89 protein-coding genes, 1 tRNA gene and 1 other RNA gene (2 of these 91 running past the window's edge) are annotated in these 115,343 nt (G+C 43.1%); 64 read left to right on the top strand and 27 right to left on the bottom strand.

Annotation, left to right across the window (positions count from 1 at the left end; all coding sequences use genetic code 11):
* Positions 1-121 carry the end of an OmpA family protein gene (locus tag AAEY79_RS00900; protein ID WP_025651688.1) on the top strand. It extends 1,478 nt beyond the left edge of the window, so 121 of the gene's 1,599 nt are visible here — the last part of the coding sequence; its start codon lies beyond the left edge, outside the window; the stop codon is at positions 119-121.
* A 281-nt stretch (positions 122-402) separates the two neighbouring features.
* On the opposite strand, the gene nagZ is transcribed toward AAEY79_RS00900, so the two are convergent.
* Positions 403-1,485, bottom strand: coding sequence for a beta-N-acetylhexosaminidase (nagZ, locus tag AAEY79_RS00895; RefSeq protein WP_025651687.1), 1,083 nt, complete (start codon positions 1,483-1,485; stop codon positions 403-405).
* Between the two features lie 717 nt (positions 1,486-2,202).
* On the opposite strand from nagZ, the gene AAEY79_RS00890 reads away from it, so the two are divergent.
* Positions 2,203-4,413: a carboxy terminal-processing peptidase gene (locus AAEY79_RS00890; protein WP_101211756.1), complete on the top strand. Its 2,211-nt coding sequence runs from the start codon at positions 2,203-2,205 to the stop codon at positions 4,411-4,413.
* 465 nt (positions 4,414-4,878) lie between these two features.
* Here the strand turns inward: AAEY79_RS00890 and AAEY79_RS00885 are convergent, their stop codons facing one another.
* Positions 4,879-5,364 (bottom strand): peptidylprolyl isomerase, encoded by a 486-nt coding sequence (locus AAEY79_RS00885; protein ID WP_025651686.1) that lies wholly within the window; start codon positions 5,362-5,364, stop codon positions 4,879-4,881.
* 326 nt (positions 5,365-5,690) lie between these two features.
* On the opposite strand from AAEY79_RS00885, the gene AAEY79_RS00880 reads away from it, so the two are divergent.
* Positions 5,691-7,700 carry a M61 family peptidase gene (locus AAEY79_RS00880; protein ID WP_352286837.1) on the top strand — a complete coding sequence of 670 codons (2,010 nt, stop codon included), beginning with the start codon at positions 5,691-5,693 and terminating at the stop codon, positions 7,698-7,700.
* Positions 7,701-7,846: 146 nt separating this feature from the next.
* Here AAEY79_RS00880 and AAEY79_RS00875 read toward each other — a convergent pair whose 3' ends face one another.
* Both AAEY79_RS00875 and AAEY79_RS00870 read right to left on the bottom strand, forming a co-directional pair.
* Complete coding sequence (locus tag AAEY79_RS00875; RefSeq protein ID WP_201577062.1) at positions 7,847-8,707, bottom strand: DUF305 domain-containing protein; 861 nt, start codon at positions 8,705-8,707, stop codon at positions 7,847-7,849.
* A 605-nt stretch (positions 8,708-9,312) separates the two neighbouring features.
* Positions 9,313-9,927 (bottom strand): pseudouridine synthase, encoded by a 615-nt coding sequence (locus AAEY79_RS00870; protein ID WP_173239109.1) that lies wholly within the window; start codon positions 9,925-9,927, stop codon positions 9,313-9,315.
* A 692-nt stretch (positions 9,928-10,619) separates the two neighbouring features.
* Here AAEY79_RS00870 and icd point away from each other — a divergent pair.
* Positions 10,620-11,879, top strand: coding sequence for an NADP-dependent isocitrate dehydrogenase (icd, locus tag AAEY79_RS00865; RefSeq protein WP_201577068.1), 1,260 nt, complete (start codon positions 10,620-10,622; stop codon positions 11,877-11,879).
* 332 nt (positions 11,880-12,211) lie between these two features.
* Here the strand turns inward: icd and AAEY79_RS00860 are convergent, their stop codons facing one another.
* Entirely contained in the window at positions 12,212-14,431 is a 2,220-nt protein-coding gene (locus AAEY79_RS00860) for an NADP-dependent isocitrate dehydrogenase (RefSeq protein WP_201577070.1), read from the bottom strand.
* Positions 14,432-15,136: 705 nt separating this feature from the next.
* On the opposite strand from AAEY79_RS00860, the gene AAEY79_RS00855 reads away from it, so the two are divergent.
* The 5 genes from AAEY79_RS00855 (at position 15,137) to AAEY79_RS00835 (ending at position 20,685) form a co-directional block, all read left to right on the top strand.
* A complete protein-coding gene (locus AAEY79_RS00855; protein ID WP_201577072.1) occupies positions 15,137-16,525 on the top strand; it encodes a GNAT family N-acetyltransferase in 1,389 nt (462 codons plus the stop codon).
* A gap of 112 nt (positions 16,526-16,637) precedes the next feature.
* Positions 16,638-17,132, top strand: coding sequence for a chorismate lyase (locus tag AAEY79_RS00850; RefSeq protein ID WP_201577073.1), 495 nt, complete (start codon positions 16,638-16,640; stop codon positions 17,130-17,132).
* 345 nt (positions 17,133-17,477) lie between these two features.
* Positions 17,478-18,734 (top strand): serine hydroxymethyltransferase, encoded by a 1,257-nt coding sequence (glyA, locus tag AAEY79_RS00845; RefSeq protein ID WP_352286831.1) that lies wholly within the window; start codon positions 17,478-17,480, stop codon positions 18,732-18,734.
* A gap of 204 nt (positions 18,735-18,938) precedes the next feature.
* Complete coding sequence (locus tag AAEY79_RS00840) at positions 18,939-19,622, top strand: hypothetical protein (protein WP_352286828.1); 684 nt, start codon at positions 18,939-18,941, stop codon at positions 19,620-19,622.
* The gene (locus AAEY79_RS00835) at positions 19,600-20,685 is read left to right on the top strand and encodes an XRE family transcriptional regulator (RefSeq protein WP_352286972.1); all 1,086 of its coding nucleotides are present in this window, start codon (positions 19,600-19,602) and stop codon (positions 20,683-20,685) included. The genes AAEY79_RS00840 and AAEY79_RS00835 overlap by 23 nt, the downstream gene beginning before the upstream one ends.
* A gap of 116 nt (positions 20,686-20,801) precedes the next feature.
* Here AAEY79_RS00835 and gltS read toward each other — a convergent pair whose 3' ends face one another.
* From gltS to AAEY79_RS00815, 4 genes are all read right to left on the bottom strand, one after another.
* Positions 20,802-22,076, bottom strand: a complete 1,275-nt coding sequence (gene gltS, locus AAEY79_RS00830; RefSeq protein ID WP_025651675.1) for a sodium/glutamate symporter — start codon at positions 22,074-22,076, stop codon at positions 20,802-20,804.
* A gap of 117 nt (positions 22,077-22,193) precedes the next feature.
* Entirely contained in the window at positions 22,194-22,541 is a 348-nt protein-coding gene (locus AAEY79_RS00825; protein WP_173239117.1) for a barstar family protein, read from the bottom strand.
* Position 22,542: 1 nt separating this feature from the next.
* Positions 22,543-23,307 (bottom strand): ribonuclease domain-containing protein, encoded by a 765-nt coding sequence (locus tag AAEY79_RS00820; protein ID WP_350587772.1) that lies wholly within the window; start codon positions 23,305-23,307, stop codon positions 22,543-22,545.
* 123 nt (positions 23,308-23,430) lie between these two features.
* Positions 23,431-24,732 carry a glutamate-5-semialdehyde dehydrogenase gene (locus AAEY79_RS00815; RefSeq protein ID WP_352286825.1) on the bottom strand — a complete coding sequence of 434 codons (1,302 nt, stop codon included), beginning with the start codon at positions 24,730-24,732 and terminating at the stop codon, positions 23,431-23,433.
* Positions 24,733-25,275: 543 nt separating this feature from the next.
* On the opposite strand from AAEY79_RS00815, the gene AAEY79_RS00810 reads away from it, so the two are divergent.
* From AAEY79_RS00810 to AAEY79_RS00745, 14 genes are all read left to right on the top strand, one after another.
* The gene (locus tag AAEY79_RS00810; protein WP_025651671.1) at positions 25,276-25,599 is read left to right on the top strand and encodes a hypothetical protein; all 324 of its coding nucleotides are present in this window, start codon (positions 25,276-25,278) and stop codon (positions 25,597-25,599) included.
* A 335-nt stretch (positions 25,600-25,934) separates the two neighbouring features.
* Positions 25,935-26,735 (top strand): ABC transporter ATP-binding protein, encoded by an 801-nt coding sequence (locus AAEY79_RS00805; RefSeq protein ID WP_025651670.1) that lies wholly within the window; start codon positions 25,935-25,937, stop codon positions 26,733-26,735.
* A 344-nt stretch (positions 26,736-27,079) separates the two neighbouring features.
* The gene (locus AAEY79_RS00800; RefSeq protein ID WP_201565781.1) at positions 27,080-27,880 is read left to right on the top strand and encodes a transporter substrate-binding domain-containing protein; all 801 of its coding nucleotides are present in this window, start codon (positions 27,080-27,082) and stop codon (positions 27,878-27,880) included.
* Between the two features lie 89 nt (positions 27,881-27,969).
* The gene (locus AAEY79_RS00795) at positions 27,970-28,908 is read left to right on the top strand and encodes a transporter substrate-binding domain-containing protein (protein WP_173239120.1); all 939 of its coding nucleotides are present in this window, start codon (positions 27,970-27,972) and stop codon (positions 28,906-28,908) included.
* Between the two features lie 197 nt (positions 28,909-29,105).
* Positions 29,106-29,966 carry an ABC transporter substrate-binding protein gene (locus tag AAEY79_RS00790; protein ID WP_407074165.1) on the top strand — a complete coding sequence of 287 codons (861 nt, stop codon included), beginning with the start codon at positions 29,106-29,108 and terminating at the stop codon, positions 29,964-29,966.
* A gap of 470 nt (positions 29,967-30,436) precedes the next feature.
* The gene (locus tag AAEY79_RS00785) at positions 30,437-31,171 is read left to right on the top strand and encodes an ABC transporter permease (RefSeq protein WP_025651666.1); all 735 of its coding nucleotides are present in this window, start codon (positions 30,437-30,439) and stop codon (positions 31,169-31,171) included.
* Positions 31,172-31,183: 12 nt separating this feature from the next.
* On the top strand, positions 31,184-31,909 hold the full coding sequence (locus AAEY79_RS00780) for an ABC transporter permease (protein WP_025651665.1): 726 nt from the start codon (positions 31,184-31,186) through the stop codon (positions 31,907-31,909).
* A gap of 95 nt (positions 31,910-32,004) precedes the next feature.
* A complete protein-coding gene (locus AAEY79_RS00775; RefSeq protein ID WP_352286818.1) occupies positions 32,005-32,721 on the top strand; it encodes a fumarylacetoacetate hydrolase family protein in 717 nt (238 codons plus the stop codon).
* 259 nt (positions 32,722-32,980) lie between these two features.
* Positions 32,981-35,185: a PhoX family phosphatase gene (locus AAEY79_RS00770; RefSeq protein ID WP_352286815.1), complete on the top strand. Its 2,205-nt coding sequence runs from the start codon at positions 32,981-32,983 to the stop codon at positions 35,183-35,185.
* A 235-nt stretch (positions 35,186-35,420) separates the two neighbouring features.
* Complete coding sequence (locus AAEY79_RS00765) at positions 35,421-36,902, top strand: alpha/beta fold hydrolase (RefSeq protein ID WP_201565785.1); 1,482 nt, start codon at positions 35,421-35,423, stop codon at positions 36,900-36,902.
* A gap of 221 nt (positions 36,903-37,123) precedes the next feature.
* Positions 37,124-38,512 (top strand): DNA methyltransferase, encoded by a 1,389-nt coding sequence (locus AAEY79_RS00760; RefSeq protein ID WP_201565787.1) that lies wholly within the window; start codon positions 37,124-37,126, stop codon positions 38,510-38,512.
* Positions 38,509-39,477, top strand: coding sequence for a hypothetical protein (locus AAEY79_RS00755; protein WP_201565789.1), 969 nt, complete (start codon positions 38,509-38,511; stop codon positions 39,475-39,477). The genes AAEY79_RS00760 and AAEY79_RS00755 overlap by 4 nt, the downstream gene beginning before the upstream one ends.
* A 12-nt stretch (positions 39,478-39,489) precedes the next feature.
* A complete protein-coding gene (locus AAEY79_RS00750) occupies positions 39,490-41,526 on the top strand; it encodes a hypothetical protein (RefSeq protein WP_201565791.1) in 2,037 nt (678 codons plus the stop codon).
* A gap of 1 nt (position 41,527) precedes the next feature.
* Entirely contained in the window at positions 41,528-42,466 is a 939-nt protein-coding gene (locus AAEY79_RS00745) for a hypothetical protein (protein ID WP_201565793.1), read from the top strand.
* Positions 42,467-42,551: 85 nt separating this feature from the next.
* On the opposite strand, the gene AAEY79_RS00740 is transcribed toward AAEY79_RS00745, so the two are convergent.
* Complete coding sequence (locus AAEY79_RS00740) at positions 42,552-43,532, bottom strand: Hsp33 family molecular chaperone HslO (RefSeq protein ID WP_101211768.1); 981 nt, start codon at positions 43,530-43,532, stop codon at positions 42,552-42,554.
* Positions 43,533-43,949: 417 nt separating this feature from the next.
* On the opposite strand from AAEY79_RS00740, the gene AAEY79_RS00735 reads away from it, so the two are divergent.
* The 13 genes from AAEY79_RS00735 to AAEY79_RS00675 all read left to right on the top strand — a co-directional run bounded on the left by AAEY79_RS00735 (position 43,950) and on the right by AAEY79_RS00675 (position 60,926).
* Positions 43,950-44,930 (top strand): glutamate/aspartate ABC transporter substrate-binding protein, encoded by a 981-nt coding sequence (locus AAEY79_RS00735; protein WP_198015427.1) that lies wholly within the window; start codon positions 43,950-43,952, stop codon positions 44,928-44,930.
* A 99-nt stretch (positions 44,931-45,029) separates the two neighbouring features.
* Positions 45,030-45,776 (top strand): amino acid ABC transporter permease, encoded by a 747-nt coding sequence (locus AAEY79_RS00730; protein ID WP_201577258.1) that lies wholly within the window; start codon positions 45,030-45,032, stop codon positions 45,774-45,776.
* Positions 45,773-46,444 (top strand): ABC transporter permease subunit, encoded by a 672-nt coding sequence (locus AAEY79_RS00725; RefSeq protein WP_025651658.1) that lies wholly within the window; start codon positions 45,773-45,775, stop codon positions 46,442-46,444. The genes AAEY79_RS00730 and AAEY79_RS00725 overlap by 4 nt, the downstream gene beginning before the upstream one ends.
* A 193-nt stretch (positions 46,445-46,637) precedes the next feature.
* On the top strand, positions 46,638-47,369 hold the full coding sequence (locus AAEY79_RS00720; RefSeq protein ID WP_173239201.1) for an amino acid ABC transporter ATP-binding protein: 732 nt from the start codon (positions 46,638-46,640) through the stop codon (positions 47,367-47,369).
* Between the two features lie 212 nt (positions 47,370-47,581).
* The gene (locus AAEY79_RS00715) at positions 47,582-48,808 is read left to right on the top strand and encodes an FAD-dependent oxidoreductase (RefSeq protein ID WP_025651656.1); all 1,227 of its coding nucleotides are present in this window, start codon (positions 47,582-47,584) and stop codon (positions 48,806-48,808) included.
* Between the two features lie 342 nt (positions 48,809-49,150).
* Positions 49,151-50,938, top strand: coding sequence for an AMP-binding protein (locus tag AAEY79_RS00710; protein ID WP_201565799.1), 1,788 nt, complete (start codon positions 49,151-49,153; stop codon positions 50,936-50,938).
* 282 nt (positions 50,939-51,220) lie between these two features.
* Positions 51,221-52,975 carry an AMP-binding protein gene (locus AAEY79_RS00705; RefSeq protein ID WP_352286807.1) on the top strand — a complete coding sequence of 585 codons (1,755 nt, stop codon included), beginning with the start codon at positions 51,221-51,223 and terminating at the stop codon, positions 52,973-52,975.
* Between the two features lie 144 nt (positions 52,976-53,119).
* Complete coding sequence (locus AAEY79_RS00700) at positions 53,120-54,730, top strand: carboxyl transferase domain-containing protein (RefSeq protein ID WP_352286804.1); 1,611 nt, start codon at positions 53,120-53,122, stop codon at positions 54,728-54,730.
* 256 nt (positions 54,731-54,986) lie between these two features.
* A complete protein-coding gene (locus AAEY79_RS00695) occupies positions 54,987-55,781 on the top strand; it encodes an enoyl-CoA hydratase/isomerase family protein (protein ID WP_201577494.1) in 795 nt (264 codons plus the stop codon).
* 166 nt (positions 55,782-55,947) lie between these two features.
* Positions 55,948-58,065, top strand: coding sequence for an acetyl/propionyl/methylcrotonyl-CoA carboxylase subunit alpha (locus AAEY79_RS00690; RefSeq protein ID WP_352286800.1), 2,118 nt, complete (start codon positions 55,948-55,950; stop codon positions 58,063-58,065).
* A gap of 64 nt (positions 58,066-58,129) precedes the next feature.
* Positions 58,130-59,050 carry a hydroxymethylglutaryl-CoA lyase gene (locus AAEY79_RS00685; protein ID WP_101211776.1) on the top strand — a complete coding sequence of 307 codons (921 nt, stop codon included), beginning with the start codon at positions 58,130-58,132 and terminating at the stop codon, positions 59,048-59,050.
* A 79-nt stretch (positions 59,051-59,129) separates the two neighbouring features.
* Positions 59,130-60,317, top strand: a complete 1,188-nt coding sequence (locus AAEY79_RS00680; protein ID WP_025651649.1) for an isovaleryl-CoA dehydrogenase — start codon at positions 59,130-59,132, stop codon at positions 60,315-60,317.
* Between the two features lie 123 nt (positions 60,318-60,440).
* Positions 60,441-60,926 carry an energy transducer TonB gene (locus AAEY79_RS00675; protein WP_201565812.1) on the top strand — a complete coding sequence of 162 codons (486 nt, stop codon included), beginning with the start codon at positions 60,441-60,443 and terminating at the stop codon, positions 60,924-60,926.
* Between the two features lie 91 nt (positions 60,927-61,017).
* Here the strand turns inward: AAEY79_RS00675 and AAEY79_RS00670 are convergent, their stop codons facing one another.
* Entirely contained in the window at positions 61,018-61,746 is a 729-nt protein-coding gene (locus tag AAEY79_RS00670) for a pantothenate kinase (RefSeq protein ID WP_201565814.1), read from the bottom strand.
* 37 nt (positions 61,747-61,783) lie between these two features.
* Positions 61,784-62,734 (bottom strand): biotin--[acetyl-CoA-carboxylase] ligase, encoded by a 951-nt coding sequence (locus AAEY79_RS00665; RefSeq protein WP_201565816.1) that lies wholly within the window; start codon positions 62,732-62,734, stop codon positions 61,784-61,786.
* Positions 62,735-62,912: 178 nt separating this feature from the next.
* On the opposite strand from AAEY79_RS00665, the gene AAEY79_RS00660 reads away from it, so the two are divergent.
* Positions 62,913-63,719 carry a sulfite exporter TauE/SafE family protein gene (locus AAEY79_RS00660; protein WP_201565945.1) on the top strand — a complete coding sequence of 269 codons (807 nt, stop codon included), beginning with the start codon at positions 62,913-62,915 and terminating at the stop codon, positions 63,717-63,719.
* A 1-nt stretch (position 63,720) separates the two neighbouring features.
* On the opposite strand, the gene AAEY79_RS00655 is transcribed toward AAEY79_RS00660, so the two are convergent.
* Positions 63,721-64,020, bottom strand: a complete 300-nt coding sequence (locus AAEY79_RS00655) for a DUF4298 domain-containing protein (protein ID WP_352286795.1) — start codon at positions 64,018-64,020, stop codon at positions 63,721-63,723.
* 138 nt (positions 64,021-64,158) lie between these two features.
* Here AAEY79_RS00655 and AAEY79_RS00650 point away from each other — a divergent pair, with 138 nt between their 5' ends.
* The 3 genes from AAEY79_RS00650 to ligA all read left to right on the top strand — a co-directional run bounded on the left by AAEY79_RS00650 (position 64,159) and on the right by ligA (position 71,781).
* Complete coding sequence (locus AAEY79_RS00650) at positions 64,159-68,124, top strand: AAA family ATPase (RefSeq protein ID WP_352286793.1); 3,966 nt, start codon at positions 64,159-64,161, stop codon at positions 68,122-68,124.
* A gap of 258 nt (positions 68,125-68,382) precedes the next feature.
* Positions 68,383-69,399, top strand: coding sequence for a cell division protein ZipA C-terminal FtsZ-binding domain-containing protein (locus AAEY79_RS00645; RefSeq protein ID WP_201565822.1), 1,017 nt, complete (start codon positions 68,383-68,385; stop codon positions 69,397-69,399).
* Positions 69,400-69,690: 291 nt separating this feature from the next.
* A complete protein-coding gene (ligA, locus tag AAEY79_RS00640) occupies positions 69,691-71,781 on the top strand; it encodes an NAD-dependent DNA ligase LigA (protein ID WP_352286790.1) in 2,091 nt (696 codons plus the stop codon).
* 82 nt (positions 71,782-71,863) lie between these two features.
* Here the strand turns inward: ligA and AAEY79_RS00635 are convergent, their stop codons facing one another.
* The 7 genes from AAEY79_RS00635 to AAEY79_RS00605 form a co-directional block, all read right to left on the bottom strand.
* The gene (locus AAEY79_RS00635) at positions 71,864-74,614 is read right to left on the bottom strand and encodes an NACHT domain-containing NTPase (RefSeq protein ID WP_201565826.1); all 2,751 of its coding nucleotides are present in this window, start codon (positions 74,612-74,614) and stop codon (positions 71,864-71,866) included.
* Positions 74,589-74,813, bottom strand: coding sequence for a hypothetical protein (locus tag AAEY79_RS00630; RefSeq protein ID WP_201565828.1), 225 nt, complete (start codon positions 74,811-74,813; stop codon positions 74,589-74,591). Before AAEY79_RS00630 ends, AAEY79_RS00635 begins: the two co-directional genes overlap by 26 nt.
* Positions 74,814-74,924: 111 nt before the next feature.
* Positions 74,925-75,470 (bottom strand): hypothetical protein, encoded by a 546-nt coding sequence (locus AAEY79_RS00625; protein WP_201565830.1) that lies wholly within the window; start codon positions 75,468-75,470, stop codon positions 74,925-74,927.
* A gap of 250 nt (positions 75,471-75,720) precedes the next feature.
* Entirely contained in the window at positions 75,721-76,140 is a 420-nt protein-coding gene (locus AAEY79_RS00620) for a hypothetical protein (protein ID WP_025651635.1), read from the bottom strand.
* Between the two features lie 387 nt (positions 76,141-76,527).
* On the bottom strand, positions 76,528-78,951 hold the full coding sequence (locus tag AAEY79_RS00615; protein ID WP_201582383.1) for a YgiQ family radical SAM protein: 2,424 nt from the start codon (positions 78,949-78,951) through the stop codon (positions 76,528-76,530).
* A 233-nt stretch (positions 78,952-79,184) separates the two neighbouring features.
* Positions 79,185-79,940 (bottom strand): hypothetical protein, encoded by a 756-nt coding sequence (locus AAEY79_RS00610; protein ID WP_227692021.1) that lies wholly within the window; start codon positions 79,938-79,940, stop codon positions 79,185-79,187.
* A gap of 143 nt (positions 79,941-80,083) precedes the next feature.
* Positions 80,084-80,551, bottom strand: a complete 468-nt coding sequence (locus tag AAEY79_RS00605; RefSeq protein WP_201565840.1) for an Lrp/AsnC family transcriptional regulator — start codon at positions 80,549-80,551, stop codon at positions 80,084-80,086.
* Between the two features lie 274 nt (positions 80,552-80,825).
* Here AAEY79_RS00605 and rarD point away from each other — a divergent pair, with 274 nt between their 5' ends.
* Complete coding sequence (gene rarD / locus AAEY79_RS00600; protein WP_265088702.1) at positions 80,826-81,848, top strand: EamA family transporter RarD; 1,023 nt, start codon at positions 80,826-80,828, stop codon at positions 81,846-81,848.
* Positions 81,849-81,966: 118 nt separating this feature from the next.
* On the opposite strand, the gene smpB is transcribed toward rarD, so the two are convergent.
* The gene (smpB, locus tag AAEY79_RS00595) at positions 81,967-82,443 is read right to left on the bottom strand and encodes an SsrA-binding protein SmpB (protein WP_025651629.1); all 477 of its coding nucleotides are present in this window, start codon (positions 82,441-82,443) and stop codon (positions 81,967-81,969) included.
* Between the two features lie 178 nt (positions 82,444-82,621).
* On the opposite strand from smpB, the gene AAEY79_RS00590 reads away from it, so the two are divergent.
* The 20 genes from AAEY79_RS00590 (at position 82,622) to AAEY79_RS00495 (ending at position 103,116) form a co-directional block, all read left to right on the top strand.
* Positions 82,622-83,107: a winged helix-turn-helix domain-containing protein gene (locus AAEY79_RS00590; protein ID WP_201577358.1), complete on the top strand. Its 486-nt coding sequence runs from the start codon at positions 82,622-82,624 to the stop codon at positions 83,105-83,107.
* Positions 83,104-83,658, top strand: a complete 555-nt coding sequence (locus tag AAEY79_RS00585; RefSeq protein WP_201577362.1) for an IS630 family transposase — start codon at positions 83,104-83,106, stop codon at positions 83,656-83,658. Before AAEY79_RS00590 ends, AAEY79_RS00585 begins: the two co-directional genes overlap by 4 nt.
* A gap of 112 nt (positions 83,659-83,770) precedes the next feature.
* On the top strand, positions 83,771-84,289 hold the full coding sequence (coaD, locus tag AAEY79_RS00580; protein ID WP_101211791.1) for a pantetheine-phosphate adenylyltransferase: 519 nt from the start codon (positions 83,771-83,773) through the stop codon (positions 84,287-84,289).
* Positions 84,290-84,373: 84 nt separating this feature from the next.
* Positions 84,374-84,622: a YfhL family 4Fe-4S dicluster ferredoxin gene (locus AAEY79_RS00575; protein ID WP_101211792.1), complete on the top strand. Its 249-nt coding sequence runs from the start codon at positions 84,374-84,376 to the stop codon at positions 84,620-84,622.
* Positions 84,623-84,899: 277 nt separating this feature from the next.
* Entirely contained in the window at positions 84,900-86,204 is a 1,305-nt protein-coding gene (bioA, locus tag AAEY79_RS00570) for an adenosylmethionine--8-amino-7-oxononanoate transaminase (protein WP_352286781.1), read from the top strand.
* Positions 86,201-86,920, top strand: a complete 720-nt coding sequence (bioD, locus tag AAEY79_RS00565) for a dethiobiotin synthase (RefSeq protein ID WP_025651624.1) — start codon at positions 86,201-86,203, stop codon at positions 86,918-86,920. Before bioA ends, bioD begins: the two co-directional genes overlap by 4 nt.
* Positions 86,921-87,006: 86 nt before the next feature.
* An RNA gene (rnpB, locus tag AAEY79_RS00560) (RNase P RNA component class A) lies at positions 87,007-87,389 on the top strand.
* Positions 87,390-87,522: 133 nt separating this feature from the next.
* A tRNA-Met gene (locus tag AAEY79_RS00555) sits at positions 87,523-87,599 on the top strand.
* 235 nt (positions 87,600-87,834) lie between these two features.
* Complete coding sequence (locus tag AAEY79_RS00550) at positions 87,835-88,647, top strand: ABC transporter permease (protein WP_101211794.1); 813 nt, start codon at positions 87,835-87,837, stop codon at positions 88,645-88,647.
* 56 nt (positions 88,648-88,703) lie between these two features.
* Positions 88,704-89,375: an ABC transporter ATP-binding protein gene (locus AAEY79_RS00545; protein ID WP_101211795.1), complete on the top strand. Its 672-nt coding sequence runs from the start codon at positions 88,704-88,706 to the stop codon at positions 89,373-89,375.
* Positions 89,353-90,459 carry a capsule biosynthesis protein gene (locus AAEY79_RS00540; RefSeq protein ID WP_227502344.1) on the top strand — a complete coding sequence of 369 codons (1,107 nt, stop codon included), beginning with the start codon at positions 89,353-89,355 and terminating at the stop codon, positions 90,457-90,459. Before AAEY79_RS00545 ends, AAEY79_RS00540 begins: the two co-directional genes overlap by 23 nt.
* 138 nt (positions 90,460-90,597) lie before the next feature.
* Positions 90,598-92,379, top strand: a complete 1,782-nt coding sequence (locus tag AAEY79_RS00535) for a polysaccharide biosynthesis/export family protein (protein WP_201616468.1) — start codon at positions 90,598-90,600, stop codon at positions 92,377-92,379.
* Between the two features lie 33 nt (positions 92,380-92,412).
* Positions 92,413-95,004, top strand: a complete 2,592-nt coding sequence (locus AAEY79_RS00530; protein WP_352286777.1) for a capsular polysaccharide biosynthesis protein — start codon at positions 92,413-92,415, stop codon at positions 95,002-95,004.
* 153 nt (positions 95,005-95,157) lie between these two features.
* Positions 95,158-96,375, top strand: a complete 1,218-nt coding sequence (locus AAEY79_RS00525) for a capsule biosynthesis protein (protein ID WP_227687578.1) — start codon at positions 95,158-95,160, stop codon at positions 96,373-96,375.
* Between the two features lie 271 nt (positions 96,376-96,646).
* A complete protein-coding gene (gene lepA / locus AAEY79_RS00520; RefSeq protein WP_025651617.1) occupies positions 96,647-98,443 on the top strand; it encodes a translation elongation factor 4 in 1,797 nt (598 codons plus the stop codon).
* 78 nt (positions 98,444-98,521) lie between these two features.
* Positions 98,522-99,424, top strand: a complete 903-nt coding sequence (gene lepB, locus AAEY79_RS00515; protein ID WP_201616464.1) for a signal peptidase I — start codon at positions 98,522-98,524, stop codon at positions 99,422-99,424.
* 185 nt (positions 99,425-99,609) lie between these two features.
* A complete protein-coding gene (locus AAEY79_RS00510) occupies positions 99,610-100,005 on the top strand; it encodes a DUF4845 domain-containing protein (protein ID WP_025651615.1) in 396 nt (131 codons plus the stop codon).
* Positions 100,006-100,159: 154 nt separating this feature from the next.
* Positions 100,160-100,957, top strand: coding sequence for a ribonuclease III (rnc, locus tag AAEY79_RS00505; protein ID WP_025651614.1), 798 nt, complete (start codon positions 100,160-100,162; stop codon positions 100,955-100,957).
* Positions 100,958-101,319: 362 nt separating this feature from the next.
* Positions 101,320-102,285 (top strand): GTPase Era, encoded by a 966-nt coding sequence (gene era / locus AAEY79_RS00500; RefSeq protein WP_051395131.1) that lies wholly within the window; start codon positions 101,320-101,322, stop codon positions 102,283-102,285.
* A gap of 60 nt (positions 102,286-102,345) precedes the next feature.
* Positions 102,346-103,116, top strand: coding sequence for a DNA repair protein RecO (locus AAEY79_RS00495; RefSeq protein WP_101211800.1), 771 nt, complete (start codon positions 102,346-102,348; stop codon positions 103,114-103,116).
* 196 nt (positions 103,117-103,312) lie between these two features.
* On the opposite strand, the gene AAEY79_RS00490 is transcribed toward AAEY79_RS00495, so the two are convergent.
* A complete protein-coding gene (locus tag AAEY79_RS00490; RefSeq protein ID WP_227674977.1) occupies positions 103,313-104,038 on the bottom strand; it encodes a GspH/FimT family pseudopilin in 726 nt (241 codons plus the stop codon).
* 582 nt (positions 104,039-104,620) lie between these two features.
* On the opposite strand from AAEY79_RS00490, the gene AAEY79_RS00485 reads away from it, so the two are divergent.
* From AAEY79_RS00485 to mscL, 3 genes are all read left to right on the top strand, one after another.
* Positions 104,621-105,916, top strand: coding sequence for an OmpA family protein (locus AAEY79_RS00485; RefSeq protein WP_350587756.1), 1,296 nt, complete (start codon positions 104,621-104,623; stop codon positions 105,914-105,916).
* 356 nt (positions 105,917-106,272) lie between these two features.
* The gene (gene typA / locus AAEY79_RS00480) at positions 106,273-108,123 is read left to right on the top strand and encodes a translational GTPase TypA (RefSeq protein WP_025650910.1); all 1,851 of its coding nucleotides are present in this window, start codon (positions 106,273-106,275) and stop codon (positions 108,121-108,123) included.
* A 196-nt stretch (positions 108,124-108,319) separates the two neighbouring features.
* Entirely contained in the window at positions 108,320-108,766 is a 447-nt protein-coding gene (gene mscL, locus AAEY79_RS00475; RefSeq protein ID WP_025650911.1) for a large conductance mechanosensitive channel protein MscL, read from the top strand.
* 134 nt (positions 108,767-108,900) lie between these two features.
* On the opposite strand, the gene AAEY79_RS00470 is transcribed toward mscL, so the two are convergent.
* The 5 genes from AAEY79_RS00470 to AAEY79_RS00450 form a co-directional block, all read right to left on the bottom strand.
* Positions 108,901-109,341: a hypothetical protein gene (locus tag AAEY79_RS00470; protein ID WP_350587755.1), complete on the bottom strand. Its 441-nt coding sequence runs from the start codon at positions 109,339-109,341 to the stop codon at positions 108,901-108,903.
* A gap of 220 nt (positions 109,342-109,561) precedes the next feature.
* Complete coding sequence (gene mutM / locus AAEY79_RS00465) at positions 109,562-110,524, bottom strand: bifunctional DNA-formamidopyrimidine glycosylase/DNA-(apurinic or apyrimidinic site) lyase (protein WP_350587754.1); 963 nt, start codon at positions 110,522-110,524, stop codon at positions 109,562-109,564.
* 64 nt (positions 110,525-110,588) lie between these two features.
* Entirely contained in the window at positions 110,589-113,141 is a 2,553-nt protein-coding gene (locus tag AAEY79_RS00460) for a bifunctional (p)ppGpp synthetase/guanosine-3',5'-bis(diphosphate) 3'-pyrophosphohydrolase (RefSeq protein ID WP_350587753.1), read from the bottom strand.
* A 397-nt stretch (positions 113,142-113,538) separates the two neighbouring features.
* Complete coding sequence (gene rlmD / locus AAEY79_RS00455) at positions 113,539-115,080, bottom strand: 23S rRNA (uracil(1939)-C(5))-methyltransferase RlmD (RefSeq protein WP_350587752.1); 1,542 nt, start codon at positions 115,078-115,080, stop codon at positions 113,539-113,541.
* A gap of 67 nt (positions 115,081-115,147) precedes the next feature.
* Positions 115,148-115,343, bottom strand: partial view of a 3'-5' exonuclease gene (locus AAEY79_RS00450; protein ID WP_201565866.1) — the 3' portion only. Its footprint extends 629 nt past the window's final position; 196 of the gene's 825 nt are visible here — the last part of the coding sequence; its start codon lies off the right edge, out of view — the gene reads right to left on this strand; its stop codon occupies positions 115,148-115,150.

Genomic DNA, 115,343 nt, shown 5'->3' with positions numbered 1-115,343 from the left:
CACCAACAATGCCCTTGATCCGGACTTAAACCCATTAGACAGCAACAATGATGATCTCTTGCCAGATGGTGATGATGCAAGTCGTAGGACGGTAGTAGATCCACAAGTTAATACTCAGTAGTCTTTAGACAGTTATTGATAGTAAGAAAACTATTGATATTTAAAAGTCATTAATACCAAAAAACCGCATCTAAAAAAAGATGCGGTTTTTTATTTGCTATAGATTTGGCATATATAGTCAGTGAAAAGTAATATCGAACCATCACGCACTGCTGATATCCATTTTTGTTGCTTGCTGTGCCTGCGCAGACAGAGGCGACAAAAAATTGATATCAGCAATACCGTCGCGATTTTAGGATATTTTGACTATATTTATGGATTTACTAAAAAAATGACAGGCTATTATTTATAGACAGTAGGATCTTTTGATGCCGCATGATCTGTAGATGGCTGCTCTGCCGAGGTATTAAAAAAGGTCTGAGTGACGTTCTGCTTTGCTTGCTGCCAATAGTCAAATTGCTGACAAGTCGCCTCAAGATTACCTTGCCAAACGGGTATCTGCCCGCACATGGTTTTGATACGTTTTTGATTGGGGTAGGGCAAGTTTTGCGCCGCTTCGGCCGCTTCATGAGCCGCAACTCTATCATTGCATACCAAAGCAATGTCGCAACCAGCTTCAATCGCTGCTTTGACGCGCGCGCTAACATCCCCAGCTGCTTGCGCGCCTGCCATAGATAAATCATCAGAGAATAGAACGCCATCAAATTTTAGCTCATCACGGATGATGTCTTGCAGCCAAATTTTAGAGAATCCCGCTGGCTTGTTATCTACCTGTGAAAAAATCACGTGCGCTGGCATCAACGCATCAAGCCAAGGCAGCGTTTGGGCGAACGGCTGCATGTCACTGTGCATAATCTCATCCAAACTGCGGCTGTCGATCGCTTCTGATACATGAGAATCAGGAGCGATGGCGCCGTGACCGGGGAAATGCTTACCAGTGGTTGCCATGCCAGCCGCTTTCATACCGCGCATAAACTGGGTCGCCAAAGCCGTAATGGCTTGCGGCTGCTGATGAAAGCTACGGTCACCAATCACTTGGCTAATACCGTCTGTGTCGAGTACCGGTGCGAAGCTCAGATCTATGCCCACGGCCAGCACTTCTGCTGCCATTAGATAGCCACAGTCATAAGCGCAGCTAAGCGCACGGCTAGGATCTTGATTAAATAACTCACCCAGTCGCCCCATCGCGGGCAATGGGGTAAAACCTTCACGTAATCTTGCGACGCGCCCACCTTCTTGATCAACACCGATCAAGATATCGGCGTTGTGATAGCGTATATCGTCACACATTGCGCGCACTTGCGCGGCATCCTTGACATTTCGGCCAAACAAGATGATCCCACCAACTTGGGCTTGTTTGATTAAACTCACATCTTCAGCAGTCAGTGCGGTACTATCAATATCAATCATTAAGACGCCATACATCGCGTGATCCTTATTATGTTATATCAGTCATCTACTCTAAAACCATTATTGTATCAATCAGCGTACAGTACGGTCTGCCTAACTGCACGCAATTTCCTTTGTAACAAAGGCAAATAGAATCGACTATTCAGTGTTATATTATGAGCTCAGCGCACCATCAATCAGGGTAAATAAGCGCAATAATCACTCACTATTATCGATATATTATGACAGCTATTGTGAGCTGCGCATAATCTACTGGTTAAATTGACCGAAATGAATGACCGATATCTGTCAAGCAGCGAGCAGCAGCCATCGCTAATAAATATGCTAGAAAGTTTGGTATGTACCGAGGTAAAGTGTAATATTGCTTATACAGATTGAGACAGTTGCACATTTATGCTCATGCTAGTATTGATTGATTTTTTGCAAGACGTTGGCAGTATTTTGTTCAACGATCAATATGATAAAGCAGTCATTTTATTAAGTAGCAATATCATTAGGTAATACCAATGCTGAAGTAGGTAATGCCAATGCTGAAGTCTTATAAAGTATCTTGCTTAGAAATCGTCAAATTCATAACAAGGTTAATGCAATATAAAGTGAATGCCATAAAGATGGTTTGTGAAAAGCAGCGCTGTAAGAGAATAACTAAATTTGATGCATAGGGAATGACCAAGCAAATTCTTTCGATGAAAATTAATAATACTTTTAACTTAAAATAACTAGGTAGATATGATGAAAAAACAACCAGCACAGTGGTTACTCAGTGCAGCGTCAGTGGGCATCGCCGGTCTTATTCTTACTCAGAGCTACGGTACCGCAGTGGCAGATACCAACACTGAAGGTTTCGTCCAGACACCTGAACAAAAAGTCACTACTCGTCAGGTCGCCGCCTTGCTGGATCGCAGCCATTATCTCAATCAGTCTCTCGATAGCAAAACAGGCAGCGAAATTCTGTCTATGTATATTGATAGCCTTGATCCAAACCATACCTTGTTTTTGCAATCTGATGTTGATGAGCTAAAGAAAAAATATGCCGCCGAGTTCGGTGATCGCCTCAAACGTGGTGATTTGTCTGCAGGGGTAGAGGTATTCGAGCGCTATCGTAAACGCTCAAACGAATATTTTGCCATGGCAAGCAAAATGCTAAAGACGGATCTGGATTTGACCAGCGATGAGACCATCGTCCTTGACCGCGAAAAGCTTAGCCATTTTAAGACCAAAAAAGAACAGCGTGATTATTGGGCGCGTCAGCTGAAGTTTCAGCTGATGAGTATCACTTTGGGTCAAGAAGATGAAAAAGCCAAAGAGCAAGTTTTCTTAAATAATCCAGACATCACTCGTGGTCAGGATTTGATCCGTAATGATGAGCGCACGCCCAGTGAGATTTTGCTCAATCGTTTGTCACGTCAACAAGAGCAGTTTAAGCGTCTCAAAGATGACGAAATCATGGAGACTATCTTAAACACAGCGATGCTCACTTATGATCCGCACAGCAATTATTATGCACCTATTCAAGCGACAGAGTTGCAGATTCAATCCAGTCTACAGTTAGAAGGCATTGGTGTTTCTATCCGGCCAGATCGTAAAAACCCAGACTATACACGCATCGTGACCTTGGTAGATGGTGGGCCAGCGGCAAAAACGGGACAGATTAAGCCCAATGACTTGATTATTGGTATCGCCAAAGACGGCAAAAACATGACCGATGTAGTCGGTTGGTCGACGCGTGAAATCGTCAGTCTCATTCGTGGTAAGCGCGGTACTTCAGTCACGCTCAAGCTACGTCAGGCCAGCGCACCAGAAGCCAGCGCCCGTACCGTCACTGTGGTGCGCGATATTATTCAGCAAGAAGAATCAGGCGTTACCCAGCGCGTCGTAGAAGTACAGCGTCCGAATATCGATAAAACACCCAAGCGTATTGGTGTCCTTGAGATACCAAGCTTTTATTTGAACTATCAGGCGCGCCGTAACGGTGAAGATTATCGTAGTGTCAGTATCGATACCGAAAAAGCGCTCAAAGAATTAAATAAAGAAAACATCGATGGCCTCGTGGTTGATTTACGCAACAACCCTGGTGGCTCGTTAGATGAAGTGGCCAAAATGCTCGGCTTCTTTATTAAGAGTGGTCCACTGGTCCAAATCCGTGACAATCGCGGCAACATCCAAGTATACCGTGACGACGATGGTGGCGAACAACTCTATGACGGCAAGATGGTGGTCATTACTAACTTAGCGTCTGCCTCTGCAAGTGAGATTTTTGCTGCCGCCATTCAAGATTATGGCCGTGGTTTGGTGGTTGGCAGTACCACAACTGGCAAAGGCTCTGCCCAGATTCAGCTGGACAATTTAGCCTTGGGTTCAGCGACCTTAACCCAACGTAAATTCTATCGTATCACCGGCGGCAGTACGCAGAATAAAGGCGTAGTCCCCGATGTCGAATTGGTTAATATCTATGACGATGCTACCTTTGGCGAGCGGGCACAGAAAAAAGCGTTGCCTTGGGATACCATCAAAACCGCGCCTTATAAGCCTGAAGGTAAATTCACTAGCGATACGTTAGCGACGCTGAACCAGCAGTCTACAATTCGTCAGCAAAAGGATCCACAGTTTATTTACTTATCTGCGTTGAATGACATTCGCGATATGGATGATGAGAAAAAGCCTGTCAATCTCGATATCAATAGCCGCCGTGCCAAAATGCAGCTGATCGAAAAGCGTTCATTAGAAGCGGAGAATAAACGCCTCATCGCTACAGGTGAGCGTCCGTATGCCAACTGGAATACTTATCAGGCGGCGATGGATGCGAAGTTTGAAGAGCGTAGTCAAATGAAAGCCAATGAGCGTCCAGAGCTACCTGAAGACGAAGCTTTTATCAATGAAGCGGCTTATATTATGCTCAGTGCTGATTCAAAAGCAACGGTCAGCCCTGAAGAGAGTCTATAGCAGCCGTATATGAGCGAACCATAAAAGCGGTCATATAAATATCTATGTAAGCATATGCTTACATAGATTGACGCTTCGACCTCTTACTAACCTTGGGTCAATCTGCGATTATAACTGTACGGCACGATTGAACGAAACAGTTCATTGATACTAGGGATTGGTATCTTAAAGATCGCATCAGGGATAGATGGTTTGCTAATTAGGGATAATAAGGCTGGATGCCTGCTAGTTATAGGATGCCTCGGGATTAGGTATCATGTAGCGTTAACATGGATGGTTGGTGATAAAAGCCGCATAGCGCTCGTCGTTATGCGGCTTTGTTACGTTTGGGATAAAGTATTTTTATAGATAAGCCGTAAAACATAAAAAAAGGCCAGTAGACGTATCTACTGACCTTTTACAATAAACGACAAGCTTCATCGTACTCGCTTATCGTTTAAATGTTTTCTAATACTCAAATAGAGATTAGTGCTCAACGCCGCCTGCGCCATGGACATGGCCGTGGTTTAGTTCGTCTTCAGTCGCTGCACGTACTTCTTGAATTTCAACATCAAAAGTCAAACGCTTACCAGCTAGTGGATGGTTGGCATCAACGACCACTTCGTCATCATTTACTTCAGTAACCGTCACCAACATTACTTGGCCACCGGCTTCTGACTGGAATTGCATACCAGGCTGGATGTCATCAACGCCTTGGAAGTTATCGCGTGGCACATGCTGTACCGCTTGCTCTTGGTATTCGCCGTAGCCATCAGCAGGCTCAACGACAGCGTTTACTGTTTCGCCAGCAGATTTGCCTTCTAGTTGTTTTTCTAGGCCTGGGATGATGTTGCTGTGACCATGTAGATAAGCAAGTGGCTGACCTTCTGGTGATTGGTCAAGCACGTTGCCTTCGTCGTCTTTTAGTGTGTAATTGAATTTGACGGCAGTGTCTTTTGCGATAGTAGTCATAAATTATCCTAAATATATCTGTGTAAAAAATTAAATACGGTTGCAATAAACCTAAAAAAGCCAATCGGCAAGCCAGATAGCCACGTCATTAGTCAATTATCATCAGTTTATTAAAGTAACTTTAGCAGTTAGCATCTTTAATTGCGATGGCTCACATAACTTTCAAGGGAAAAGTGATAAAAAATGCAAATTAATATCATAATTTATGAAAATAAACGTTGTTTTCTATCATTTACAGAGTAGCGTGCTTGTTTTTTCTGGTTTGCCCGTTGCGTTTTCGGTTAAGGACTTCTACCATAACGATAAAAATAAAGATGAGAAAGACGATGAATTCATTTACCAATAAAGCTGATATCAATAGTTCTAACACCGACACTCCCAATAATAAGTCAATAAGTACGACTTCAATCAGTGAGAATGCTGAAATCGTAGCCGATAGTAGTTATCGATTCGATTTTGAGCGTTTTTATGAGCACTTAGTAGATGTGTCGCTTACCTTTACAGCAAACGTAGACTCACCAAAGCTGTGGTTGCCAGCATGGATACCGGGTAGCTATCTGATGCGCGAGTTTGCCCGCAATATTACCGCAGTACATTACCAAATCACTGACGACAATAATAAGAGCGTTGAGATACAGCGCGCGGTAAAGACAGACAAAAATACCTGGCAATTACCAAAAGTTAAAGCAGGGCAGACCGTAGACGTCCATTATGAAGTCTACTGTTATGACTTGTCTGTGCGCACCGCCTACGTCGATCAGCAGCGCTTATATGGGAACTTTACTTCTTTAGCGCTAGCGGTAGATGGGCAAGAGCAGACGCCTATACAAGTAAGCTTGATAGTGCCAGCCACATTTTTTGCGGATAAACAAGAAAGCCGTGTGCTCTTAGCTTGTGGTCTTGAATCTACCCATTTACGACTTGATGGGCAGCAGTGCTTTGCACTACAGGCAAACAGCTATCACGAGCTGATTGATTATCCTTTTGAAATCGCTGAACAGGATAAATTTGACTTTATTGTCCAAGACCATACACATCAGACCCTACCTCACCGTTTTTATCTGTCGGGTAAGCATAATGCCAATATGGGTAGAATACAGCAAGACGTCACCCACATTTGTCAGACGTATCTAGATTGGCTGGGTGATGCACCCTTCAACGACTATACGTTTATGACTTTTGCCAGTGGGCAAGACTACGGAGGTCTTGAACACATCAATTCGACCAGCCTGATTACCCCGCGTCGCGACTTGCCCAGTATTGACGAACCCAAAGTACCCAGCAGCGATTATCAGCGTTTTTTAGGCTTGTGCAGCCACGAGTACTTTCATGCGTGGTGGGTCAAAACCGTACGCCCTGATGTCATGTTGGATGTAGATTTGCGCCGCGAAGCTTTTACACCGCTGCTTTGGGTATTCGAAGGTTTTACCTCTTATATCGATGATTTTATGTTGCAAGCGTCAGGGGTGATTGATAAACCAAGTTATCTCAAATTACTGGCTGAACAAATCAATCGCTACTATCAAACGCCTGGACGCGCCTATCAAAGTGTCGCTGAGTCGAGTTTTGATGCATGGATTAAATTATATCGTAATGATGAAAACACAGGTAATGCCGGTATTAGTTACTACAATAAAGGCGCATTGGTGGCGCTTTGTTTAGATTTAACTTTACTCGAAAAGAGCAACGGTCGTTATCGGTTATTTGATGTGGTCAAGGCTTTTTATAACCAAGCAACGCAGAATGACAACCGACGGATTGGTATCAGCAGTGCCGATATGGGCAAAGTTGTCGGGCAATTTATGGCGCTTACTGACTGGCAAGAGTTTGAGCGCCGCTATGTCAATGGGGTGGAAGAATTACCCATTGAAGCATTATTAACGGCAAACGGCATAAAAATACATGTTAATAGCAAAGAAACTGCCGATAAGCATGTGCCTTGGGGTATGCGCTGTAGTGAGACGCCAGCTGGACTGAAGGTCAATCGCGTGACGCGTGACAGTGTGGCTGCCAACGCTGGTATATCGGCGCATGATGTCATCATCGCTATTGACGGTATCAAGGCAGACACCAAGCAATTAGCGTCGCTTATTAAAGCAGAGCGTGAGGTTGAATGTTACCTGTTTCGTCGCGATGAGTTGATGTGCGTCAGCGTACTACCTAAAGCGGTGCTTAATAGTGCAAAACAGCAGAGCATAGACGACAAAACCTTTCCGCACAAAGTAAGCTTGTACTTAGCAAAGACAGAGTCATTATCAGACGATAGTAGTGACCATTCAACCGTACAGCCAAGCTGGCAGGTATGGCTTGATGTCATGGCACGTCAACAAGCGTAAATAGAGCAGTTTTAACATACTTTGAACCGTAGCTATGATTCAATATGTCCGAGTAAAAACAAAAACCCCTGCTAAGCATTTATGATTAGCAGGGGTTTGATGTGATAGCTTGTACATTTATCGGTACCGATTGAACCATAGTCAATTTAGATAGCAGGTTGCTCAGCAGGCGCTTTAGTGGATGCCTCATTTTTAACAGTAGCGTCATTGCCAACAGTATCGTTACTAACAGCGTTGTTATTAACCTCGGCGGTTTTGTTAGCGGCAATCCAGTTTTGCATGCGTTCAATTTCAGACTGCTGGGCATCGATGATATCTTGAGCCAATTTGCGCATCTCGGCATCAGTACCGTACTTGAGCTGTATTTTTGCCATGTCTACAGCGCCCATGTGATGGGGCAACATACCTCGTGCAAACGCCATATCAGGGACAGGGTCAGCGATACCTAGCATCATGTCATCATGCATTGCATCCATGCTCTTGGCATAAGCTTGCTGCATCGCTTGAGTATTAGGCTTGGGTTTAGCTGCATCGGGATGGCCAGCGAGCCATTTATTCATAATGTCTATTTCAGCTTGCTGCGCCGTTATGATTTCTTGCGCCAGCTCTCGCATGGCGGCGTCAGTACCATACTTTAGCTCGATTTTTGCCATGTCTAGGGCGCCGCGATGATGTCCCAGCATACCTTTCGCAAAGGCAGTATCAGCATCGTTATAGACCATGCCGATCATCATCTCATCATGCATTCTCGTCATTGACTTGGTGTAGTCTTGGAGGATATCCGTCATTTGCATCTCATCCGCCATTGCATCGCCACCTGTCATATCGTGACCTGCGTGAGCATCCATGTCCATGCCTTCATGATTCGCAGGCATCTCAGTCGATGGTGTCGCCACTTTTTCTGTAGGGATCCCCTCATCGTTCTCGGTTGCTGGCTGACAAGCGCTCAGTATAAGTGCCGCAGCAATGCTGGTGGCGAACAAGGCGAAACGACGCGAAGGAATCATGACATATCCTTAAAAGAGACAAGAGGAACAATAAATAGAGGCAAAGTCAAAGTACGCCACTAATATGGCACTAAGGCAGAGAAGTGCTGAATCTTAGCAGATAAACCTTACCAGTTCGAGACGCTATGTTTAACAGGTCGTAATATATTTGCTCGATTTCATGACTGAGCTCTCTCAAGCAGATACGTGTGTCGATTTATCCATTATCTTATTTATATTATCTGTTGTTGCTATCTATACTCGAACACGTGATAGTTGGTAGATATTATTCATAAAAGTGATAATTAATGTTAGGGTCTGTTGAACATTCAAATATTAGGACTGCTGATCGCTAAAATCGCATCAAACCTTTTATCAAATCAGGCGTAAACCGACGATAATGTCGAGACCTTAGCTAGGTTTACAACAATGTTTGGGGTGATTTTAGTATCAGCCTTTCAGGGCAGGGCTATTTTTTACCAATACATGGCGAAATTGTCTAACCTAGAACGACTAGTCGTCAAAAATTTCACTGCGTATTGTCTAAAAAATAGACGCTGCCAGTACCACATTTGAATGTTCAACAGACCCTCATAATACCGACATCAACATGATGTTAGGTTCGATTAATTATGAACACCCAATTCTCGCAGTTTTGCACTGTCTAAATGGATACGCACAAACTCACCAACTGCCAGTTCTCCCAATTCAAAGCCTGCCACTGACCAACGAATAAGACGCAGACAAGGCAAGCCAACATGCGCCGTCATGCGTCTGACTTGACGATTCTTACCCTCATAAATCGTCAGCATCAACCATGATGTGGGTATGCTTTTACGCTCACGAATAGGCGGGTCACGTTGCCAAAGTGGCATCGGTAAATCCTCTTCACTAAGCTGTTTGATGTCGGCAGGCAGAGTTTTACCATCTTTAAGAATCACGCCTTGTCGAAGCTTATCACGTTGCTCGGCAGTAGGAGTACCTTCAACTTGTACTAAATAAGTCTTACCTTGTTTACGTCCAGCATTGGCTTTTGGTGGATGAGTAATGGCTTTATTAACCCTGCCATCACTCGTCAAAATCAGTAACCCTTCAGATATCGCATCTAATCTGCCAGCAACGCGCAAAGACTTATCCGTGAAATATTCCGATAGGGTGGTGTGGTCGTTGTTGCTGTCATCACGGAACTGACTTTGCACACCGTAAGGCTTATTAAACAAAATGAGACTGGTGGTCGACATAAAATAGCATTTCCTAAATAAAGATATTGATAAAGCATGAAAGGTAAGAATTAGACCGATTATGAAGCGGCTGATAACTTAATTAACGCTATTGTAATCAAAAAAGAACACACAACAAATAATGTATTAACTTATCAGCCATAGCCTATGAAGGTGCGCTTTTATGTCTACAGTAAAACCATGTTATAATAGTGGTATTTATAATATTGATACTTGCATATGGGTTATGCGCTCGAAAAATTGTTGCGCAGCCCTTTATCTTAGTACAATGATTAGGATAGCACATCAGATTTGTACAGTTACCTAGGCTTGTAAATTATCAATAATTATTAAGTTTATATAAAGTATTTTTGTTACTTTACTTATTTTCATAATTTTTTTGCTGATGTTATTGTTAGCTGGCTTTTCTTTTCATTGCTCAGTCTATGGCTATTATTAAAATTTTTTCCGATTTTTTATGTTAAAGCATTGAGTGCCATAATGTGAGTTCAGAATGGATTTGCAAAATGCCCACATTTAAGAGCCGTAAATATAAGATCGTAAGTACTTGATTTTTTCTCGCTTAGCTAAAGACGTGAATTACGTATAACTATAACCACGCATAGCCATAATAAAGTAGCGCAAGCATAATGGAGCGCCTAGAGTACCAATGAAACTTGCGACATCCAACATACAACCAAGGAGTTTTATCCATGTCATATGATAAGGTTATCGTACCTAGAGACGGCGAAAAAGTAACCGTCAACGCTGATTTATCGTTGAATGTCCCCAATCATCCCATTATTCCCTTCATTGAAGGCGATGGAATTGGGGTAGATATCACTCCGGTCATGGTCAAGGTGGTTGATGCTGCAGTTGATAAAGCTTACCACGGCAAAAAGTCCATCATTTGGATGGAAGCGTATTTGGGCGAAAAAGCGGCCAAAATCTATGATGGTGACTACCTGCCAAGCGAAACGCTAGAGATCTTAAAAGATTACGTGATCAGTATCAAAGGGCCATTAACCACGCCAGTAGGCGGCGGCTTCCGCTCATTAAACGTCGCTGTGCGTCAAGAGCTTGACCTCTATGTATGTCAGCGTCCAGTTCGCTGGTTTGAAGGTGTGCCAAGCCCTGTGCAGCATCCTGAGCTAACAGATATGGTGATTTTCCGCGAAAACTCAGAAGATATCTATGCCGGTATCGAATGGAAAGCGGGCAGTGATGAGGCAAAGAAAATCATCAAGTTCTTAAAAGAAGAAATGGGCGTGACGAAGATTCGTTTCGACGATGACTGCGGCATTGGCATCAAACCTGTATCCAAAGAAGGCTCGCAGCGTCTAGTGCGTAAAGCCATTCAACACGCTATCGATAACGATTTGCCGAGTGTGACTTTAGTGCACAAAGGCAATATCATGAAGTTCACCGAAGGCGCGTTTAAAGACTGGGGCTATGAATTAGCCGCAGAGCGCTTCGATGCAGAGTTGTTAGATGGTGGCCCTTGGATGACGATGAAAAACCCAAAAACGGGTAATGACATCATTATCAAAGACGTCATCGCTGATGCCTTTTTGCAGCAAATTCTGATGCGTCCTGCCGATTATTCTGTCGTCGCCACGCTTAACCTAAACGGTGATTACATCTCTGATGCCCTAGCGGCTGAAGTGGGCGGTATCGGTATTGCACCGGGTGCCAACAAAGGCGGCGCAATCGCTGTCTATGAAGCGACTCATGGTACTGCGCCTAAATATGCTGGTCAGAACAAAGTAAACCCCGGCTCGTTGATTCTATCGGCTGAGATGATGTTACGTGACATGGGCTGGACAGAAGCCGCTGACCTCATTATCAATGGTATTCAAGGCGCTATCGCTAATAAAACGGTCACTTATGACTTTGAGCGTTTGATGCCTGATGCTATTTTGCTCAGCACTTCTGAGTTTGGTAAAGCAATCATTAAGCACATGGATGCCTAGTCATCGCTTTATGATGAGCTAAAAGCAATTTAATATAAGCTGTTGAAAAAGCCATTTACAATCATGTAGGTGGCTTTTTTATGGTGATTTTTTTATGCTGATGTTATAACTATGGTCAAGGAATTTTAGAATCGCTACGATACTGCTGATATCAATTTTTTGTCGCCTCTGTCTGCACAGACCCTATATAAGCACTATTACCTTTTTATCTACAGACAATAAAAAACACCCCACAACTCTATCGAGCTGCGGGGTGTTTTATTGTTTTTAACTGACGCTAGCTGCAAAAGTATAAAGAAGTAACGTTACTTAAGGCTAGCCAGTTAAATCTATTACAACGATGCCAACGCTTCATTGAATAAGGTGCTTGGACGCATGACTTTTTCAGCCAATGCTTCATCTGCGAAGTAGTAGCCTTTGATGTCTACCGCTTTGCCTTGAGCATCATTAAACTGTTTAATAATGGCGTCTTCATTGCTTTCAAGCTTTTGCGCTAGCGGGGCGAATTGCGCTTTAAGATCTGCATCTTGGTCTTGTGTGGCCAGCTCCTGAGCCCAGTACATCGCCAGATAGAAATGGCTACCACGGTTATCTAACTCACCGGTTTTACGTGACGGTGATTTGTCATTTAGCAGCAACGTTTCAGTGGCTCTATCGAGCGTATCTGCTAAGATTTGCGCTTTAGCATTGTTATCGTTTTTGGCCAAATGCTCCAATGACTCCGTCAAGGCTAAAAATTCACCCAATGAATCCCAACGTAAATGGTTTTCTTCTACCAGCTGCTCAACGTGCTTGGGTGCAGAACCACCAGCGCCAGTTTCGAACAAACCGCCGCCTTTCATTAATGGTACGACTGATAGCATCTTAGCACTGGTTCCTAACTCGAGAATTGGGAATAAGTCAGTGAGATAATCTCGTAGAATATTACCTGTGGCAGAGATAGTATCCAGACCGCGAGCGACGCGCTCTAAGGTATAACGCATGGCGCGCACCTGTGACATGATTTCAATGTGCAGACCGTCAGTATCATGGTCTTTCAAATACATGTTAACTTTTTTGATTAGCTCGTTCTCGTGCGGACGGTACGGGTCTAACCAAAAGATGACGGGAGTATCTGACTCACGCGCACGGCGAACGGCAAGTTTCACCCAATCTTGGATAGGCTCATCTTTGACTTGACACATGCGCCAGATATCGCCTTTTTCTACATCTTTTTCAAGCAATACTTCATCGGTATCAATATCTACAATACGGGCGATACCGGTAGCGCTAGACTCAAAGGTTTTGTCATGTGAGCCATATTCTTCTGCTTTTTGTGCCATGAGGCCTACGTTAGGAACCGTACCCATGGTGGTTGGATCAAAGTTACCATGCCATTTGCAGAAGTTGATCATTTCTTGATAAATACGGGCGAAGGTAGACTCTGGCATGACGGCTTTACAATCATATAGTTTGCCATCAGCGCCCCACATTTTACCACCGTTACGAATCATCGCAGGCATTGACGCATCGACAATAATGTCACTTGGCGAATGGAAGTTGGTGATACCTTTTGAAGAGTCAACCATCGCTAGACGTGGGCGATGCTCTTGGCAGGCATGCAAGTCTTGCTCGATCTCTTCACGTTTAGAGGATGGCAGAGTAGAGATTTTGTCGTATAGATCAGCCATACCATTGTTGACGTTAATGCCTAATTCATCAAAAAAAGCACCGTGCTTGTCAAATGCATCTTTATAATAAATTCTAACCGCATGTCCAAACACGATAGGGTGCGAAACCTTCATCATAGTGGCTTTTACGTGCAGTGAAAACAAGATACCAGCTTCGCGGCAGTCTTCCATTTCTTGCTCATAAAACTCTAGTAGCGATTTTTTGCTCATGACCATCAGGTCAATGACTTCTTTATCAAGCAACGCAATTTTTGGCTTCAATACTTTCGTTGTACCATCCTCAAGTAACAGCTCCATACGCACGTTACGGGCTTTATCTAAAGTTATCGACTGTTCGCCATCATAAAAATCACCGCTGTGCATGTGTGATACGTGGGTACTTGACCATTGCTTCCACTCGCCCATAGAATGCGGATGCTTGCGCGCAAAGTTCTTAACGGCTTTCGGCGCACGGCGATCTGAGTTGCCTTCGCGCAGTACAGGGTTGACCGAACTGCCTAGACTTTTACCATAGCGCTGACGAATTTCTTGTTCTTCGTCGGTTTTTGGATCTTCTGGAAAGTCAGGGATAGCAAAGCCTTTGCTTTGTAGTTCTTTGATACAGGCTTTTAGCTGCTGAACAGAAGCACTGATATTTGGCAGTTTGATAATGTTGGTGTCAGGATCTTGCGTCAATCGACCAAGCTCAGCTAGATTATTAGGAACGCGCTGCTCTTCACTTAAATACTCTGGAAATTCAGCCAACACACGCGCGGCAACAGAGATATCAGTGGTTTCCACCTCAACCCCTGCGGTTTGGGTAAAGGCTTTGACAATAGGTAAGAAGGACAAGGTTGCTAGCGCTGGGGCTTCATCAGTTTTTGTATAAATAATTTTTGACATTATAGTAGTGTATCCCTTTAGGCTGTAGTTAATATTAATGCTTAAATCAATGGGTGCTTCTAAGTGGGTGTTTCTATAGAGACTCTCTGCGATAGTGGGCCATGCTTGGAGCAAATGTAACATGAGTAATCTTTTGGAGAGCCTCAAGGCAACTTAAAAATTTCTGTCGCTAATTGTGGTGAATCAAAACTAAAAATAGTACGTTGAGACAGTATTGTGATTCTCTACACAAAACTGGCTGACTAACAGCAGATTATAGTTGACCCACTATAGATCCAAGGCGATGTCAATCTCGCATAATGAACCAATTGTACTATTTTTATTCATATCTCATGTATACAAATTATATTAAGCTAATAATAGCCTTATTCTACCAGTCATGAGCGTTGATATCATCTTTTCTATACAATTACCGTTCTTTAAACCCTGTTTTTTGAGTCATCAGGTAACAGCAATTAATAGATATATCGTTCACCCTATCATTCATAAAAATAGTGTGCTCATTAGCTGAAAGCGCTCAATTAAAAATAGTACGGCTAGTGTCGTAAAGTCATCTACATTCGTGTGGCTGGCTTTTTTTATGCTATTTTGATATTAAGGCGTGCTAAGTAATTTTCAAGAAATATGGCTATTTTTGCAAATTGTGACAGCAAAAGCGCTGATATTTGGTAGGCTAAACCCTTAAGAAAAAACAGTGTGGGTACTATGACTTTACAATATGCGCTACTCAGTGATACCAGTTGGCAGAGCCAAGCACAGTGGCAAGCGCCAGATACTCCTTTTATGTCATTTGATTTTTGGCAAGCGCTTAGTGATACTGGCGCAATTGGTGAGCGAGCAGGCTGGCTACCTATTTATATCTTGGTACATCGGGTAGAGGGTACTCAGAATGATGCCGTAGCAGAATCGGCTAAGTTGAGAGAGGCAGCACTGGCAGACATAACGCATCCGGTAGCCGTCATGCCCGTGTTCATAAAAGGTCATCATCAAGGTGAGTTTGTATTTGACCATTCTTGGGCACAAGCTTATGCTCAATACGGTCTCGATTATTACCCACGTCTGGTGACAAGTGTCCCTTACACCCCGATTACCGGACAGCGCTTGTGGTTAGCAGAAGGCGAGAGCTTAACTGCAGACATTATAAAGACGGCGATTGCTGGCGTTGATGATGTCGCCCAGCAAGTAGGCGCGTCGGGCTGGCATGGATTGTTTGTCACAGATGAGCTGTCCTCGCTTGCTATCAACTCTATGCCGACTAAGATTGATATAGAAAAAGCGCTCGCCGCCCAAAAGAATGACTTAGCGAGCAAGCCTATTGGCTCGCCTATCGCTACTCCTACTACGACTATCATTGAAATGCCGATACTTGAGCGTCAAGGTTGTCAGTTTTTATGGCAAAATAAAAACCTTAGCCAAGACAGCCAGCTATTTATGGATTTTGAAGGATTCTTGGCGACATTAAAAGCCAAAAAACGCAAGACTATTCGGGCTGAGCGTCGCAAGGTCGGCGAGCAAGGCATTAGCTGTCAGCGTAAGTGTGGTAACGACATCACGGATGAAGACTGGCAAGCGTTCTATCATTGTTATGTGATGACTTATGCGGTACGTGGGCAAAAGCCATATTTGACCCTTGATTTTTTTATGGCGCTAGCCGACAGCATGCCTGAGCACATCATGTTGGCGCAAGCCATGGATGCCGATGGTGAAATCATCGCAAGTAGCTTATTCTTATACGATAAAGCGGACAGCGATAATGTTGATGATAATGCTACCTTGTACGGCCGCTATTGGGGCGCGCTCGGTGAGTATGATAGCTTGCACTTTGAGCTTTGTTATTATCAAGGGCTTGAGTTTGCTATCGAGCAAGGCTTAAGGTATTTTGATCCGGGCACGCAAGGGGAGCATAAGCTGGTTCGCGGTTTTATTCCAACGACCACTCACTCTATCCACCGTATTTATGATGCGCGCTTTGTGCCAGCGATTAGCGATTTTTGTGCAAAAGATCGCTTGCATATGGCGCAATATCGTCAGCAGGCATTTGAGGCATTACCGTTTAACGCCGATAATATGCCAGACTTTGATATCAATCGTTAATGCTCGTTATTATTACTGCTGCTTTTATTAATCTCACTTTTATTAACATTGCTTTATTCACAGACACTCGCAGCCGTTTACTTTTTAAATTCTCACTATTAGGCCGTTAACTATGCCCAGTAATCTTTTTGCTAGTCCTGCCACTTTTACCCCGCCCTCTGAGCTGGTATCTTGGCTTAATGCCGAAGGCTCTCTGACTGCGATGTTGGAACAAAGAGCAGGGCAGCCATTACGAGTAGAACGCAGTTTTGAGGGCTTTCGAGCGCTAACCTTGCAACAAAAACGACAATTAGGACTGCAAGGTTCAGCGCTGAATCGTCCCTTACTAGCGTGGATACGTGACGTGCAGTTATATGGTAATGATGAGCAGCCGTGGGTGGCAGCGCAAAGTATCTTTCCTTTATCGAGTCTCAAAGGCAACGCGCGACGTCTGCAACAGTTAAAAGGCACGCCTATCGGATATGTGTTGTTTAAGCGCAGTCGTACTTTACCCAGTCAGCGTTTTATCAGCCATACCGATGCTGGCTGGCAACGACAAACGCGTTATGATTGGTATGGGCGCACGCTACTGATTAGCGAAACGTTTTTAGCTTCATTTTTAAAATGAGCACGCGTTACTATATAAGTTAGGATATTAATAAAAATATTGTTTTAACCGTATGGGTGAGCCGCCAGTAAATACTTTATTTTATTGGCTATTTATCTGCGTGATATCGTCATTTAAATTGCTCAGCTTGCTGTGAGTTTTTTTTGCGCTCGCAGTACAAATTTTCATGTTACACTTAATCTTTAGCGATGATATCGATGCATTTATATGTCGAATTTATTGCCTATAATGGACAAGTTAATAACAAGGCCAATTGCCTTTGCTTGCCTATTTTACCTCCTTTTACTACTCGCTTCTTTTTCATAAACACTACCATTAACGATAGCCACTACCTAGGACATCACTATGTTTAAAGATATTTCTATCAAAGAGTTTGATCCAGTACTTGCTGAAGCCATGGCCGCTGAAAGCGTTCGTCAAGAAAACCACATCGAGCTTATCGCTTCAGAAAACTATTGCTCGCAAGCAGTGATGGAAGCACAAGGCACTGACCTGACCAATAAATACGCTGAAGGTTATCCAGGTAAGCGTTATTACGGTGGTTGCGAGCACGTCGATGTGGTTGAGCAATTGGCCATTGACCGCGCAAAAGAGTTGTTCGGTGCTGAGTACGTCAACGTCCAGCCGCATTCTGGTAGCCAAGCAAACTCGGCTGTTTTCTTAGCATTATTAGACGCCAATGACACCGTACTAGGCATGAGCTTAGACGCTGGTGGTCACTTGACTCATGGCGCCCATATCAACTTTTCAGGCCTGAACTACAACGCCGTACAGTACGGTTTGGTCGAAGGCACTGGCCTTATCGATTATGACGAAGTTGAGCGTTTGGCAAAAGAGCATAAGCCAAAGATGATTATTGCTGGTTTTTCAGCGTATTCACAAGTGGTCGATTGGGCGCGTTTCCGTGAAATCGCGGACGAAGTCGGCGCTTATTTACTCGTAGACATGGCACACGTGGCTGGTCTTATCGCTGGTGGCGTTTATCCGAGTCCAGTACCGTTCGCTGATGTCGTGACAACTACGACGCACAAAACCCTACGTGGCCCGCGTTCAGGTATGATCTTGGCTCGTGATGAAGTACTTGCCAAAAAGCTTAACTCTGCGGTATTCCCAGGCAACCAAGGCGGTCCGTTGATGCACGTCATCGCGGCAAAAGCGGTTTGCTTTAAAGAAGCGCTAGAGGACAACTTCAAAACCTATCAGCAGCAAGTGGTCAAAAACGCCCAAGCGATGGCAAAGGTCATCCAAGAGCGCGGTTATGAAATCATCTCTGGTGGTACTGAAAACCATCTCATGCTCATCAGCCTAGTCAAGCAAGAAATGACCGGTAAAGAAGCGGACAAATGGCTTGGCGATGCGCATATCACTGTGAATAAAAACGCTGTACCAAACGATCCAAAATCGCCGTTCGTGACGTCTGGTATCCGTATCGGTACGCCAGCGATTACCACTCGCGGCTTCAATGAAGCACAAGCGGGCGAGTTGGCAGGTTGGATTTGTGACGTGCTAGACAGCCGTGGCGATGAAAAAGTGGCTGCTGAAGTGCGCGGTAAAGTAGAAGCCATCTGTAAAGAATTACCAGTTTACGAAAAAAACCAGTAAGTCTTAACTGACTCTTTTTGAGAGCTGTATAACAAAAACCGCTTAGCTTTTGCTAGGCGGTTTTTATTGCTTACGTACAAAATTTCAAATATATACTTTGTATTTAGTGGTTGCATACGTTCGTACTTAAAAAGTAGTTAGTTCTTGTTTTTTTACCTCATTTGAGGTTAAAATAGTGGAACTAGTATTTATAAAGGAATAGAAATGCACGCTTATAAAACTGAATATATCGCTCAGTCAGACGAGCCTAAGGATGATAGTGATTTTAAGAAAATTGGTCTTTCTTATGAAGTATTTGCGAAAGCAGTAGATGCAGGATTTAGAGCTTACCAACGTGAAGACAATGATTTTTCTACAAAATCAGCAGCAGGGTACAACGCTTGGAATTATGTTGTGAAGGAGTTAAGGCTAAAGGCATTAGAACATAGTTGGGGGACGCCTTTCGAGAGTAATGGTATTGAAGGTATTAAAAGTTCACTAAGAAAAATCACAATTATTGTTAATTCAGGCAATAATAATACTGGCATCAAAGATAAAGAGCCAAAGCCTAAGAATCAAAAAGGTTCGGGCTATAACGTTTTGATGAGTGATAATTTAGATTTATTCACTTCTTGTGATGACTTGTTTGATGCAAATGCTATTACTGAAGAATCTGCTGATCCAAATCAAACATGGTTACTTCTTTTTCATATTGACGAGAGGAAAGAAGAAATTAGATTTGAGCTATTACTGCCTACAAAGATAGAGAATAGAGTTATTTCTGGCTATAAAAAGCGAATTATTTTGTCACCTATTGATATTTCGAATAAGCCTAAATTTACGTCCGTGAAGAGTGAAGAAGACTCAACTGTAGGGATTGATTTTGATGTGCCTAGAAAGAGTGGATAAAGAGTTTAATCCTGATAGATTTAAAATTGCAAGACTAAGACGCAAGATGACATATAGGAAACTTGCTGAGCAAACAGGGTTGTCTTCAAAAACTATATCTAAATACGAGAGAGATGGTATTAACAACCCGCCTTCTAGCGAGTCTTTGAAGAAAATATCGCAAGTTCTCAGTTATCCTGCACAGTTCTTCTTTGAAGATGATATTGATGAAATATCTACTGAGACGGTTTCATTTCGTGCATTAAGTAAAATGACAGCTGCACAAAGGGATGCTGCTATATCTGCTGGACGACTTAGTCTCATCGTCAACAATTATATACAAGACAATTTTGAACTTCCTAAACAAGATTTTATAGATTTAAGAGGTTGTGATCCTGAGGTAGCAGCAGAGACGATCAGAGAGCATTGGGCGCTTGGAAGCAAGAAGATAGGTAATTTGATACATCTATTGGAATCCAAAGGTGTTCGTGTCTTTTCATTGTCAGAAAATACCCTAGATGTTGACGCTTTTTCTTTTTGGAAAGATGGCTTGCCATTTATTTTTCTTAATAATAGGAAGTCAGCAGAGCGTAGTCGGTTTGACGCTGCCCACGAATTGGGACATTTACTGCTGCACAAGCATGCTTCACCTTTCGATGACCCTATTGACGTTTCATTATCTCCTAGCCGAGTTGCTGAACAGGAAGCTGATAATTTTGCTTCTGCATTTTTGATGCCAAAGGCAAGTGTTGCAAATGCTATTCCTAACTATATAACTATAGAGGATATCATTGAACTAAAAAGTAGGTGGTCGGTATCCGCTGTTAGCCTAATATTTAGACTATATAAAGTCAATCTTATTACAGAATGGCAGTATAGAAAACTTATGGAAGAAGCTTCAATAAGAGGTTATAGGAAGGAAGAGCCTCAGCCTATTCCTAGAGAAAAATCTCTAATTTTTGAAAAAATAATGCCAGTGTTAGCTAAGGAGGGTTTGGGCGTAAAATCCTTTGCTAAAGAATTGAAATTACCTCTAGATGAAGTAACCAATTTAATGTTTATGCCAAGTCTTACAGCGCGCTAATACAAGAACAATCCTCTCATTAGCATTATTATCATTTCACACAATAAAAGCCCCGATTATAAAAATATAATCGGGGCTTATTCACATCAACTCAGTCTAATTTTTTACTAAGTAGGCTACATAAACGGCAGTTTAGTAAATATCTGCAAGATCGTCGCGTTTACGATATCAACGAAGAAAGCACCAACCATCGGCACAATTAAGAACGCTTTAGGCGAGGCCAAGTAGCGATCCGTTACCGCCTGCATATTGGCAATCGCCGTCGGGGTTGCGCCCATACCAAAACCACAATGACCCGCTGACAGCACGGCCGCATCGTAGTCCTTACCCATGACTCTAAAGGTAATAAAGTAAACATAGATAATCATAATCAAGGTTTGCACCAGCAAAATAATCAGCACAGGGCCCGCTAAGTCAGTCAACTGCCAGAGCTTCAATGATAACAGCGCCATCGCCAAGAATAGACTCAAGGACGCATTACCAATGACATCGATAGCACGGTCAAACATATCAAAGTTGAAGACGATAGTTAACGAGTTACGAATAATTACCCCAGCCGCTAGCGCCCATACGAACGTTGGCAGTTGGAACCAAGTGCCTTCTGCGACGATGGTCATTATGTCGGCGAAAGCTAAGGCCGCCGCAAACAGTGCTAATGATTCAATCGTAGATGAGGCGGTAATAAGGCGGATGTTATCAGGTTTTTCAAACATCTCTTCCTGTCTATGATCCCCATCTTCGGTATGTTTGGTGCTGTATAACGACTGTTCGCCAGCCAGTTTTTCGACATCGCTTGGGTTTGGATTAGCCGGAGTCGGTTTTAGACCAAGACGTTGAATCAAGCGACGAGCGACAGGTCCACCAATGAGACCACCGGCCACCAAGCCATAAGTGGCAACAGCGATACCAAGTGTCGTCGCACCGACCACGCCATACTCTTCTTCTAATACCACGCCCCAAGCCCCTGCCGTACCGTGCCCACCAGTGAGCGCGATAGAACCAGTCACCAGTCCAAGCAAAGGATCGAGTCCCAGTGCGCTCGCCATCGCGACGCCAACGACGTCCTGCAAAATGATAAACACCGAGACCACAACCGTGAAAATAAATAATGGCGAACCACCGGCTTTTAGTCGTCCAAAATCAGCACTGAGACCAATAGAGGCAAAAAACATCAGCATAGTCGCTGTTTGCAGACCTTGATGAAAGTTGAAACTGTAGCCCCAAATTAAGTTAAGCGCGTAAACAATCATCGCGGCGACCAAGCCACCCACGACAGGCTCTGGAATATTAAAATCCTCTAATACCTTGATTTTTTTAATCAAAAAACGTCCGAGTAATAGCACGAACGTTGCCAAGATCAGCGTGTAATATCCATTTAAAGTAATTTCCATGAGTTGATCCTTTTTACAAATATAAATTAACCTGAATGTAGGACAGAATCAGTGCTGTCTTACATTTAGGTTTTTTCAATAAGGCACTAAAGCATGTCATCGATGACACACCCCAAATTATTTATCTTTACTCGATACCACAATCCATAACTGCGGCTTACCAAAATCTCTATACGCATCTTCGATGATACTTTTAAATATAGTAAAGTCTTCAGTATTTATGTTTTTTACCCTTGTTAAATCAAGCTTTAACTGCGTGACCTCGCTATCGGTTAAGCAGTCCCATGCACTGTCCCAGTTATGCGAAAAGTAGCTAGGAAAATCACAGGCTTTAGCCAAACTGACTAAAAGTGCGCGCTTATCAAGCACCTCATCGAGTGGAATGTCGATAGCGTGTGCAGGAACAGAAGCGATGTCGTTAAGCTCGCTGTTGGCTGAGTCAATATAATAAATGGCGTCACTCATCTTAATTCACCTCCAGTTTGCTAAAGCTATCATAATGGTCCACCGTCAAATAATAAATGGTCGGCGGGTTGCCACCGGTGACAATGCGCCGCGCCCCGCGATGAGAAACGCTAGGAGTAGGGACGGTATATTCGTGATAGTAGCCTTGCGACTGAGCAGGTAGTAGGCCTTCGCGATTATAGAACGTCGTGCCATCTTTATTTGGATAGGGAAACGGCCCGCCTTGCTTTATCAGCGCAATGGTAGTGTCAATCTGTGCATCACCAGTAATGGCTGACGTCTGTGCTTGACCCGCTGCTATAGAGGAAGTCTGTGATATGGGCGTCGACTGAGTATTGTCAGCAAGAAGGGTGGATTTTAGATCGGCAAAGAAATAAACCGCTACCGCTATGATCGCAATCAAACTAAATAAAGTCGAGAGCGGGCTTTTTTTCTTTTGATGACCACGACTCTTTTTAACATTATTATTTTGAGTCGTGTGGCGTTTATGCTGCTGGCGGTCTCGTTCAGTATTATTGGAGGAGCGGGCAGCAGGTGTGATGTCTGAGGTTTCTAAAATACTTAAGTCCCTAGAAGTAACTTCAGTGGCGCGTAATTGGTTTTTGTCATTACGCTGACTATTAAAGTAAACGCGCTGACCTTCACCGATGGGCTGTGACAAGCGCACGATACTCACATGAAAAAACACGTCTTCGTTTTGATCGTCTACATCGATAAAGCCGTAGCCTTTATCTTGATTCCAGTGCTTAATTTTGCCACTTTGCATCAGTATGTCGTCCTCTAAGCTTCCTGTTTTTATAACTCATAAAAAACGCCAGCAATTAAGCTGACGTTTTTTTTGGATTATACGTTAATTTAGACGGTAGATGATAGGGCGGGGCGCAATAAATTAGGCGCGTGTCTCACCATGACCATAAACGATCCATTTTTGTGAGGTCAAACCTTCTAGTCCAACAGGACCACGCGCATGAATTTTGTCGGTTGAGATGCCAATCTCTGCACCCAGACCATATTCAAAACCATCAGCAAAGCGGCTAGAGGCGTTAATCATCACGCTGGCTGAGTCTACTTCGCGGATAAAACGCTGCGACTTGGTGTAATTATCCGTAATGATGACGTCGGTATGATGACTGCCGTGAGTATTGATGTGTTCGATGGCCTCATTAATGCCTGATAATACTTTGATCGCTAAGATAGGCGCAAGGTATTCGGTATCCCAATCCTCAGCAGTTGCGGCAGATAAATGACCAGCAAGCTTAGCGTTGTCACTTAAGATGGCTTGCGACTTGTCATCAAGACGTAGTTGCATGGCATCATCGGCTTGAATAATAGCTTCAGCGATTTTTGGTAATAGCTCACCCGCGACTGATTCATCGACCAAGAGGGTCTCCATGGTATTGCAAGTACCATAGCGATGGGTTTTGGCATTGACGCTGACTTTGATAGCAATCTCAGGATCGGCATCACTGTCAATAAAGGTATGGCAGTTACCATCTAGATGCTTAATCACAGGAACTTTGGCATCGCGGCTAATACGCTCAATCAAACCCTTACCGCCGCGTGGCACGATTACATCGACATATTCTGTCATCGTAATCAGCTCGCCGACAGCAGCGCGATCGGTCGTTTGTAGTACTTGCACACTGTGCTCAGACAGTCCGACTTTTTTTAGACCTTCTAAGATACATTTGGCGATTGCTTGGTTGGATTCGAATGCTTCAGAACCACCGCGCAATATAATCGCATTGCCCGACTTTAGAGCAAGAGAGGCGGCTTCCAATGTGACGTTAGGACGCGACTCATAAATCATACCGACCACGCCGAGTGGTACACGCATTTTGCCCAAATGAATCCCTGATGGCTGGTAAGTCATGTCAGTGACTTCGCCGATAGGATCAGGTAGCGCCGATACGTCTTTTAAACCTTGTAGCATACCGTCGAAGCGCGCATCGTTTAGCTCTAGACGGTCAAGCAAGGCGGCGTCTAAGTTGTTTTTTTGACCATTGTCCATATCGATTTTATTGGCAGACAAAATATCCTGTTTGGCATTCATCAGGACGTCATAAATCGACATCAAAGCAGCATTTTTGTCACCCGTATTGGCCGCAGCTAAAGCACGTGATGCGGCGCGCGCTTGTTTGCCAACAGATTGCATATAGGCGGTAACGTCTGTGGTGTTCGATTGACTCATAAATCTTTTTCCTTATATTTCTAATTTAACGATTCGTAGACTAAGTAATGATAGACACTCAATTTTTATCAAAGAGTTACTTCTATCAAATCATTGCTTTGATCAAATGATCAGTTTTATTAAATCATTATTTCTATTAACTGATTAAAAGTAACAAAAATAACTAAAGTAGCTGCAAAAATACCTAAAAAGGCAGAAAAACTGCCAAATATCATCAATAGTCTACAAAAAATGGTTCTGAGCGCGATTATGGCGCTATGTCATTTAACATAGAGCAGATTAGGTCGATAGTAAAGTTGAATTTGTGAACAGAACCCGCTTTACAAAGCGCTTATAGAGGTTTTTCATAGTGAAATGGTTGTAATTGCTAACCTAAAATAAAACGATATGAGTGTCATTACAAAATGAATTGATAATTACGTGTTTTTAACAGAACTGCGCTGCAATTACTAAGGACGCCAGTGTCGATGGTCAGTATAGTCATTACTAAGTCTACAAATTGTTGACTATCAATTTATCGATTAACGAGCATGGAGAAGGACAATGGCTATCATTAATGACAAGAATGACAAGGGTAAAAAATGGTTGTATGCCACGCTAGCCGCTGCAACCTTAATGCTAGGCGCTTGTGCTGATAAAGAAGCAACAACGGCTGAGGCCAGTACCGCGACTGACGCCCAAGTCGAAGTCGAGCAAGGCGCCACTGGTGTCTCAACGGCTGACAAAGCGACAGAAAATGATATAGCCATTGCTAGTGCCGACGATGAGGCTATGGCAGTGGGCAATAAAGATGATGTGGCTGTTTCGACTGCTGATGACGACGTATTAGACGGCTCTGAACAACAAGAGCACGTCTCAACCTATTAAATGAGTACGTCAAAAATCGTCTCAAGACGTCAGGTTAAAGTATGATGACTCGATGCTCAGATAAAACAACGTCTTGTACGCTAAAGTGATAAAATAAAGCCCAGCGCTTAAATGCAGTCTGGGCTTTTTTGTGCCAGTCATTTATTGGCTGATTCATGAGCCAATGCTGTGCAAAGTTTGCGTTTTCTCTGCATTATAGGAGACAATACCTCTCTTATGGCACATCAGTCATCGCGCTATCATATAAAGCGGTCTATAGAGCATTGATTTATACTATATATAGTGCTGTTTTTTATTCTCGTATTCACTCATATTTATTGGAAGTCTGCTGAACCATGCTTGATATTGCAAAAAATCCGACTCGGCCTATCGCCTTAGATTTACAAGACGTCCATAAAAGCTATGGCTCATTGGCAGTACTAAAAGGGGTGTCGCTCACCGCCTATGATGGTGATGTGATCTCTATTTTAGGCTCGTCTGGCTCTGGTAAATCTACCTTATTGCGCTGTATTAATCTGCTTGAAAAGCCCAATCAGGGTCGTATCATCATTGGTAACGACGAGCTGATGTTAAAGCCCAGTAAATCAGGTGAGCTTCAAGCCGCAGATATCAAGCAATTAGAGAGTTTGCGTGCGCGGGTGGGCTTCGTCTTTCAGAACTTCAACTTGTGGCCACACAAAACGATTTTGCAAAACATCATCGAAGGGCCAACGCAAGTTTTAAAGATTAAAAAAGATCAAGCCATTAGCGATGCTGAAAAACTGCTCGATAAAGTGGGCCTGCTGGATAAAAAAGACGCTTATCCTGCCAATTTATCCGGTGGTCAGCGCCAGCGCGTCGCTATTGCCCGTGCCCTTGCTATGCAGCCACGAGTATTATTGTTTGATGAGCCAACGTCAGCGTTAGATCCAGAGCTGGTGAATGAAGTACTGGCAGTCATGCGTGAATTGGCAGAAGAGGGGCGCACCATGCTAATCGTCACTCATGAGATGCGTTTTGCCCGTGAAGTCTCCAGCCAAGTCGTATTCTTACATCAAGGAATCGTTGAAGAGATGGGTACGCCCGAACAAGTCTTTGACAATCCTACCTCTGAGCGTGTCAAAGACTTTATGGCATCGCATCGTCAACACCTATAACCACTGACGCTTGACCAATAATATTTAGCCAATGACATTTAGAATGATGATGCATTCCGATAAAATGCATCGTCGCTCATGGTGATTAAGCTTTTATTGCACATGGGCTTATGCTGCGCAAACTGCTGATTGGTAAGTACCGTTGACCATTTATTACCCAATAATAACAGTCGGTATGCAAAACGTTTGTTTTTGATATTTTACTCAGGTATTATCAAAAGGTTGACAGGCGGTCGTTAATAACGGTTGCTTGCATTTTCTGCTATCTATATTGCTTGTCTGGCAGGGAAGTCAGAGAACAAAATATCAGAACCCTAAAAAACCCATTAGAACTTAAGGAATGTATGATGTCGAATTCTCGCCTATTATGGTCATCGATGACCGTCACTGCAGCGTTAATGCTGAGTGCTTGTAGTCAACCTGCTGATGAAACGGCTGCTACCAACGCCGATGCGCCAGCAGCAGAAACGGCTGGCAAAACCATTCGTATCGCAACCGAAGGCGCTTACCCTCCTTTTAACTACACCAATGCCGATGGTACGCTGGCCGGTTTTGATATTGACGTTGCCAATGCCCTGTGTGATCAGATGCAAGCCAAATGTGAAATCGTTGCCCAAGATTGGGACGGTATCATTCCGGGTTTGTTGGCACAAAAGTATGATGCTGTGGTCGCTGGTATGTCTATCACCGCTGAACGCCAAGAAAAAGTCGATTTCAGCGAGCCCTATTTTGCCAATACTATGGTATGGCTGACCGATACCAAAGGCAGCTTTGATCCGATGGCAATCAAAAACCTAACCCTTGGCGGTCAACGTTCAACGACGCCAGGCGCGTACCTACAAGACAACCATGAAGGCAAAGACGGCAACACCGTCAAGCTTTATGACAATTATGACAATGCTTATTTGGATCTAAAATCTGGACGTAGCGATGCGGTATTGGCTGAAAAAGTCTCAGCCAAGTCATGGTTAGCAGACAATACTGAAGGCTTCGGCGTCGTTGGTGATGAGATTGATAACGACGATAATATTGCTATTGCTGTCCGTAAAGGCGACCCACTCAGAGACGAATTTAACAAAGCGCTTAGCGAAATCCGTAGTAATGGTGAGCTGGCACGTCTTGAGCAAATTAACTTTGATCAGTAAGCGTTGATGAATATGCTTTAACGAATAAGCGTCGATCAACGAATAGTGGGTTAATACACGGCTGGTAAATATATTAAGGAATAGCAAACATGACCATTTCAATGACATCATTAATGACCAAAAAAGCCTTTTGGCTTGCGCCGCTCAGCGCTGCCATGCTAATGCTAGCAGGGTGTAATAATAGCTCAGCACCAACAGACAGTGCCGAAGCTGATGCGGCAACTGATACACCGTTGAACATCAAAATCGCCACCGAATCAAGCTATAAGCCTTTTAGCTACACAGATGCCGATGGCAAACTGATCGGCTATGAGATTGAGCTGGTCGATGCACTATGTGCGCAAATGAAAGCAGAGTGTGAAGTCATCTCCCAAGATTGGGATGGTCTGATTCCGGGACTGAATGCACAGAAATTTGATGCGGCCATCGCAGGGATGTCAATCACCCCTGAGCGTAAAGAAGTCGTGGAATTTAGCGACCCTTACTTCCACAGTGGCATCATCTTAATCGGTAAAAAAGGTGATGATATCAGCGTAGAAGCTCTCAAAGGCCAGCCCGTCGCCTCACAGCGCTCAACGGTTGCGTCACAGTACTTGCAGGACGAACATGCCGATGCCGATGTCAAGCTTTATGATACTCAGGACAACGCTTATCTAGATCTCACCTCAGGTCGTGTACGTGCGATGATGTCTGATAAAGTAACGGGTATTGACTGGCTAAAAACGGAAGCGGGCAAAGACTACGAAGTCAAAGGTCAAGAGATCAGCACCAATGATGACGCCATGGGTATTGCCTTCCGTAAAGGCGATCCACTAGTTGCCAAATTTAACGCAGCATTGGCAGAGCTAAAAGCCAATGGCACCTATGATCAAATCACTGGCAGCTATTTTGGTACTAGCACAACGGCTGCTGCACAAAAAACAGCCGCTAATGGTAGTGTTGAGCAAGTGGTTGTCGTTGATGAAGGTAATGTCGATGCCAATGCAGTGATTGCTGAAGAAGAACAAACAGAAACGGCAACCAACTAGGACGAGTTTGGCCTAGGGCATGTCCTAATATGAGACACGCCCTAATAAAAGGCAGGCGTTGTTTTACTAAGCTGTTTTCTACTGTATAAATATCAAGGATGATCATGAGCCACTATCTTATCCCAGCCCTCAATATGACTCGTACCTCAATCAGAACGCTGGTAACGACCAGCCGCTGGTCTATGCCGCTGTTGGGCATGGCTGCTGTTTTTACTTTAGCGGGTTGTAACAACAGTCAAAACAGTGCTAACGACAGCAACTCTGCAGCTAATGAGACCACTGAGACCGCAACTGCGGCGACAGAGGAGGTGCTACGTATCGGTACTGAAGGCGCTTATGCTCCTTTCAACTATACCAATGCAGATGGCACACTCGGCGGCTTCGATGTGGATATGGCCAATGCGCTTTGCGATGATATGCAAGTCACCTGCGAGATTACTGCCCAAGACTGGGATGGTATTATCCCTGGTCTCAAGGCTGGTAAATATGATGCCATCGTCGCGGCGATGTCAGTGACCCCTGAGCGTGAGCAACAAGTTGCCTTTACGAATCCTTACTTTAGTAATACGTTGGTTTTTTTGGCCAAAAAAGACAGCAGCTTTGAGCCAAGCAACAGCGATGATATCAATGCGCACTCGATTGCCGCGCAGCGCTCGACCATCTCTTCGCAGTGGTTAGAGAATACGTATCCAAAAGCCAATATGAAGCTCTATGATACCTTGAGTAATGCCTTTTTAGATTTGGGTTCCGGTCGCGTTGATGCAATGATATCTGACAAACTACCGGCGTTAGAGTGGCTTAGCTCACCCACAGGCAGTAATTATGTGCTAAAAGGTGATGAGATTGATATTAATGATAACTTTGCCATAGCGGTGCGTCCTAATGATGAGGCACTACAAGCAAAGATCAATCAGTCATTAGCCAATCTAAAGGCCAATGGTACTTATGACAAAATCAATCAAAAGTACTTTGCCGTGCCAGCCGCTAGTAACAGCATAGTTACGGACGCTACGTTAGAAAATACTGAGCAGCCAGTGGTAGATAGCACCGCGCAATAACCGTTTAATATAAATATTATCGTAAGGTTTGAAACTTTAGTATTAATAACGAGGACATTACTATAATGGTGATGTCCTTTTTTATTGTTTTATAGAATGCCTTATAACCTTTTGTGTAATAATTTGAACGCTTCGATGACATCTTGCTGATTGAATCAATATTGAGGGTCAACTTTGGTCAAATCTTGCTTATTTATTTTCTTTTTGTAGAGATAAGTGGCGATTTAGGGCGCGCTTTTACGTGTCAGTATTAACATAGCGGCGAGCGAATATGATAAAATCGGCGCTCATTTCTACTGTGTCAATTACCGCTTCTATGATGGTATTAATCTGTTGTCGTGCTATTAAACAGATTGTCCGTATCAATTTGATATAAAATACGGTTATAGGCAGCGCTCAGCTATTGATGCTGATTCTTTTAACTCATATTTTGCTAATATTGCTAATATAAAGAGACTGAGTGGATAATTGTGTTTGATTTACAAGGATTTGGCGCGCTTCTATTAAGCGGCGCTACCGTCACCATACAACTTGCCATGACCAGTTTAGTCATCGGCATGTTTTTAGGTCTGCTCGGTGCCACAGCTAAGCTGTCAAATATCTGGCTGCTACGTAAGCTTGCGACTGTTTATACCGCCACGATGCGCGGGATTCCTGAGCTGCTCTTGGTGCTGTTTATCTATTATGGCGGCTCTATACTGCTGATGAGCATTCTCAAAAAGTTCGGCTATAACGACTATGTCGAAATTAGTGCTTTTTGGGGCGGCGTCATGGCGTTGTCGATTGCTTTTGGTGCCTATGCGACTGAAATTTTTCGCATGTCGATTCAAGAGATTCCGATAGGCCAACGTGAGGCGGCGCAAGCGATAGGCATGCGTCCTTTTCAGACCTTTTATCGTATTACCCTACCGCAAGTATGGCAGATTGCGCTGCCCGGATTGGGCAATCTATTCTTGGTGTTGCTTAAGGACACGGCATTGGTATCGGTGGTTGGTCTCAAAGATATCATGTATCAGTCTTCGCGCGCGGCGCAGTCAACACAGCAGCCGTTTACTTTTTATATGGCGGCGGCGATTATCTATCTGGGTTTAACCGTGCTGATTACGGGTTTTATGATGTGGCTTGAATGGCGTGCCAACCCAGCGGCGCGCTATGCTAAAAAGCTGAGTCGTCAATCCGTTCAACGTCAATCGACCATAGGATAGAGGAGAGATACTATGGATTGGAATTGGCAGGTTATTTTTGAGCATATCCCTGACTTACTAGGCGGCGCGGTTTTGACCGTTCAGCTTGTGGTCATCTCAGGTATTATAGGACTGTTCTTTGGTCTGATTTTAGCGCTGTTACGACTGTCTAAAAATTGGGTGGTACAGATACTGCCCTTTTTATATATCTTCTTTTTCCGTGGCACGCCACTACTGGTGCAGATATTTTTGATTTATTATGGTCTTGGTCAGTTCGAAGCGGTACGTGATTCATTCTTATGGGAGCCAGTGCTGAGCCAAGCCTATTGGTGTGCCATCATTGCCTTCACGCTCAATACCAGCGCTTATTTGGCAGAAATCATTCGCGGCGCGATTCAAAACATTCCCGTGGGCGAGCTCGAAGCTGCTGATGCGATTGGGATGTCAAAATGGCAGAAGCTGACTCGTATTACCTTACCGCGTGCTTTTGGCATTGTGATTCCCGCTTACAGTAACGAAGTTATCTTTATGCTAAAGGGCAGCGCTCTGGCGTCAACCATTGCTTTGATGGATATTACGGGCGTTGCTCGTACGATTAGTGCCCGTACTTATACCTTGATGGAATTGTTCTTTGCAGCCGGTATCGTCTATTTGTTGTTATCGTGGGTGATCTTATTTAGCTTTAGACTGTTTGAAAAAAGAATGAACCGTCATGCCAGCTATGTGCCACCAGATGTGATGACCAATACGATTCCTTAATGATTTATTATTAAAGTGATTTATCGCTAAAATCATGTTGGATAATGCTAAATTTGCCAATAAAAATTTCCATAATTTTGCTGTGAGAGTCTAGTATGAGCCAATCACCACATATGTCATTAGTCGATGCCATTGCCGCAAATGTCAATGATGATGACGGCGCTGCGAGTGTCAATCAGAGCTTACGCGCACCCATCGGAAAGGTCGTCTGCGTCGGTCGTAACTATGCCGCTCATGCTCACGAATTGGGTAATGAGGTGCCAGCCGCGCCCATGCTATTTATGAAACCTGCCTCTGCGGTGGTCTCTATTCGTCAAGGCGTTATCCGCCCAAATCCAGAAGTATTTGGTGAGACCCATTACGAAGCAGAGCTATGCGTTCAGCTGTCAGCTGACCTGTCGGCTGCGACCATTGGGCAAGCTCAGCAGGCGATTGGTGGCGTGACCTTAGGACTAGATTTGACCTTGCGTGACTTGCAAACTGAGTTAAAAGAAAAAGGTCATCCATGGGAGCGTGCCAAGTGTTTCGACGGTGCTTGTGTACTCGCTGACTGGCTCGATCCGCAAGCGTTCGGTGACTTTACCGATGTGCACTACCAACTGACCATCAATGACACGCTTAAGCAAGATGGCGAGAGCGCTTTGATGTTGTTTCCGGTTTATGAATTATTGGCCAATATCAGTCATGCGTTTAGCTTACAAGCAGGCGATGTCATCATGACTGGTACGCCAAGCGGCGTTGGGATATTGCATGCAGGTGATAAGCTCATGCTAAAGTTGGGCGCACATGAATGGCAGGCGCAAGTACACTAAACTTGCTAAAATTAGTCTCAAGTATGAAGTATCAAAAATCCCAAGTTAACGCTTGGGGTTTTTGTTTTATCAGTGTCTATAAAAGCTGTCCATCAGCCATTCTTTATCAGAAATATTGTCATCAAACTGTCATCTGGCTTTCAACGTACTGTCATAAATGCTCGGTAGACTTAAGCGTAATTCGTATTGTTGTGGCGGACAAAATACCGCCGCAACGAGCCTTTTTATGCCAATCCAGCCAACAGCAAGGTGACTGATAATGACCGTATTGAATAATAAGCAACTGCTTGCCCATGAAGTCGTTGAAGACTCTAATCCTACGAATAATATTGACTTTCAAACCATTATTAGCCGCCGCTTGAACCGCCGCAGTATCTTAAAAGGTGGCACGGGATTGACGGCTGCTGCTTTTTTTGGTGCGCTGCCGTTGGTCGGCTGTAGTGACGACGATGACAGCAATACCATCAATAATAGCGCAGGCAACAATGCTGCTATTCCTGCACAGGGCGATCTTAAGCGTCCGGAAGCCTTGAAGTTTACCGCAGTAGCACATTCCACTGCCGAAACGATGAGCGTGGCTGAAGGCTACAAAGCGGAGATAATATTACCACTGGGTACGCCGCTCATGTCTGGTATCGATGATTGGAAAGACAATCGTGAGCAGTCTGCCGAGTCGTTCGAATGGCGCATGGGTGACAACCATGATGGTATGTGGTTCTTTGGCAAAAAAGGCGGCGCATATGATACCAAAGCGTCAGACAATGGTCTGCTGGTCATGAACCATGAGTACGTGAATAGTAGCGAGCTTAGCCCGTTTGGCTACTATGTGACTCAAGATAATGATGCTGCGCCGATATTCCAGAACCGTCGCCTCGCGAGCGATGTACGCCGAGAGGTTAATTGCCATGGCGTTGCGGTGGTTGAGATGAGTCGACGCACCAATGGGATAGGCTATGAGATGGTGACTGATTCAAAATACAATCGCCGTATTACCAGTAGTACCACGACGCAATTGGCGGGGCCTGTTGCTGGTTCTGATTTGGTTAAGACCAAATTTGACCCGACCGGTTTTCAGACTCGCGGCATCAATAATAATTGTGGTGCAGGGCTGTCACCTTGGGGCACGTATCTGACCACCGAAGAGAACTTCCTAGGGGTATTCGCGCGTGGACAAGATGCCAGTCAATTGAGTGCTGAACATAATTATGGTCGCAAGCGCTATGGGGCAACAGAGAACTTTGCTGGCTTTGAATATTTATGGCACACACCTGAGGCCAAAGACGCCAAAATCCCTGACGAATTCTCACGTTGGGACATGACTGCCGTTGGAGCAAGCGCTGCCGATGATTACCGTAATGGCTTTAATACCTTTGGTTATATCACCGAAATTGACCCGTTTGAGCCGCAATCCGTACCACAAAAGCGTACCGCACTAGGGCGTTTCGCGCATGAAAACTGTGCCTACGCGCCTGTTGAGCAAGGCAAGCCCGTGGTCTTTTATATGGGCGATGATGCACGCGGTGAGTATATCTATAAATTCGTCTCCAAAGCCACATGGTCAAATTCGGATATCGGTGGCGGCCTAAAAGCTGGTGACAAGTATATGAATGAGGGCACGCTCTACGTCGCGACCTTTAATGAAAATGGTCGAGGCGAATGGAAGGCACTGATTCATGGTCAAAATGGACTGGACGCTTCTAATCGCGACTTGCCTTTTAATGGACAGGATGAGGTTTTAATCTTTGCCCGTGCTGCTGCTGACGCGCTAGGTGCAACCAAGATGGATCGACCTGAATGGGTGTCAGTCAGCCCCATGACTGGCGAGGTGTACGTGACCTTGACCAATAATAAATATCGCGGCGAGCGTGACGACCAGCCCGTTTCAGCATCCAATCCGCGCAGCTATGAAGCAGGTGGCAAAGCGCGTGGCAATGACAATGGGCATATCATCCGCTGGGCAGAAGCGGGCGGCGATCATGCGGCAACGACCTTTGAATGGGATATTTATCTGTTTGCTGCGCCTAGTGGTTTGTCCGCAGAGAATTTATCGCAGTTAAATGCCAGCAATGATTTGTCCTCGCCAGACGGCTTATACTTTGACCCACGTGGTGTGTTGTGGATTCAGACCGATGATGGTGCGTATACCGATACCACGAACTGCATGTTACTGGCGGCGCTACCGGGCAAGGTGAATGATGGTGCGCTGACCACCACTTCGGCTGGGCAACAAACGCCAGTCGGCATGCTTGCTAGTGATAACAATATCAAACGTTTTTTCGTTGGTCCTGAGGGCTGCGAAGTGACAGGTATTACCATGACGCCAGATTTTAAAACGCTGTTTATCAATATTCAGCATCCTGGTAATACTTGGGGCGCCATCGCTGGTGGCAGTACGCCACGTTCAGCCACGGTCATGATTACGCGCGAGGATGGCGATGTTATACTGGCCGAGTCCTTTATATAAGCGATTAACTATATATAACAAATTTATAAAAAATTAATCAGTCAAAAAAATCCCAAGTAATGGCTTGGGATTCTTTTGTTTTTATGAGATCAATGACATCGTCTAAGGCTTATCTCTATAAAATTATTAAGTTATTTGTCAAGAAACATACGCGAAGGTCAAATCATTCCCTTCTATTTAGCTCATTTAAAGGATAGTATGTAAAACTAACCTTTTTGCTGAATGTTTCACTATTATGAATCGTCCAAATTTATCTTACGCTGATGGTGTTATCCCTGATAGCGCTAACAGCGATGCCCGCAACCGCCATGAACTTGAGGCGCATTTCGTCTCAGACGATAGCATGCCGCTGCATGGTGATTTGTACGAGCAAATAGACCAGCTTGAAGCCATCGATGTCGATGAGTTGGTCAAACTATTGGCAGATGATAATAATGCGACAACGTCGCGTGAGCCTATCTCGTTGGCTGATTTTTTTGAGGGCTTAGCACAGCTGGCGACGATGGGGGTGGTTGAGGTCACTGAGATTGTAGAAGCCATCCACCGCGAAGTTATCTTGCGTCCTTTGGGGCGTTTTAACGAAGGCAATGTTAACAATTGGCAACGTGGTATCACCGGACGCATCTATGGCACGATACGCCATATCATGCTGATGGTGGGCAATAATCTCGCATCGGTGCTGCGTATCTACAAAAACATCATTAGTCAAAAAAGTGCGCGACCACTACCAGATTCGTTAAAAAAGCTGGTCAATGTCCTCAATGGTGTCATGGGCGATCACCTCGTGAATAATGGTAATGCGCTTGCGGTGCCGATGGTGCTATACGACAGAGACGGCAATCTACAACGTGACGCGCTATCAGGGCGTGTCACCATTTTGTGTCATGGTTTGTGTATGAGCCACTTGAGCTGGCAATCGCGAGAAGGTAATGGTATCGATGATGCCATCAAGAACACCCAGCCAGACACTACTGTGCTGTTGCTGGACTACAATACTGGCCGACGCATCTCACGCAGTGGTCGTAAATTCTCGCAATTGCTAAAAGACTTAGTGGATAACAATCCAAACATCAGTCAGATAGATCTGGTCGGGCACAGTATGGGCGGCTTGGTCGCTCGTAGTGCACTGTTTTATGGTCAGCAAGAACGCTTGGATTGGGTCAAACGGGTGGGCAATCTTATCACGTTAGGCTCGCCGCATCATGGGGCTGTCCTTGAGCGCATCGGCAACCACGTCCAAGATATTATCGCCAAGCTACCCTTTGCAGGCTCACTTGCCAAGTTAGGCGATATGCGAAGTGCCGGTATTATTGATCTGCGTCATGGTAGCATTCGGGATGCTGATTGGAAGTCTCTAGAAGGTCGTAGCGTGCTACCACAAGATTTCCGCCATCCTGCACGGCTGCCAAGTGGTATCAAAACATATTTTGTCGCTAGTGCCTTGGTCGAGACTCATTATGATTCAAAGATGACAGATTTACTTGGCGATAGCTTGGTATCGGTCGCATCAGCGCTAGGCGAGGATGATGCCGAGCATGCGTTATTTGTCCCAGATGGTCATAAAGCGGTGTTTTATGGCGTCAATCATATGAACTTAATTCATAGTAGAAGGGTGCGTGAGCAAGTCGTTGAATGGTTGCTTGATAATGGAAAAAGCGATTATGCTGGTAGAACGCGCATATATTCTTATCCTAGAAGTTTGGCTGTGGCGGTGTAGGGAATTTTATTTTTCAATTCATTGTGAGCTCTGATAGTATCTTAAGTGTTAATGAGAACTTAAGTTTCTGTAATAAGATGTTTATTCAGAGCTATAGTAATACCTCAAGTCGCTTAACTAATATGATATTATGTGTTTTAGTTAAAGTCGATTTTCTAAAACACTGGCTAACATTATTAATAACCTAACCAGATAAGTAAAAGAGAGTGTTTGATAGTTATATGAAAGTTATTGATGCTGATTGTTTGATTGAAGACTCTTGTTTAGAAAGTGCCGACATTCCAACGTATATTGACTATATTCTTGATAAGTTGATAGAAGCATATTCTGAAGATAAAACCCCAATTCAAGTTGATTTCAGGAAGTTAGTATATTGGGTACCATATGCTGATTCCTACACACATTATATACATCCATATCCAGCTAAATTGATTAAGCACATTCCTATATTTTTCTTAAACTCTAAACGAATGCTTAATGGTACAAACAGAATAGTTTTAGATCCATTCTGTGGGTCGGGTACAGTTTTATTAGAGGCCATACTACATAATTACAATGCTTACGGTTGTGATGCTAACCCCTTAGCTACCCTGATTAGTAAGGTGAAAACTACATCTTTAAATCCAGAATTACTTTTAAGTGTAACTGAAAAAATTATAACTAATGCAAGGCGATATAGAAAATACGACTTACGTAATGTTGTAAACGTTGATCTATGGTTTTCCAAAGGAACACAACATGATCTATCACGTTTATTAAAAGCAATCGAAAAAATAGAGTCGCAAGAGGTAAGAGATTTCTTTTTGGTAACTTTCTCATCGATTATAAAAAAATGTAGTTATTCTGACCAAAACATGAATGTTCCAGTAAGAATAAATCCAGATAAATATAAATCAGTAGAGATGCAAGAAAAACTCAGGGAAAAACTGAAACTGTTAGAAAGCATTGATGTGTTTTCAGTATTTAGGAGGCAAGTAAGAAATAATATTCTAAGAATGGAAAAGCTTTATGAGAAATCTATTTTGCATAAAGCTAAAATTATTAGTAGTGACGCGAAGAACCTATCAAAATCCGAAGTTTTTGATAAAGAAAAAGTAGATTTTATTATAACATCACCGCCTTATGCTGGTGCACAGAAATATATTCGCTCCTCTTCTCTAAGCCTAGGTTGGCTTGGTTTTTGTGAAGATAAAAATTTACGTGATTTTGAAAAGTTAAATATTGGTAGAGAGCACTATAGTAAGGGTGAATATAAATCCTTAGCGAATACTGGAATCCGAATAATAGATGAAATGCTCCAGTCGATATGGACTATAAACCCTTTAAGAGCACATATAAATGGTAACTATATTATCGAGATGGAGCTATCGATAAGAGAGATGTATAATGTTCTTAATAAAAATTGTTATTGTGTAATAGTAATGGGAAATAATAAGGTTTGTGGTCTCGATTTTGAAACACAAAAGTATATTCAACTAATAGCAGAGAAAGTTGGTTTCTCAACCGAGTTAGTCTTAGTTGATGATATTCACTCTAGAGGATTAATGACTAAAAGAAATAAAACCTCTAGTGTTATGAACTCAGAATGGATTTTGGTTTTTAAAAAATGAATGAATTAAATTTTGAGGATAGTCTCACAGTTAAGATAAAGAAACTTTCAGAAAATATATGGGAGAACAAAGTTGATAATGTGGATATTGATAAATGGTTAGATAATTTTACAATCACTAACTTTGATACTGATATAGACAAACAAAAACTACATGCACTGTATTTGCTAAGTTGTTTCATGTATTTCGGTAATCGTGAGATAAGAGAAATGCTTAAATCAGTATTTAGAGATAAAGTTAAGCATCCCTTAATTAAATCTATAAGAAAGAGTAATAGTAATTCAAATAATTTCCAATTAATCAACAGTCAATATTTGAATAGTTTGAGGAAGGTTAGATTTATTGGCGTAGGTAATCCTGCTGAAAGTGGAACACATTTATTATATTATTTTCGACAAGAGAATAATTTATCGAGTAAATTATTTATAAATCAAAGCGAAATATTTAATTTTACTAACAATGAGAATGGTGTCGTTGGCGTAACTATACAGGATATGTCAATTAATAGGTATGTTTTTCTAGACGATCTGAGTGGTACAGGTACACAGGTTATCAAGCGTACTGCTGAAACTATTAAGACGATTAAAGCTCAGAATAGTGAAGCAGTGATTCAGTATGTAGCATTATTTGCTACAAAAGAAGCAATTAATAAAATTAAGGAAAAAGTAGACTTTAATGATGTTGCATGTATTTTTGAGTTGAATGATACATTTAAATGTTTTTCTACAGATTCTCGGTGCTTTCCTACTACAGTAAACCCTTCCATTGATAAGTCATATCTTGAAAAAATGAGTAGAACTTACGGAAAAAAAATATCAAGAAATCATGTTGATGCTTTGGGATATAATGATAGCCAATTATTACTTGGATTCACTCATAATACTCCAAACAATACATTGCCTATTTTTTGGTCAGTACGTAAACAGTGGCAACCAATATTCAAAAGATATAGTAAATTAAGCTAAATGGGGTAAAATATGGAAATGAATAAAAATCCTTTTACTACAATTAAAGCAAACGATTTGAATGATGATGAAGTAAATAAAAATTGGGTAGATTTAAGTGAGGCGAAGGGGTTGTTAGAGTATTTTTCGGCAAAATCCTTGGTAGCTAAGTACATTATTGGTGGTAAAGGTAGCGGAAAAACGCATCTAATGAGGTATTTTTCTTCTAGTGCACAGTTACTTAGAAATAAAGAAAATGAATTAAATGGTATTAAAAGTGATGGGTATTATGGTGTTTATTTTCAATCTAGTAGTTTACACGGTTCCCGATTTGATAATTTAAACATACCACAAGATCAGATTGATAGATTGTTTTCATATTCATTTGATTTATGGTTGGCAGGATTGTTTCTTGACTCATTGGTCAGATTAAAAGAAGAAAATAATTTTTTCGATAATGAAATGCAGTTTTGTAAAGATATAATAGATATATTCCAAAAAAATGATGATATGCAAGGTATTAAGAATATAGTAGAGTTAAAATATTGTATTGACGAAATTTCTCGGAAAATAGACTATGAAATAAACAATTCATTATTCAAGACAAGTATAAATGTTGAAATTTTGACTAATTATGGTGATCTTATTTTTGGAATACCAATAGCTCTAAGAAAATATTCTTCTTATTTTAAAAATGTCAATTTTCTTTATCTAGCAGATGAGTTAGAGAATATAAGTTTTAACCAGCAGAAATATATTAATACTTTAATCCGAGAGAAAAAAGATCCGGTAACTTTTCGTATTGGTGTTAGAAAACATGGTATGAAAACTTATGAAATAATGGGGTCTAACGAGAGTAATAAAGAGGGCCATGAGTTCGATGTTTTGCGACTTGATAGCATATTATCAGAAGAAAACTCCAATTATGAAAATTTTGCGATAAAATTAATAGTAAACAGACTGGTTTCTTCTGGTCTCGCAGAGGATGTTTTGTTGGTCAATAGCAAATTAAGCGAAGAAGAATTAGCTAGCAAGAGGAAAGAATATTTATTCAATCTATTTGAAAATCCTAATATAGAATATCTTGTACAACAAGACAAAAATTATTCTGAAAAAACTTTAGTTAAATTTGTCAATAAGTGTAATAGAAAGTTAGGAAAAGAGAGTAGTGAATACATCAAAAAAAATCTATATGTTGAGAAAAATCCAGTCGTGGAAAAGGCTGCAATTCATCTATTCAGTCAAAGATGGTCTAAGTGCAAGCCCACTGAAGAAGAGCTCTTAAAAGTTTCTGATAAAATAAAAGTAAACTTAGATGAGTTTGAAGCGACAGGAAAAGGTGATATAAAGGTTAAGCTTGATAAATACAGAACTAACTATATAGGCGCTATTTTGAGGGAAAAGCATGGAAATAATTCATATCAATACGTAGGTTTGCCTAATTTACTATTAATCACTAAAGGGTTTCCTAGGCATATTATTACCTTGCTTAGGCATATATATCAGTACGAAGTATTTGCTGGAAGAAAACCGTTTGATCCTAATTTTAAAATTAGTGCCAAATCCCAAATATTATCTCTGAAAGAAGCTGCAGACTGGTTTTACAATGATAGCGTGAGTGAAGGTGAGTTAGGTAAAGAGGTAGCATTATTTATTAATAAACTATGTGAGATATTTAGAATTGAGATGTATGCAGATAAACCAGTTGAATGTTCTGCAATTAGTTTCTCAATTAATATGTCTCAGTTAAGTCCTGATTTTGTCAATATAATTAGGTGGGCAGAGAGAATACGAGTTATTATTTCTCACGATGATAAACGACAGGATAAAAATTCACAGAATATCTCGGATAAGTATCATTTAAATGGGCTGCTCTGCCCTAGATGGGGGCTTCCAATTAGTAGAAGAGGATCTTTATCACTAACAACTAACAATGCTGAACTGCTCATAGACTCTACTAAGGATGAGCTATTCAATAAGTTTAAAAATGAATTTGAAAACTCTAGGAATGCTCCATTCTCGACCACTAGTATTTCTGAAGTATTAACACAACAGCTATTGGATTTTTAGAATGGATTTTTCTTTTTTTTATCGAGATGAATTAGAATTAAATAACGATATTAATTGGGACTTATTTCTATCTTCATTTAATAATAGTGACCGAGTTAAAGACGTTTTCAGAGATATTACTGCTACGTCTAAATTTTGGCTAATACAGCCAGAGTACGACTTTTCGACAGCTGAAATACCAAATTCAAATGTAATAGTGGTAAAAGGAAAAAATGAACTAGAACAGTTGCAATCTCTAGATAGCTCTTTAAATCTGAGTCAGTATATTGATCAACGCGTATGTATTGATATAACAGGATTTATGAGACCACAACTAATTCTCCTACTGAGGTATTTAAAAAACGAGAATTTTAAGTCAGTAGATTTTATTTACAGCGAACCAAGTATATACAAGAGTAAGGAGAAAACAGAATTCTCTTCGGGATCTGTATATGAAACTAGACAAATAACAGGTTTCCAAGGTAGTAATAATGCTAATGATAAAAGAGATTTGATCATTATTTTAGCAGGATACGATAAAAATTTGATAGGGAGAGCTGTTCAATATAGTGAAAATGCTGATGTTGTGATGCTTTTTGGTTTTCCTTCCTTACAACCTGATATGTACCAAGAGAATATTTTATGCACTGTTGAGGCTTATGACTCCATGGGTGAGAAACCTAAAGATCCATTGTTTGCTCCGGCATGGGATCCATTTGAGACAGCCTCTGCTTTAATTAATTATATAGACGACAATAAGTGCTTACGCAAGTATAGGCACGTGTATATTTGTCCACTCTCTACTAAGCCACAAGCATTAGGAGCAGGATTAGCTTGGATGTCACGTTATGAAAATGAAGCTGTAAGTTTAATATATCCTTTTACAAAGAATTATCAAAAAGAGACTTCAACTGGTGTTGCTAAAACTTGGCTATACACAGTTGAATTTGATAACTTGTAAATATAACCTTGATTTAGACTAAACAAAAACCCTCAAGCAGCATACTTGAGGGATTTTTATAATAATTGGTTTGCATTAATACAAATTAGTCAGCAAATACTGCTGCGACATCGTCTTTATTAAATTTATAAACTTCACCGCAAAAGCCGCAATCCATCTCAAACGTACCGCCTTGCTCTTCGACGATCTCTAAGGCTTCTGCTTCACCGATTTGCTCAATCGCCATTTCACACTTCTCGCGTGAGCAGGTACAACCAAATGCCAAAGCAACAGGATCGGGCGCTACGACGTTTTCTTCGTTATATAAGCGATAAATAATCTCGTTGGCATCCAGCGTGGTCAATTCTTCTGCTTTTACTGTACGAGTTAGCACACTTAAACGTGTCCACAAATCATCATCGATGCCCGCGTCTTCGTTTTGCTCGACTTCATAGGTTTCCTCAGCCGTACGCGGTAGCATCTGTACTAAAATACCACCTGCCTGTAGGCCATCAGACGCCAAGTTAATCAGCGTTGGAATCTGCGCAGATTGCTTTTGATAATGCGCTAAGCAGTCAGCCAAGTTGTCATGACTGCGCTCGACGATACCTTGGTACGGCTCGCCACCATCAGGCTGGATATTGATAAACAATACGCCTTGTCCCGTCGCGCCCAACTCAGCAAAGGCTTCTTTGGCATGGGTCATATTATTCCAAGCTTGCACTTGTTCATCGGTGTCGCCTTTCCAGCTGGCAAGGGCGCGGATGATACCGTCTTGATCACATTCTGCCATTGCCCAATTGAGCAGGCTATCGCTGTCTGATGATTGCAGTTGAATCGATAGACGACCATTGATTTTAACGGTGCTGATCAGCAAACTTGCCGCTGTCAGCATTTCACCCAATAAGCGTTTTAGCGCTTCAGGATAAGGCTTTTGGGCAATGGTGCTCGCATAGCTGCGTGATAGGCGCACCACGTCACCGCGTACGGGCGAGTCTTCGATAAAAAAGCGTTGGCGGATATCGTTATCAGTAGGGTTGCCAGCAGTTTGGTTGTCCACATTTGGGACTTGAGTATCTTGGGTCATAAGTCATTTGTAGTATTAAGAAGTTGTTAGCTTTATGGGGATTGCTCAGGATTTATCAATCGTATTTACTCGATTGCTTTAAAGTCTGAAGACATTTATTTAGCATAAATGTCATTATTAATTAACCTGATGTTTATCAATATATCTGTCATTGTGTACTTCAATGTATCTGTCGATATTTCTTGCAATGGCTGGCTTTCATTCAATCGTTGCGTCTTGGTATAGCACTTAAAAATGAAAGTCGTCGTTTCATTAAAAAAAGTTTACCACCACCCGCAAATTTGTTGTACAGTAACATTAAGTTGCATTATGATAAATAACAGCAACAACTGCACGGATGCAGGGCGATACTGTCAAATCAATAAGCTTCATGTCGCTCAAGTATCCTTTCAATATTGTGATAAAAGGATGTATCTCATGACCTACTTATTCTCCAAACCGTTGACTCTGGTTGCGTTTATGGCATTAGCCCTAACGGGCTGTAATAATAGCAGCCAAACCACTGACGAGTCAGCAGCAGGCGATGCGACCACCACAGAAGCGGCAGCAAATCCTAACGGTACGCTACAAAAAATCAAAGATTCAGGCACTATCGTCGTCGGTCACCGTGACTCCTCTATTCCATTCTCTTATATCGCTGATGATCCTAATCAGCCTATCGGCTATGCCCATGATTTAGAAATGAAAGTGGTGGAAGCGGTCAAGCAAAAGTTAAACATGCCCGATCTAAAAATTCGTTATAACCTGATCACCTCACAAACCCGTATCCCATTGGTACAAAACGGTACGGTAGATTTCGAATGTGGCTCAACGACCAACAACGAAGAGCGCCAAAAACAAGTAGCGTTCTCCAATGGTTTCTTCGAAATCGGCACTCGTCTATTGACCAAAAAAGATTCAGGTATCAATGATTTTGCTGACTTAAAGGATAAAACCCTAGTCACCACATCGGGTACGACCTCAGAGCGTTACATCCGTCAGTACAACGATGATAATAAAATGAATACCAATATTATCTCAGCAAAAGATCATGGCGAAGGCTTCTTAATGCTAGAAAACGGCCGTGCGGATGCCTTTATGATGGATGATGTATTGCTGGCTGGCGAAAAAGCCAAAGCAAAAAATCCTGATGAATGGGTCATCGTCGGTGAGCCACAATCGTTTGAGATCTATGGTTGTATGATGCGTAAAGATGATCCTGAGTTCAAAGCTGTGGTCGATGAAGCGCTTGCTAATGTTTATAGTTCTGGTGAGATTAATAGCATCTATGACAAATGGTTCTTGAACCCAATTCCACCGAAAAACGTCAATCTAAACTTTGAGATGTCAGACAACTTAAAAGCTTTGATTGCCAATCCGCATGATAGCGCTCAGCCTAAAGCTGCGACTGCGCAATAACGTTACTTGTCCCACCACATAGCTTGCTGACGTGCTCAGAGTCATAGGTAAAACCCATCTGGCGCGTCGGCTTATCAATCGCTGCTCGGAGAGCCAACCATGAATTATAGCTGGAACTGGGGTGTGCTCTTTGAGCATACCGGTATCGGTAGCGAGCTTTATATCCATTGGATGATGACGGGTCTTGGCTGGCTGCTATTGATTGGTAGTATTGCTTGGACAATCGCCATAGTCGTCGGTACCGTCTTTGGTATCATGCGCACCTTACCCAATAAGACCGCGCGGACGATCGGTACGGCGTATGTGACGTTTTTTCGTAATATTCCTTTGCTTGTCCAGCTATTTTTTTGGTTCTATATCGCCCCCGGCTGGTTGACACCAGCGATACAGGACTGGTGGTATCGGGACCTATCGCCCAACACTTCAGCCATGCTTTCAGCCAGTATTGGTCTTGGTTTGTTTACCGCCGCTCGTATCGTCGAACAGGTACGGACAGGTATCGAGTCATTACCCCAAGGGCAGATCAATGCCGCTTACGCGCTGGGTTTTAGTATTCCACAAGTCTATAAAGAAGTGCTGTTACCGCAAGCCTTCCGCATCATTTTGCCACCGCTGAGCTCAGAGCTGACCAACTGTTTTAAGAACGCGTCTGTCGCTTCCTTAGTGGGGGTGATGGAGCTGATTAGCCAAACCAAAACCATCAGCGAGTATACGCAAAATAGTATTGAGATTTATACGTATGCGACGATTATCTATTTAGTATTTAACCTGTCATTGATTGCCATTATGGGCTTTATTGAACGCAAACTGCGGGTGCCGGGGCTTATTGCAGGGAGTCAGAAATGAGTATGATGACCGAACTTGCTACTGCTTATCCTGGTCTCATGGACGGTATGCTCATGACTTTAAAAGTACTGTTTTTGGCGATTGTTGGTGGCATCAGTTTAGGCACGGTATTGGCATTGATGCGCTTGTCAGGTATCAAAGCGCTTGAAATACCAGCAAAGTTATACGTTAATTACTTCCGCTCTGTACCATTGTTATTGGTGCTGCTGTGGTTTTATTTTGCCGTACCGATGATTTATTTTTGGGTAGCAGGTAAGTACCTACAGCTTGATGCCGCTTTTGCTTCTTGTGTCGTCGCCTTTATGATGTTTGAGGCCGCTTACTTTTCAGAAGTGGTGCGTGCTGGTATCCAGTCGATTGGTAGTGGACAGGTTAATGCCGCTAAAGCCTTGGGCATGACTTATGGGCAGACCATGCGCCTTGTGATTTTGCCACAAGCATTTCGCAAGATGCTGCCACTGATTTTGCAGCAGTGTATTATCTTATTCCAAGATACGACGCTAGTTTTTGCCATTGGTTTGACGGATTTTTTCCGCGCCGCTTACGTTCGTGGTGAGTTGATGGGTCTATTGACGCCTTATATCTTAGGTGCTGGAGCAATTTACTTTATCATCAGCTTGAGCGCCTCTATCGGCGTGCAGCAATTACAAAAGCGCTTAAGGTTTTAAGCGTTTTAATCAAAGCTTTTTAGTTGAATAGGTTGAGTCTGATACTTTTACTAAAGTACTTTTATTTAATAATGATTACCGAACATAATGTGGTTAGGAGCCAGTGATGAATGAGCCAGTGATAAATAGTGCTGACACTTATACAAATGACTTTGGCGGACTGGTCACAAATAATGGTCATGCGACTGATGAGATGGTCATTGAAATAGACAGTGTCAGTAAGTGGTATGGCGACTTTCAAGTGCTGACTGACTGTACCGCTCATGTCCATAAAGGCGATGTCGTCGTGGTCTGTGGTCCATCAGGTAGTGGGAAATCCACCTTGATTAAAACGGTTAACGGACTTGAGCCTTTCCAAAAAGGACAAATTATCGTTAATGGTATCTCTGTTGGCGCACCTAAGACTAATTTACCTAAGCTGCGTAGCAGTGTGGGAATGGTATTCCAGCATTTTGAGCTGTTTCCGCATTTGACCATTATCGATAATCTGACGGTCGCGCAGATTAAGGTATTGGGTCGTAAAGAGAGCGAGGCCAAACAAAAAGCCATGGCCTATCTTGACCGCGTCGGACTGACGGTACAAGCCGCGAAATATCCTGCGGAGCTATCTGGCGGTCAGCAGCAGCGGGTGGCGATTGCGCGGGCCTTGGCGATGGATCCGGTAGCCATGCTATTCGATGAGCCAACCTCTGCGCTTGATCCAGAGATGATTCAAGAGGTGCTCGATGTGATGGTAGAGCTGACCCGTGATGGTATGACCATGATGTGTGTGACCCATGAAATGGGCTTCGCCAGTCAGGTCGCCAATCGGATTATCTTTATGGATGAAGGTCATATCGTCGAAAACTGTAGTAAAGATGAGTTTTTTGAAGGCGCAAAAAGTGAGCGCGCGCAGATGTTCTTGTCAAAGATTCTCAATCATTAGAGATGGCTACTAAAAACAGCTACTTTGTTATTTGAAGCTTTTATAAGTAATATTTATCAATAGCGTCTATTAATAGGCGCTTTTTTTGTGCCCACAGCATATCAGTAGATTTATATAGGACTGACTATATATGAGTGAATGGCTGTTTACTGATACAATAGCAGCCAATATGTCAAAAATTAAAATAATTTATAAACGATATTGGAGCTAATATGAGTGTAGAAAATTCATCAGTAGTGGCGAGCAATCCATCGGCAGGTATTGTCATTGTTGGCGCAGGATTGGCTGGCTGGCACGTGATTGATGCGATCCGGACTAAAGATAAAGACATTCCGATTACTTTAATTACTGCTGATAATGGTGATCGTTATCATAAACCAATGCTAACGATGGCGATTAGCCAGAAGAAAAGCGCCGCCGATTTGGTGCGGGCTACAGGTAGTGATGCCGCAGAGGCTGCGCAAGTGACGTTGTTGGCTAATACGCATGTGATAAATATTGATCCTGTGAGTCAAACATTGCAGATTGCATCTAGCACGCAGTCGGAGACATCGACAGCGATAAGCTATGACAAGATGGTACTGGCAATGGGCGCACATCCTATTTTCCCAAAAAGCTTGCCTGAGGATTTGGTCTGGCACGTCAATCATATTGAGCGTTTTGGTCAGCTGCAAGAAAAGCTAGCAAGCGGCAGTCAGCACGTTGCCATTGTAGGGGCGGGCATGGTTGGGACAGAAATCGCCGAGGATTTACTCAAGGCTGGTCATCAAGTAACGCTGATTGATTTAAATGATGCACCGCTTTCACAAATGCTACCGTCAAAAGCGACGGCACGTATTGCTCAAGCGGTCAAATCACAAGGGATTAACTTTTTGGGCGGCTATCAGATAACTGAAGTTATTCGAATAAGTGATGGCAACAATATTGGAAAGTTACAAGTCAGCTATGAGCCATTAGATGCACAAAACACAGTGTCTTCGCAGTCCGAACCATTAATCGTCGATCACGTGATTGCCAGTACCGGTTTGACGGTTGATGATAAATTGCCTGCTGCTGCTGGCGTTGAATTCAATCGACGTACCGGTATCGTGGTTGATGCGACAACGTTGCGTACTAATACTTCTAGTATTTACGCCATTGGTGATTGCATGTCTATCAATGGCGTCGCTTGTCGTTATGTTGCACCGCTGCGTGCGCAAGCTGCGACCATTGCCGATGATATTTTAGGTCATGACCACGACGGCTATGAGCATAAGCCTCCGATGATTCGTCTAAAAAATAAAGCCATCTCTGTCATGGTTACTGGCGTACCGCAAGCGGTAGGTAATTGGCAGATAACTACTGAAACGGATGAAGAGTTAATCATGAATTTGTTAGATGATAACAATGAAGTCAGTGCGACAGTAACGATTAAAGCGCCCGTTATACTTAAATCGTAATGGTTAAAAGAAAAGCTTCTAACGTTAAGTCAGTGTTGCCATCCTAAGGCAGCGCTGGCTTTTTTTATTCACATGTACCACATCTCTTGTATCGATATTAGACTTAAGAACGCTTCAGTCTAATATCGATACATATCGTATTATTATTGATATTCTTTAATTTAAAGCACTGTATTATTGGTTAGAACTTAGTTTAGTTTAATCACAATCTGTGGTGATAAATCTATAGCGATAAAGAGGATGCGTTAAAAACTGTTCAAGGAAAAATATCACATTTACTTTGGTAGCCTATTTTTATAGCACTGCTAAAAAAACCTCAACCGTAAAACGAAAGGACTCGTTATGACTCAGCTTGCCGATTTCGACAATATTCTCAATGACAAGATTCTTAATGACAGTATTCTCAATAATGTTCCCAAAGTTAATATAGGTGCGCGCTCAGCGAATGCGCCACTCACCCAAAGCCATGACAAAGGACTTGATGTACCGCTAATTGAGGCGACCATCGGAGATTTTTTTGATGCCATTGTCAATAAATATCCTGAGCGTGAAGCCTTGGTTTCTCGCCATCAAAATATCCGTTGGACTTACCGTGAGCTACAGGAAAAAGTCAATCAGTTAGCCAGTGCCATGATTGAGATGGGACTTGAGATAGGTGATCGTATCGCTATTTGGTCGCATGACAATGCTGAATGGTTGCTGATGCAATTAGCAACAGCAAAAATTGGCGTCATCTTAGTCAATATCAATCCTGCTTATCGAACGTTTGAGCTGCAATATGCGCTGAATAAACTGGGCTGCTCGGCCTTGGTATTGATGCGTCATTTTAAAACCAGTGACTATACGCAAATGATTCGTGAGCTATGTCCTGAAATTTATCATAAAGACTATACTCAGCTTGATTTGGTCGAGATTCCTACCATCGAGCGCATTATTTGGATTGATGAACCAGAAAGCGATGAGGACTTTAATTTTATGCAGAAGTTCTCTACGTGGATGGCAGAGGGAGATGCAAACGACCCTCGCGTAGCGGAACGCCAAGCTCAGCTTAAGAATACTGACGCTATTAGTGTGCAGTTTACCAGTGGCACGACCGGCACACCCAAAGGCGTCACCTTAACGCATCGCAATATCCTAAATAACGGCTATTTTATGGGCGAAGGAATGAGGCTGACAGAGGAGGATAGGTTGTGTATCCCATTGCCACTCTATCACTGCTTTGGCATGGTGGGCAGCAACTTAGCTATTTTAACTCACGGTGGTTGCGCGGTTTATCCTAACGATGGTTTTGATCCGCTAACGGTATTGCAGACGGTCGAAGAGGAGAAATGTACCGCTTTGCTTGGTGTACCGACGATGTTTATCGCGGAGCTCGATCATCCAGAATTTGATAGCTTTGATTTGTCCAGTTTGCGCACGGGTATTATGGGCGGCTTGAGCTGTCCTATCGAGGTCATGCGCCGTGTCATGGATAAGATGCACATGAGCGAGGTCACGATTGCTTATGGAATGACTGAGACCAGTCCAGCCTCTTGTCAGACCAGCTCGCAAACGCCCCTTGAAAAGAGAGTATCGACAGTAGGGATGGTGCTGCCAGCGCTTGAGGTCAAAATCGTCGATACCGAAACGGGTGATGTCGTCCCGATTGGAGAAACAGGCGAATTACTGACATACGGCTACGCGGTCATGAAAGGCTATTGGGGTAGCCGCTTTAAAACCCGAAAAGCCATTCAGGATGGTTGGATGTACACGGGTGATTTGGCAATGATGGACGAAGATGGTTATATCACTGTGGTTGGGCGTAGTAAAGATATGATCATTCGTGGCGGCGAAAATATTTATCCAGTAGAAGTTGAGAACTATCTCTATCGCCATCCAAAAATTCGTGATGTGCAAATCGTTGGTGTTCCTGATAAAAAGTATGGTGAAGTATTGGCGGCGTGGATTATTCCAAAAGAGCCGGGTAGCTTAAACGAAGAAGAAGTGCGTCAATTTTGTCGTGACCATATCGCTCATTATAAAGTGCCGACCTATTTTCGCTTTGTGACTGACTATCCAATGACCGTGACTGGTAAAATTCAAAAATATAAAATTGTTGAGCAAATGATAGAAGAACTGCTCCTAGAATAAGCGTGTACTATTAATAATAACTGGAAAAGCCAGCTTTATACTATTATGGTATAAGGCTGGCTTTTCTAATGTAATTCATATAAAAGAATGGTCATTTGGTAATCAATGATACGTTAATTTTATATATTCTTTTTAAATGATACGTAGTGTATTACTATTATTGACAGCCTTTCATTGATAACGGTATAGTAGCGACATGCTAGGTAAGAGCTGTACAACGGAAAAAGCTCTAATCACACGCAACTCATTAGCACCGTATAAAGTAAAACGAAAGGACTCGTTATGACTAAAAATCCTGATTTTGATACCATTCTAAATAATATCCCCAGCATCAATATGGGCGCGCGCTCAGCAAATGCGCCACTTACCCAAAGTTATGATAAAGGTCCTGATGTGCCGCTGATTGAAGCGACCATTGGTGATTTCTTTGATGCGATTGTATCAAAATATCCAGAGCGCGAAGCACTGGTCGTGCGCCATCAAAATATCCGCTGGACGTATCGTGAGTTACAACAGCATGTCAATCAGCTGGCTAGTAGTATGATTGAGATGGGACTTGAGATTGGTGATCGCATCGGTATCTGGTCGCACAACAATGCTGAATGGCTTTTGATGCAATTAGCGACCGCGAAAGTCGGCGTTATCCTCGTCAATATCAATCCTGCCTATCGTACCTTTGAGCTGCAATATGCGTTAAATAAACTCGGCTGCTCAGCACTCGTGCTCATGCGTCATTTCAAAAGCAGCGACTATGCAGGTCTCATCCGTGAGCTGTGTCCTGAGATTTACCATAAAGATTATACCCAGCTTGATTTGGTCGAGATTCCAACCATTGAGCGCATTATTTGGATTGATGAACCAAACTCTGATGAAGCGTTTGGTTTTATGCAGAAGTTCTCTGCTTGGATGGCGGAAGGCGATGCCAACGATCCACGGGTTGCAGAGCGTCAAGCCCAGCTTAAAAACACCGATGCTATTAACGTCCAATTTACCAGTGGCACGACAGGGACGCCAAAAGGTGCGACGTTAAGCCATCGCAATATCCTCAATAACGGCTACTTTATCGGTGAGGCTATGAATCTCACTGAAGAAGACAGACTGTGTATTCCAGTACCTTTATATCATTGCTTTGGTATGGTGCTCGGCAACTTAGCGATTCTGACGCATGGCGGCTGTATCGTTTATCCGAACGATGGTTTTGAGCCATTGTCAGTCCTGCAAGCCGTCGAAGAAGAGAAATGTACTGGTCTGCATGGCGTACCGACGATGTTTATCGCCGAGCTTGACCACCCTGAATTTGAAAACTTTGATTTATCGACTTTGCGTACTGGCATTATGGCCGGCTCTAGCTGTCCGATTGAAGTCATGCGCCGCGTCATTGATAAGATGCATATGAAAGAGGTCACCATTGCTTATGGCATGACTGAGACCAGTCCCGTTTCCTGCCAGACCAATGAGCATACGCCACTTGAGAAGCAAGTATCGACCGTTGGTTTGGTACAACCTGCGCTTGAAGTTAAAGTCGTCGATATCGAAACGGGCGAGATTGTACCCTTAGGGGAAACTGGCGAGCTACTGACCCGTGGTTATTCAGTGATGAAAGGCTATTGGGGCAGCCGCTTTAAAACCCGCGAAGCCATTCAAGATGGCTGGATGCATACCGGTGATTTGGCCACCATGGATGAAGATGGCTATGTCAAAATCGTTGGTCGTAGTAAAGACATGGTCATTCGTGGCGGTGAAAATATTTATCCAGTTGAGATTGAAAACTATCTTTATCGTCATCCAAAGATTCGTGATGTGCAAATCGTTGGCATCCCAGATGAGCGTTATGGTGAAGTACTGGCCGCATGGATTATTCCTAAAGAGCCTGACTGCCTGACTGAAGAAGACGTGCGCCAGTTCTGTAGCGAGCATATCGCTCATTATAAAGTGCCGACCTACTATCGCTTTGTGACCGAATACCCGATGACCATCACTGGCAAAATTCAAAAGTATAAAATTATCGAACAAATGAAAGAAGAGCTGGGCTTATAGTAAGCTTGCTTGTCAGGTATGAAATAACCAGACCTGAAAATCACGGATTAATCATGTGAGTAACGCTTAAAATAAACAACAGTTAAAATGACTCGCATAACATAAAAAGCTACTCGCATTTACGTATAAAAGAAAAGGGATATCATGAGCGCTATCATAACCAGTAAACTGAGTCCAAACGCTGCTGAATTTCAGCAAAACAGTGCCGCTATGCAAGCAGTAGTCGATGACCTATATGTGCACTTGCGTAAAGTCGTCCAAGGCGGTTCAGAGCGTGCCCGAGCTAAGCATTTAGCGCGTGGCAAGCTACTACCTCGTGAGCGTGTCGAGCGTTTGCTTGATGTCGGCACGCCATTTTTAGAAGTCGCTCCGATGGCAGCGCACGATATGTATGGCGAAGATATTCCCGCTGCTGGCGTGATTGCCGGTATCGGTCGCATTAACGGCACTGAGTGTATGATTGTCTGTAATGATGCTACGGTAAAAGGCGGCACTTACTACCCAATGACGGTCAAAAAACACCTACGTGCGCAAGAAATTGCGCAAGAAAACAACTTGCCTTGTGTATATTTGGTGGATTCAGGCGGCGCTAACTTACCCAACCAAGATGACGTGTTTCCTGATAAAGAGCACTTCGGGCGCATCTTTTTTAATCAGGCCAATATGAGTGCTGCGGGTATTCCACAGATTGCAGTGGTTATGGGCAGTTGTACCGCTGGTGGCGCATACGTACCAGCGATGAGTGATGAATCTATTATCGTTAAAGACCAAGGCACCATCTTTTTGGGTGGTCCACCACTGGTAAAAGCCGCAACAGGCGAGGAAGTCACTGCCGAAGACTTGGGCGGCGGTGATGTGCATACCCGTCTGTCAGGGGTGGTCGATCACTTAGCGCAGAACGACACTCATGCATTATCGATTGCCCGCAATATCGTCAGTCATCTCAACCGTCCTGCTAAACAAATCCCAAATCAAATCAAACCACGTCCACCTCGCTATGATGCCAAAGAGCTATATGGCGTCATTCCAACGGATAAGCGCAAGCCCTTTGATATCAAAGAAATCATCGCTCGTATCGTCGATGACAGCGCCTTTGATGAATTCAAAGCACGCTTTGGTACCACGCTGGTTTGTGGTTTTGCTCATATCGAAGGTATGCCAGTTGGCATCATCGCTAACAATGGCATCTTGTTTAGTGAGTCGGCGCAAAAAGGCACACATTTCATTGAGCTGTGCTGTAAGCGTAAAATCCCGTTGATATTCCTGCAAAACATAACTGGTTTTATGGTTGGTCGAAAATACGAAAACGAAGGGATTGCTCGTCATGGCGCCAAAATGGTGATGGCGGTTGCTAACGCGAAAGTGCCGAAATTTACCGTCATCGTTGGCGGCTCATTCGGTGCCGGTAACTACGGCATGTGCGGCCGTGCTTATAGCCCACGTTTCTTATGGATGTGGCCAAATGCGCGTATCTCTGTAATGGGCGGTGAGCAAGCAGCCTCAGTACTGGCGACCGTCAAGCGTGATAATTTCGACCGTAAAGGCGAGGAATGGAGTAGCGAGGACGAAGCAGCATTTAAAGCCCCAATTCTCGATATGTATGAAAAGCAAGGTCATCCATATTATGCAACGGCACGTCTCTGGGATGATGGGGTTATTGATCCTGCCGATACCCGTAATGTACTAGCATTAGCGCTTAGTGCGGCTCACAATGCACCGATTGAAGAGACAGCTTTTGGTGTCTTTAGAATGTAGATTAGTATTATATTTTCGTTGAGAGAATGCTTTAGTTTAAAATGAAAGCTGTGTTACTAAGGTCAGTACGTGACTGGTAAAAAAAATTTTCTTGCGTGCTGTACCTATGCCGACAGAGGCTGCGAAAATTTCTACCAGTCACCCATTTCTTTTCGAAGATAGAATGACGGTGTTAGAAGTAAAAAAGAACATTACGCAAAACTATCTGTAAAAAAAGACATGCAAAAGTTATCACAAAACATTGAGAAAAACCTATATGAATAATTATAAAAGCCTATTGGTCGATATTGAGCAGCACGTGGCTACGGTAACATTAAATCGTCCTGAGATACGTAATGCCTTTAACGATGAAATGATTGCTGAGTTGACCCATGCTTTTAAGACGCTTGGTAATGATGAGCAAGTACGCGTCATCGTCTTAGCGGCTGCTGGTAAAGCCTTCTGTGCTGGCGCGGATCTGAACTGGATGCGCGCGATGGCAGATTATAGCTATGAAGAGAATCTAGCCGATGCGGATAAGCTCGCGCAAATGCTTAAGACCATTTATGAATGTCCTAAGCCAACGATAGCTGCTATACAAGGTGATGTCTATGCAGGTGGTATGGGTTTAGTCGCCGTTTGTGATGTAGCAATCGCGGTGAGAATCGCCAATTTCTGCTTGAGTGAAGTGCGTTTAGGGTTAGCGCCTGCAACGATTAGCCCTTATGTGATAAAGGCATTGGGCGCACGAGCTTCGCAGCGCTATTTTTTAAGTGCAGAAGTATTCGATGCTAAAAAGGCGCGTCAGTTGGGCTTTGTCCATGAACGCGTCAGCGAAGAGTCGCTTGACGATGCCGTTGCGGCGTTTTGCGATAAAGTGGTCAAAAACAGCCCCGACGCGGTCAAAACCTGCAAACGTTTGTTGCATGAAGTCACGGGCGCACCCATTACCGATGAATTGATTGCCGCTACGGTAAAAGGCATCGCTGATATCCGTTCATCAGAGCAAGGTAAGGAAGGCGTGCAAGCATTTTTACAGAAGCGCAAGCCTGATTGGCTGACCGCAGATTAATAATAGAAGAGACTTTTGTTAAATTGACGTTAAATTAATAGCAGATGCCATTTTTTTTAAAACAGTCACACGTCAACATCAACCTATATTTTATTATTTATCATTATTAATTAATGTCACAAACGAATGTTAAAAACGATAAAAACGACAAGACACAGGGATAGTTATGTTTTCTAAAATTCTAATCGCCAACCGTGGTGAAATTGCCTGCCGTGTTGCAGCAACTGCCAAGCGTCTGGGTGTAAACACCGTCGCTGTTTATTCTGATGCTGACCGTGAAGCTAAGCATGTCGCTGTCTGTGACGAAGCCGTTTATTTGGGCGGATCGTCTCCCAAAGACAGCTATCTTAAAGGCGATGCTATTATTGCGATTGCTAAAGAGACTGGTGCACAAGCAATTCACCCCGGTTATGGTTTTTTAAGTGAAAACGCCGATTTTGCGCAAGCCTGTCAGGATGCAGGTTTGGTCTTTATTGGTCCATCCGCTGATGCGATTCGCGCGATGGGCGGCAAGTCTGAGTCCAAGCGTTTGATGGAAGCCGCTGGCGTGCCACTGATACCGGGTTATCATGGTGACAATCAAGATGCCGAGTTTTTAAAACAGCAAGCGGATAGCATTGGCTATCCAGTATTGATTAAAGCCAGTGCGGGCGGTGGCGGTAAAGGCATGCGTATCGTTGAAGAGAGCAGCGATTTTATTGACCTGTTGGACTCCTGTCGCCGCGAAGCCATCACCAGTTTTGGCAATGACCAAATATTGATTGAAAAGTACGCCCTAAAACCACGCCATATCGAAATTCAAGTATTTGGTGATACGCATGGCAACTATGTGCATCTGTTTGAGCGTGATTGCTCGGTACAACGCCGCCATCAAAAGGTATTAGAGGAAGCGCCAGCTCCAGGTGTTGACGCTACAATGCGTGAGGCGATGGGCACAGCAGCTATTGAAGCGGCGCGTGCGGTCAATTATTTCGGTGCAGGCACGGTTGAATTTATCGTTGAGCAGCGCGAAGGCTCTATGAATTTTTATTTCATGGAAATGAATACCCGTCTGCAAGTTGAGCATCCGGTTAGTGAAGCCATTACGGGTGTCGATTTGGTCGAGTGGCAACTCTTGGTCGCAGCGGGTAAGCCTTTACCGAAAAAGCAAGAAGAGCTAGCCATCAACGGTCATGCGATTGAAGCGCGTATCTGTGCTGAAAACCCTGACAATGGTTTTTTGCCAGCGACAGGTACTTTATTTACTTATCAAAAACCTGAGCATAGCACCTTTGTTATTAATAACGACAGCGCAGGCGTGCGTATCGATGATGGGGTGCGCGAGGGCGATGTGATTAGCCCGTTCTACGACTCTATGATTGCCAAGCTTATCGTTCATGCGCCCACTCGTGAGCAAGCATTGGCTAAACTCGATCGAGCACTCGGACAAACACGCATCGTTGGTTTGCCGACTAACGTGGCGTTTTTGCGCTACATTCTCAATACCGAGTCGTTTAGTAAAGCCAACCTCGATACCGCATTGATAGAGCGTGAGGCAGACGAGCTGTTTAACCAGCATCCGCTTCAGTTATCGACGCTTGCTGTGACTGCCATTGCTCAGCAGCTTGCCAGTGAAGGGATTGCACAAGATACAGATCCGTTTAGTAAGCCTACTGGTTTCCGTGCTTATAACGATTATGCGAGATCGTTCAGCTTGATATATGATGAGCAAGCGTACCAAGCACGTATTAGCAATTGGCATAATGCCCATTATTCTGATAGTAAAAAGGGTGCTGAAAATACCAGCAGCTTTACGTTGGTCATTGAAAAAGAGATCGCGAGTAACGACACTCAAGATAATGTCAATGTAGCCGCTCAGACCGAAACGGTTTATGAAGGTCAGATCAGCTATGATAGCAGTGACGCGCACAATCATACTTTATGGTTAGAAGGTGCACGTATCAGTGCCCAAAGCTGGGTAAATAACGAGACGGTCTACGTATTCACAGATAGCGGTCGTGACGAGATTGCACTGATTGATATCATGGCGCATGTGGGCGAAGAGTCTGCAGCGGTCGGTAGTTTGAAGTCACCAATGCCAGGGCAGGTCGTTGCCTTTAAAGTGGCTGTCGGCGATAGCGTGAAGAAAGGCGAGCCACTCGCCGTTATTGAAGCGATGAAAATTGAACATACCATTACAGCACCAACTGACGGTGTGGTGGCAGAATTGTTATTTGCGGCGGGTGACTCGGTTGCTGATGGTGATGAGTTACTGCGTATTGACACGGAAGCTAGCGAAGCTTAAGAACTGAAGTATAAGAACTGAAGTATAAGAACTGAAGTATAAGAACAATGAAAGGATAATAACCATGAGCCATTCGTATCCAGACCATGTCACCATCGTAGATGTCAGCCCACGTGATGGCCTACAAAACGAAGCCATGACGGTACCGACGGCGGTTAAGCAAACGCTTATCAACGATTTAATCGCAGCAGGCGTCAAGAAGCTTGAGGCGACCAGCTTTGTCTCGCCAAAATGGGTGCCGCAAATGGGCGACAACAGTGAGCTAATGACCGCGCTTGCAGATAATAGGCATGATGACGTTATGTATTCGGTACTCGTGCCAAATATGCGCGGTTTTGAAAATGCCATTGTACATCGTCCTGATGAAATAGTAATTTTTGGCTCAGCCAGTGAAACCTTTAGTCAAAAAAACATCAATTGCAGTATTGATGAAAGTATTGAACGTTTTGCACCCGTTGCCGCTGCCGCAAAAGAGCAGGGCATCAAAGTGCGCGGTGTTATCTCTTGCACGGTCGGTTGCCCTTATGAAGGCGAGATTGACCCTAGCCAAGTGGCTTATGTGACTAAGCGTTTGGTTGAGATTGGTTCAGAACAGATTGGTATTGCCGATACGATTGGGGTAGGTACGCCGCTGAAAGTACAGCGCGCGCTACAAGCCGCTTTAGAATATGCCGACATCGCTATGCTATCAGGCCATTTCCATGATACTTATGGTCAAGCAGTCAGTAATACCTTAGCCGCACTACAGATGGGCGTCAGCGAATTCGATACCTCAGTGGCTGGGCTTGGCGGTTGTCCATATGCCAAAGGCGCAACGGGTAATGTCGCTACCGAAGACGTTGTCTATATGCTGCATGGCATGGGTATCAGTACTGGTATTGACTTGGATAGACTGGTCGTAGCTGGCGAGCGTATCAGTGAGTTTCTAGGTCGCCGCAATGGGTCAAGCGTGGCCCGTGCGTTGATCAATAAGCGTCAGTCCTAATTAAATGCGCTAAAAATATAATGGCTTTAAAGACGAATTAATATTTAATATTTAAAACATCAAAATACAAGGAATAGTTATGAGTTTACCTGGATTGAATTTTCAGCTTGGCGAAGATATCGACGCGTTACGTGATGTGGTACAGCAGTTTGCAGCGAAAGAAATTGCCCCGCGTGCGGCTGAGATTGACAGCAGCGATGAATTCCCAATGGATTTGTGGCAAAAGATGGGTGACTTAGGTTTGCATGGTATCACTGTTCCTGAAGAGTACGGCGGTTCTGATATGGGCTACGTCGCTCATATGGTCGCAATGGAAGAGATTAGCCGCGCTTCTGCGTCCGTGGCGCTGAGCTACGGTGCGCACTCTAATCTGTGTATCAACCAAATTAAACGCAATGGTTCAGAGGAACAAAAGCAAAAATATCTGCCGAAACTCATTAGCGGTGAATTCATTGGTGCGCTAGCGATGAGTGAAACGGGCGCTGGCTCAGATGTGGTCAGCATGAAGCTAAAAGCCGAAGAAAAAGACGGTGGCTACATTTTAAACGGCAGCAAAATGTGGATTACCAATGGTCCTGATGCGGACGTAATGGTGGTTTATGCTAAGACCAATCCAGAAATGGGTGCGAAAGGCATGACGGCATTTATCGTTGAAAAAGGCATGGAAGGTTTTGGTACCGCGCAAAAGCTAGACAAATTAGGCATGCGCGGTAGCCATACAGGTGAGATGACCTTTAACAATGTTGAAGTCCCTAAAGAGAATATTTTAGGCGGCCTCAACGAAGGCGTTAAGGTACTGATGAGTGGTCTAGATTACGAGCGCGCGGTATTAGCAGCTGGTCCTATCGGAATCATGCAGGCAGTGATGGATAATGTCGTTCCTTATATCCATGATCGCAAGCAATTTGGTCAAGCGATTGGTGAGTTTCAGCTTATCCAAGGTAAAGTCGCGGACATGTATACCATCTTGCAGGCGGGGCGTAGCTTCTTATACACCGTTGGTAAAAATCTCGACATGTTAGATCAACGCGGTGCTGGTCATAGTCGAGAAGTGCGTAAAGATTGCGCCAGTGTGATTTTATGGTGTGCCGAAAAAGCCACTTGGATGGCAGGTGAAGGCATTCAAATCTTTGGCGGTAATGGCTATACCAATGAGTATCCGCTAGGTCGTTTCTGGCGTGATGCCAAACTCTATGAAATCGGTGCAGGTACCAGCGAGATTCGCCGTATGCTGGTTGGTCGTGAGTTGTTTAACGAGACTAAGTAAAGTTTAATGGCGAATTAAAAGTTAACTTTTATCGAATTTTTCTGCTCTAAGATCTAAAAATGTGCTACGTTATATGTCTCATAGCGTGGCACTTTTTAATGATTTGGATAAAAGACTTTTATAATGACTCGTAAATTAAATATTAAGTTAGCTGTTAATCACATAGCTTCTAACGATACAGTTTTTCACTTTCTAACCAGTATAAAATCTATCAGTGCTTATGGCCTGTTAGTCACCTTATTTACATTATTTACGCTGTCAGTAAGTACGATGCCTGCACAGGCAGAGTTGGTTGATTTGTCTAATTTTGAACCCGTTACTCAAATTTCTATTAGCAATGCAAATTGGGTAGTAAGACCTATTTTGAGAATCGAATCTCATTGTATAAACACTGTGAGTACCGGCGATAAGCTCACTCTCTTGTTAGATGGATCGGTTGATAAACAAGGCAAAATTACTAGAGTACAAGTCAAAAAAAGCAGCGGTAATCAATGCTTGGATGAGAATGCTATTCGACAGGTAAGAAGCGGCAGAATGAAACCAGTCATGGTTAAAGGAAAAGCCGTAAGGGCAAGTTTTAGCTTACCTATCATTTTTACAGTGCCATAGGTAGTAATAGAGAAGTTAGACGTATTTAAACCAAAAAAAGCAGTACGCTTAAAACGTACTGCTTTTTTTATTTATACAAACGCTCAAAACACTATATCTGTTTACTATGATCAAAATAACGTGCCAGACCATTTAACAATAAATCATCGCGCAGGCGCACTGGGCGATTGACATGTTGCGCGATGATATGAGCATCACCACCAGTCATGATGAGCTCAAAGTTGGGATGACGATGGCTAATCTCATTGATCGCCCCAACGATGGACAATAATATCCCACGATGGACCGCATCTTGCGTGGTGGTGCCCTGACTGACACTATCAAAAGTACCGTTAGAGATAGTAATTTGCTTGGTACCAGAGAATAGTGATTCACGTTGCAGATAGATGCTTGGGAAAATATAACCGCCTAAATGTTCAGCGTGATCAATCAAATCAATCGTCACCGCTGTACCGCAACCAATCACGCACTGGCGCTTTTTCTTATCAACTGCGCCCAGCATTTGTAGCCAACGATCACAGCCGAGCTGCTCGTCATTGTAGGCGCTACGCATCAATGGGTGTGCCGCATCAACATGGACAAACTCAAACGGAATATTCAGACGACCTAACGTCTCTGACACTTTAACATTCAAATCGTCGCCCAGCACCGATGAGATACCAATGAAATCAGGCGCATAACGCTCAAAACGATCGGTCAGACCCATGAGTAATTCGGCAGGCGCTTGCAAGTGCTGCTTGGCATCGTGCGCGACTATTTGCCCGATATCATCGGTGAGCCAGTATTTAAGACGGGTATTGCCAAGATCTAACCAGAGCATAAAAATCCCTTTATATGGTGCTCGTTAAGTATGCGGTTTAAGCTTCACGAATCACATCAATACGACCGGTAAAAAGCGCAGAAATCTTACCGTTATCTTCACGCAATTGCAAACAGCCGTTTGTATCAATACTGCAGGCGTCACCAGTGATGACATGCGAATTATCATCATGGTCTTGGCTGACACGTAATCGCAGACCTGCCAGTGCATCCATCGTCGCAAACTCTTGCAAAAAGCTATCTAAATAGTAAGTATGCCCAGTGGGTCTTTCTATATCAAAATGCTCAAAGCGCGTCATAGCCGCCAGTAACGCTTCACTAATTTGTTGATAAAGCGTCTGTAAGGTTGGTAAATTGTACGCGTAATCTGATTCAAGCATGCCGTAAATATCTTGTAAGCTAATGGCTTGATAGCTCATGCCTTCGCAAGTCTGCGCGGTTAGTTTTGGCGCAGCTTGTACATTCAATCCAACGCCCATGACCACACCAACCAATTTTCCTGCCTTCCAAACTGGTTCAATTAAAATACCTGCAAGCTTATTAAATTGGATAATTTGCGTGTCTGGTTCAGCTTTATCTGCTTCAGATGAATTTTGATAAAAGCCCAAGTCATTGGCCCATTTTACGCCAATAGGGATTAAACCTTGCGCGCGTAATTGTTCATTTAACCTTTGGATAATAGGCATTTTTGCCAACTCGACGCCGATAATTAACGATAATAAACCGCTAATGGGCATGTGTACTGGATGATATAACGACAGATAGACATTGCCGCGCGGTGATTGCCATGAACGACCGCGCTGCCCGCGTCCTGCGCTTTGGGTCTCAGCCGTTAATAGATGCAATTCAGTAGCATCCAGCGTAGCATCTTGCACAGCGTCTATCAGCTCACTATTGGTAGAGGCGCTGCTGGTCACATGACGATGGGTAAGTTCGGGTAAATGGACGGAATAATTGGCTGGTGACGGCATAGATATAGATAACGGCATAAATTTAGTCGCTGTAGTTCATATAAGGTTTAATCGAGTCTTTAAGATAGCATTTGATATACTAAGGCAATTTTAAAAATGACAGCCATCGGCAGAATTGTCACGACTTGAATACTAATGACGCGCAGGCGCTGGTTATTATCATCTAAAAATAACCATTATAAAAGGTAGTACTATGATGTTGTATGTGTGGTTTGTCATTGCAGGGGCGTTTGCTGGGGTCAGCGCAGGTTTGTTTGGCGTCGGCGGCGGCATGATTATCGTACCAGCATTGGTATGGATTTTTACTGCGTATCATTTCCCTCCTGAAGTGGTGACTCATTTGGCGATTGGCACGTCACTGGCGACCATCGTTGTGACTTCGATTAGCTCATTGACTGCGCATAATAAGCGCGGCGGTGTACGCTGGGAAGTATGGCGCAAAATGGCGTTGGGCTTGGTCATCGGTAGCCTCGTTGGCGCAGGTGTTGCTGACATGATTGACGGTAAGGTATTACAAGCCATCATCGGTGTCGGGGCGTTATTGGTCGCTTTAAAGATGTTGTTCTTCTCTAACAAAGAGCAGTTAGGTAGTAAGCTGTTGCCGTCCGCTGGTGTGCAGTTTGGCGCGGGTACAGGTATTGGTATGGCATCGTCTATCTTCGGGATTGGTGGTGGGAGCTTAACCGTGCCGTTTTTAAACTGGGCGGGACTGCCGATGAAGCAATCGGTCGGCACTTCAGCGGCTTGTGGTTTGCCAATTGCATTGGCTGGCGCAGCAGGATTTGCATGGTTCGGGCAAGATGTGGTCAATTTGCCTCAGGGCACGATAGGCTTTGTCCATATTACAGGCTTTATATGTATTTCAGTCGTTAGCTTCGCTATGGCAAAAGTCGGTGCCAAGCTTGCCCATGTATTACCTGCGCTAACGCTTAAGCGTGCCTTTGGCATATTGTTATTATTTGCTGGTGGTCAGTTATTGTTAAGTGGGATTGGGGTGATTTAAGTTACTTCTTATCAATCGCATCTAGCCCCAAACGCATCCACTTTCTTGCTAACTCATCATGGTCGCTGAGCATACTCCATAGCGTATCTTCACTAAAGATAGAGTGCTCTTTGCCCGAGTGCTCAATTGGCAGATCCGCTTCACGATCCGCCATCCATTGCGGATTAAGATAGTAATCTTTTAATTCGTTTTGCAATGTTTCAGCTTTTAAGAACTGCTGTTGCGCCTCAAGCTGTTTACGATGTAGCTCACACCATTCTTCATATTTTTGTTGTAGTTCTTGCGGATTATAATCAGTCATTTTTATACTCTTATTTTTTGATAGTTATATGAATGATTATTATTTCAGCCCTATTATAGCATCCTTCACAAACCCTAAAAATCCGTCACAATTTCAGGTAGAATAGCCGCCTGTTTTCGCCATATTTACTGATCCTTCATGCGCCTAAAATCTCTCAAGCTGGCAGGCTTTAAATCCTTTGCCAATCCAACGACTTTTACCTTCCGTCATGGAATCACCGCCATTGTCGGGCCGAATGGCTGTGGCAAATCCAACGTCATTGATGCCATTCGCTGGGTGCTTGGTGAGACCTCTGCCAAGCAGTTACGTGGCGGGGCAATGAGTGATGTCATCTTTGCCGGCACGCAAGATAAATCCGCCAAAAGTGTTGCCAGTGTCGAGCTGACTTTTGAGCATACGCAAGACGAGCAGACGGGTATTCGCCATGAGTTTAATTTATATCAAGAGCTGTCAGTCCGCCGACAGGTAAATAAAGAGGGACGCTCAGACTACTTTATCAATGGTACGCGCTGTCGTCGCCGTGATGTGGTCGATGTATTCTTGGGAACTGGGCTTGGCGCGCGCAGTTATGCGGTCATCGAGCAGGGCATGATTGGGCGTATTGTTGAATCTAGCCCCATGCAGCTGCGAGAGTTTATCGAAGAGGCGGCAGGGGTTTCGCGTTATCAAGCGCGCCGCGAAGAAACGCAAAAAAAGCTAGAGAAAACTAAAGATAATTTAGCACGTCTGCATGATATGCAAAGCGAGCTGATTAGCCAACAAAAACGCTTATCTAAGCAAGCCGCCAGTGCTGAGCGTTATGAAGAGTTAGCGTTAGCGCTTGCTGATATCAAGCAGCAACTTGCCATTCAGCAGTTATATCAAGCTAAGCATAACCAGCAGCAGCAAAAAATCGCCCATGAACGTAGCGCTAATGAGGTCGCCACACTAAAAGCCAGCTATGAGACTCTAAAAGCTAAGCAAGATAAGCTTGCTGCCCATATCAATCAAGAACAGTGGCTAAAAGACGATGCGCAAAGCAGCCATTATCAGCAGCAGCTAAGCTATCAACAAGCTGAGCATGAGCTAAGTGATGCAAAGTCGCAGCTAACCGTTATTGAACAGCAACTAGTCAGTTTAGAGCAGCAGCGTGAGCAAGCAGTCGATGAGATTGAGCGTTTAAAAGCTGAGCAAGCTACGCAGCAAAACGTGCTAGAAGAATTGCGTCCGCAGCTAATTGAACTGACAAATAAACGTGAAGCGTATAAACGCAACGAGCAACCATTACAGCGCGCCTACCATGACGCGCAAAACAAGCTGTCACGCCGGCAAGATAATGCGCGTACGCTTGAGCAGCAGCAAGCGATTAATAGCCAAGCGCAAAAACGTCATCAGCAAAATCATGAGAAATGGCAGCGTCGCCAGCAAAACTGGCAGAAACTATGGCAGCAACTACAACAGTCACTAGCACCAGCTGCCAATGCTGACAGGGCTGATGGTGATGGGCAAGAGCAGGCTGATGCGAACAATTTGCAGCGCCCATTAGAGATGCAAGTGACTGAGCTGAATAAGCAGTTGCAGCAGATTGAGCGTCAACAAGATAGCGTTGATGAACGACTGTCTGAACTACAACCGCAAGCGCATGATTTACAACAACGCTTGATAACTCAGCAACGCGAGTTGAGCGAGGATGAAAAACGTCACGCAGTCTTAGCAGGTGAGTACGATACTCTACATCAGATATTACATCCTAAGCCCACACCAAAGTCGCAACAGCAAGCATCTATTTCAGGAACTGACAATTTAAAAACTGTTTTAGAAAATGAAATAGCCAACGACTATAACGACTTAGCTATCACCACCTTACGTGAGCAGATTGAACTCAGCGCAAAAGGGCAACAGCACGCAGAGTTACTCGATAGCGTAATGGCTTTATGGCTCGATAGTCATGTGCTGATTTCTAACCAAATTAGCAGTGAAAAGATTAATGATGACTCTCAAACAGCCGATAGCTTATGGCAAGCGCTTGAGCATGACTTAACGGATTTGTTCACTTATCAGAATGCGCAAAACGAACAGATTAATAAACAGGACAATTTTTCAATAGAAAATGGTCATAGCCTGTGGCTATCTGCTAAGCAAAGTGATGTAAACGCAAAGCCAATTGTTAGCGAATTGCCTGACGGTTTGACTGATACAATACTGCCTTTATCACAGCTGATTACTGCACCTAACTTAGCGCTTTGGCAGCAATGTTATTTATATGTCGCACAATCTGAGGTCACTAATAATCAGACTCTTGACGCGCTCGCTGATATTCTGAAAATATTACCATCATCAGCAATTCTGCTAACCTCTGACGGTTGGCTTATCAGTCGTCAGGGTACGATGAATCTAAGCAAGTTTGCTGGCGCGCAAAATGGTCAAAATGAGAGCAATAGTCAATTTTTAAGCCAGCGCTTACAGCAGCGTAGTCGTTTGCAAGCGTTAGAAGCGTTGCTTGATGAATTTGAAGGCAAAATACAAGATCAACAAAAGACCATCGCTAATAACCAGCGCAACTACGATGCGTTAACGATCAGCTTAGAAGAAACTCGTGCGCAAGCGGAGCAATTGACCCGTGATAAGCATCAATATCAGCAGCAGCTTACCACTCAGCGCGCCAACGCTGAACGTCTACAAGCAGACAGCCAGCGTCTAAATGCTGACAAAGAAGCCCTTGAGCAAGAGCAACAAGAGCTTGAGCAAGAATTGCAAACCCTCAATCATGAGCAGCAACATATCCAAAGTGAGATAGCGGCGCTAACGCCGCAAATATCTGATGCCCGTGCGACCAGTCAGCAATTACAGTCCGAGCGTAGTGAGCTCGCCCGCACACGTCAGGCAGATGATGACGCTTGGCAAGCATTGCAGCTTCGTATTCAACAAAGCGAGATGCGTTTAGAGCATAGCGTGAGTAGTCTTGCGCGGGCAACTGCGCAACATGATAAATCGCTACAAAGCGAACAAAGTCTAAAGGCGCGTCATGAGCAGCAGCAAAGTAAACTGCCCGCACTACAAGCAGCATTGCAAACAGCACAGAAAGCACGCGATGAGCAGCAAGTAGTATTAACAACACGCGAAACCGCATTGAACGTGCTTAAACAAGAGTATAGTCAGCAGCAGGTCGAGCTAGATACGCTACAACAGTCATTGCAAACACAACAAAGTGAGCTTGCACGTCTTGCCACCGATTTGGCTCTAAGCATGGCACGGCTAGAGGATGCTAGCAGCCATACCCAAGAAGCGCTAGATGCTTATGATAAAGTTAGCCATAAATATCAAGCGCAATCGGAGATGTCGCAGCAGCCACAGCATAAGCAACAAGTAATGAGCGTAACAAACTTATTAGCAGATTTTATCGCCCATGATCGCCGTGTACGTCCCGATAAAATCGCAGAATTAGAATCTGAATGTGCGAAGCTTGAACAGCAACTAAGCAAAATAGGCGCAGTCAATCTCGCTGCAGTAGCAGAGCTTGCGGAAGTTAATGAGCGTTTAGAGCCACTGGCGCAGCAGACAGCAGACATTGCTGCTAGTATGGAGACGTTAACGGAGGCGATTGCCTCGATTGATGAAACCACCAAGACGCTATTTATGCAGACACTTGAGGCGGTCAATAGCGAGCTTGCCAACTTATTTGCCAAAGTCTTTGGTGGCGGGCAAGCAAGCTTAACGCTAAATACTGACGATATGCCTGCTAATGCGCCAAAGTCAGAGCAGTGGCGGGCAGGGCTAACCTTAATGGCGCAACCAAAGGGCAAGCGTAATAGTCGCCTTGCCGTACTGTCAGGCGGTGAAAAAACGCTCACAGCGCTAAGTTTAATTTTTGCGATATTTAAGCAGCATCCGGCACCGTTTTGTGTGCTTGATGAAGTCGATGCGCCGCTTGATGATGCCAACGTTGCTCGCTTTACCAGTCTCATTCATGAGTTGGCAGACGATTTGCAGTTTATTTTTATCAGTCATAATAAGCTGACGATGCAGATTGCTGATGAGCTAAAAGGTATTACCATGCCAAACGCAGGTATTTCGACTTTAGTCAGTGTTTCACTTGATGAAGCGGTGCGTTATGTAGAAAGTTAAGACTAAACAAGTTAACATTGAACAAAATGATGTTTCACAGAATGATGTTGACGCTACTATTAGCATGGTCACTGATAGCAGTGTTACTGATTGGCTATAATAAAATTGCACGCCACAATCGTTGCAAACGACTCAAATAAAGCGTGCTGACTATAAAATACACAATGTGGTGACGACATGGGTCAGCCATGCTAGAATATTGCCATTTATGCCTTCTTATGTATTCCCTTTTATCATAGTTATTAGGATATATTTCTCATGACCGCTATTCAGTTTATATTGATTGCCATTGCCGCGTTTATCGTGCTCGCAGGGCTGTTTATGGTCATTCGCAGCTTTAAGCGCCGCAAAACGGCTGAGGCTGCCGCGGTCAATTATGATAAAAACGGTATTCCTATCATACCGCGCCACGAGCGTAATATCGTCGATGAGCCAGACTTAGAAGATACCGTCGCTGGCGAGACTAGCATCGGTCCTGATCGCAGTTATTTGGATGCCGTCGTCGAAGAAGAACCTTTGACCCAGACGCATACCACTGTCGATACGCAGTTGACCGTTGGGCGTGGTGAGACTAATGACGTTAATCATGACGTGATGGCTGATACCGATTATGCGCGCTGGCAGGACGAACAACAGCGTAGCGATAATAGCGAGTTTGCAGAAACGGCGCAGCAGATGCAAATCGAGCAAGAGCCTGATGCCTTTTCTAGCCTGATGTCGGCGACTGACAATTTGATGCCGTCGATTGATACGGCAGAAGAGCCAAGCTTTGATAATAATAGTCCGATATTGGATCAGCATCTGTCAGAGCCTGTTGATGAAGCGCAAAACGGTCCATTGATTAATGCCAAAGACAATATCAATATCACTATTTTGCCGCATCAATACCGTGACCGTCCAACAGCAGTGATACGTGGTCGCGATTTATTGGCGTTAATCGATAAATATGGCTTACGCTATGGGGCGATGAATATGTTCCATCGCTACGAGCAAAAAGACGGCACCGGTATGCTGTGGTTTAGCATGATGGGCATCACCGATAGTGGCATCGCACCTTTTGACCCGCATAGCGTGGCGACCAATACCTATAATGGCGTGGTAGTGTTTTTATCGTTGCCGCATCCGCAAGCGCTGCGTAGCTTTGATAGTATGATGAGCATTGCCTATATGATGGCAAGTGATTTGGACGCGATTATGCTCGATGAAGAGAACGAACCAATCACCCCTGAATACAAGCAGCAACTGCGTAATCAAGTGCGCGATTATGAAGGTTAGTTGTAATATATTAATACAGGTTGATTGATACAAGCTAATAATATTAGTAGCATTGAAAAAGGCAAATAACAATTGACGTTATTTGCCTTTTTCAATGGGCTTTAGTTTCTGCAAAATGCTAGATTTGGTTCAAGATAATTTAGATACAAGTGAGGTGAGTAAAAGTACTACACATAGTAGACTGAGCGAGCATGACACAGTATCTAATTTATATAGGATCGACTATATCCGAGTATCCTACAAACTTGTTATTATATCGGCATCTTGAATCGCAAAAAAAAGACGCCGACTATGACTGATCCTATCGCACCGCTTACCCCTAAAGACATGAATAAAGACAGTAATACTGCACAATCTGCAAGCAGTGATGCTGCTATCGTCACCCAAATGCGCACGCTTATTGATAATCTAAAGACGCATAATTATGCCTACTATGTGCTCGATAATCCGATTTTAGAAGACAGCGAATACGATCAACTGCGTCGCTCATTGATTGAGCTCGAAGAACAATATCCAGATTTGGTACAGCCTGACAGTCCGATTAATCAGGTTGGCGATACGCCGCTGTCAGCCTTTACCCAAGTTACCCATGATATTCCAATGTTGTCACTAGGCAATGTCTTTGATTATGATGAGTTACATGGTTTTATGCGCCGCGTCAATGATCGACTTAATGACGCGCAGAAAAATCCTGAGTATGAGATGGAGCTAAAGCTTGATGGCTTGGCGGTGTCACTCAAATACGCTTATGGACAATTTACCCAAGCGGTGACGCGCGGTGATGGGCAAACGGGCGAGGATATCACCCAAAATGCCAAGACCATTCGCAATCTGCCGCTTTGGCTTGCGGATGCCGCTGAGATTGAGCTATTAGAAGTACGTGGTGAAGTGCTCATGCCCAAAGCAGGCTTTGAGCGTCTCAATCGTCTGGCTGAAGAGAACGATGATAAAACCTTTGCTAATCCTCGTAATGCCGCTGCGGGAAGTTTACGACAGCTTGACCCAGCCATTGCTGCCAGCCGTCCGTTAGCTTTCTATTGCTACTCAGTGAATCAAGGATTGCCAGATACTATCGACACTCAGTCAGGGGCACTGGCATGGCTTACCGAGCTTGGATTTACGGTCAGCGCGGTAGAAGTAGTGGCAAATCCACGCGCCGCGCAGACCTATTATGAGTCAGTGATAGAAGGGCGTAGCGATCTGCCATTTGAAATCGATGGTATGGTGATTAAGGTCAACAGCCTTGCGTTACAGCAGCAACTTGGCTACCTATCACGCGAGCCACGCTGGGCAACTGCCTATAAATTCCCTGCCGAAACGGTGATGACGCGTCTCAACGATATCGAGTGGCAAGTCGGACGGACAGGACAAATCACACCAGTCGGTAAGCTTGAGCCTGTTAAAGTCGGCGGCGTCACCGTCAGCAATGTCACCTTGCATAACTTTGGCGAGATTCAGCGATTGGATGTGCGCGCAGGCGATACAGTCAGCGTCCATCGGGCAGGCGATGTTATCCCAAAAGTCACTCGTGTCTGGCACGATCAGCGCCCAGCCGATAGCGAGCCAGTCACGCTACCCTCTACTTGCCCTGTCTGCGACTCTCCCGTCGTGCTGCCTGAAGATGAAGCATTGGCGCGCTGTACGGGCGGATTGTTTTGCCCAGCGCAGCAGCAAGAAGCACTTATTCATTTTGTCTCACGCCGTGCCATGGATATCGATGGGCTTGGCGCAAGTTGGCTCATTAGCTTCTTTGAGCATGGTCTGGTCAAGACTGTCGCTGATATCTATCAGTTGCACAACCATGCAGATGAGATGGTCACATTTGAGAAACTGGGTGAAAAATCGGTACAAAATATCATCAACGCTATCGAAGCCAGCAAACATACGACATTGGCTCGCTTTATTTACGCACTAGGTATTCGCGGTGTCGGCGAAGGCACAGCACAGAACTTTGCTCAGCAGTTTGGTGACTTAGACAGTCTGATGGCAGCCAGTATTGAGACTTTGATAAAAACCCCAGATGTCGGAGAAATCACTGCCGAGCTGACCTATAAATTCTTCCGCGCGCCGCACAATATAGAGGTCATCACCGCACTACGTGAAGCTAGGGTGCACTGGGATAATGTTGAGCAGGTCGCCTCAGAAGGGCTGCCACTCGATGGGCAAACGTGGGTCATCACAGGTGCGCTCGATAGCATGGCACGTGACGAAGCCAAAGCCAAACTACAAGCGCTGGGTGCAAAAGTCTCAGGCAGTATCTCGGCAAAAACGACTGCGCTACTGGCAGGTGATAAAGCTGGTTCGAAGCTCACCAAAGCGGAAAAATTGGGTGTGAAAGTGGTGAGTGAGGATGAGTTTTTGGTGTTACTACAACAGTTATAGTAGCTAGAGTGAGAACTTAGTGATGCTATTGCTATATTCTCACTCTAATTTTAAAAATTTACATATATAATAATCGCTAATTTTACATCAAATCTCTAACTAGCCTATTAAATTTAATGGACGGAGTATCTTGGTCTAATAAATATATTACGTCTCGATATTCATCACTTATTTTATATTGTTTCATAGTTGGCTTTTTTGGATCTCTATAGTTTTTTACTACACCTTTTTCTATGAGAGTAGAAAGTAAATTAACGGCGGATAGTTTTTTTCTAACCTGTGCTTGTTTTCTAGGGTAGAAATTACCACGTTCATAAAAAAGCTTAAATACTTTTATTAAATCCGTTGAAATATCTTGTTTTTGATCTTTTTTATGTTCACGTGTTTGGCTGATTAAATGTTGAATTTCTACTAAGTCACAACTAGTGCTAAAAAGTTTTTCTGGAATATTCGTAGATATACCGTCTCGTGGGTCAATATCTTTAAAATATGAATCATAAAACCTAGTTGAGCTATCAAAAGTACATTCCCAGAAATATTCATAATTAATGAAAATACAGTCTTTAAAGATTTTACCGCGGAAATCGAATGTTGGCTTGCTAGAAGAGTTCCCAAAAATATCAATTAGACATAAGCCCTGTATATATCCATTACTTTCGAATATCTTTTCGATGAGATCAGTTCTAGTATTAATGTTGGACTGATTATTGCTCTTCTCTAAAAGAGTTAACAGAAGAGTTACTATTGCGGAAATAAATAAATTCTTATCATTTAAGCTTTCATTATTTATATTATCTATTAGATATAAGCAAAAAATTACTAAGTCGTCATCAAGAACTACTTTTTCTGAAATAGATTTAGCAAAGCTAGTGTCAAATTTTAAATAACCACTAATGATTCTAAAGATATTTTCTTCTATTTCAGGTAAGTCTTTAGTATTAAAAAATTCTGAAACTAAAAGTGATTTAAAGTATATATCAAAAACATCATATCGAAAGTAAAAATTCTCATCTTTATACAAGATTAAGGGATGGCCTTTGATTTTATCTATATATGAATTGTCAATTTCAACATCCATATTTTTATTCTTGAGTACTTGTTTAATATCGGTGATACTTATGCTGTTTTTCTTACTAGAAGCCATACTTATAAATAATTTAATCTGATGGTCTAGGCTCAAACTATCTAGTTTTACAATTTCTCTAGTACATATTTGAGCAACTAATACATCTAAGTGATTCTTTTTATCTAAATACTGACTATTTATCTTATTGTTTATATCTATATCATCATTATCTGACTCAATAAGATAACTAATCATATCTAAAAGGAAGGGGATGTAAGTTTTTTGTTCAGAAATATATCCATCTTCTTTTGTTTCAATCGCTAACTTATTAGCTAACAGCATAGCCTTATTTATTTTCTTTTCTTGAACTAATTTTTTTGAAAAGAATTCTGTTGCTAAATCACTATTAAAAGCTTTTAGAGTTATTTCTGGAAGTAGTATTTTCTTACCAACCTCATTCCAAAAATGATCTCTACAGGTAATTAAAATTTTAGTTCTGTGAAGACCTGATGAATATTCTTCGAATATTGAATTTATAAAAGTTTCTATATCAAATTTATCACCAAGCTTGGCGATAACCTCATCTATCCCATCTAATACGATGACTAGACTACCATTATCGATTGATAGCTTCAGGAGATCTTTACTAAACTTTGAACACTCTAAACTTTCAACTTCCATTAATGCATTGTAAAAATCGAAAACATCACTAATTTTGTTGTCTTGACTATAGTTTCTTGAAAGTTCACTAATTATCTTTTTGGAATCAATAAATAATATTCCTAAACTATTAACTTCATCGTAAACATAGTCTAGAAACTGCTTCGCAAGCGTAGTTTTCCCAATGCCGCCATGACCACTTACAACAAATAGAGGTTCGCTTTCAGTATTAAACCACTCTTTAAGTCTATCGATAGCGGATAGGTCTAAGTTACTGTTGTTATCATTGTCATATAGCCCATTAACATAAACAGGGAGGTTGAATTTTTCGTATGGAAGAATACAATCCTTATATAAATGTTCATATCCAAACTCGTCGATAAAGAAAACATGATTAGTGCCAAAGAGCTTTCTTATATTTTCTTTTCTTCTATCTACGTCTTTAATATTTGGTTTATCTATTAGTATTATAGTTCTGCTAAAATCTAAGATTAAATTATTTTTCTTTATTTCTCCTAATGTTTTCCCTTGATTTGTATTCTCATGTAGATAGATAAATTCTTTTGAGTCTGAGAATCTATCAACTAATTTATATACTTCATATATAATATTTTCTTTCCATTTTTTCACTTTAATTGGAAAATTTTCTGCTAAAGAAAAGCTTGAGTTTTTATCTATATATAGTTGAATAGTTTTTTCTATAGACCTTTCAGATGTTATTACATTTTCATATTCATCTTTTCTATTTTTCAAAAAATCTTTTCTATATTCTTCAAACTCATATTTTAACCCTTCTATTTCAGAAATATCAGCAGTTCTTATTTCATCTGATTTTTGACCTTTTCTGACTAAAACTGCTCCTTCATCTAATGATCTGGTTTTAGTCTGTAATTCTTTTTTTGTTTCAGTTATAAACATTGGGGAGGGTATGTCAAAAACTAAGAGTTCAACACCGTTGTGGTTTACTTTATTTATACTAAAATTTATAAATGCTGGTCGTGTATGTTTTTCTAGCCTTTGAACTAAGTCTTTCTTAAAGCTATCGATATTCCGAAGTTGTTTTATCTTAGAGAAATCTATGTTATATGGTTTTTTTTTCGCTTTCACAAAATCCAAATATTAGATATCTATTTTGACCGACATAACTATGATAGGCATTAGCGAGTGAAATTATATCTTTTAGAAACTCTCCCCATTTAATAGTCATATCTTCACTAGGCGTACTATCATCCCAATACCACTGCCTTTTAAACTCTAATATGGGCGACTCTTCTTTCGCTAGAATCAGTTCAATAACGTCTTGCATTTTGCTTTCCATGAAGTTTAGTAAATATGTCGCATCTTATCATTAATATAACATTTGTTTATAAAAATATTTAATCTCAATATTATTATTAGACTTCAAATATTTGCATCATCAGCTGCTAGCATGCGCTTTAACCTCACCCTTCTTACCATCCGGCTGAATCACGATAGGCAATACCAGTCCTTTCGCAAAGTCATCTGACAGTACATAATCATAGCTACTGGCAGCGACATCAGGCGTGGTATGAATGACAAGCTTCATGTCTTTACTATCAATAATTTCATGTGAGGTATAGCTATCGCTAAGCTGATCGAGCAGCTTTGACAGCGCTTCATTGCTTGCCATACTTATCGTCAGATTGTGCTGCGCGGTGGCATTATCCACATCGAAATATTCCGCATAATCGCGCACATTTTGGCTATCGAGCGCAAACGGATATTTATAATTGGCGGGGTCAGCAGGCTTTTCACCACTGTCTACTAATGACCAGTCTATCGTACCGACTGCTGATTCGCCTTTTGGCGTCGATGAATCTGCTGCTGTCGCCGCTGCCTCAGGGGTTTGGTCAGTAGCATCAACAGAATCGGCAGCGTTATTGCAGCCTGTCAGCGCCCATATACTTGCAATTGCCATCATACTTATTAGACGCTTAGCCATCGAGTTATCCTTTTTATTATTGGTCATGATTAATATGCCCTAGTTTGACAGCTTTCTTTACGGTTCTCTAGCGAAATGGAGGAAACAAGCGCCTGTTGTAAAAATATTGAATATGAAAATATCGAAGCAACTGGCATATTCTTAAAAAATGCGCACAAAAAAACAGCCACCATATGATGACTGTTTATAGTATTGCTCAGTTTAATAATTGTAGGTTTATCATTATTAATGAACGATTAAACCAAAATTATTATCGGCCTATCTGACAGTTTACTTGATATTCTTTACCGTCAGCCCACTTCATGGCAAAGATACCTTTATCGCCTTTCATGTGCCATGCATAGACGACTTCTGAGTTTGATTCGTTGACATAGCTCGCGGTGTCACCTTGGACGCCACCATTTAAGATGATTGGTTGGTCGGCCCAGTTTACTTTAGGTAAGGTCGCGTTTAGCATGACTTGCTTTTTATTAATGGACTGTTTTGCCATGATTTTACTGTCGTCAGTACAGGTATAAGGGGCTGGTGCCATACGATCATAAGCGGCGTTAGTGACACTTTCTGAAGCAGGCGTATTTGATGACTCTGGCGTAGTAGGGACGGTGGTGGCACAAGCGCTCAATAAGGCAAGGGCAGGTAGGGCAGTCGCGAATTTAGTTAAAGTATGCATTGTTTTCTCCAAAAGTAGCTTTTATATAAAGTAACTTTTATATATCGTTATTCGTTTATGGTCATTTATTTGTTCTTAATAATGCGTTAAGCATATGACGTCATAGTAGCGAAAACGTGGTCAAAGCAATGTTAGAAATTGTTTGTTGCCTGTTAGCTTTCTTACTTAACCGATGACTAATGTAATTTCTAATTTTAGTAGGTCGTGAACTAAGCATTAACTGATTTGCAGAACAATTTAATCTTAATAACTTAGATTAGCTCATTGATTAATTTGGTCAATAAAAATCGCCCATCAACGATTAAGCTGATGGGCGATTTTTATTAATAACGAGCGTTGAGCTGTTGCCAACCAAGCTTAGTTTATAACCTTGGTTTGCTAATATAATTATTTTGTTTTGCGCGGTGGCAGACCCGTATGCTGCGTTTGGAAGTTGCCTTTGCTCACTTGCTTCTTGGTGTTTTTTACAGCGCTCGAGCTATTATTGGTGCGCTTCACCGAATCATTACCTAGGCGGCTGTTCTTTTTACGCGCTGATTGATAGCTGTCTTGTGCCGCATCACGACCTTCTAAGCTGGCGTTAAAGGGCGGAATCAAGCAGCCACGGTTTTTGCCAATCAAGTCACTACGTCCCATGTCTTGCAGTGCTTTACGCAATAATACCCAGTTCTTTGGATCATGAAAGCGCAAGAACGCTTTGTGCAATTTTCGCTGCTTGCCCGACTTGACGATATCCATGTCACCTTCACTGCGGCTAATCTTATGCAGCGGATCTTTATGCGTATGATACATGGTGGTCGCCGTTGCCATCGGACTCGGATAGAACGCCTGCACTTGGTCGGCGCGATAGCCATGACTTTTTAGCCAAAGCGCAAGATTCATCATATCTTCGTCTTTTGTGCCCGGATGGGCGGCGATGAAGTAAGGAATCAGATATTGCTCCTTGCCTGCCTCTTGGCTGTACTGCTCAAACATGGCTTTGAATTTATCATAGCTGCCCATGCCCGGCTTCATCATCTTTGATAGCACGCCTTCTTCTGAGTGCTCAGGCGCGATTTTTAGATAACCACCGACATGATGACTGACCAATTCTTTGACATATTCAGGGTCTTTTACTGCCAAGTCATAACGCAAGCCAGAAGCGATAAGGATTTTTTTCACGCCTTTGATATCACGCGCTTTACGGTATAGCTTGGTCAAATTACTGTGATCGGTGATCAGGTTTTCGCAGACGTCAGGATAGACACAAGACGGCTTGCGGCAGTTCTTTTCAATGGTCTCGTCTTTACAGTTTAGACGATACATATTAGCCGTGGGTCCACCAAGATCTGATATCACCCCAGTGAAGTTCGGTGCGGTATCACGAATCGCTTCCACTTCACGCAAGATAGACTCTTCTGAGCGGTTTTGGATAATGCGGCCTTCGTGCTCAGTGATCGAGCAGAAGGTACAACCACCAAAGCAGCCACGCATGATATTGACCGAAAACTTAATCATGTCATAAGCAGGAATGCGCGCGTCGCCATAGCTCGGATGTGGTAGGCGTGCATATGGCAAGTCAAATACGTAATCCATCTCTTCGGTTGAGAGCGGAATCGGTGGTGGATTGAGCCAAACGTCAATAGAGGTGTGTGAGTTGCCAGCGCCGCTACTATGACGCTGCACCAGTGCGCGCGCGTTGCCCGGATTGGTCTCCAAATGTAAGATACGACTCGCATGAGCATAGAGCACAGGGTCAGATTTGACGTGCTCATAATCAGGCAGACGAATCACGGTTTGCTCACGCGGCGGCATTTTAAGTTTATGCTTGCGTGCTGTCATCGGCTTATTAAAGCCACGCATTTGCACGACTTGCGTTTCTTCATCGACTTGATGCGCATTGATAATTTTATTGGTAACTGGTTCAGACACAAAGCCCTGATATTGTGATGACATTGATGACGGCATAGCCTGACCAACAGGAGAGTCCGATGGTTTGTTCTGCTCAATTGAGCAGCTATCAACGTCTTCGGTCATGACGTATGGGTTGATAATCGGATCAACACGGCCGACAGTATCGACATCGTTACTAGCGACTTCGGTCATATCCGCTTGCCAATGGCGGCGCGTCGGGGTCAACAGATAGGACGTACCACGCAATTTGCTCATTTGCTCAAAGCTATAGCCTTTCGACAGACCATGTACCACATCGACGATGGCACGCTCAGCATTACCATACAATAAGACATCGGCACGGGCATCGAGCAATATGCTGCGGCGAACTTTATCTGACCAATAGTCATAGTGGGCGATACGGCGTAAGCTACCTTCGATACCGCCTAAGATAATCGGCACATCAGGATACGCTTCGCGGCAGCGCTGGCTATAGACGATAGCAGCGCGGTCAGGACGCTTATTGGCGACATTGCCTGGAGAGTACGCATCATCGCTACGAATCTTGCGATCAGCGGTATAACGGTTAATCATGCTGTCCATATTGCCCGCCGTCACACCATAAGCATAGACAGGTTTGCCCAGTTCCATAAAGGCATCTTTGCTCTTCCAGTCTGGCTGGGCAATGATACCGACGCGGAAGCCTTGTGCTTCTAATAAGCGGCCGATAATCGCCATGCCAAAGCTTGGATGGTCGACATAGGCATCGCCTGAGATGATGATGACGTCACAAGCGTCCCAGCCCAAATCATCCATTTCTTTACGGCTCATCGGCAGATAAGGCGCAGGCTCGTAGCAGCTCGCCCAGTGTTTGTCGTAGTCGTAAAGTGGCTTGGTGCCTTGTTTAAAGGCGGTGCGGGCGATGGTATCGGCAGACATGGGCAGACCTGTTAATTAAAAAGTGGCACTAAAAATAAGCCGTTATTGTTATTCATTAACAACGGCTCATTTAAAAGCGCTCATTTTAACATGAATCGCACTCATGATGCGACCTATTCTATGATGGGCGATTAATGATAAGTTATTGATAGTGTAAGACAATCTATGAATAAAAAGGCTTTTAGAAACCAACCATCTTTTCGTTCTAAATCATCGTTTATAGTAAGGAATTACTACTCTAATAGCTGGAATGGGAAAGTCACCACATCAAATGCTAGGGCGAAAGGCAATAAAACCAACTTTTGAGCCGTATTCGTACCACTACGAGTGACTTGGTCTTGCTGCGTTTGTGTATGGAAGCTGACCATATAAGGCTTGCTTAAAGCGCGATAATTCGACTGAATTAGGCTTAAATTACTGACTTGTGGATAGATAGCGCCTTTGACAGGGATACTAAAACAAAAGCGCTGAGCGTTCATGCGCAGATCGCTGGCGGAGGTGCATTCGCGGCCACTATTTTGTAAAAAGAACTGATAGTCAGAACGCTTAAATTCATCCTTTAATTTGGCGTAAGACAGCTTCATTTCTCCCTGAAAATACCCATCATTATTGGGCACAGCAAAGCTCATGTCATTATCGACTTGGATGTTCTTTGGCGTCAGATTGGTGAGCAAATTGACCATTTCTGTCCCGCCTTGGGTCAGCACGTAGCTGTTCTTTTCACCGACGATCACCATGGTCGCATTTGGCGTTTTTGGCAATGCTTGCGCAGGACGACCAAAAGCCACGATTTGGTCTTCAGACAACACACTCTTAGTCGTGGTAGTGCTGACACGGTTATTGTCTTCTAACAATGAACTGGTGGCACAGCCTGAGCTGGCGAGCAATGCCGCGAGCGACGCCCCTGTTATCACTGTTTTAAAACTTAATGCTTTTAGTGCTGGATCAGCACTTTCTTCTTTTTTAAGGGCACGGGTATTTTTAGTCATACTACGACTTCCTTGTCTACTGTCAATGGACTATTGAGGTGGCAATTATTGTTTACTGCCAGACTTTCGTTGATATCGTACCTTTTTTAGTAGTAACTTATCTACTTTTAATTAACCCAATAAACCAATGCTTGTTGAGATTGCTAATCAAGCAAAATCTTTGTCCCACTTTTAGTAAAATTCATCACAAATTGGCTTTTAAAGTTGCGTACATTGTTCTCATAGGTGAGCAGACCAGTCGTGAATCGATGATAATCGCTCATATTTCTGGCATTGACCATCAACATAAAATCCGCATCACCGGACACTTCATAGCAGCTCATCACTTGTGGCTGTGCATTCATCAAGCGCTCAAATCGATGTTGCATCGAGGTATTTGAGCGCGCCATCTCTATCATTACCACGGCAGTCAGGCCGTAGCCAACCTTATTTGGATCCACGATAGCGACTTGCTTGGTAATGACGCCATTGCTTACTAATGCTTGGATGCGGCGCTGGGCAGTAGCGATAGACACATGCACGTGTTCTGCCACCGTCTTTAATGGCAAGGTCGCATCATCTTGTAGCAAATTTAAAATCGCTTTATCGATATCATCTAAAATTTGGCTCATTGTATGCTCTCTTCTAAAAAGTATTTTTGTTAAAGATTTTTATAATTATTATCACTATAAGTCAAAATTTAAGAAAATATTTGGTTTTGAGAGTCATAAAAGATAAATTTATTCATAAATAGCTTTATTTGGAGATAATTTATCAATATCGTTCAGTAAAATAGACACCACTAATCAAAGCTTGGCAAACAAAGCCTAGTAATCAAAGCTTAGCCATAATAAATACAGGCTAATAGTGGGTTTTCTAAAATCTATTTACATGTACGGTGTCTTTATGTCTATCTTAATGCTATCTAACGTATTCGCTAATATACTCGCAACGACTGTCTCGCGCTTGCCACTGGCTACAATCTGGACAGCAGGCAGCACACAGCAACGTACGTTAATCATGGGCGTGGCCTTAGCAGTATTGTCGAATTTGTTGTTTGGCGTACTTTATGCTTACAGCAGCTTTTTAGCGCCATTGTCAGGTACGCAAGTCTTTATCTGGCGTATGCTAGCGATGTGGGCGGCACTGATAGGCTATTTGCTAATTAGTGGGCGCTTGGGTTTGCATATTGATAAGTTAAAAGCGCTAGGTACTGTGAAGCAGTGGGCGTGGTTGTTATTGCCAACACCGATATTCCTCAGTCAGTTTTGGTTATTTATGTGGGCACCGGTCAATGGGCAGGGCGTTCAAACCGCAATGGGTTATTTCTTATTCCCACTAATGATGGTTATATTTGGTTGCGTCTTTTTTGGCGAAAAGTTAAGCCGTTTGCAATGGTTGGCGGTTAGCTTTGCCGCATTAGGGGTCGGTAGTGAAATTATTCGTACCCAAAGTGTCTCTTGGGCCACGCTTTGGGTCTGTGGCACGTATCCTATTTATTATATTTTGCGTCGTCTGCAAGGGATTGGCGCGGTGACTGGACTATTGGTTGATTTAACGATATTCGCGCCATTTGCCTTGGTTTATTTATTTTTATTCGCGCCGAGCAGTTTGAGCGTGGTAAGTGGTTCTGGTTTCTTTATGATAATGCTGGCGGGATTGGGTGTACTTAGTGTGCTGGCTATGAAAACCAACGTCGATGCCAGTCAAATGCTCCCCGTGAATGTCTATGGCATGATGAGTTACTTAGAACCAGCATTATTGTTTATACTGGCCATCACCGTCTTGGGCAATCCATTTGAATCAGCAATGATTTATAGCTATGGGCTCATTTGGTTGGGTATTGCTTGTTTGATTAGCCATGGTATTCGTCAACTGCGCCGTGCTCAAAAAGAGTCGAAGATCAATAAAATAGCTCAAGCAATCTGATTTTTAACAATGCAGCTCAGTCTTATCAAAACGCTATTTTTTCAAATAAAAAAGGACGATTCAACAGTACGCTGAATCGTCCTTTTTTTATTAGAGTAAAACTTATTTTTACAGAGTCTTAATCTAAATGCTGTTTAAAGCCGCGCTGCTTATCACGTTCCCAATCACGGTCTTTTAGCGTTTTGCGTTTATCATGTTGCTTTTTACCCAGTGCCAAGCCAATTTGACATTTAACCAGCGAGTTTTTCCAATAACAAGACAACGGTACGCAAGCATAGCCCTTTTGATTGACAGCGCCAAACAGCTTTTCAATCTCGCGGCGATTGAGGAGTAGCTTACGGGTACGAATGCTATCAGGACTCACATGCGTTGAGCTAGATAACAATGGCTGGATATGCGCGCCAAATAAGAAGGCTTCATTATTGCGGAAGATGACATAGGCTTCAGTAATCGTCATTTTACCTGCACGAATGGCTTTGACTTCCCAGCCTTGTAGCGCCAGACCTGCTTCAAAGGTTTCTTCGATGAAGTACTCGTGGCGCGCCTTTTTGTTGGCACAAATTTGATTGTCCGGTTTTCTTGATTTTTTTGACATAATTTCTCCATAAGGGCTGCAAAATATATTGCCCTTGTCTAACAGTCCTCATCCGAACCCTTTAATATGGATTGTCTTTTATTATAAATAATAAGAGGGATGAGTCGAACCGCCTATTGTAGCAAAGCAGTTCACAAAAATGTAATACCAAACCCAAAATATATAGTATAATCCACTTATGACTATACCAATCCATAACCTAGAAGAGCATGACTTTGGCAAACACTCAAAGACCGAGAGTAACCCCAGAGCCCGCCTACGCCTGCTTATCTTATACCAATATAGTATAGGCAAAGCCACTAACGATATTGCCAAAGATCTTTGTATTCACCCTCAAACTGCCAGGCGTACCTTGAAACGATATCATGAACGAGGACTTGAGAGTCTCTATGATCGTCATCGCAAAGGTCGGCATAGTAAACTGGTAGAAGCAGACACAGACGCTTTTAAAGCCATGATAGTCTCTGAACAAGACAAGCGAGCTGGCGGTCGTTTGACCGGTAAAGATATTCAGCAATTGGCTAAAGAACACTACAACGCCCACTATACCGTCAATGGTATCTACGAGCTGCTTAAACGTATTGATATGAGTTGGATAAGTGCTCGTAGTCAGCATCCAAAAGCCGACATACAAGCTCAAGACGCTTTTAAAAAAACTTTATAGCACAGGTTGAGGCGTCCCTACCTACTGAGGTAAGCCTAGATCACGTAGATATATGGTTCCAAGATGAAACTCGAATAGGACAACAGGGGTCATTGACTAGAGTTTGGCATTACCGCGGTGAGCGTCCTCGACTGATCAAGCAGCAGCAGTTTAATTCCGCTTATCTGTTTGGTGCCTTTTGTCCAGCGACAGCAGAGGCGGTAGGTTTAGTATTGCCTTCAGTCAATAAACATACAATGTTATTGCATATGCTTGAGATTAGTAAAGCCGTACCAAAAGGACGCCATGCGGTCGTAGTGATGGACGGTGCATTGTGGCATCAACCAAGCTTGAATCAGGGTAATGTCACTATGCTTAAATTACCGCCTTATTCACCTGAGCTTAATCCCTCTGAGAGAGTATGGCAGTACCTTAAGCAAAATGAGCTATCTAATCGTTGTTATGAAAGTTATGAGGCTATTGTCGAAGCCGCTTGCTTGGCTTGGAATAATCTGCTTAAACAGCCACAGAGGATTCAGTCTTTAACTACTCGTACTTGGGCGCAACTTTAATGATTGGGATTGGTATAAGTCGGCTGTTAGGACAAATGTAGCAGATGAGTATTAAGTTTGGGCAAAATTTGCTAGCATATAGCGTAATATTACCGACTACATTAGCCACGTTATGAGCCATCCTACTGCTGCCAATTCCTCAAAGCTACATACCAAAATTTTATATCCTGGTACCTTTGACCCCATTACTAATGGTCATGTCGACTTAGTCAAGCGAGCAACCAAGCTGTTCGACGAGGTCGTCATTGCCGTTGCTTCAGGCCATCATAAAAAACCGCTATTTAGTTTTGAAGAGCGCGTTACCTTGGTCGAAACCGTATTTGCTGATTTACCGCAAGTATCGGTGATTGGTTTTGAAGGTCTGCTGGTCGATTTTATGCGTGAAAAAAATGCCACTGCTGTTTTGCGTGGTCTACGGGCGATGTCGGATTTTGAATATGAGTTTCAGCTGGCCAATATGAACCGTGAACTTGATGAGAACTTTGAAGCAGTATTTTTGACCCCATCTCAGAACTATTCGTTTATCTCGTCTACCATGATTCGCGAAATTGCCAAGCTTGGCGGCGATGTGACTAAATTTGTTCCTCAGTGTGTGTCGCAAGGCTTTGCTGAGAAACTCAATCTTAAATAGACATAGTATTTATTGACGACTATTCGCTGGAACCGTCAAAACGGCCAGTCTTGATTGTTATCCGTAAAATATAAGGAGCAGTTTATGGCGCTATTAATCACTGATGAATGCATCAACTGTGACGTCTGCGAGCCTGCCTGCCCGAATGAGGCCATCTCAGAAGGCGATGACATCTATGTTATCAACCCCGACCTCTGTACCGAATGCGTTGGCCATTTCGATGAGCCACAATGCGTGGTCATTTGTCCTGTCGACTGTATTCCTCATGATCCTGATCATGTCGAAACCGAAAGCGATTTGATGTCAAAATACAAACGTATCACTGGTCAGTAATGCGTTGCCAATCGTGCCTTTGAGTTAATAGTTATTTTAAAATAAAATCGATACGTTAAAAATCGATACATTAATAGATAGGTGCGATTGGTATAAACTTCCTTTGCTTGCTGTTATCACAGAGGCTACGAAAAACTCATCCCAGTCGCACTGTATTTTTTTTAAAGTAAATCCACTATATAAAAATGCTAAAAACTAGGAATAATATGACGAATACGGATATTCAAATGGTAGTACGCTTTTTTAAAAATAAATGCTTGTCGTTTGAGCGCGTACTATGAGTGTCGATGCTGCTACCAGTGATTTTGATCAACAGCACCTTTGGCATCCCTACGCCAGCCTGCCGCCCACCTATCCAAATATCGTTATTGATCATGCAGAAGGCATTTATATTGTTACGCAAGATGGTACGCGTCTGATTGACGGCATGTCATCTTGGTGGGCGAGTGTCCATGGTTATAATCATCCAACGCTCAATGCCGCGATGATTGAACAATTGGGCAAAATGGCGCATGTCATGTTTGGCGGCTTGACCCATCAGCCAGCGATAGATTTAGGCAAAAAGCTGCTAGCTATTGTACCTGCTGGACTCGATGCGATATTTTATGCCGATAGCGGCAGTATCGCGGTAGAAGTGGCGCTAAAAATGGCATTGCAATATCAAATTGCCACTGCGCGTCCGCAAAAGTGCCAGTTTGCCTCAACGCACTCTGGCTATTATGGCGACACGTGGCATGCGATGAGTGTTTGCGATCCTGTTAATGGCATGCACAGCCTGTATGGTAAACAATTACCGATGCAGCACTTTGTGTCTGCGCCGCCTTTAGGATTTGAGCGCGGGCTAAATCAAACTACACGTGATGAATTAATAGTGTTTTTTGCTAAAAATAGCGATCAACTTGCCGGATTTATCATTGAGCCTATTATTCAAGGCGCAGGCGGTATGCGCTTCTATAGCCCTGAGTATTTACAACTACTGCGTCAGCTGTGTGATGAGCATGACGTGCTGCTCATTGCTGATGAAATCGCGACAGGTTTGGGTCGTAGTGGCAAGCTGTTTGCTTGCGAGCATGCCGATATTAGTCCTGATATTATGACCATTGGCAAAGCACTGACGGGCGGTTATATGACCTTTGCCGCGACTTTATGTACGCGCCATATTGCTGACACCATCAGCCAAAGTGATTATCCAGCCCTGATGCATGGCCCGACCTTTATGGGAAATCCGCTGGCTTGTGCGGTCGCTTCTGCATCGATTGATTTAATTTTGTCCTATGATATCGAAGCTCGTACGGCAAATATGCAAACCGTAATGGAACAACAACTCGCGCCTGCAGCGACGTTAGCTGGCGTTGAAGAAGTACGTTGTTTGGGGGCGGTAGCCGTCATTGAGCTTAATGACGCGGTTAATATGCCAGTATTTCAATCTTTACTTATTGAACACGGCATTTGGGTCAGACCCTTTGGCAAGTTGGTTTATATCATGCCGCCTTATATGACTACTGACACTGAATTAGTAACGTTATGTCAGTCATTGTTAACGGTGGTTCGTGTTTATTTAACAAAGCAAGGTCAACTATGAGCGTGCTATTTATCTCTGGTATCGATACCGATATTGGCAAGACTTACGCTACCGGCATGGTAGCAAAGGCGCTGATGCATCAAGGTGCTAACGTCATCACTCAAAAGTTGGTACAAACAGGCGTTAGCGTCAATTGTGATACTGGTGAGATGAATATTGCCGATGATATTGTCACTCATCGTCAATTGATGAATATGCCGTTGCAGCCTTGTGATTTAGACTTTACCACGTGTCCGTTTCGCTATGAGAAACCTGCGTCACCGCATTTATCTGCTGCGCTTGCTAATGCCGTTCTAGACCCTGAAATCATCACCAAGTTTACGCAGCAATTGCAACAAAGCTACGATATAGTGCTATTAGAAGGCGCAGGCGGATTGCTTGTACCGATCACTGAGCAATTATTAACCTTGGATTATATTGCCACTCAAGGTTATCCGGTCATTTTAGTCACATCAGGGCGGCTTGGTAGTATTAATCATACCTTGCTGAGTTTAGAGGCGATTAAAGCGCGTGGTTTGACGGTACATAGCGTCATTTATAACCATATTCATGACAGTGCTGCCCAGACGGATAAGCAAATAGCTGATAGCACGATTGATTATTTAAAGAACTACTTAGCGCAAAATTATCCAAACACACATTGGTTACAGCTGTCACGCCAAGATAAAGACCAGAAGAATGACAATGATTTAATATTACCGCTGAACTTTCTTTAGATCCTGATTCAAGTCATTTGGTAAAAAAGTGAAATAAACGCAAAAGATATTCCTAGACAGCCATTAGTTTTGCTATACTAGCGCGCTTGGTAGACTAGGCAATCGCCGCTGCACACTGGCAACAGATGCGCAGGGGAGGAAAGTCCGGGCTACATAGGGCAGCGTGCCAGCTAACGGCTGGGCAGGGTAACTTGACGACCAGTGCAGCAGAGAGTAGACCGCCTTTGGCTTATATGAGTATCGCAAGATATCCATGCCATCGGTAAGGGTGAAAGGGTGCGGTAAGAGCGCACCGCGTGAATGGCAACATCTCACGGCATGGTAAACTCCACGCGTAGCAAGACCAAATAGGCATCGGCATGGCGCGGCCCGCGTTCGATGCGGGTAGGTTGCTTGAGCGTATTAGCGATGATACGCCTAGAGGAATGATTGTCCACGACAGAACCCGGCTTATCGGTTTACCAATTTTTTATTGTTCGTTTTTATCGTTAGTGCTATGCATATTTGCTATTAATTTGAATTAAATTCCTATTTTTTGCAGATAAACGATAATTAGGGGTTGACGACAGTCGTCTCTATCGGTATTATACCGAGCCTTAAATGGCGATGTAGCTCAGCTGGTTAGAGCGCATGACTCATAATCGTGAGGTCAAGAGTTCAAGTCTCTTCATCGCCACCATTTATAGTAAGAATAGCAGTACGAAAGAAGCCAATCCTTTGTGATTGGTTTTTTTTTGGCTAAAAAACCCAATGAAGACAATATTCTAAAGTCAGTTAGATAAATAACCGCTTATATTTACTTGCTGTTTTCTTGCTAAATCATAGGTTTATCTGTTTAGACACAGATTAATTCTTGTAACTTATGTCCCGCTTACTTATCATAGGGGCTGTTTTCGGTAAAGTCCTGTAACGCTATGTCTGTACAATTACCTCCTTATCGTCCTATTAAGCACCGTAGTGGACTGAAAGTCATGGGTGCGGCATTCCATGCATTGCTCATGCGTGAGCTGCAAACGCGTTTTGGTGGTTATCGCTTGGGCTATCTATGGGCGCCGCTAGAAGTTATTTTTCAAATTCTTATATTTTTGGTTATTTTTGGTGCTATTCGTGAGCGTTTAGTGCCAGGAATGGATTTTTCTTTGTTCTTAGTAGCAGGGATGGTTCCATTTCGTATGTTTCAAAAAATAGCAACAAGGGCATTAGGGGCTGTTGAAGCGAATAAAGGCTTGTTGATGTATCGCTCAATCAAACACATCGATGTAATTATTGCCCGCTCATTTTTAGAGTTAATCATTTATTTTTTTACTTCGATACTACTATTAGTTGGTTTGGCCTTTTTTAATATCTATGCCAACTTAGAAAACCTGCATATTGTATTGTTTTGCTGGATTACTTTGTTCATGTTTAGCTTTGGCATCGCTTTGATTATGATGGTAATAGGGTATTATGGTGGCGAAATTAGTAAAGTAGTGACAATATTTTTTACGATACTTTACTTTACCTCAGGTATTATTTTCCCTATTCACATAGTTCCAGAGCCTTATTTTAGTTACTTATTATATAATCCTCTGATCCATAATATTGAGCTCATAAGACATGCTTTCGCTCCCAATTATCCAGCCTATCATATTGATATAGGGTATTTTTTGAAGTGGATGATCGGTGTTAATTTTTTTGGCCTTTTACTTTATAAATTTACAGAAAGAGATATGCTGCGTTCTCGTTAAGTAGCTAACTTTCTCCTTAGTATTATTGATAGTCATTCAAAAATATAGGTAGATAAATGATCGAGATCAAAAATATTTCCAAATCATTTATGACTAAGCAAGGTCGGCATTATTTATTTAAAGATTTAAACCTGACCATCGGTGATAAAAAAAATGTAGGTTTACTTGGTCGAAATGGTGCGGGTAAATCAACGTTGCTGCGGATTATTTGTGGTCTTGATGAGCCGGATAGTGGTGAAATTATTACCGATTCCACTATTTCTTGGCCAGTTGGTGTAGCAGGTGGATTCCAAGGTAGCTTGACGGGCCGTCAAAACGTGCGTTTTGTTTGTCGTCTTTACTCAAGCGGACCCTATATCGATGAAAAAATTCGTTTTGTCGAAGAATTTGCTGACATTGGTAATTATTTTGATATGCCAGTAAAAAGCTATTCTTCAGGTATGAAAGCACGCTTAACCTTTGGTTTAAGCTTAGCCTTTGATTTTGATTATTATATGCTTGATGAAGCTGGTGCGGTTGGTGACGCCGCTTTTCGTAAGCGTAGTGAAGAGATTTTAGCAGCGCGCCGTCAGCAAGCCGGGTTTTTAATTGTATCGCATAACATCGGTGATATTAAGCGTAATTGCGATATTGGTATTGTGCTAATGGATCAAACAGCACACGTCTTTGATGACACAACAGAAGCGATTGAGGTTTATGAAAAGCATGTCCACAAAGCGAAAAAATAAGATAATTGACTTCTCGCTGTTCATTGGCTTGGTGATCCTCCCTTGGGTGTTGGTGATCTTTTATGTCATGACCCTTGCACATCCGCGCTTTATTTCGACAGCTGATGTGGTCGTGAAACAAGTGAGCGAATCTAGCGTACCTTCTGGTGGCGGTCTATCGGCCTTGTTAGGTGTGAATAGCACCAGTAAAGAAGATGCAACCTATCTGACTGAATATATATTGTCCAATGATATGGTGAAGCGCCTTGATAATAAGTTTAAGTTCCGCGAAGCTTATTATGTGGATGGTTCGGATCCTATTTACGAGATTGATCCTGATGCGTCGCAAGAAGATTTACTCGAATATTTTAAAAGTCGGGTTCATATCAATCTTGACGAACAAAGCTATGTATTGTCAGTATCGACAGAAGCCTTTGATTCAGACTACGCTTTTGAGCTTAACAAAGCGATTTTGAGTGAGTCTGAACAGTTTGTAAACCGCATTTCACAAGAGGTCGCGCGTGATCAACTGGTGTTTGCCGAGACGCAACTCGATGAATCACAGGATCGCTTGAATGATGCCAAAGAACAGTTGCTCAATTATCAAAATGAAAACGAAATTTATGACCCGCAGGCCAATGCCCAAATTGTTAATCAACTGATTGGTAGCCTACAAGCGCAGCTTAGCTCATTACGCACTGAAGAGCGACAATTGCTAAGCTATTTGAACCCAGATGCGCCGCAAGTGGTGTCGTTAAGAAGTCAAATCAAGGCAGTTGAAGAGCAGATTGCTCAAGAACAAACCAAACTAACCTCACCAAATACGACCAAATTGAACCGTCAAGCTGTACAGTTTGAGACGATTAAAGCGGATGTTGAGTTCGCCACTGAGTTATATAAGTTGTCACTATCATCGCTTGAAAAGGCCCGCTTAGAAGCCTTTAAAAAAATGAAAAACTTGATTGTAATCTCAACCCCTTATGAGGCTGAAGAAGCATCCTATCCGCGTCATATTTATATTATTTGGACATCGCTGGCATTGCTTTTGATGCTTTATGGCTTTGTACGTCTAGTAATGGCAGTGGTTCGTGACCATCGCAGCTAACTTTGGATTGTCTTACAGGGTAAGTTTTAAAATTTTTACCCTGTAAAAAGCTAAAGATTTGATGCGCTTGGCAATCGCGAACGATTTGCCAAACCAAATACCAGTAATGATCGATAGATCTGCAAAGGAATACAACGCATGAACATGAAACCACGTCCTATCGTGACCATGATTAAGGTAATCAGCTTGACGATGGCTGCGACCAGCATCTCGGCAATAGCAGCAACCAGTTATGCGGATCAAATAGCAGGGTCTAGCTTTGGTACTAGTAGCAATAGCATGAGTCAAGACCAAAACCGCAGTAACATTAATGTCTCAACGCAAGCTTTCTCTGGTGGAGTTCCGGGTCAAGCAACAACGCAAGAAGCCGTCAATGCAGCAAGCTTACCGAGTCAGTCAGTGATCAATACCACGCGCCCTTACCAAGATATCGACACTCAAGATATGATGTTTGGGGAGCAGCTATTTCGCGGTGCGTTTTCGACGACTTCTGGTTCTACCTTTAACGACAGCTATGTGATTAATCCTGGTGATAATGTACAAGTACGAATGTGGGGCGCCTATCAATATGCCGCGACCACGACTGTAGATCCGCAAGGTAATATTTTCTTACCGAATGTTGGTCCAGTCCGTATCTCTGGTGTGCAAAATGGCAGTCTACAAAACGTGGTCAAAAGTGCGGTCAGTCGTATTTATCGCTCGAACGTCGGCGTTTATGCGTCATTAGAGCAAGCACAGCCAGTGAAAGTTTTCGTGACTGGCTTTGTCAAACAACCCGGTTATTATGGTGGGCTTGCAGCAGATTCAGTATTGTCCTATTTAGACCGTGCGGGCGGCGTTGATCCAACCCGCGGCAGTTATATTGATATCCAAATCAAACGTAATGGTCAGATGTTGCAGCAAGTCAATTTATATGATTTTTTATTGGCGGGTAAATTACAGTCATTTGCATTCCGTGATGGTGACGTCATTACTGTTGCCCCACAGAAAAAAACCTTTCAAGTGGGCGGGGAAGTTCAGAACGAATACACCTTTGAGTTTGATGTAAACGACTTAACCATCGGTGATGTACTGCAAGTTGCTAGTCCCGCAGCTAAAGCTACCAACGTTAGCATCACTCGCAGTGCAGGACGCGCGCAAACCGCAGAATATTACTCCCTTGCAGAAGCGCAGAATGTTCCTGTCTATAATGGCGATCAGATGGTGGTTACCTCAGATCGTTATGCCGGCACCATCGCCGTACAAGTTAAAGGCGCTCATACGGGTAATGGTGCCATGGTTGTACCTTATGGTGCTCGTCTAAAAGACATCGTCCCCCAGTTGCAACCAAGCCCATTGGCGAAGCTGACGCATTTAACGATTTATCGTGAGTCTGTTGCTGAACAGCAAAAACGCATGATTAACGAATCGCTGGATCGTTTGGAAGAATTGACGCTTGCCAGTCAATCGACAACGCGTGAAGAGGCGGCATTGCGTCAAGACGATGCCAATTTGGTCAAGCAGTTTGTCGCCAAAGCCCGTAATGTTAAAACCACTGGTCAAATCGTCGTCGTACCGAATTCATGGCAGGATATTATCCTACAGCAAGGCGATATCATTGAGATACCCGCGCAAACCTCTGTGATTACGGTCAATGGTCAAGTACGAGCACAAGGCGCGCTTACCTTTAATCCAGATTATACGGTTGGTGACTATATTGCCAACTCAGGTGGCTTCACTGATAACGCTGATGCTAAAGATATTTTAGTTGTTCATCAAAATGGGGCAAACGAAGTGGTCAATACCGCTTATCGTATCCAGCAAGGTGATGAAATCATGGTATTGCCGAAAGTCAAAACCAAGCGTGTAGAAATTGCCCGTGGCTTGTCGCAAATACTTTATCAATTAGCCATTGCGGCCAAAGTTGTCCTAGATCTATAGTCAACCCTATATAACTTGAATAAGGTAGAGAAAATGGCAAAAAGTGTGACAAATAAGGATAAGATGCCGCTGGCGTTACCCTTTATTGACGCACTTTTTTTGCCATCAATGAAATCTAATTTATTGCCATCTAATTTATCAAAACCTGAATGGTTGGAGTCTACTGCGCCAAAACGTCTGGCGGTAGTCGGTAAAGGAATGCGCCGTAATAACCTTCTACTGTCAGACGTCTTACGAGCAGAGCTACAGCGTTGGTATCCTTGGTCAGCTTTGCAACAGCGCTTTAACGTAGGGCCTAAAACCCCTCATGCTTTTATCGGTTGGGGTCATAAAAAAAGCTATCAACGAGCAAAGCGCGCCGCCAACCGGCAAGGGCTGCCGACATTAAGTATTGAAGATGGCTTCTTACGTTCGCTAGATTCTGGGCTTAGTAGCCGCTATGGATTAAGTGTGGTTATTGATGATATCGGTATCTACTTTGATTCGACGCAGCGCTCACGCCTTGAACAGCTAATTATTCAACGTGCTCATGATTATTCAAGTGCGCATGACTTATTGTCAGACAACAAGCGCGCGCAAGCCTTAATGGCGCGTATTTGCAACGCTAAATTAAGCAAATACAATGCAGTGATTGCAAGTCCCTCATTAGATGACTTGGTGACCGAGAAAAATTCTAATATAGCGCCCACTGCTCCAAAAACGCATGTGTTGTTAATTGATCAAGTCGTTGGTGATGCCTCTATCAAAGGCGCGGGTGCTGATGGTAAGCAGTTCAAGCGCATGTTAAAAGCTGCTTGCCGTAATCACCCTCATGCCCATATTTGGATCAAAGCCCATCCTGCAGCAAAATCAGGATACCTGACCCGTTTAAAACGACCTAAAAACGTTCGACTGTTAACCCAAGCGCTTAACCCTATCGAGCTGTTGACGCAAGTTAGCGATGTTTATACCGTTAGCTCGCACATGGGTTTTGAGGCATTAATGCTCGGCAAAACAGTACATTGCTTTGGCGTTAATTGGTATAGTGGTTGGGGTTTGACCGATGATAGCGGTGCACCAAAGCGCTTGCTTAAAGTAGTAAAGAAGCGCCGTCAAGCGTTTGCTATTGCCATGACACCGCTTGAAAAATCAACAGAATCAGGGCGACTTTCTAAGTTACTGACAAAACCGTGGAAAAGACCTGAGCATCTGCCTAACCAGCGAAGAAAGCAATCTTCTAATAACCTTAGGGTTACGTTAGAAACCTTATTTTATAGTGCTTATATCGATTATAGTTCCTATGTAGATCCAGCTACCAAGCAAGCTTGCGAGATTGATAGCGCCATTGAGTGGTTAATCACCAATCGCTATTGGCAAGGACGACTTGAGGGTAATTTAACGGTATACGAGTTTAGCCGTTGGAAGCTGCCCTTTGTGAAAGCTTTTGTCAATCTACCTCGTACCAATTTGTTTGTAAAACCCAAGCCACGCCTCAAAAATTTACTGCATCCTGATCACTTACGGGTTAATTATCAGCAGCCGCTACTGGTATGGGGTCTAGCCAAGCGCCAGCAAGTACAAAAGAAACGACAAAGTAAATTGGTTGGGCAACGCTCAGATATCACAGCTATTTACTGTATGGAAGATGGGTTTATTCGCTCAAACGGTTTGGGAGCTACCTTATTGGCACCGTTGTCTGTGGTTATAGACAAGCAAGGTATCTATTATGATGCAACGCAGCCATCAGATTTGGAAACGCTATTGCGTTACTGTGAGGCCTTGACGCCAAAGCAGTGTGCACGAGTAGAGTCGCTGCGAGACAAGCTGCTGACTCAGCGGGTAAGCAAGTACAATGTGGGCAGTCATACGCCTGATTCTGATAGCAATGCTGATGGTCAGTGGAGGCAGGCCTCAATAGCATCTGGAAAATCGCGAATTCTTATTGTCGGGCAAGTAGAAGACGACTTGTCGGTGCAATATTGTGGTTCAACGATTAAAACCAACAGTGGCTTGATTGCGCGTGTACGCCAAGACAATCCTGATGCTTATCTGATTTATAAGCCGCATCCAGATGTTGAGGCAGGGTTACGCGCAGGAAAGGTAGCGGCCGCGCATCTGAAACAGGTACAAGCGGTCGCTTATGATACCGCAATGCCGGACTGTTTAGACAGTGTTGATGAGGTGCATACTATTAGCTCATTGACAGGTTTTGAAGCCTTGCTTCGTGGTTTAGACGTCACTTGTTACGGCTTACCGTTTTATGCCGGTTGGGGTTTAACGACAGATATTGATGCCCAACTATCACCAAAAGCGGACTATTTAAAGAGACGAAAACGACAGACGTCGTTGACGCTTGAACAACTGCTACACTGTACGTTAATAGACTACCCTTTGTATCGCCTTCCTAATGGCTATGGACTGGCGCAAGTCGAGCAAGTGATTGACTATTTGTACCCGCCGAAAAATAAGGATTTTGCCGTGAAGCAAAACCAGATAAATAATGCTTCGATGAAGACAAGTGTCACGTCAAAAATGCCTTTATCTCTAAGCAGCCAGATACCTAGCCAGTTTAAGCGCCGTGCTGCCACGTATTTTATGCAGCAGCGCCATCAATGGCAGCAGCGCTTACGTAAATCATCTCGTTAATAAACGCCAAGTACCTCTTATAAATCCATTGCGACAAGCAAGGGTTTTTTCGGTATAATTGTTTGTCATTTAGGGTTATTTACTCAATCCCTTTGCCTCTCTTTTGTCTGTCTATTCTTCAATCAATGGTAATCTAATACTATGGCAGCTTCGATGTCTCATTTGCTTACTCATCGACACGTCTTGCTGTTACAGGGAAAGATGGGCGGCTTTTTCAATCGCTTTTCTACATTTTTGCAGACTCAAAATATTCAAGTAAGTAAAATCAACTTTAATGCCGGTGATGCGTTTTTTTATAGCCATCCTAATACACATGAGTACACAGGTACTTTGGCGCAGTTTTCGTCTTGGCTACAGGCCTTTATTAGCGAGCATAATATTGATGCGATTGTGTGTTTTGGTGACTGCCGCCCGCATCATACACAAGCGTCGTGCATCAGTGAAAAGTTAGGCACTTCATTTTTTGTGTTCGAAGAAGGCTATTTGCGACCCGATTATATTACCTTGCAGGAGTACGGTATTAATGGTAATTCGCGGTTAAAAATTGCCGATATTAAAGCGTTGAATAAAGCCAATGATAAGCCGTTATATACGCACAATCGCTTTTATCGCTTGAGTATCGCCGCCATCGTTTACTACATTATTGCTTGGCTATACAAGAGTCGCTATCCCCATTATTCGCATTACCGAGGTATGACAGCGTGGCAAGAGGCAATAGCATGGTTAAAAGCGCCATGGCGTAAGCTGCGCGGCTATGTACCTGACAAACAACTACAAAAGAGACTGACCAAACAAGAAAGTGATAATTACTTCTTGATTAGCCTACAAGTACACAATGACTCGCAGATTACTCATCACAGTGATTATCGTGATGTGGTGCAGTTCATTGACGAAGCCATCGCAAGCTTTGCAGGTCATGCTCATGAGGCGCATTTATTGGTATTTAAGCACCATCCGTTAGATCGCGGTCATCGAGATTATCGAGAATTGGTCTGCAGTTTGGCTGCGCGCTATCAGGTCAGTCATCGCGTTTTTTATGGCTGCGATATGCATCTGCCAACCTTGATGAAGCATAGTATTGGTATGGTGACGATTAATAGTACGACAGGGCTACAGTCGGTATATCATAAAAAACCTACCAAGGTTATGGGTCGCGCGATTTACGACACCCCAAAACTGACAGACCCAAAGCCGCTTGATGATTTTTGGCAGCATCCCAAAAGCCCAGATAATGAGTTTTATTTAAGGTTTCGTGAATATCTGATTGAACAGACGCAAATCAATGGCGCTTTTTATGGCAAATCACCCTGGATGTATAAGTATTTAAAGCCAACGGATGCCACTAGCATAAGTTCTGATACCGCTAAATAACTTATCAGACAGAGCCAGCCAATGATGTCTTGGTTAAATTAAAGCCATTAATATTGCGTTGTAAAATGTTAATCTAAGCACTTATTTAATCGTTAACACTACTCAGTCGTTAATGTCAGTAGCCATTCCAATCCCTGCTAATAAAATCGCCTTACTTTACAGTGGAAAACTGCTAGAATACCTGCATACATCGGTACGCTTTAGCAATGGCTATTATTACCATTGTGCGAACCGATCATTACTCCAACATCCATTATTTAGTAGGCGCTTTGTGACTGCATTAGCCAATATTCGTAACTTTTCTATTATTGCCCACATTGATCATGGCAAATCGACCCTTGCCGATCGTTTTATTCAGATGTGTGGCGCGCTGCAAGATCGCGAGATGCAGGCACAAGTCCTTGATTCCATGGATATTGAGCGTGAGCGCGGTATCACGATTAAAGCACAGTCGGTGACGCTGTATTATGATCATCCAAACGGTGAGCGTTATCAGCTAAACTTTATTGATACCCCGGGTCACGTCGATTTCTCTTATGAAGTCTCACGCTCACTAGCGGCTTGTGAAGGCGCACTATTGGTTGTAGATGCGGCTCAGGGCGTCGAAGCACAATCGGTCGCCAACTGTTATACCGCAGTGGATCAAGGTTTAGAGGTGATGGCAGTCTTAAATAAGATTGATCTACCACAAGTTGAGCCTGAGCGTGTCATTCAAGAGATTGAAGATATCATTGGCATCGATGCCGTTGATGCGCCGCGCGTGTCGGCGAAATCAGGTCTTGGCGTTGATAAGTTACTTGAGGCATTGGTTGAGTTTATTCCTGCGCCAACGGGTGACCGTGACGCACCGCTACAAGCGTTAATTATCGATTCATGGTTTGATAATTATTTGGGCGTCGTATCACTAGTACGTGTCCGCCAAGGTACCATAAAAAAAGGTGACAAACTTTATATTAAATCGACCAAAGATGCGCATTTGGTCGGATCCATTGGTGTATTTACCCCAAAACCATTAGATACAGGTATCTTACAAGCGGGTGAAGTTGGCTTTATTATTGCGGGTATCAAGGATATTGCTGGCGCGCCAGTGGGTGATACGATTACGCATGCCAGTACGCCAGATGTTGATCGTATTCCTGGATTTAAACAGATTACCCCGCAAGTATATGCCGGTATGTTCCCTGTTGAATCGACTGATTTTGAAAAGTTCCGTGAAGCGCTGCAAAAATTACAAATTAATGATGCGTCATTGTTTTTTGAGCCAGACACTTCTGATGCACTAGGTTTTGGTTTTCGTTGTGGCTTCCTCGGCATGCTGCATATGGAGATTATCCAAGAGCGTTTAGAGCGCGAATATGACTTGGATTTGATTACCACTGCGCCGTCAGTTATCTACGAGATTGTAAAAAAAGATGGCAGTATTATTTACGTTGATAACCCATCAAGATTGCCCGAACCGAATAATATCGAAGAGTTCCGTGAGCCGATTGCCCGCTGTCAGATTTTAGTACCGCAGGATTATCTCGGTAACGTGATGACGCTTTGTATTGAGCGCCGCGGGGTACAGGTAGATATGCGCTTTATGGGTCGTCAAGTACAGCTGATCTTTGATATTCCGATGGGGGAGGTGGTCATGGACTTCTTTGACCGTCTAAAATCAGTATCGCGTGGTTTTGCGTCACTTGATTATAATTTTGAGCGTTATCAAGTGGATAAATTGGTTAAGGTAGATGTATTAATCAATGGTGAGAAAGTCGATGCGCTTGCCATGATTGTGCACGAAACCCAATCGCGTTACCGTGGTAATGCGCTCGTTGGTAAGATGAAAGAGCTGATCCCACGTCAGATGTTTGATGTCGCCATTCAAGCGGCAATTGGTAGCCAGATTATCGGACGTAGTACCGTAAAAGCCATGCGTAAAGACGTCTTGGCTAAATGTTATGGCGGTGATGTGTCGCGTAAGAAAAAGCTGCTCTCAAAACAGAAAGCCGGTAAAAAACGCATGAAGCAAGTGGGTAATGTCGAGATTCCACAAGAAGCCTTCTTAGCGGTACTGCAGGTAGATTAGATTATTAATAGACGAATATCATGGCTGGTTTTACCGATATCATCGTTGGATAAGTAGCTCGCTAATAGGCAATTAAGTATGGATTTTGATTTTAATTTGATTTTAGTGCCATTAACTATTGGCTTGGGTATTATTTGGCTATTGGATAAGCTGGCGCTAAAACAGCGTAAAACACGTGGCCGCGGCCAAGAGAGCTTACTGGTACGTTGGGCCTATGATTTTTTCCCCGTATTGGCAGTAGTATTAATAGTTCGCTCATTTTTAATTGAGCCTTTTAATATTCCGTCCTCATCCATGGTACCAACTTTATATACTGGCGATTTTATTGCCGTCAATAAATATGCTTATGGAGTGCGCCTGCCGCTGACTTACAATAAGGTATTGGATACTGGCGAGCCGGAACATGGCGACGTGGCGGTCTTTCGCTACCCTGAAAACCCTAGTATTTATTATATCAAACGTGTCATTGGCTTGCCGGGTGACACAGTCAGCTATGATCAAGGTACGCTTGCTATCAATGATGTGCCTGTAACAACCAAATCTATTGATTTTGATGCCAATGCTGAGCTAACTGCACAGCTGTACCCTGCCGGACAAGTTGCCCCAGGACAAGTGCTGACGGAAGAAAATGCGGCAGCAATGGGTCAGCAAGAAGAGGGTGAAGCGCAGTATTTTCAAGAAACGCAGGGTGAGCATGAGCATCTCGTTCGTTACTTGAAAGGCATGAATAGCTCACAGTATGCGCCCTTTTTGCAGCAACAAGCACCAGAAGTGGTTAGCTCAGAGGGTAACGAGTGGCGTATTAAAGTTCCTGAAGGTAATTATTTTGTGATGGGTGATAACCGTGATCGCAGTGCCGACGGCCGTTTTTGGGGCTTTGTCCCTGATGAAAACCTAGCAGGCAAGGCTGTTTATATTTGGATGCATAAGCCACCAGGTCTCAATTTGCCCACCTTTGCACGTAACAGCGCTATTGATTAAAGTTCTGAAGCGATTAAATTTATAAAGTGATTAAATTTATAAAGCAATAGCGGCTTGATGCGTCGGTCGTAGGCTGACTTATCAATAATAGTTTCGTGCTAATATTATGATTATCGATTGAATTGAGGGCATGCTGTAGTTAAGTGCTCAATAATAATATAATAATTTACCCGTTGAGAGGTGTTATGGTGCAGCAGTTATCTGGTTTGTCGACCCAGCGCGGAGCTAGTGTGACTAGCATTGTTTTATTCATCATTGTTCTCGGTATTGCCGTCAAATTGATAATTGCTATTGTACCGGCACAGATTGGTGATTATCAGCTGACCAAGCTTTTAGGAATGGAGCTTAAAGAAGCCAATGACAAAGGTGAGACGGCCAAGCAATTCGTCGAGCGTGTGAATCGGCAGCTATCTATCAATGCTGATTATGATACCAATGCAGAAGAGGTGTTTACTTTCACCAACAAAAAAACCGGTCAGTTGGCTATTTATAAGAAATATGAAGAAACCAACAACCTTTTCGGTAACGTCGATATTGTCAATCGCTTTGAAGGTGACATTGACGCAACCGTGACAGAGTAACCTGAATAGGCAGAGTGCTTATCTGTTATTTATTTAGCAAAAATTATTTACTTTTATATTTTTTAATAGCGATTAGTTATTAACTAATCACTATTAACCAGTCATTATTGACCAATTACTTCAGTAAAACAAAAGGGATAACCACAAGCCTCGCATGAAACCAACTTCGCAGCACTCTCAGGCGCTTCCTACCTCCCAAACAAATGACCCGTCTGTTGACACGCTTATTGTTAGCTCAGAATTCATCCAACGCCTAGCGATATTAACGCGCAAACTGGGTTATGTGTTTAATAACCTTACGCTTCCCAAGCTGGCACTGACTCATCGCTCGTTCGATAGCAAAAAAAACTACGAACGTTTAGAGTTTTTGGGCGATGCGCTATTGGGTATGATTGTGGGTGAGGCTTTATACCATCGTTATCCCAGTCAAAACGAAGGGCGATTGACGCGTATGCGTGCCACCTTAGTACGTCAAGAGTCACTGGTCATCATTGCTCAAAACTTAGAGCTTTCCAACCACCTCATATTAGGGGTAGGTGAGCGCAAGGGTGGCGGTCGTAATCGCGCCTCTATACTAGCCGATGCTGTAGAGTCGCTGATTGGCGCTATCTATCTAGACAGTCAGGATATGACTATTACTCGTGATTGCGTGCTCTCATGGTATGGCGATCTGATCGATAATGTCAACGACCAAAAAGCCCTAAAAGATGCTAAGAGCCGCTTGCAAGAATGGCTGCAATCTAAACAATTCGATTTGCCACATTATGAGCTGATGGAAACGCGTGGCAATGCACCACACCAAATTTTTGTGGTGCGCTGTCAGGTAAATATTAGTAATTGTCCTGATATTACTGAATCGGGTGAGAGTCGCCGTATTGCTGAGCAAAAAGCAGCAGAGCTAATGATTAACCAGCTACATAAACTGCCAAGCTTGCCAAAAACTCGCTCATAATCTAAATCTTAAAGCCATATTTTATAAAACAATAAATTTACATTTTTTTAAGTAAGGGTTATTTTTAAATAATACTTATTTTAAAACCGCAAATATCTCAAGCCAAGCATGGTGCTGCTATCTTATTTACTACTACTTTATTGTAGATAGCAGTAGAACTGCTGAGCTAATGATAAACCCCACAGGATAAATCTATGAGCAATCGTACTGACTTGCCATCAAATAATGAAGATAATACCGACGCTATGACCCAAAAAACAGACGTAAAACCAACGCCAGAAATCGCTGAATCAAAAAGTGCTGAATTAAATTCCGAGCACTCAGAAAACAACGATGCAGAAAACAACGATGCAGAAAATGATATGGCCATCGAAGAGTTTTTTTCGCCAAATAATAATGCGCGTATGGCTGAGGATTTTAAAGCAGGTTATGTGGCAATCGTTGGACGTCCAAACGTGGGTAAGTCAACCTTGATGAACCATTTATTGGGTCAGAAGTTATCTATTACGTCACGTAAACCGCAAACGACCCGTCATCGTATCCACGGTATTTTGTCCAATCATGAAATGCAAGCGGTGTTCGTTGATACGCCAGGTATTCATCGTAATGAAGTGCGAGCTATCAATGAGCGTATGAATAAGGCTGCCGTATCGGCACTGGTTGATGTCGATTTAGTTCTGTTTGTCGTCGACTCAGATCAGTGGCGTGACGATGATTTACTGGTTTTACAAAAGCTTGGCGATACTAATCTAACAGTAGTTTTAGTGATTAATAAAGCGGATACCTTAAAAGACAAAGGCAGCGTTTTACCATTAATCGAAACCTTTAGTGATAGCTTTGATTTCGCTGATATCGTTCCAGTTTCTGCATTAAAAAATCAAAACTTAGATCGTCTGCAAGAAGTTATTGCTTCGCATCTGCCTATTGCTGCGCCTATCTATGACACTGAGCAAATTACCGATCGTTCAGAGCGTTTCTTAGCCAGTGAAATTATCCGTGAAAAAATCATGCGCAGCGCGGGTGATGAAGTACCCTATGACTTAACGGTACAGATTGATGGCTTCAAAGACGAACCTGCGCATACCGATCCAAAGACGGGCCGCCCACGTAAAGCTTGTACCTTTATCGATGCGACGATCTACGTCGAGCGTAGTGGTCAAAAGGCAATTGTCATCGGTGATAAAGGTCAACGTATTAAACAAGTGGGTATGGATGCACGTAAGGATATGGAGCAGCTGTTTGATAAAAAAATCATGCTAACGCTTTGGGTAAAAGTGAAACGTGGTTGGTCTGATGACGAACGTGCATTGACCAGCTTGGGCTATTAACAGTGATTTAAGAATAACATCTTTGAGTGCATTTTATGATCAGCGCTGAGGTAATGATAAATGCGTAATGAAGCATTGATTGGTTATTTGTTACATCAGCGCCCTTACCAAGAAAAACGCGCTTTATATTACCTATTCTCTCAGCAGCATGGGGTCATACATGGTATTGGTAAAAAAGGCGCGCCCTTATTTATGCCCTTGCAATTGTTTGCTACGGGTAAGCGGGATTTAAAGACATTCAGCCAGATTAATATCGCACCTCAGTACGTCGTACAAACAGATGTGCTTCTAGAAGACGCTACCGCGAAAACACTCACAGCCATTCCTTACGAAAACATCACTGGTCAACAGCAATACGCTGCCTTGTATCTAAATGAGATACTCTGGCGCTTATTGCCCACTGAAGATCCGATGCCAATCTTATGGCAGCATTATCAAGACAGTTTAGATAGGCTTAAACAGCCCTTGTCTGCTAATGAGCTGCGCTTGTGTTTGCGGCAATTTGAACAGTATCTATTTAACGAGTTGGGTTTTGCCCTGACGTTAACGCATGACAATGTTCAAGATAGCATTGAGCCTTACAGTGTCTATCGGTTCTTACCTGATGTCGGTTTGGTCCCCATTGTACAAGCTGAGTTTTTAGACAGTGCTAGCCTAGGGCGAACGGTTTTTGAGGGCAACGAGATAGTGCTGATGGTAGAGCAGGGAATAAGTGATGTCACACTTAATGCTTGGTCGCGTTTACATCGGCAACTGATTGACCATCTCTTAGATTATCAGCCGCTTCAAAGTCGCTTGCTTTGGCAACAGCAACAGCGTTATCAGTTATAGCTTAAACCTCAAATCTCAAAGCATGTTAGGGTGTGTCCTCATTTTAAAAATGGTCATAAAAATGAGATAAATTGAAGTCAAATGAGGAAAGTAGCGCAAATAATATCGGGATATTAATCAGCTATTTGACGATGTTTGGCAAAATTTAGCCATTTTTAGCCCATTTAGATACAATCGCTTGAATTGAGGACACGCCCTAGTCACCACAATCAGTAGGATGACTGTCATTAGGTTTGAAACTAATATTAGCGCCTTGACTGAATGATATTTGATACATCGCCTGACTGTATACTGAGCTTGGACAATACTTAAAGTGGCCAAAATGTCCGCGTGGCTTGCCGCTATCGCCATAGAATCTGACGTAACGACGTCTTCCTGCACGCAGATGTAGGGTGCCATATTTAGGGTTTAGGGTTTGTTCTTGTAATAAGTCATCTGTGCCGCTATCGAAATGCTGATTATCGTTGTTATCTACGAATAGCAACAAGGTTTTATTGCTGTTCTTATCGCAGCGACCATTGCTATCTGACAAACATACCAATATATTTTGACGGCGAATAAGACTCTCTACTTTCGCGAGCTTTAGCGTATCTGTTAAGCCATGCCTGATACGTTTGGCTTCCATGCTTGCTAATTGCGTCAAAATAGCTGGCGCAGCAATCGTTGTGATAATCGCGAGTATTGCAACGGTGACAATCAGCTCTACCAGCGTAAAACCATTTTGACTTGAAAGTTTATAAGCGTGTTTATCGTCGGTGACATTCTGATTTAGAATCGTTTGTTTATGATTTATAGAAGAGATTTGAGACGTATAAATAAATATGATTGTACGGGCAAGCTTATTCTTAGCTAAGAGCAACTTAAGTAAAATAAATACAGATAGTTGTTGGCAATTTGACGATATTATATGTAATATAGCCATACGAGTATTACCTGTAACAAATTATGTATTTGATGCTATATTGATATGCCTATGATCACTATCACTCATTCTTGTCCGTAAACATGCAAGTTAATAACATTTAAGTTTTTGAGATAATCATCACTCTATACACGTATCATTATCGATCAGATATTCATAATGGATTAATGTTGGTTATTACAATATAAACAGAATATATGTCTATTGTCAAAAAATGTTTCAATTAGTGAATAGATAGTTTTAACAATAGAGAAAAAATACTAGTTGTACTAAAATACCCTCAACCAACAGATACGCTTCGGTTTAGAATCTATTGCGAACTCATACACAAAAGGTGAAAATCGTAAGGTGTGTTAGTTCTCAGTAACTTAAGCTGGTCATTGTGTTTTAGTTACGACATTATCGTGTAATAATGTGTAGCTCGTTAACGAAAAAAGTTGTAAACTGAATTGATAATCGCTAAGCTACTTCTAAATTAGTTTTGCTTTGTAATTTAAAATTCGTAAAAGATGTGTTTTCGGTAGCATCTTGAGAAGTAGTTTTGCTTAATGCATCACTAAAATTATCCTTTGGAGGAAGTCCATGAAATTGAATAAAATTGCTCTAGCTCTGGTTGCCGTATCGGTTGCACCTTTGGCAGCTAACGCTGGTGTTACTATTAGCCCATTGTTACTTGGTTATCACGTAACTGAGGATATCAGTGACACAGCTGACAAACAGCGTGAAGTGCTTACTACTGGTAAGAATTTACAAAACAACACTGATCGTGTAGGTAATCCTAACGGTGGTGTAGCAAAAGAAAGTGGTCTATATACTGGTGCTGCGTTAGGTATCGAGCTAACTCCTTCTACTCAGTTCCAAGTAGAATATGGTGTGTCAAGCACGAACGGCGAAGCGTCTGAAGATTCTGCTGATTCAGGCGTTAATCGTTTTGATGTTGAACAGACTATGATTTCTGGTAACTTCTTAATCGGTACTGAAGAATTTACTGGTTACACTGACAGCCCGTTCAAACCATATGTTCTAATTGGTGCTGGTCAATCTAAAATTGAAGTCGAAAACCAAGAAGCGTATGAAGCTACTTCAGACGTAGCTGGCTATGAAGTAGGCGACACTGTAAAAGCTGGTACTGAAGTATCAAACTCTAAAGACACTATCGGTAACTTAGGCCTAGGTGCTATGTATCGCATCAATGACGCGCTAAGCCTACGTGGTGAAGCTCGTGCGATTCATAACTTCGATAACAACTGGTGGGAAGGCATGGCTTTGGCCGGTCTAGAAGTTGTACTTGGTGGCCATTTAGCACCTACAGTAGCTGTTCCTCCAATGGTAGAGCCTATGGTTGAGACTCCACCAATCGTTGTTGTTGAATCTGATCTTGATTCTGACGGCGATGGCGTACCTGATAGCATTGATGCGTGCCCAGGCACTCCAATGAATGTTGTTGTTGATGAGCGCGGTTGCCCAGTACCAGTAGACATTACTGATGAGCTGAAAATGGAACTTCGTGTATTCTTTGATAACGACAAATCAGCTATCAAAAACCAATACAAACCTGAAATCGCTAAAGTAGCAGAGAAGATGCGCGAGTATCCTAACTCAACTGCACGCGTAGAAGGTCATGCTTCTAAAACTGGTCCTTCAGCACGTTATAACCAACGTCTGTCTGAAGCCCGTGCCGTTGCTGTGAAATCTATGTTGACTAACGAATTTGGTATTGCTCCAAACCGTCTATCAACCGTTGGTTATGGTTATGACCAACCAATCGCGCCAAACGACACTGAAGAAGGTCGCGCTATGAACCGTCGTGTTTATGCCATCATCACTGGTGACAAAACTATGACTGTTGAACAAACTAAAGACATGGTTGTTCAGTAAATAATAGCTAGACAGCTAACTTCTTAGTTATATCGTTACAAAAAAAGCTGCCCAATGGGTGGCTTTTTTTTATTTATGTACTGAGAAAAGCAACTTATTACGTAAATTAATCGTGCAATAATGTTATACTAGCGACCCAAACACTTTGTAGATTAACAAAGTGTACATTAGCATAGCTATCTGTACGATGGATTTTCCAGCATAGGTATTTGATTTTATTACTATTAATTAAATGAGTCTACAAATTGTGTAATCATTTAAGAGTCAAATAATCATATCTTTCTGGTTGATGGTAAAAGTTTATCCAGCGGTGCTTACTGCTACTGCATTTTTTTAAGACGAAAAGAGCATTTTATATGGCGAACGATATCAAACACCTGCGTAACATCGCAATTATTGCCCACGTTGATCACGGTAAAACAACTTTGGTTGATAAACTATTACATCAATCTGGCACTTTTGGCGACCGTGCAAACATTGCTGAACGTGCAATGGATTCAGGTGATATTGAGCAAGAGCGTGGCATTACTATTTTGGCCAAAAACACAGCTATTCGATGGACAGATAGTACTGACGATACCGAATATCGTATCAATATTGTTGATACTCCAGGTCACGCCGATTTTGGTGGAGAAGTTGAGCGTGTTATGTCGATGGTAGACTGCGTGCTTTTGGTCGTTGATGCTGTTGATGGACCAATGCCACAGACTCGTTTTGTGACACAAAAAGCCTTTGAACAAGGTTTGAAACCAATTGTCGTTATCAATAAAATTGACCGTCCTGGTTCGCGCCCTGATTGGGTTATGGATCAAATCTTTGATTTGTTTGATAACCTTGGTGCCACAGATGAGCAGTTAGATTTTCCAGTGGTTTATGCTTCGGCATTGAACGGTGTTGCTGGTCTAGAAGCCGATAGCTTGGCTGATGACATGACACCACTTTTCAAAACTATCGTTGACGTTGTGCAGCCACCACAAGTGGATGCAGATGCGCCTTTCCGTATGCAAATCTCAAGCCTTGATTTTAATAGCTTTGTTGGTGTTATTGGTATTGGTCGTATTCAACGCGGTAAGATTAAAACAAATACTCAAGTAACGATCATTGATAAGCACGGTAACACGCGTAATGGTCGTATCTTAAAAATCATGGGCTATCATGGCCTTGATCGTATCGAAGTAGAAGATGCACAAGCAGGTGATATCGTTTGTATCACTGGTATTGACGCGCTTAATATCTCAGATACTATTTGTGATCCGAACAACGTTGAAGCCTTACCAGCATTGACGGTTGATGAACCAACGGTATCAATGAACTTCCAAGTAAACAACTCACCATTCGCAGGTCGTGAAGGTAAGTTTGTGACCTCACGTAATATTCGTGAGCGTCTTGAGCGTGAGTTGATTCATAACGTGGCTTTGCGTGTAGAAGACACTGAGTCCCCTGATAAATTCAAAGTATCAGGTCGTGGTGAGCTACATTTATCGGTGTTGATCGAAAACATGCGCCGTGAAGGTTTTGAGATGGGTGTATCTGGCCCAGAAGTTATCGTTAAAGAAGTTGATGGTAAGCTACAAGAGCCGTATGAAAATGTTGTCTTTGATATTGAAGAAGAGCATCAGGGTCCAATCATGGAGCAAATCGGCTTACGTAAAGGCGAGATGACTAACATGGAGCTTGATGGTAAAGGTCGTATGCGTATTGAAGCGACTATGCCAGCGCGTGGCTTGATTGGTTTCCGTTCTGAGTTTTTAACATTGACTTCAGGTACTGGTATCATGACGTCAAGCTTCTCACATTATGGACCACAAAAAATTGGTGATGTGGGTGGTCGCTCTAATGGTGTATTGGTCTCTATGACCAAAGGTGTTTGTCTAGGCTTTGCTCTGTTTAATCTACAAAAGCGTGGCAAACTATTTGCTGAGCCACAGCTTGAAGTTTATGAAGGTATGATCGTTGGACTTAATTCACGTAACGATGATATGGCGGTGAACCCAACAACTGGCAAGCAGTTGACTAACGTTCGTGCTAGTGGTACGGATGAAGCGTTGACGTTAACACCAGCTGTCAAGTTTACTCTTGAGCAAGCGCTTGAATTTATTCAAGATGATGAATTGGTTGAAGTAACACCAAAAGCGATACGTATCCGTAAGCGCTACTTAACTGAAAGTGAACGTAAGCGTCATGGTCGTAGCAAGAAAGGTGCTTAATAGCTTATATTAATACCAATAAATATTTAAAAAAAGGCTAACACTATGTTAGCCTTTTTTGCATTTTGCTATTATACCCATAATAAATGCATGAAATTTTCCTTATAATACCCAAATAATGCCTATTGTCTGATACTTCGTCGTATACTAAATGGGCTATAGTATAATCCAAAAATATTTTTTAGGAGGACACATTATGAGTATGGTATCTGAGTTTAAAGAGTTTGCTTTAAAGGGTAATGTGATGGATTTAGCGGTCGGTGTCATCATCGGTGGTGCTTTCGCAACCATTACCACCTCGTTGGTTGAAGACATTATTATGCCGATCGTCGCCTTTATCTTTGGCGGTGAGATTAACTTTAAAAATATGTTTCTCATCTTGGGTGATGCCCCTGAAGGTATCGCGATGACTTATGATGCCCTTAAAGAAGCTGGCGTCCCTGTATTAGCGTACGGTAGCTTTATTACAGTGCTTATCAACTTTTTAATTTTGGCCTTTATCATTTTTATGATGGTTAAAATGGTCAATAACATGCGTCGTGCTGACGAAGTAGAAGAAGTGGCGGTAGAGGAGCCTTCAGAAGAAGTGCAATTGCTTCGTGAAATTAGTGCAAAGCTTAGCAATACTAATATTACTAAATAAACCCATATTATTGGACTAGTAGAATATAAAAAAAGGCTAACGCGATGTTAGCCTTTTTTATTGTCAGTTCATAAAGTTGTTAGTATGAAGGTATGACTTAATAGTTAGAGAGTATTTAAAAAGATTTGAATATCTTACGGTCTTACTATCACATAGTCATTGGTATTGATTAAAATCTCTGATGGCTGATCGACGATGATACGCACGACATTGTTATCAGTGACTTGTGACTTATAATAGTTATCCTCGGCGACGGTACAGCCCAAGCAACGTCCCATCGCATCCCACGGCTCTACAAATAACTTCTGCTGCGCTTGATCCGCATTACCACCGACGACGGCGAAAGGCAGGCTAACTAAATAGGCGGCTGTACCAGTAACGGCGGCGACTAGTTGCAACGGCTTACCTACTACCGTATCGACTACCATAGTGTCATATGAAGGACCAAAATCTGTCTCGTCAATCTCGATTGCCGCTGAGGCTGAATTCATAGTGATAACTACAAGGCTGATACTAGTAAGAGCGGTTAAAAGCTTGGACTTAACAGCATGTTGAAAGCGAGTTTTGACAGTCATGATGTCATCCTAAAATAAGGGTTGAAGATAGAGGCTAAGGCTATTGCTAAACGTTAGTATTATTGAGCGCAACTACTATTAAACATAGCTACTATTAAACCAAGATGTTGGGCGATTAGCAATATAAATCCATGCGCTGCACCCTTGGCTTTATCATTAACGGCTCAATGAATCACTTTTGTCTTGACTACTTTCTATAAAGCTTTAGTGAGTCATGTAGCTAACGATTTGGCTTTGGTAGCGGTTGACACTCAGGGCAAAAGACACTCGCGCGCCCATTGAGCTTGATATTATCAAGAATAGCGGCGCAGTTCGGACAATCTTCACCTTGTCGACCGTAGACATTTAATGTCTGTTGGAAATATCCGGTTTGTCCGCTAGCGACCGTGAAGTCTCGTAAGGTCGATCCGCCCAGTTCTATCGCTTTTTGTAGAATCATTTTAATATGTTCGACCAAAATTACAATATCATCATACGATAATAGGTGAGCGGGGGTAGCTGGATGTATTTTGGATAGATACAGACTTTCAGTCGCATAAATATTGCCAACGCCAACCACGACTTGCTGCTCCATAATGACGGACTTGATGGCTCGGGTCATTGGCTGTTTTTTAGGTTTTGCTTTACTCGCTATTGTTTTACCAGCTGTGGTTTTGAGCGTTGTTTTATCAGATAGATCCATGCGTTGGATTAGCTGATATAAGTAATCTGCAGTGAAGGACTTTGATAATGGCTCAGGACCCAAATGGTCTAGGAGCTTAGGACCATAGTCTTCATACCACAATACCGAGCCAAAGCGTCTAGGGTCATGATAGTGTAATTGTGTTGGCACATTATCAGCATTGTTAAACCCTATCACTAAATGGTCATGTTTACGCTTCTCAGTGCCAGCGCTATGCTGTTGCAAGCTACCCGACATGCCTAAATGAATGAGAAGTTGGCGCGGTGCTAATGTGGTATATCCAGTCGTGATGCTACTGTTAGGTAAGGGTGGTAAAAAATTCAATATCAAATACTTTGCTCGGCGCTCGACGCTATCCAAAGTGTAATCAATCAATTGAGTCAAGTCATCAGGCATCGACCAACGTAGTTTTGGTTGGAAGACTTTCACATCGGTTACTTGCTGACCTAATAGCGGCGCAAGGCTGGTTTTTGTGGTTTCTACTTCGGGTAACTCAGGCATAGTATTTCTTATGAAGACTCTATTATTGGATGAATATTTTTGCACAAAGCGTTAGCGTTTTTTTTTAAGCAACCGCGCGCCGAGCGTGTAAAATGCCATGCTGCTGTTCAAGCTTGGCTAAGAGCTTAGATAAATGCGCCAATCCTGATACCTCAATATGAAATTTTAAAAAGGCAATATTATCGTCATTGCTAAGGGTTTCAACTTGACGAATATTGACGTTTTCTTTGTCGATAATTTGAGTTAAATCACGCAATAATCCCCGTCTATCATAAGCTTCTACATGAATGTCGACAGGTTGGTAGCGACCTGATTTTACGCGCCAAGCGGCAGCGATTTGACGCTCAGGGTCACGTTCAATGAGACGCAAATATTCTGGGCAGCCTCGATTATGCACACTAACGCCGCGCGACAAGGTGATATAACCGGCAATAGGTTCACCATGTACCGGGTGACAGCAGCCTGCTAAATTGATCTCAATATTGTCTAGACCATCGATACGAATTTTATACGCATCAAGCTTGCCCGCGTCTCTGGCATCGACACTGGGTGTAAAGTCTTCCTCTGATCTCTCTGGCTCTAAGTGTAGCTGACGAGAAATATGGCTGGTCAGCTGGTTTAGGCTAATCTCACCTGTGACCAAACCGACAACGATATCGTCGGTATTATTGACATGAAAAAACTGCGTGTAATCGTTAAGATCGATACTGTTGGGGTGGACGGATAAACGCTCAAGCTCCTTACTAAGCATGTGCCGACCAATCTCAATGTTTTTGTCACGGTCTTGTTTATTAAACCATTGACGCAGTTTTGAGCGCGCCCGATTGGTATGAATATAGCCAAGTGAGGCAACCAGCCAGTCACGGTTAGGCTCGCGGGACGCTTTGGTAATAATCTCCACCTGCTCGCCAGTTTTTAGCTGATAAGTGAGCGGTACATAGCGCTGATTGACACGTGCAGCCTGGGCACGGTTACCGACTTGCGTGTGCACGTAATAAGCAAAATCAAGAACGGTGGCGCCTTTTGGTAGTTCGGTAATATCACCGTCACGACTAAAGATATAAATGCGCTCGAGCTCATCAAAATCAACCAGTTGTTCTTCTTCGTCGAATTCAATTTCGTCTAGCTCATCGCCGTCCAACATGGACGAGCGTGGTTGATTACGTGTTTCGTTATTAATAGAAAGCAGCTGACGCAACGAGCTGATTTTTTGATTGAGGTAGTTGTCTTTTTTGTTCTTTAGCCCTTCTTTGTAATTGACATGAGCACACATGCCAAGCTCGGCCTCAAAGTGCATCTCATGGGTGCGAATCTGTACTTCAAGCGATTTATTTTCGGCAATGACCGCCGTATGTAGCGAGCGATAGCCGTTAGATTTAGGATTGGTAATATAGTCATCAAACTGCTCGGGAATATAGCGCCACAGACCGTGTACCAATCCAAGAACATGGTAACAGTCTGAAGGATTGGTCACTAAAACGCGCAGCGCACGGATGTCATAGAGCTGGTCAAACGATAAGCCTTTAAGCTTCATTTTTCGATAAATAGAATAGATGTGCTTGACACGCCCTGATACTTCACCAGCGATACCTGCTTCTGCCAAAGCCTCATTGAGCTTATCTTGTACGCGCTGAATATAAGACTCGCGCTCACTGCGCTTTTCGGACAATAGCTTGGCAATCTCTTTATAGCGATCAGGAGCGAGATAACGAAAGGCGAGGTCTTCAAGCTCCCATTTAAGCTGGGCAATCCCCAGTCTATGGGCCAGTGGGGCATAAATCGTCATGACCTCACGCGCCACTCGGTTTTGCCGCTCTAGATGAGAAAAGGTCAGCTCACGCATCGCAAAGGTACGTTCAGCCAACTTAATCAGTACCACACGCACATCATTGGTGACAGAGATGAGCATGCTATAAATGTTCGATAGCTGGTCACGCTGATTGTTGACGAAGTGGTCTTCTAAGCGTTTGTTGCTTTCGATAATTTCTGATAGTTTCCCCATCGCCAAGGTGTCTTTGACCAAGGTGGAGATGTCCTTACCAAATTTTTGCTCAATTTCAGCCAGACTGATGATAGATTTACGCGCACTGCGATAGAGCATCGCTGCCACGAGTGCATCTTCGTCTTGATAAAGATAGGTTAAAATATCGGTCATGCCAATACCAGTAACATAGGCACCGGAGCGTTCAGATTCGCTAGTATTCATATGACTACGGATAAAATTACAGGCAGCGCTAAGGTTGGGGACAGACTCTTGCCCGATACGCTTGGCCACATTATCTAACCATGCCGGCACATCAATATTGGCATTATTTAGATCAATCTCTTCAAGCTCCTCTTCTGAGAGAATATGAGCATCATCTAAAAGCTGGTTGTCCAGATATTCGTCTTCGAGGTCAGGGTCATGACTGTGGTAAGCGTGCTGTGCAGAGCGATCAAAAGTCGTATGCAGCTTATGAGTGGTCAGTTGGTATTTGATATCGAGTGGAATTTGAGCGTAACTATTAGCAGACTGATGAGAGCGTTGACTCGCCACCAGTTGTGCCGCTAAAGTCGCACTGTCGGCTTGTGTGGTCTGTCCATCTACCAACGGTAACCCTTCACGAATTTTTACCATAGCCGACTCCTCTTAGCTATTTTGAATTGATTATAATCTTATTGACTGCGTACGGAACTCAAACTTATACAACGCATAAGTAGGTAGCTCAAAATCAATACAGCCGCTAAAAATCCATTTTTAGCAGCCATAGAGTTGTACGTAGCATCTATAAGATTATGAGTGCTAATATCCACTGCATGCTGATTAGACAGGCATAAGAAGATCACCTATTATTATCCCACTTTAACAGGACAAATCAAGAGAGGCTCTGTAATGCTCATGTCACTCAGATTGGCATAGCCGTTACTTTAGTAGCGCAATTTGACCTTGTTAATAAATATCTCTAAGACGGTTAATCTCGCGACTACTCGTCACTAGTGCCAACATAAAAGAAAGCATGTAAGCAAAATCATTGCTAAGTAGGTATCTTTTCAAAGCGTGCAATGGACTCGACATGTCCAGTGTGGCAAAACATATCCATCACGCCAGCATGAGTCAGGCGGTAGCCTTGCTCTAACAGTGCTTTGGTATCGCGTGCGAGCGTTGCAGGGTTGCAAGAGACATAGACAATACGCTCGGCATTAAATTTTGGCAGATACTGCATAATCTCCCACGCACCAGAGCGAGGTGGGTCGATAAGTAATGCATCAAAGCCCTGATTGGCCCAAGGCTTGTCAGTACAGTCTTGCGTTAAGTCTTGGCTATAGAATTCGGTGTTATTGATACCGTTACGACGTGCATTGTCAGCGGCGCGTGCGGTCATCGCCTCGCTACCTTCAACACCAACGACAGAACCAGTCTCACCAACCAAGCGTGCCAATGGTAAGCTAAAGTTACCTAGACCACTGAACAAATCGAGTACCCGTTCACCCGCTTTTAGGTCTAATAAATCACAAGCAAGCTTGGTCATCTGACGGTTCACCGACAGATTGACTTGGGTAAAATCTGTTGGGATAAATTCAAAAGTAAGGTCATATTCTGGAAGTTGGTAATACAAACGACCAAACTGCTCACTCAGGTCATCAGCCTCTGTCAAAGCAATACGCTGAATGCTGTCAACACCTTTCGACTGTAAGTACAATTGCCAATTGCGCGCGGCAAAAAACACCTTTAGCTTCTCTACATCAGCGTCTGATAACGGCGCTAAGTTGCGCACAATAAGAGCAACTGGTTGATTACCATCTGGTAGCTCTGGCATCGCTTCACCCATCGCCAACTCAAGCTGGGCAATCTTGTCACGGCTCTCTAAAGTACTTATAAGGGTTTTTAAGTTCTCGATCTCAAAGCCAATACGGGGATCTAGGATATGACACTCATTTAGCTCAGCCAAAAAGTTACTTGAGCGCTCACGAAAGCCCACCAAAGCCGTTTCTTTTTTGACCACATAACGCACACCCATTCGTGCTTTGGTACGATAACCAAGGCGATCGCCGACCACAGGGGCAAGCCAATGCTCAGGCTCAGCATTGGCTTGGTGCATCAGCATTTCAGCAAGGACAGATTGTTTAAAGTTAATCTGAGCATCTGGCTGCCAATGCTGTAAGTTACAACCACCGCAGACACCGAAGTGCGGACAGGGCGGTACCACGCGCTCAGGATTTGGGTTGGCAGTGATGCTGATCGCGTCACCTTCTTCAAAGCTGGTTCGACTATTAGTGAGTTTGACCACAGCGCTTTCACCCGGTAAAGCAAAGCTAACAAAGACTTTTTTGCCATGTTTGTCTACGGCATGACCGTCTTCTTCACTGAAGCCATTGCCATATACAGCCACGCCGCGACCATCATGCGACAGCCCGTCAATAGTAAACGGTAAGGGTTCAGCCTCTTTCAGACGGCGACGAGTCTTTGACGACGGTTTGGATTTTTTCTTGTTTGGTGGAATAGTAATGGTCTTGGTGTCGTTCACTTGCGGCGTCGCATCAGCTGCGGTAGATGTTTTTGAATCGGTGGGTTGCATAAACCTGCCTTAAATAAATAATAAATAACTAAAAGGTGAGTACAGATATTAGTACAAAGAATAATTTTTATACGGGCGGCGTAAATGACCAATCAGCGATGAATTCTTGATGACGGGCACTACCATCGGCTTGCGTGTAATTGGTTAGATAATCATGGCTTTGCTGCTGCCAAGTATCAAAATCTTGTGAAGACAATTGACCAGTCAAACGCAGCCAGCGTAGATAGATTAGCCAGGTATTCATCACATCAGACTCGCAGTAA

It is taken from the genome of Psychrobacter sp. GW64-MNA-CIBAN-0177, from assembly GCF_040309585.1.
Lineage (GTDB): Bacteria > Pseudomonadota > Gammaproteobacteria > Pseudomonadales > Moraxellaceae > Psychrobacter > Psychrobacter okhotskensis.
The sequence above is the reverse complement of the archived record's forward strand: the minus strand, read 5'-3'. Positions and strand labels throughout refer to the sequence as shown.

What these genes read in the sequence shown, in the direction of transcription:
- nagZ (WP_025651687.1), bottom strand. Translation starts at nt 1,485, where the DNA reads ATGTATGGCGTCTTAATGATTGATATTGATAGTACCGCACTGACTGCT.
- AAEY79_RS00890 (WP_101211756.1), top strand. Translation starts at nt 2,203, where the DNA reads ATGAAAAAACAACCAGCACAGTGGTTACTCAGTGCAGCGTCAGTGGGC.
- AAEY79_RS00885 (WP_025651686.1), bottom strand. Translation starts at nt 5,364, where the DNA reads ATGACTACTATCGCAAAAGACACTGCCGTCAAATTCAATTACACACTA.
- AAEY79_RS00880 (WP_352286837.1), top strand. Translation starts at nt 5,691, where the DNA reads ATGAATTCATTTACCAATAAAGCTGATATCAATAGTTCTAACACCGAC.
- AAEY79_RS00875 (WP_201577062.1), bottom strand. Translation starts at nt 8,707, where the DNA reads ATGATTCCTTCGCGTCGTTTCGCCTTGTTCGCCACCAGCATTGCTGCG.
- AAEY79_RS00870 (WP_173239109.1), bottom strand. Translation starts at nt 9,927, where the DNA reads ATGTCGACCACCAGTCTCATTTTGTTTAATAAGCCTTACGGTGTGCAA.
- icd (WP_201577068.1), top strand. Translation starts at nt 10,620, where the DNA reads ATGTCATATGATAAGGTTATCGTACCTAGAGACGGCGAAAAAGTAACC.
- AAEY79_RS00860 (WP_201577070.1), bottom strand. Translation starts at nt 14,431, where the DNA reads ATGTCAAAAATTATTTATACAAAAACTGATGAAGCCCCAGCGCTAGCA.
- AAEY79_RS00855 (WP_201577072.1), top strand. Translation starts at nt 15,137, where the DNA reads ATGACTTTACAATATGCGCTACTCAGTGATACCAGTTGGCAGAGCCAA.
- AAEY79_RS00850 (WP_201577073.1), top strand. Translation starts at nt 16,638, where the DNA reads ATGCCCAGTAATCTTTTTGCTAGTCCTGCCACTTTTACCCCGCCCTCT.
- glyA (WP_352286831.1), top strand. Translation starts at nt 17,478, where the DNA reads ATGTTTAAAGATATTTCTATCAAAGAGTTTGATCCAGTACTTGCTGAA.
- AAEY79_RS00840 (WP_352286828.1), top strand. Translation starts at nt 18,939, where the DNA reads ATGCACGCTTATAAAACTGAATATATCGCTCAGTCAGACGAGCCTAAG.
- AAEY79_RS00835 (WP_352286972.1), top strand. Translation starts at nt 19,600, where the DNA reads ATGTGCCTAGAAAGAGTGGATAAAGAGTTTAATCCTGATAGATTTAAA.
- gltS (WP_025651675.1), bottom strand. Translation starts at nt 22,076, where the DNA reads ATGGAAATTACTTTAAATGGATATTACACGCTGATCTTGGCAACGTTC.
- AAEY79_RS00825 (WP_173239117.1), bottom strand. Translation starts at nt 22,541, where the DNA reads ATGAGTGACGCCATTTATTATATTGACTCAGCCAACAGCGAGCTTAAC.
- AAEY79_RS00820 (WP_350587772.1), bottom strand. Translation starts at nt 23,307, where the DNA reads ATGCAAAGTGGCAAAATTAAGCACTGGAATCAAGATAAAGGCTACGGC.
- AAEY79_RS00815 (WP_352286825.1), bottom strand. Translation starts at nt 24,732, where the DNA reads ATGAGTCAATCGAACACCACAGACGTTACCGCCTATATGCAATCTGTT.
- AAEY79_RS00810 (WP_025651671.1), top strand. Translation starts at nt 25,276, where the DNA reads ATGGCTATCATTAATGACAAGAATGACAAGGGTAAAAAATGGTTGTAT.
- AAEY79_RS00805 (WP_025651670.1), top strand. Translation starts at nt 25,935, where the DNA reads ATGCTTGATATTGCAAAAAATCCGACTCGGCCTATCGCCTTAGATTTA.
- AAEY79_RS00800 (WP_201565781.1), top strand. Translation starts at nt 27,080, where the DNA reads ATGATGTCGAATTCTCGCCTATTATGGTCATCGATGACCGTCACTGCA.
- AAEY79_RS00795 (WP_173239120.1), top strand. Translation starts at nt 27,970, where the DNA reads ATGACCATTTCAATGACATCATTAATGACCAAAAAAGCCTTTTGGCTT.
- AAEY79_RS00790 (WP_407074165.1), top strand. Translation starts at nt 29,106, where the DNA reads ATGGCTGCTGTTTTTACTTTAGCGGGTTGTAACAACAGTCAAAACAGT.
- AAEY79_RS00780 (WP_025651665.1), top strand. Translation starts at nt 31,184, where the DNA reads ATGGATTGGAATTGGCAGGTTATTTTTGAGCATATCCCTGACTTACTA.
- AAEY79_RS00775 (WP_352286818.1), top strand. Translation starts at nt 32,005, where the DNA reads ATGAGCCAATCACCACATATGTCATTAGTCGATGCCATTGCCGCAAAT.
- AAEY79_RS00770 (WP_352286815.1), top strand. Translation starts at nt 32,981, where the DNA reads ATGACCGTATTGAATAATAAGCAACTGCTTGCCCATGAAGTCGTTGAA.
- AAEY79_RS00765 (WP_201565785.1), top strand. Translation starts at nt 35,421, where the DNA reads ATGAATCGTCCAAATTTATCTTACGCTGATGGTGTTATCCCTGATAGC.
- AAEY79_RS00760 (WP_201565787.1), top strand. Translation starts at nt 37,124, where the DNA reads ATGAAAGTTATTGATGCTGATTGTTTGATTGAAGACTCTTGTTTAGAA.
- AAEY79_RS00755 (WP_201565789.1), top strand. Translation starts at nt 38,509, where the DNA reads ATGAATGAATTAAATTTTGAGGATAGTCTCACAGTTAAGATAAAGAAA.
- AAEY79_RS00750 (WP_201565791.1), top strand. Translation starts at nt 39,490, where the DNA reads ATGGAAATGAATAAAAATCCTTTTACTACAATTAAAGCAAACGATTTG.
- AAEY79_RS00745 (WP_201565793.1), top strand. Translation starts at nt 41,528, where the DNA reads ATGGATTTTTCTTTTTTTTATCGAGATGAATTAGAATTAAATAACGAT.
- AAEY79_RS00740 (WP_101211768.1), bottom strand. Translation starts at nt 43,532, where the DNA reads ATGACCCAAGATACTCAAGTCCCAAATGTGGACAACCAAACTGCTGGC.
- AAEY79_RS00735 (WP_198015427.1), top strand. Translation starts at nt 43,950, where the DNA reads ATGACCTACTTATTCTCCAAACCGTTGACTCTGGTTGCGTTTATGGCA.
- AAEY79_RS00730 (WP_201577258.1), top strand. Translation starts at nt 45,030, where the DNA reads ATGAATTATAGCTGGAACTGGGGTGTGCTCTTTGAGCATACCGGTATC.
- AAEY79_RS00725 (WP_025651658.1), top strand. Translation starts at nt 45,773, where the DNA reads ATGAGTATGATGACCGAACTTGCTACTGCTTATCCTGGTCTCATGGAC.
- AAEY79_RS00720 (WP_173239201.1), top strand. Translation starts at nt 46,638, where the DNA reads ATGGTCATTGAAATAGACAGTGTCAGTAAGTGGTATGGCGACTTTCAA.
- AAEY79_RS00715 (WP_025651656.1), top strand. Translation starts at nt 47,582, where the DNA reads ATGAGTGTAGAAAATTCATCAGTAGTGGCGAGCAATCCATCGGCAGGT.
- AAEY79_RS00710 (WP_201565799.1), top strand. Translation starts at nt 49,151, where the DNA reads ATGACTCAGCTTGCCGATTTCGACAATATTCTCAATGACAAGATTCTT.
- AAEY79_RS00705 (WP_352286807.1), top strand. Translation starts at nt 51,221, where the DNA reads ATGACTAAAAATCCTGATTTTGATACCATTCTAAATAATATCCCCAGC.
- AAEY79_RS00700 (WP_352286804.1), top strand. Translation starts at nt 53,120, where the DNA reads ATGAGCGCTATCATAACCAGTAAACTGAGTCCAAACGCTGCTGAATTT.
- AAEY79_RS00695 (WP_201577494.1), top strand. Translation starts at nt 54,987, where the DNA reads ATGAATAATTATAAAAGCCTATTGGTCGATATTGAGCAGCACGTGGCT.
- AAEY79_RS00690 (WP_352286800.1), top strand. Translation starts at nt 55,948, where the DNA reads ATGTTTTCTAAAATTCTAATCGCCAACCGTGGTGAAATTGCCTGCCGT.
- AAEY79_RS00685 (WP_101211776.1), top strand. Translation starts at nt 58,130, where the DNA reads ATGAGCCATTCGTATCCAGACCATGTCACCATCGTAGATGTCAGCCCA.
- AAEY79_RS00680 (WP_025651649.1), top strand. Translation starts at nt 59,130, where the DNA reads ATGAGTTTACCTGGATTGAATTTTCAGCTTGGCGAAGATATCGACGCG.
- AAEY79_RS00675 (WP_201565812.1), top strand. Translation starts at nt 60,441, where the DNA reads ATGACTCGTAAATTAAATATTAAGTTAGCTGTTAATCACATAGCTTCT.
- AAEY79_RS00670 (WP_201565814.1), bottom strand. Translation starts at nt 61,746, where the DNA reads ATGCTCTGGTTAGATCTTGGCAATACCCGTCTTAAATACTGGCTCACC.
- AAEY79_RS00665 (WP_201565816.1), bottom strand. Translation starts at nt 62,734, where the DNA reads ATGCCGTTATCTATATCTATGCCGTCACCAGCCAATTATTCCGTCCAT.
- AAEY79_RS00660 (WP_201565945.1), top strand. Translation starts at nt 62,913, where the DNA reads ATGTTGTATGTGTGGTTTGTCATTGCAGGGGCGTTTGCTGGGGTCAGC.
- AAEY79_RS00655 (WP_352286795.1), bottom strand. Translation starts at nt 64,020, where the DNA reads ATGACTGATTATAATCCGCAAGAACTACAACAAAAATATGAAGAATGG.
- AAEY79_RS00650 (WP_352286793.1), top strand. Translation starts at nt 64,159, where the DNA reads ATGCGCCTAAAATCTCTCAAGCTGGCAGGCTTTAAATCCTTTGCCAAT.
- AAEY79_RS00645 (WP_201565822.1), top strand. Translation starts at nt 68,383, where the DNA reads ATGACCGCTATTCAGTTTATATTGATTGCCATTGCCGCGTTTATCGTG.
- ligA (WP_352286790.1), top strand. Translation starts at nt 69,691, where the DNA reads ATGACTGATCCTATCGCACCGCTTACCCCTAAAGACATGAATAAAGAC.
- AAEY79_RS00630 (WP_201565828.1), bottom strand. Translation starts at nt 74,813, where the DNA reads ATGCAAGACGTTATTGAACTGATTCTAGCGAAAGAAGAGTCGCCCATA.
- AAEY79_RS00625 (WP_201565830.1), bottom strand. Translation starts at nt 75,470, where the DNA reads ATGGCTAAGCGTCTAATAAGTATGATGGCAATTGCAAGTATATGGGCG.
- AAEY79_RS00620 (WP_025651635.1), bottom strand. Translation starts at nt 76,140, where the DNA reads ATGCATACTTTAACTAAATTCGCGACTGCCCTACCTGCCCTTGCCTTA.
- AAEY79_RS00615 (WP_201582383.1), bottom strand. Translation starts at nt 78,951, where the DNA reads ATGTCTGCCGATACCATCGCCCGCACCGCCTTTAAACAAGGCACCAAG.
- AAEY79_RS00610 (WP_227692021.1), bottom strand. Translation starts at nt 79,940, where the DNA reads ATGACTAAAAATACCCGTGCCCTTAAAAAAGAAGAAAGTGCTGATCCA.
- AAEY79_RS00605 (WP_201565840.1), bottom strand. Translation starts at nt 80,551, where the DNA reads ATGAGCCAAATTTTAGATGATATCGATAAAGCGATTTTAAATTTGCTA.
- rarD (WP_265088702.1), top strand. Translation starts at nt 80,826, where the DNA reads ATGTCTATCTTAATGCTATCTAACGTATTCGCTAATATACTCGCAACG.
- smpB (WP_025651629.1), bottom strand. Translation starts at nt 82,443, where the DNA reads ATGTCAAAAAAATCAAGAAAACCGGACAATCAAATTTGTGCCAACAAA.
- AAEY79_RS00590 (WP_201577358.1), top strand. Translation starts at nt 82,622, where the DNA reads ATGACTATACCAATCCATAACCTAGAAGAGCATGACTTTGGCAAACAC.
- coaD (WP_101211791.1), top strand. Translation starts at nt 83,771, where the DNA reads ATGAGCCATCCTACTGCTGCCAATTCCTCAAAGCTACATACCAAAATT.
- AAEY79_RS00575 (WP_101211792.1), top strand. Translation starts at nt 84,374, where the DNA reads ATGGCGCTATTAATCACTGATGAATGCATCAACTGTGACGTCTGCGAG.
- bioA (WP_352286781.1), top strand. Translation starts at nt 84,900, where the DNA reads ATGAGTGTCGATGCTGCTACCAGTGATTTTGATCAACAGCACCTTTGG.
- bioD (WP_025651624.1), top strand. Translation starts at nt 86,201, where the DNA reads ATGAGCGTGCTATTTATCTCTGGTATCGATACCGATATTGGCAAGACT.
- AAEY79_RS00550 (WP_101211794.1), top strand. Translation starts at nt 87,835, where the DNA reads ATGTCTGTACAATTACCTCCTTATCGTCCTATTAAGCACCGTAGTGGA.
- AAEY79_RS00545 (WP_101211795.1), top strand. Translation starts at nt 88,704, where the DNA reads ATGATCGAGATCAAAAATATTTCCAAATCATTTATGACTAAGCAAGGT.
- AAEY79_RS00540 (WP_227502344.1), top strand. Translation starts at nt 89,353, where the DNA reads ATGTCCACAAAGCGAAAAAATAAGATAATTGACTTCTCGCTGTTCATT.
- AAEY79_RS00535 (WP_201616468.1), top strand. Translation starts at nt 90,598, where the DNA reads ATGAACATGAAACCACGTCCTATCGTGACCATGATTAAGGTAATCAGC.
- AAEY79_RS00530 (WP_352286777.1), top strand. Translation starts at nt 92,413, where the DNA reads ATGGCAAAAAGTGTGACAAATAAGGATAAGATGCCGCTGGCGTTACCC.
- AAEY79_RS00525 (WP_227687578.1), top strand. Translation starts at nt 95,158, where the DNA reads ATGTCTCATTTGCTTACTCATCGACACGTCTTGCTGTTACAGGGAAAG.
- lepB (WP_201616464.1), top strand. Translation starts at nt 98,522, where the DNA reads ATGGATTTTGATTTTAATTTGATTTTAGTGCCATTAACTATTGGCTTG.
- AAEY79_RS00510 (WP_025651615.1), top strand. Translation starts at nt 99,610, where the DNA reads ATGGTGCAGCAGTTATCTGGTTTGTCGACCCAGCGCGGAGCTAGTGTG.
- rnc (WP_025651614.1), top strand. Translation starts at nt 100,160, where the DNA reads ATGAAACCAACTTCGCAGCACTCTCAGGCGCTTCCTACCTCCCAAACA.
- era (WP_051395131.1), top strand. Translation starts at nt 101,320, where the DNA reads ATGGCCATCGAAGAGTTTTTTTCGCCAAATAATAATGCGCGTATGGCT.
- AAEY79_RS00495 (WP_101211800.1), top strand. Translation starts at nt 102,346, where the DNA reads ATGCGTAATGAAGCATTGATTGGTTATTTGTTACATCAGCGCCCTTAC.
- AAEY79_RS00490 (WP_227674977.1), bottom strand. Translation starts at nt 104,038, where the DNA reads ATGGCTATATTACATATAATATCGTCAAATTGCCAACAACTATCTGTA.
- AAEY79_RS00485 (WP_350587756.1), top strand. Translation starts at nt 104,621, where the DNA reads ATGAAATTGAATAAAATTGCTCTAGCTCTGGTTGCCGTATCGGTTGCA.
- typA (WP_025650910.1), top strand. Translation starts at nt 106,273, where the DNA reads ATGGCGAACGATATCAAACACCTGCGTAACATCGCAATTATTGCCCAC.
- mscL (WP_025650911.1), top strand. Translation starts at nt 108,320, where the DNA reads ATGAGTATGGTATCTGAGTTTAAAGAGTTTGCTTTAAAGGGTAATGTG.
- AAEY79_RS00470 (WP_350587755.1), bottom strand. Translation starts at nt 109,341, where the DNA reads ATGACTGTCAAAACTCGCTTTCAACATGCTGTTAAGTCCAAGCTTTTA.
- mutM (WP_350587754.1), bottom strand. Translation starts at nt 110,524, where the DNA reads ATGCCTGAGTTACCCGAAGTAGAAACCACAAAAACCAGCCTTGCGCCG.
- AAEY79_RS00460 (WP_350587753.1), bottom strand. Translation starts at nt 113,141, where the DNA reads ATGGTAAAAATTCGTGAAGGGTTACCGTTGGTAGATGGACAGACCACA.
- rlmD (WP_350587752.1), bottom strand. Translation starts at nt 115,080, where the DNA reads ATGCAACCCACCGATTCAAAAACATCTACCGCAGCTGATGCGACGCCG.